This window comes from Caulobacter sp. SRI_008 (assembly GCF_057586355.1).
Window position 1 is genome coordinate 1 of record NZ_JBYCZS010000020.1, and the last position, 111,057, is coordinate 111,057.

The 111,057-nt window shown below is 67.2% G+C and carries 109 protein-coding genes, 6 tRNA genes and 2 pseudogenes (1 of these 117 only partly in view); 39 read left to right on the plus strand and 78 right to left on the minus strand.

Going from position 1 to position 111,057, the window contains the following annotated elements; genetic code table 11:
- From trbL to trbB, 7 genes are all read right to left on the minus strand, one after another.
- The coding region (gene trbL / locus AC2YHT_RS17510; RefSeq protein ID WP_487291045.1) for a P-type conjugative transfer protein TrbL at positions 1-875 on the minus strand (875 nt) is incomplete at its 3' end.
- Positions 872-1,117, minus strand: a complete 246-nt coding sequence (gene trbK-alt / locus AC2YHT_RS17515; protein WP_487291046.1) for a putative entry exclusion protein TrbK-alt — start codon at positions 1,115-1,117, stop codon at positions 872-874. The genes trbL and trbK-alt, both read right to left, overlap by 4 nt.
- Positions 1,114-1,830: a P-type conjugative transfer protein TrbJ gene (gene trbJ / locus AC2YHT_RS17520; protein ID WP_487291047.1), complete on the minus strand. Its 717-nt coding sequence runs from the start codon at positions 1,828-1,830 to the stop codon at positions 1,114-1,116. The genes trbK-alt and trbJ overlap by 4 nt, the downstream gene beginning before the upstream one ends.
- Entirely contained in the window at positions 1,827-4,289 is a 2,463-nt protein-coding gene (gene trbE / locus AC2YHT_RS17525) for a conjugal transfer protein TrbE (RefSeq protein WP_487291048.1), read from the minus strand. The genes trbJ and trbE overlap by 4 nt, the downstream gene beginning before the upstream one ends.
- A gap of 2 nt (positions 4,290-4,291) precedes the next feature.
- On the minus strand, positions 4,292-4,558 hold the full coding sequence (locus AC2YHT_RS17530; RefSeq protein ID WP_487291049.1) for a VirB3 family type IV secretion system protein: 267 nt from the start codon (positions 4,556-4,558) through the stop codon (positions 4,292-4,294).
- Positions 4,558-4,878 carry a TrbC/VirB2 family type IV secretion system protein gene (locus AC2YHT_RS17535; protein WP_487291174.1) on the minus strand — a complete coding sequence of 107 codons (321 nt, stop codon included), beginning with the start codon at positions 4,876-4,878 and terminating at the stop codon, positions 4,558-4,560. Before AC2YHT_RS17535 ends, AC2YHT_RS17530 begins: the two co-directional genes overlap by 1 nt.
- Positions 4,879-4,962: 84 nt before the next feature.
- Positions 4,963-5,871, minus strand: coding sequence for a P-type conjugative transfer ATPase TrbB (gene trbB, locus AC2YHT_RS17540; RefSeq protein ID WP_487291175.1), 909 nt, complete (start codon positions 5,869-5,871; stop codon positions 4,963-4,965).
- Between the two features lie 338 nt (positions 5,872-6,209).
- Between trbB and AC2YHT_RS17545 the strand changes: the two genes are divergently transcribed.
- From AC2YHT_RS17545 to AC2YHT_RS17575, 7 genes are all read left to right on the plus strand, one after another.
- On the plus strand, positions 6,210-6,926 hold the full coding sequence (locus AC2YHT_RS17545; RefSeq protein WP_487291050.1) for a helix-turn-helix transcriptional regulator: 717 nt from the start codon (positions 6,210-6,212) through the stop codon (positions 6,924-6,926).
- A gap of 142 nt (positions 6,927-7,068) precedes the next feature.
- Positions 7,069-8,502, plus strand: coding sequence for a serine hydrolase domain-containing protein (locus AC2YHT_RS17550; RefSeq protein ID WP_487291051.1), 1,434 nt, complete (start codon positions 7,069-7,071; stop codon positions 8,500-8,502).
- Positions 8,503-8,608: 106 nt separating this feature from the next.
- Positions 8,609-9,202: a class I SAM-dependent methyltransferase gene (locus AC2YHT_RS17555; protein ID WP_487291052.1), complete on the plus strand. Its 594-nt coding sequence runs from the start codon at positions 8,609-8,611 to the stop codon at positions 9,200-9,202.
- Between the two features lie 254 nt (positions 9,203-9,456).
- The gene (locus tag AC2YHT_RS17560) at positions 9,457-11,439 is read left to right on the plus strand and encodes a serine hydrolase domain-containing protein (protein WP_487291053.1); all 1,983 of its coding nucleotides are present in this window, start codon (positions 9,457-9,459) and stop codon (positions 11,437-11,439) included.
- A gap of 217 nt (positions 11,440-11,656) precedes the next feature.
- Entirely contained in the window at positions 11,657-12,598 is a 942-nt protein-coding gene (locus tag AC2YHT_RS17565; protein WP_487291054.1) for an alpha/beta hydrolase, read from the plus strand.
- Between the two features lie 408 nt (positions 12,599-13,006).
- On the plus strand, positions 13,007-15,133 hold the full coding sequence (locus tag AC2YHT_RS17570; protein ID WP_487291055.1) for an ATP-binding protein: 2,127 nt from the start codon (positions 13,007-13,009) through the stop codon (positions 15,131-15,133).
- Positions 15,134-15,556: 423 nt separating this feature from the next.
- Entirely contained in the window at positions 15,557-17,344 is a 1,788-nt protein-coding gene (locus AC2YHT_RS17575) for a methyl-accepting chemotaxis protein (RefSeq protein ID WP_487291056.1), read from the plus strand.
- A 217-nt stretch (positions 17,345-17,561) separates the two neighbouring features.
- Here AC2YHT_RS17575 and AC2YHT_RS17580 read toward each other — a convergent pair whose 3' ends face one another.
- The 4 genes from AC2YHT_RS17580 to AC2YHT_RS17595 all read right to left on the minus strand — a co-directional run bounded on the left by AC2YHT_RS17580 (position 17,562) and on the right by AC2YHT_RS17595 (position 23,455).
- Entirely contained in the window at positions 17,562-18,344 is a 783-nt protein-coding gene (locus AC2YHT_RS17580; RefSeq protein WP_487291057.1) for a 3-hydroxybutyrate dehydrogenase, read from the minus strand.
- Between the two features lie 4 nt (positions 18,345-18,348).
- Positions 18,349-19,542, minus strand: a complete 1,194-nt coding sequence (locus AC2YHT_RS17585) for a patatin-like phospholipase family protein (protein WP_487291058.1) — start codon at positions 19,540-19,542, stop codon at positions 18,349-18,351.
- Positions 19,535-20,101: a carboxymuconolactone decarboxylase family protein gene (locus AC2YHT_RS17590; protein ID WP_487291059.1), complete on the minus strand. Its 567-nt coding sequence runs from the start codon at positions 20,099-20,101 to the stop codon at positions 19,535-19,537. Before AC2YHT_RS17590 ends, AC2YHT_RS17585 begins: the two co-directional genes overlap by 8 nt.
- A gap of 381 nt (positions 20,102-20,482) precedes the next feature.
- Complete coding sequence (locus tag AC2YHT_RS17595) at positions 20,483-23,455, minus strand: PAS domain-containing protein (RefSeq protein ID WP_487291060.1); 2,973 nt, start codon at positions 23,453-23,455, stop codon at positions 20,483-20,485.
- Between the two features lie 175 nt (positions 23,456-23,630).
- On the opposite strand from AC2YHT_RS17595, the gene AC2YHT_RS17600 reads away from it, so the two are divergent.
- Positions 23,631-23,987, plus strand: a complete 357-nt coding sequence (locus tag AC2YHT_RS17600; RefSeq protein WP_487291061.1) for a CZB domain-containing protein — start codon at positions 23,631-23,633, stop codon at positions 23,985-23,987.
- A gap of 323 nt (positions 23,988-24,310) precedes the next feature.
- On the opposite strand, the gene AC2YHT_RS17605 is transcribed toward AC2YHT_RS17600, so the two are convergent.
- From AC2YHT_RS17605 to AC2YHT_RS17625, 5 genes are all read right to left on the minus strand, one after another.
- Positions 24,311-24,574 (minus strand): hypothetical protein, encoded by a 264-nt coding sequence (locus AC2YHT_RS17605; RefSeq protein ID WP_487291062.1) that lies wholly within the window; start codon positions 24,572-24,574, stop codon positions 24,311-24,313.
- 10 nt (positions 24,575-24,584) lie between these two features.
- Positions 24,585-25,073, minus strand: a complete 489-nt coding sequence (locus AC2YHT_RS17610; RefSeq protein WP_487291063.1) for an Hsp20 family protein — start codon at positions 25,071-25,073, stop codon at positions 24,585-24,587.
- Positions 25,074-25,445: 372 nt separating this feature from the next.
- A complete protein-coding gene (locus AC2YHT_RS17615) occupies positions 25,446-25,997 on the minus strand; it encodes a type 1 glutamine amidotransferase domain-containing protein (RefSeq protein ID WP_487291064.1) in 552 nt (183 codons plus the stop codon).
- A gap of 139 nt (positions 25,998-26,136) precedes the next feature.
- The gene (locus tag AC2YHT_RS17620; protein WP_487291065.1) at positions 26,137-26,457 is read right to left on the minus strand and encodes a plasmid stabilization protein; all 321 of its coding nucleotides are present in this window, start codon (positions 26,455-26,457) and stop codon (positions 26,137-26,139) included.
- 70 nt (positions 26,458-26,527) lie between these two features.
- Positions 26,528-27,094, minus strand: coding sequence for a hypothetical protein (locus tag AC2YHT_RS17625; RefSeq protein ID WP_487291066.1), 567 nt, complete (start codon positions 27,092-27,094; stop codon positions 26,528-26,530).
- 462 nt (positions 27,095-27,556) lie between these two features.
- Between AC2YHT_RS17625 and AC2YHT_RS17630 the strand changes: the two genes are divergently transcribed.
- A complete protein-coding gene (locus AC2YHT_RS17630; RefSeq protein ID WP_487291067.1) occupies positions 27,557-27,850 on the plus strand; it encodes a DUF3175 domain-containing protein in 294 nt (97 codons plus the stop codon).
- A gap of 195 nt (positions 27,851-28,045) precedes the next feature.
- A complete protein-coding gene (locus tag AC2YHT_RS17635) occupies positions 28,046-29,092 on the plus strand; it encodes an amidohydrolase family protein (RefSeq protein ID WP_487291068.1) in 1,047 nt (348 codons plus the stop codon).
- Here AC2YHT_RS17635 and AC2YHT_RS17640 read toward each other — a convergent pair.
- The 11 genes from AC2YHT_RS17640 to AC2YHT_RS17690 form a co-directional block, all read right to left on the minus strand.
- Positions 29,089-29,592, minus strand: coding sequence for a flavin reductase family protein (locus tag AC2YHT_RS17640; RefSeq protein ID WP_487291069.1), 504 nt, complete (start codon positions 29,590-29,592; stop codon positions 29,089-29,091). The two genes, AC2YHT_RS17635 and AC2YHT_RS17640, sit on opposite strands and share 4 nt — an antisense overlap.
- A complete protein-coding gene (locus AC2YHT_RS17645; RefSeq protein WP_487291070.1) occupies positions 29,589-30,803 on the minus strand; it encodes an acyl-CoA dehydrogenase family protein in 1,215 nt (404 codons plus the stop codon). Before AC2YHT_RS17645 ends, AC2YHT_RS17640 begins: the two co-directional genes overlap by 4 nt.
- Before the next feature lie 26 nt (positions 30,804-30,829).
- Positions 30,830-32,080, minus strand: coding sequence for an MFS transporter (locus AC2YHT_RS17650; RefSeq protein WP_487291071.1), 1,251 nt, complete (start codon positions 32,078-32,080; stop codon positions 30,830-30,832).
- A gap of 43 nt (positions 32,081-32,123) precedes the next feature.
- Entirely contained in the window at positions 32,124-33,101 is a 978-nt protein-coding gene (locus AC2YHT_RS17655; protein WP_487291072.1) for a VOC family protein, read from the minus strand.
- 111 nt (positions 33,102-33,212) lie between these two features.
- Complete coding sequence (locus AC2YHT_RS17660) at positions 33,213-34,142, minus strand: LysR family transcriptional regulator (protein WP_487291073.1); 930 nt, start codon at positions 34,140-34,142, stop codon at positions 33,213-33,215.
- A gap of 27 nt (positions 34,143-34,169) precedes the next feature.
- A complete protein-coding gene (locus AC2YHT_RS17665) occupies positions 34,170-35,846 on the minus strand; it encodes an FAD-dependent monooxygenase (protein ID WP_487291074.1) in 1,677 nt (558 codons plus the stop codon).
- A gap of 2 nt (positions 35,847-35,848) precedes the next feature.
- On the minus strand, positions 35,849-36,700 hold the full coding sequence (locus tag AC2YHT_RS17670) for an alpha/beta fold hydrolase (RefSeq protein ID WP_487291075.1): 852 nt from the start codon (positions 36,698-36,700) through the stop codon (positions 35,849-35,851).
- Positions 36,697-37,755 carry a 4-hydroxy-2-oxovalerate aldolase gene (gene dmpG, locus AC2YHT_RS17675; RefSeq protein WP_487291076.1) on the minus strand — a complete coding sequence of 353 codons (1,059 nt, stop codon included), beginning with the start codon at positions 37,753-37,755 and terminating at the stop codon, positions 36,697-36,699. Before dmpG ends, AC2YHT_RS17670 begins: the two co-directional genes overlap by 4 nt.
- Before the next feature lies 1 nt (position 37,756).
- Positions 37,757-38,695, minus strand: a complete 939-nt coding sequence (locus tag AC2YHT_RS17680) for an acetaldehyde dehydrogenase (acetylating) (protein WP_487291077.1) — start codon at positions 38,693-38,695, stop codon at positions 37,757-37,759.
- The gene (locus tag AC2YHT_RS17685; RefSeq protein WP_487291078.1) at positions 38,692-39,489 is read right to left on the minus strand and encodes a 2-keto-4-pentenoate hydratase; all 798 of its coding nucleotides are present in this window, start codon (positions 39,487-39,489) and stop codon (positions 38,692-38,694) included. The genes AC2YHT_RS17680 and AC2YHT_RS17685 overlap by 4 nt, the downstream gene beginning before the upstream one ends.
- Before the next feature lie 96 nt (positions 39,490-39,585).
- Positions 39,586-40,422 (minus strand): alpha/beta fold hydrolase, encoded by an 837-nt coding sequence (locus AC2YHT_RS17690; RefSeq protein ID WP_487291079.1) that lies wholly within the window; start codon positions 40,420-40,422, stop codon positions 39,586-39,588.
- A 304-nt stretch (positions 40,423-40,726) separates the two neighbouring features.
- Here AC2YHT_RS17690 and AC2YHT_RS17695 point away from each other — a divergent pair, with 304 nt between their 5' ends.
- From AC2YHT_RS17695 to AC2YHT_RS17745, 11 genes and pseudogenes are all read left to right on the plus strand, one after another.
- On the plus strand, positions 40,727-43,390 hold the full coding sequence (locus AC2YHT_RS17695; protein WP_487291177.1) for a TonB-dependent receptor: 2,664 nt from the start codon (positions 40,727-40,729) through the stop codon (positions 43,388-43,390).
- A gap of 77 nt (positions 43,391-43,467) precedes the next feature.
- Positions 43,468-44,349 (plus strand): biphenyl-2,3-diol 1,2-dioxygenase, encoded by an 882-nt coding sequence (bphC, locus tag AC2YHT_RS17700; RefSeq protein WP_487291080.1) that lies wholly within the window; start codon positions 43,468-43,470, stop codon positions 44,347-44,349.
- 135 nt (positions 44,350-44,484) lie between these two features.
- Positions 44,485-45,661: pseudogene (locus tag AC2YHT_RS17705) on the plus strand (alpha-hydroxy-acid oxidizing protein).
- 277 nt (positions 45,662-45,938) lie between these two features.
- A complete protein-coding gene (locus AC2YHT_RS17710; protein ID WP_487291081.1) occupies positions 45,939-46,856 on the plus strand; it encodes an SEC-C domain-containing protein in 918 nt (305 codons plus the stop codon).
- A gap of 336 nt (positions 46,857-47,192) precedes the next feature.
- On the plus strand, positions 47,193-48,296 hold the full coding sequence (locus tag AC2YHT_RS17715) for an AAA family ATPase (protein ID WP_487291082.1): 1,104 nt from the start codon (positions 47,193-47,195) through the stop codon (positions 48,294-48,296).
- 9 nt (positions 48,297-48,305) lie between these two features.
- A complete protein-coding gene (locus AC2YHT_RS17720) occupies positions 48,306-50,642 on the plus strand; it encodes a S8 family peptidase (protein WP_487291083.1) in 2,337 nt (778 codons plus the stop codon).
- Between the two features lie 187 nt (positions 50,643-50,829).
- The gene (locus AC2YHT_RS17725) at positions 50,830-51,015 is read left to right on the plus strand and encodes a hypothetical protein (RefSeq protein WP_487291084.1); all 186 of its coding nucleotides are present in this window, start codon (positions 50,830-50,832) and stop codon (positions 51,013-51,015) included.
- 451 nt (positions 51,016-51,466) lie between these two features.
- Complete coding sequence (locus tag AC2YHT_RS17730; protein WP_487291085.1) at positions 51,467-52,432, plus strand: CBASS oligonucleotide cyclase; 966 nt, start codon at positions 51,467-51,469, stop codon at positions 52,430-52,432.
- 8 nt (positions 52,433-52,440) lie between these two features.
- Positions 52,441-52,956: an HORMA-1 domain-containing protein gene (locus AC2YHT_RS17735; protein WP_487291086.1), complete on the plus strand. Its 516-nt coding sequence runs from the start codon at positions 52,441-52,443 to the stop codon at positions 52,954-52,956.
- Positions 52,956-53,912: an AAA family ATPase gene (locus AC2YHT_RS17740; RefSeq protein WP_487291087.1), complete on the plus strand. Its 957-nt coding sequence runs from the start codon at positions 52,956-52,958 to the stop codon at positions 53,910-53,912. The genes AC2YHT_RS17735 and AC2YHT_RS17740 overlap by 1 nt, the downstream gene beginning before the upstream one ends.
- Complete coding sequence (locus tag AC2YHT_RS17745; protein WP_487291088.1) at positions 53,909-54,640, plus strand: DUF6602 domain-containing protein; 732 nt, start codon at positions 53,909-53,911, stop codon at positions 54,638-54,640. Before AC2YHT_RS17740 ends, AC2YHT_RS17745 begins: the two co-directional genes overlap by 4 nt.
- A 26-nt stretch (positions 54,641-54,666) precedes the next feature.
- Here AC2YHT_RS17745 and AC2YHT_RS17750 read toward each other — a convergent pair whose 3' ends face one another.
- The 3 genes and pseudogenes from AC2YHT_RS17750 to AC2YHT_RS17760 form a co-directional block, all read right to left on the minus strand.
- Complete coding sequence (locus tag AC2YHT_RS17750) at positions 54,667-55,083, minus strand: CopG family transcriptional regulator (protein ID WP_487291089.1); 417 nt, start codon at positions 55,081-55,083, stop codon at positions 54,667-54,669.
- A 7-nt stretch (positions 55,084-55,090) separates the two neighbouring features.
- A pseudogene (locus AC2YHT_RS17755) lies at positions 55,091-55,741 on the minus strand (type IV secretory system conjugative DNA transfer family protein); the annotation flags it as partial.
- Between the two features lie 279 nt (positions 55,742-56,020).
- On the minus strand, positions 56,021-56,389 hold the full coding sequence (locus AC2YHT_RS17760) for a hypothetical protein (protein ID WP_487291090.1): 369 nt from the start codon (positions 56,387-56,389) through the stop codon (positions 56,021-56,023).
- An 81-nt stretch (positions 56,390-56,470) separates the two neighbouring features.
- Here AC2YHT_RS17760 and AC2YHT_RS17765 point away from each other — a divergent pair, with 81 nt between their 5' ends.
- The gene (locus AC2YHT_RS17765; RefSeq protein WP_487291091.1) at positions 56,471-56,917 is read left to right on the plus strand and encodes a hypothetical protein; all 447 of its coding nucleotides are present in this window, start codon (positions 56,471-56,473) and stop codon (positions 56,915-56,917) included.
- On the opposite strand, the gene AC2YHT_RS17770 is transcribed toward AC2YHT_RS17765, so the two are convergent.
- On the minus strand, positions 56,908-57,234 hold the full coding sequence (locus tag AC2YHT_RS17770) for an MmcQ/YjbR family DNA-binding protein (protein ID WP_487291092.1): 327 nt from the start codon (positions 57,232-57,234) through the stop codon (positions 56,908-56,910). The two genes, AC2YHT_RS17765 and AC2YHT_RS17770, sit on opposite strands and share 10 nt — an antisense overlap.
- Before the next feature lie 392 nt (positions 57,235-57,626).
- Here AC2YHT_RS17770 and AC2YHT_RS17775 point away from each other — a divergent pair, with 392 nt between their 5' ends.
- Complete coding sequence (locus AC2YHT_RS17775) at positions 57,627-59,309, plus strand: recombinase family protein (protein ID WP_487291179.1); 1,683 nt, start codon at positions 57,627-57,629, stop codon at positions 59,307-59,309.
- On the opposite strand, the gene AC2YHT_RS17780 is transcribed toward AC2YHT_RS17775, so the two are convergent.
- From AC2YHT_RS17780 to AC2YHT_RS17840, 13 genes are all read right to left on the minus strand, one after another.
- Positions 59,268-59,344: transfer RNA gene (locus AC2YHT_RS17780), tRNA-Arg, on the minus strand. The two genes, AC2YHT_RS17775 and AC2YHT_RS17780, sit on opposite strands and share 42 nt — an antisense overlap.
- Positions 59,345-59,372: 28 nt before the next feature.
- Positions 59,373-59,678 (minus strand): ETC complex I subunit, encoded by a 306-nt coding sequence (locus AC2YHT_RS17785; protein ID WP_110118268.1) that lies wholly within the window; start codon positions 59,676-59,678, stop codon positions 59,373-59,375.
- 26 nt (positions 59,679-59,704) lie between these two features.
- Positions 59,705-59,781: transfer RNA gene (locus AC2YHT_RS17790), tRNA-Pro, on the minus strand.
- 237 nt (positions 59,782-60,018) lie between these two features.
- Positions 60,019-60,615: a stationary phase survival cold shock domain protein CspD gene (cspD, locus tag AC2YHT_RS17795; protein WP_487291093.1), complete on the minus strand. Its 597-nt coding sequence runs from the start codon at positions 60,613-60,615 to the stop codon at positions 60,019-60,021.
- Between the two features lie 173 nt (positions 60,616-60,788).
- A tRNA-Glu gene (locus tag AC2YHT_RS17800) sits at positions 60,789-60,863 on the minus strand.
- 57 nt (positions 60,864-60,920) lie between these two features.
- Positions 60,921-60,995, minus strand: a tRNA-Glu gene (locus AC2YHT_RS17805).
- Between the two features lie 57 nt (positions 60,996-61,052).
- A tRNA-Glu gene (locus tag AC2YHT_RS17810) sits at positions 61,053-61,127 on the minus strand.
- A 69-nt stretch (positions 61,128-61,196) separates the two neighbouring features.
- Positions 61,197-63,023, minus strand: a complete 1,827-nt coding sequence (gene recJ, locus AC2YHT_RS17815; RefSeq protein ID WP_487291094.1) for a single-stranded-DNA-specific exonuclease RecJ — start codon at positions 63,021-63,023, stop codon at positions 61,197-61,199.
- Positions 63,024-64,175: 1,152 nt separating this feature from the next.
- Positions 64,176-65,153 (minus strand): class 1 fructose-bisphosphatase, encoded by a 978-nt coding sequence (locus AC2YHT_RS17820; protein WP_487291095.1) that lies wholly within the window; start codon positions 65,151-65,153, stop codon positions 64,176-64,178.
- A 120-nt stretch (positions 65,154-65,273) separates the two neighbouring features.
- A complete protein-coding gene (gene glpX, locus AC2YHT_RS17825; RefSeq protein ID WP_487291096.1) occupies positions 65,274-66,224 on the minus strand; it encodes a class II fructose-bisphosphatase in 951 nt (316 codons plus the stop codon).
- Between the two features lie 74 nt (positions 66,225-66,298).
- A complete protein-coding gene (locus AC2YHT_RS17830) occupies positions 66,299-67,588 on the minus strand; it encodes a homoserine dehydrogenase (RefSeq protein ID WP_110118263.1) in 1,290 nt (429 codons plus the stop codon).
- Between the two features lie 136 nt (positions 67,589-67,724).
- A complete protein-coding gene (locus AC2YHT_RS17835) occupies positions 67,725-68,945 on the minus strand; it encodes an LL-diaminopimelate aminotransferase (RefSeq protein ID WP_487291097.1) in 1,221 nt (406 codons plus the stop codon).
- Positions 68,946-69,052: 107 nt separating this feature from the next.
- Positions 69,053-69,499 (minus strand): hypothetical protein, encoded by a 447-nt coding sequence (locus AC2YHT_RS17840; RefSeq protein ID WP_487291098.1) that lies wholly within the window; start codon positions 69,497-69,499, stop codon positions 69,053-69,055.
- A gap of 323 nt (positions 69,500-69,822) precedes the next feature.
- Between AC2YHT_RS17840 and phaC the strand changes: the two genes are divergently transcribed.
- The 3 genes from phaC to AC2YHT_RS17855 all read left to right on the plus strand — a co-directional run bounded on the left by phaC (position 69,823) and on the right by AC2YHT_RS17855 (position 73,324).
- On the plus strand, positions 69,823-71,592 hold the full coding sequence (gene phaC / locus AC2YHT_RS17845) for a class I poly(R)-hydroxyalkanoic acid synthase (RefSeq protein ID WP_487291181.1): 1,770 nt from the start codon (positions 69,823-69,825) through the stop codon (positions 71,590-71,592).
- A 188-nt stretch (positions 71,593-71,780) separates the two neighbouring features.
- Positions 71,781-72,395 (plus strand): DUF1287 domain-containing protein, encoded by a 615-nt coding sequence (locus AC2YHT_RS17850; protein ID WP_487291099.1) that lies wholly within the window; start codon positions 71,781-71,783, stop codon positions 72,393-72,395.
- A gap of 254 nt (positions 72,396-72,649) precedes the next feature.
- The gene (locus AC2YHT_RS17855; RefSeq protein WP_487291100.1) at positions 72,650-73,324 is read left to right on the plus strand and encodes a hypothetical protein; all 675 of its coding nucleotides are present in this window, start codon (positions 72,650-72,652) and stop codon (positions 73,322-73,324) included.
- 18 nt (positions 73,325-73,342) lie between these two features.
- On the opposite strand, the gene AC2YHT_RS17860 is transcribed toward AC2YHT_RS17855, so the two are convergent.
- Complete coding sequence (locus AC2YHT_RS17860) at positions 73,343-74,827, minus strand: FAD-dependent oxidoreductase (RefSeq protein WP_487291101.1); 1,485 nt, start codon at positions 74,825-74,827, stop codon at positions 73,343-73,345.
- Between the two features lie 81 nt (positions 74,828-74,908).
- Between AC2YHT_RS17860 and AC2YHT_RS17865 the strand changes: the two genes are divergently transcribed.
- On the plus strand, positions 74,909-75,364 hold the full coding sequence (locus AC2YHT_RS17865) for a MarR family winged helix-turn-helix transcriptional regulator (RefSeq protein WP_487291102.1): 456 nt from the start codon (positions 74,909-74,911) through the stop codon (positions 75,362-75,364).
- A 15-nt stretch (positions 75,365-75,379) separates the two neighbouring features.
- Here the strand turns inward: AC2YHT_RS17865 and argC are convergent, their stop codons facing one another.
- From argC to AC2YHT_RS17890, 5 genes are all read right to left on the minus strand, one after another.
- On the minus strand, positions 75,380-76,333 hold the full coding sequence (gene argC / locus AC2YHT_RS17870; RefSeq protein WP_487291103.1) for an N-acetyl-gamma-glutamyl-phosphate reductase: 954 nt from the start codon (positions 76,331-76,333) through the stop codon (positions 75,380-75,382).
- Between the two features lie 158 nt (positions 76,334-76,491).
- Complete coding sequence (gene rpsI / locus AC2YHT_RS17875) at positions 76,492-76,965, minus strand: 30S ribosomal protein S9 (RefSeq protein ID WP_487291104.1); 474 nt, start codon at positions 76,963-76,965, stop codon at positions 76,492-76,494.
- A 3-nt stretch (positions 76,966-76,968) separates the two neighbouring features.
- Positions 76,969-77,442, minus strand: a complete 474-nt coding sequence (gene rplM / locus AC2YHT_RS17880; RefSeq protein ID WP_110118255.1) for a 50S ribosomal protein L13 — start codon at positions 77,440-77,442, stop codon at positions 76,969-76,971.
- Positions 77,443-77,624: 182 nt separating this feature from the next.
- Positions 77,625-79,112 (minus strand): alkaline phosphatase, encoded by a 1,488-nt coding sequence (locus AC2YHT_RS17885; protein ID WP_487291105.1) that lies wholly within the window; start codon positions 79,110-79,112, stop codon positions 77,625-77,627.
- A gap of 149 nt (positions 79,113-79,261) precedes the next feature.
- The gene (locus AC2YHT_RS17890; protein ID WP_487291106.1) at positions 79,262-80,293 is read right to left on the minus strand and encodes a COX15/CtaA family protein; all 1,032 of its coding nucleotides are present in this window, start codon (positions 80,291-80,293) and stop codon (positions 79,262-79,264) included.
- 195 nt (positions 80,294-80,488) lie between these two features.
- Here AC2YHT_RS17890 and AC2YHT_RS17895 point away from each other — a divergent pair, with 195 nt between their 5' ends.
- Together AC2YHT_RS17895 and AC2YHT_RS17900 are read left to right on the plus strand one after the other, a co-directional pair.
- A complete protein-coding gene (locus AC2YHT_RS17895; RefSeq protein ID WP_487291107.1) occupies positions 80,489-80,740 on the plus strand; it encodes a GlsB/YeaQ/YmgE family stress response membrane protein in 252 nt (83 codons plus the stop codon).
- Positions 80,731-80,973 (plus strand): DUF2842 domain-containing protein, encoded by a 243-nt coding sequence (locus tag AC2YHT_RS17900; RefSeq protein WP_487291183.1) that lies wholly within the window; start codon positions 80,731-80,733, stop codon positions 80,971-80,973. The genes AC2YHT_RS17895 and AC2YHT_RS17900 overlap by 10 nt, the downstream gene beginning before the upstream one ends.
- Before the next feature lie 90 nt (positions 80,974-81,063).
- Here AC2YHT_RS17900 and AC2YHT_RS17905 read toward each other — a convergent pair.
- The 7 genes from AC2YHT_RS17905 to AC2YHT_RS17935 all read right to left on the minus strand — a co-directional run bounded on the left by AC2YHT_RS17905 (position 81,064) and on the right by AC2YHT_RS17935 (position 85,380).
- A tRNA-Pro gene (locus tag AC2YHT_RS17905) sits at positions 81,064-81,140 on the minus strand.
- Between the two features lie 73 nt (positions 81,141-81,213).
- A complete protein-coding gene (locus AC2YHT_RS17910) occupies positions 81,214-81,645 on the minus strand; it encodes a MerR family transcriptional regulator (protein ID WP_487291108.1) in 432 nt (143 codons plus the stop codon).
- A gap of 13 nt (positions 81,646-81,658) precedes the next feature.
- Positions 81,659-81,961 (minus strand): integration host factor subunit alpha, encoded by a 303-nt coding sequence (locus tag AC2YHT_RS17915; protein ID WP_110118249.1) that lies wholly within the window; start codon positions 81,959-81,961, stop codon positions 81,659-81,661.
- A gap of 222 nt (positions 81,962-82,183) precedes the next feature.
- Positions 82,184-83,161 carry a beta-ketoacyl-ACP synthase III gene (locus AC2YHT_RS17920; protein WP_487291109.1) on the minus strand — a complete coding sequence of 326 codons (978 nt, stop codon included), beginning with the start codon at positions 83,159-83,161 and terminating at the stop codon, positions 82,184-82,186.
- Positions 83,158-84,240: a phosphate acyltransferase PlsX gene (plsX, locus tag AC2YHT_RS17925; RefSeq protein ID WP_487291110.1), complete on the minus strand. Its 1,083-nt coding sequence runs from the start codon at positions 84,238-84,240 to the stop codon at positions 83,158-83,160. Before plsX ends, AC2YHT_RS17920 begins: the two co-directional genes overlap by 4 nt.
- 85 nt (positions 84,241-84,325) lie before the next feature.
- Positions 84,326-84,865 carry a YceD family protein gene (locus tag AC2YHT_RS17930; RefSeq protein ID WP_487291111.1) on the minus strand — a complete coding sequence of 180 codons (540 nt, stop codon included), beginning with the start codon at positions 84,863-84,865 and terminating at the stop codon, positions 84,326-84,328.
- Positions 84,850-85,380, minus strand: coding sequence for a ubiquinol-cytochrome C chaperone family protein (locus AC2YHT_RS17935; protein WP_487291112.1), 531 nt, complete (start codon positions 85,378-85,380; stop codon positions 84,850-84,852). The genes AC2YHT_RS17930 and AC2YHT_RS17935 overlap by 16 nt, the downstream gene beginning before the upstream one ends.
- 121 nt (positions 85,381-85,501) lie before the next feature.
- Here AC2YHT_RS17935 and AC2YHT_RS17940 point away from each other — a divergent pair, with 121 nt between their 5' ends.
- On the plus strand, positions 85,502-85,990 hold the full coding sequence (locus AC2YHT_RS17940) for an outer membrane protein assembly factor BamE (RefSeq protein ID WP_110118244.1): 489 nt from the start codon (positions 85,502-85,504) through the stop codon (positions 85,988-85,990).
- 153 nt (positions 85,991-86,143) lie between these two features.
- Positions 86,144-86,698, plus strand: coding sequence for a response regulator (locus tag AC2YHT_RS17945; protein WP_487291113.1), 555 nt, complete (start codon positions 86,144-86,146; stop codon positions 86,696-86,698).
- 80 nt (positions 86,699-86,778) lie between these two features.
- Here AC2YHT_RS17945 and AC2YHT_RS17950 read toward each other — a convergent pair whose 3' ends face one another.
- The 8 genes from AC2YHT_RS17950 to glyA form a co-directional block, all read right to left on the minus strand.
- On the minus strand, positions 86,779-88,914 hold the full coding sequence (locus AC2YHT_RS17950) for a sodium-translocating pyrophosphatase (protein WP_487291114.1): 2,136 nt from the start codon (positions 88,912-88,914) through the stop codon (positions 86,779-86,781).
- Positions 88,915-89,130: 216 nt separating this feature from the next.
- Complete coding sequence (locus AC2YHT_RS17955; RefSeq protein WP_487291115.1) at positions 89,131-89,664, minus strand: hypothetical protein; 534 nt, start codon at positions 89,662-89,664, stop codon at positions 89,131-89,133.
- 126 nt (positions 89,665-89,790) lie between these two features.
- Positions 89,791-90,447, minus strand: coding sequence for an outer membrane protein (locus tag AC2YHT_RS17960; RefSeq protein ID WP_487291116.1), 657 nt, complete (start codon positions 90,445-90,447; stop codon positions 89,791-89,793).
- A gap of 250 nt (positions 90,448-90,697) precedes the next feature.
- The gene (gene thiL, locus AC2YHT_RS17965) at positions 90,698-91,849 is read right to left on the minus strand and encodes a thiamine-phosphate kinase (protein WP_487291117.1); all 1,152 of its coding nucleotides are present in this window, start codon (positions 91,847-91,849) and stop codon (positions 90,698-90,700) included.
- Positions 91,758-92,213 (minus strand): transcription antitermination factor NusB, encoded by a 456-nt coding sequence (gene nusB / locus AC2YHT_RS17970; RefSeq protein WP_110118236.1) that lies wholly within the window; start codon positions 92,211-92,213, stop codon positions 91,758-91,760. The genes thiL and nusB overlap by 92 nt, the downstream gene beginning before the upstream one ends.
- Positions 92,210-92,674 (minus strand): 6,7-dimethyl-8-ribityllumazine synthase, encoded by a 465-nt coding sequence (locus AC2YHT_RS17975; protein WP_487291118.1) that lies wholly within the window; start codon positions 92,672-92,674, stop codon positions 92,210-92,212. The genes nusB and AC2YHT_RS17975 overlap by 4 nt, the downstream gene beginning before the upstream one ends.
- 81 nt (positions 92,675-92,755) lie before the next feature.
- Positions 92,756-93,229, minus strand: coding sequence for a transcriptional regulator NrdR (gene nrdR / locus AC2YHT_RS17980; RefSeq protein ID WP_110118234.1), 474 nt, complete (start codon positions 93,227-93,229; stop codon positions 92,756-92,758).
- A gap of 32 nt (positions 93,230-93,261) precedes the next feature.
- Positions 93,262-94,551, minus strand: a complete 1,290-nt coding sequence (glyA, locus tag AC2YHT_RS17985) for a serine hydroxymethyltransferase (protein ID WP_487291120.1) — start codon at positions 94,549-94,551, stop codon at positions 93,262-93,264.
- Positions 94,552-94,768: 217 nt separating this feature from the next.
- Here glyA and AC2YHT_RS17990 point away from each other — a divergent pair, with 217 nt between their 5' ends.
- Positions 94,769-95,212 (plus strand): Ros/MucR family transcriptional regulator, encoded by a 444-nt coding sequence (locus AC2YHT_RS17990; protein WP_487291122.1) that lies wholly within the window; start codon positions 94,769-94,771, stop codon positions 95,210-95,212.
- Positions 95,213-95,227: 15 nt separating this feature from the next.
- On the opposite strand, the gene AC2YHT_RS17995 is transcribed toward AC2YHT_RS17990, so the two are convergent.
- From AC2YHT_RS17995 to AC2YHT_RS18035, 9 genes are all read right to left on the minus strand, one after another.
- Complete coding sequence (locus tag AC2YHT_RS17995) at positions 95,228-96,022, minus strand: SDR family NAD(P)-dependent oxidoreductase (protein ID WP_487291124.1); 795 nt, start codon at positions 96,020-96,022, stop codon at positions 95,228-95,230.
- Between the two features lie 277 nt (positions 96,023-96,299).
- Positions 96,300-96,944: a hypothetical protein gene (locus tag AC2YHT_RS18000; RefSeq protein ID WP_487291126.1), complete on the minus strand. Its 645-nt coding sequence runs from the start codon at positions 96,942-96,944 to the stop codon at positions 96,300-96,302.
- Positions 96,945-96,953: 9 nt separating this feature from the next.
- Positions 96,954-98,180, minus strand: a complete 1,227-nt coding sequence (hemA, locus tag AC2YHT_RS18005; protein ID WP_487291128.1) for a 5-aminolevulinate synthase — start codon at positions 98,178-98,180, stop codon at positions 96,954-96,956.
- A 168-nt stretch (positions 98,181-98,348) separates the two neighbouring features.
- Positions 98,349-99,302, minus strand: a complete 954-nt coding sequence (gene mmsB / locus AC2YHT_RS18010; RefSeq protein ID WP_487291184.1) for a 3-hydroxyisobutyrate dehydrogenase — start codon at positions 99,300-99,302, stop codon at positions 98,349-98,351.
- A gap of 17 nt (positions 99,303-99,319) precedes the next feature.
- Positions 99,320-100,126 (minus strand): class I SAM-dependent methyltransferase, encoded by an 807-nt coding sequence (locus AC2YHT_RS18015; protein WP_487291130.1) that lies wholly within the window; start codon positions 100,124-100,126, stop codon positions 99,320-99,322.
- A 97-nt stretch (positions 100,127-100,223) separates the two neighbouring features.
- Positions 100,224-101,297, minus strand: a complete 1,074-nt coding sequence (locus AC2YHT_RS18020; RefSeq protein WP_487291131.1) for an enoyl-CoA hydratase/isomerase family protein — start codon at positions 101,295-101,297, stop codon at positions 100,224-100,226.
- Positions 101,298-101,305: 8 nt separating this feature from the next.
- Positions 101,306-101,911 carry a histidine phosphatase family protein gene (locus AC2YHT_RS18025; RefSeq protein ID WP_487291133.1) on the minus strand — a complete coding sequence of 202 codons (606 nt, stop codon included), beginning with the start codon at positions 101,909-101,911 and terminating at the stop codon, positions 101,306-101,308.
- A gap of 113 nt (positions 101,912-102,024) precedes the next feature.
- Positions 102,025-102,195: a type II toxin-antitoxin system Phd/YefM family antitoxin gene (locus tag AC2YHT_RS18030; protein WP_487291134.1), complete on the minus strand. Its 171-nt coding sequence runs from the start codon at positions 102,193-102,195 to the stop codon at positions 102,025-102,027.
- 45 nt (positions 102,196-102,240) lie between these two features.
- Positions 102,241-103,380 (minus strand): isobutyryl-CoA dehydrogenase, encoded by a 1,140-nt coding sequence (locus tag AC2YHT_RS18035; protein WP_487291136.1) that lies wholly within the window; start codon positions 103,378-103,380, stop codon positions 102,241-102,243.
- A 206-nt stretch (positions 103,381-103,586) separates the two neighbouring features.
- On the opposite strand from AC2YHT_RS18035, the gene AC2YHT_RS18040 reads away from it, so the two are divergent.
- The 7 genes from AC2YHT_RS18040 (at position 103,587) to arfB (ending at position 108,456) form a co-directional block, all read left to right on the plus strand.
- Complete coding sequence (locus tag AC2YHT_RS18040; RefSeq protein WP_487291138.1) at positions 103,587-104,027, plus strand: DUF2147 domain-containing protein; 441 nt, start codon at positions 103,587-103,589, stop codon at positions 104,025-104,027.
- A gap of 56 nt (positions 104,028-104,083) precedes the next feature.
- Complete coding sequence (gene hemB / locus AC2YHT_RS18045) at positions 104,084-105,085, plus strand: porphobilinogen synthase (RefSeq protein WP_487291140.1); 1,002 nt, start codon at positions 104,084-104,086, stop codon at positions 105,083-105,085.
- Position 105,086: 1 nt separating this feature from the next.
- Positions 105,087-105,944: a helix-turn-helix domain-containing protein gene (locus AC2YHT_RS18050; RefSeq protein WP_487291141.1), complete on the plus strand. Its 858-nt coding sequence runs from the start codon at positions 105,087-105,089 to the stop codon at positions 105,942-105,944.
- A 32-nt stretch (positions 105,945-105,976) separates the two neighbouring features.
- Positions 105,977-107,056, plus strand: a complete 1,080-nt coding sequence (locus AC2YHT_RS18055; RefSeq protein WP_487291143.1) for a serine hydrolase domain-containing protein — start codon at positions 105,977-105,979, stop codon at positions 107,054-107,056.
- A 35-nt stretch (positions 107,057-107,091) separates the two neighbouring features.
- Positions 107,092-107,490 carry an NUDIX hydrolase gene (locus AC2YHT_RS18060; protein ID WP_487291145.1) on the plus strand — a complete coding sequence of 133 codons (399 nt, stop codon included), beginning with the start codon at positions 107,092-107,094 and terminating at the stop codon, positions 107,488-107,490.
- Positions 107,491-107,578: 88 nt separating this feature from the next.
- Positions 107,579-108,037: a YaiI/YqxD family protein gene (locus AC2YHT_RS18065; protein ID WP_110118218.1), complete on the plus strand. Its 459-nt coding sequence runs from the start codon at positions 107,579-107,581 to the stop codon at positions 108,035-108,037.
- The gene (gene arfB / locus AC2YHT_RS18070; protein WP_110118217.1) at positions 108,034-108,456 is read left to right on the plus strand and encodes an alternative ribosome rescue aminoacyl-tRNA hydrolase ArfB; all 423 of its coding nucleotides are present in this window, start codon (positions 108,034-108,036) and stop codon (positions 108,454-108,456) included. The genes AC2YHT_RS18065 and arfB overlap by 4 nt, the downstream gene beginning before the upstream one ends.
- A 16-nt stretch (positions 108,457-108,472) precedes the next feature.
- Here the strand turns inward: arfB and AC2YHT_RS18075 are convergent, their stop codons facing one another.
- From AC2YHT_RS18075 to AC2YHT_RS18090, 4 genes are all read right to left on the minus strand, one after another.
- Positions 108,473-108,748 carry a hypothetical protein gene (locus tag AC2YHT_RS18075; RefSeq protein ID WP_487291147.1) on the minus strand — a complete coding sequence of 92 codons (276 nt, stop codon included), beginning with the start codon at positions 108,746-108,748 and terminating at the stop codon, positions 108,473-108,475.
- Positions 108,749-108,848: 100 nt separating this feature from the next.
- The gene (locus AC2YHT_RS18080; RefSeq protein ID WP_487291149.1) at positions 108,849-109,328 is read right to left on the minus strand and encodes a MarR family winged helix-turn-helix transcriptional regulator; all 480 of its coding nucleotides are present in this window, start codon (positions 109,326-109,328) and stop codon (positions 108,849-108,851) included.
- Positions 109,329-109,510: 182 nt separating this feature from the next.
- A complete protein-coding gene (locus AC2YHT_RS18085) occupies positions 109,511-110,404 on the minus strand; it encodes a pentapeptide repeat-containing protein (RefSeq protein WP_487291151.1) in 894 nt (297 codons plus the stop codon).
- 216 nt (positions 110,405-110,620) lie between these two features.
- A protein-coding gene (locus AC2YHT_RS18090) for a CIA30 family protein (protein WP_487291153.1) crosses the window boundary here: on the minus strand, positions 110,621-111,057 show its 3' portion. The gene runs 1,345 nt beyond the window's last position; 437 of the gene's 1,782 nt are visible here — the last part of the coding sequence; its start codon lies off the right edge, out of view; it ends in the stop codon at positions 110,621-110,623.

Genomic DNA, 111,057 nt, shown 5'->3' on the forward strand with positions numbered 1-111,057 from the left:
TGGGCCGCGCCGGCGCCGGCCATGGCCAGGCCCCCGACCACCATGCCCGTGCCGACCGCCGCGCCGACGCCCAGCTGCGGCGCGCCCGAGACCAGGCCCGAGGCGACGCCGGGACCGAAGATCGACAGGCCCAGCAGCGTCAGGGCGGCCAGGGCCATGGCCAGGACCGCTTCCAGGGTCGGCTGGCCCGACGAAGCGCTGGTGAACTCGGAAAACAGCGTCGAGCCGATGCCGACGATGACGGCCAGCACCATGACCTTGACGCCCGAGGCCATGACGTTGCCCAGGACCTTCTCGGCCAGGAAGGCGGTGCGGCCAAAGAGCCCGAACGGGACCAGGACAAAGCCGCAGAGGCTGACGAGCTTGAACTCGATCAGCACCACGAAGATCTGCACGGCGATGATGAAGAAGGAGACGATCACCAGGATCGCCACGACCAGCAGGATCAAGATCTGGACGATGTTCTCGAAGAAGCCGGGAAAGCCGCCCAGATCGCTGGCCGCTTGCAGGATCGGCTTGCAAGCCGTGATCCCCAGGGCCGCCAGCTTGCCCGGGCGCAGGAAGTCGTCGGCCGAGACGCCCACGCCGCCGGCCTTCAGGCCCAGCCCTGAAAAGCTCTTTAGAACGATGGTCGTCAGAGTGTGGAAGTTGCCGATCAGGAAGGCGAAGAACCCGACATAGAGGGTCTTCTTGACGAGGCGCGCGATGATGTCCTCGCCATGGGCCCAGGCCCAGAACAGCGCCGCCAGGGTGACGTCGATGGCCACCAGGGTGGTCGACAGCCAGGCCACCTCCCCGCCCAGCAGGCCAAAGCCGCTGTCGATGTAGGACCCGTAGACGTCGAAGAAGCGATCGATGACGCCGGTGTCGCTCATGACCGACCCCCATCGGGGCCGCCACCGAAGAAGTGAGCCCGGGCCGAGGCCCAGGCCGCCCGGCAGCCCGGATCATCCTTGGCCGCCTCGCCCAGATCCCGGCAGCGGCCAAGCTCGCCGTCGCCCTTGGCGCGCGAAGCCTCGACACGCGGGGCGGTCGCTGAAGGTTTGGGCCCCCAGACCCCCACGACGACGGCGCCGATCAGGATCCAGGCCCCGCCCAAGGCGATGAGCCACCTCATTGCGGCGCGCTCCCCATGAACTTGGCGAACCGGGCCTTCGCGTCGGCGCGGGCGGCGGCCCGATCGGCCGCTTCCAGGGCTTCGGCGCGGCCTTGGGCGGCGCTGAGCGCGATCAGGTCGGCCAGTTGCTGGGCCTGGAGGGCCAGGAGCTGGTTGCCGGCCTGGGCGGCCTGCAGCCCGCCGACCGCGCCCTGGCTGGCGCCGACCAGGCTGGTCAGTTGGTCGCGGCTGGCGCCCAGCCCGCCGACCACGCCGGCCTGGACCTTCAGGGCGTCTTCGAACCCGGCGACCGCCGCGGTCCAGCGCGCGTCGGCGCGGGCGGTCAGGGCCGCGTCGCTCGCCGACAGGTCCACCGCGCCATAGGTGGTGCTGAAGGCCTGCTGGATGGCGGCGACGTCATAGGCCAGGGCCTGGGCCTGGCCGAGCAGATCGCGGGTGCGGTCGACCTGGGCCTGGAGGGCGGCGAGCGACGAATACGGCAGGCTGGCCAGGCTCTTGGCCTGGCCGATCAGCATCTGGGCTTCGTTCTGCAGCGAGCTGATCTGGTTGTTGATCGCCTGCAGGGTGCGCGCGGCCGTCAGGACGTTCTGCACATAGTTGGCCGGGTCATAGACGGTCCACTGGGCTTGGGCCGCCGGCGGCGCGAACACGAAACTCACAGCCAGCGGGCCAGCCAGCAGGGCCGCCGCCAGCCGGCGTCGGGAAAGGGTCATGACAAAGGCTCCGGTTGGGAAGGATCGGACGGCGACGCCGAGGTCGGCATCGAGGCCAGAAGGTCGGCGGCCCAGGGCAGGCCCCGCCGGCGCAGCCAGGCCGCGGAGAAGCCTTCAGGCCCATGGGCGGCCAAGACCTCGCCGATGGCGGCTTGGTCGGCCTTGGACGAGGCGGCGCTGAAGGCCAGTGCCACTGGACCCAGATCGAGCTGGAAGAGACGATCCCCGGCCGCCGAGCGCAGGTAATAGTCGCGCTTGGGAATGGACCGCGCGATGATCTCCAGCTGGCGTTCGTTGAAGCCGAACCGCCGGTAGGCCGCCGCGCCTTGAGGATCCAGGGCCCAGGCGTTGGGCAGGAAGATACGGGTGAGGCAAAGCTCGGCGATGGCTTCGGCGATCGGGCTCTTTTCGACATTGCCCAGGGACAGGGTCGTCAGGACGACCGCGCCGTTCTTCTTGCGCACGGTGCCGAGCCACGTCTCCAGCTGGGCGCCGAAGGCCGGGTCAGAGAGCGCCAGCCAGGCCTCGTCGACGAGGATCAGGGTCGGGCGGCCGTCAAGGCGCCGGGCGATCCGATGGAAGAGGTAGGCCAGGACCGCCGGCGCGGCGGCCGTGCCCAGCAGGCCTTCGGTTTCGAAGGCCTGGACCTCATCGGCGCCGGGCGTCTCGTGGTCGCTGTCGAGCAGGACGCCCCACGGGCCGCCCAGCGCGAACGGCGCCAGGGCCTCCTTCAGGTCGCGCGAGGTTAGGACGGCGATCAGGCCGGTCAGGGTGCGCTCGGCGAGCGGCGCGCTGGCCAGGCTCGCCAGGGCGGTCCAGACATGATCGCGGACCGCCGGAGTGATGGCCACGCCCTGACGCATGAGGATCGCGATCAGCCAGTCCAGCGCCCAGGCGCGTTCGTCGGGCGCGTCGATCAGGGCCAGGGGCTGCAGGGCGATCGCGCCTGACCGCCCCGCCAGGACGCCGCCCAGATCATGAAAACTGCCGCCCATGCCCGGGGCCGCGGCCCGGATCGAGGCGCCGAAGTCGAAGGCGAAGACCTGGGCGCCGGCGTAGCGCCGAAACTGCAGGGCCAGCATCGCCAGCAGCACGCTCTTGCCCGCGCCGGTCGGCCCCACGATCAGGGTGTGGCCGACATCGCCGACATGGGTGCTGAGGCGAAAGGGCGTGGAGCCGGCGGTGCGGGCCACCAGGAGCGGCGGGCCGTTCAGGTGGGCGTTGCGCTCGGGTCCGGCCCAGACCGCCGACATCGGCGCGATGTGGGCCAGGTTCAGGGTCGACAGCGGCGGCTGGCGGATATTGGCGTAGGCGTGGCCGGGAATACTGCCCAGCCAGGCCTCCACGGCGTTGACGGTCTCGCGGATGACGGTGAAGTCGCGCCCCTGGATGACCTTCTCGACCAGGGCCAGCTTGGTCTGGGCGATGGCTGGGTCCTCGTCCCAGACCGCCAGGCTGGCGGTGACATAGGCATAGGCCACCGCGTCGCCGCCAAGATCCTGTAGGGCCAGATCCGCCTCGAGCGACTTGTTGGCCGCGTCGTTGTCGACCAGCGGCGAGGGCTCCTGGGTGAGCGCCTCGCGCAGCAACACCAGCACCGACTTGCGCTTGGCGAACCACTGGCGGCGGATCCTGGCCAGGAGGCTTGTGGCGTCGGTCTTGTCCAGGCAGAGGGCCCGGGTCGTCCAGCGATAGGCCAGGCCCAGGCGATTGAGCTCATCCAGCAGGCCGGGGACCGTCGCCGCCGGAAAGCCGGTGAGGGTCAGGACCCGCAGGTGCGCCCCGCCCAGGCGCGGCTCCAAGCCGCCGACCAGCGGCTGCGTCGCCAGCAAGGCGTCCAGCTGCATCGGAGTCTGCGGGACCGCCACGCGCTGGCGCGTCGTCGAGATCGCACCGTGGAGGAAGCTCAAGGTGGCCGCGTCATCAAGCCAACCCAGCGTTGGCATCAGGCCGTCGAGCAGACCCAGCAATCGATCGGCGCGATCGATGAAGCCCGCCAGCTCAGCGCGCCAGTCTAGGGCCGCGCCGGCGCGGCCTTCGACGAACAGCCCCTCGATGCGGCCGCGCCGATCGGCGGGCGGCAGATAGGTCAGGGTCAGGTAATAGCGGCTCTCGAAATGCTCGCCGGACTCGACGAAGGTCGCGCGCCGCTCGGCGTCGACCAGGGCCGAGACCGGGTCGGGAAAGACGCTGCCCGGATAGGCGCCGACGGGATCGCGCCGCGCTTCCACATAGAGCGCCCAGCCCGAGCCCAGGCGCCGCAGCGCCCCGTTCAGTCGGGCGGCGACCGCGGCGACCTCCGCGTCGGTGGCCGAGTCCAGGTCGGGACCCCGAAACTCCGCGGTGCGTTGGAACGCGCCGTCCTTGTTGAGAACCACGCCGGGGCCCACCAGGGCCGCCCAAGGCAGGAAGTCGGCCAACATGGCGGGCCGACGGCGGTATTCGCGAAGGTCGAGCATGCTCAGACCTCCAGGTGGGCGGGCAACCGGACATGCCGGCGGCCGACGTCGAAGATCTGCGGGTCGCGGCGGGCGGCCCAGACGGCCAGGCCATGGCCGACCAGCCAGACGAGGAGGCCCACGCCCCAGAGGCGCAGGCCCACGCCCAGGGCCGCGGCCAGGGTGCCGTTGACCAGGGCGATCGCGCGCGGGGCGCCGGCCAGCAGCATCGGTTCGGTCAGGGCCCGATGGACGGGCGCGGCGAACCCCATCGCGCGATCGCCGGCCATCAGGCGAGCGCTCCGCCGCCGAACGAGAAGAACGACAGGAAGAAGGAGCTGGCCGCGAAGGCGATCGACAGGCCAAAGACGATCTGGATCAGCTTGCGCGACCCGCCGGAGGTCTCACCGAAGGCCAGGGTCAGGCCAGTGACGATGATGATGATCACCGCGATGATCTTGGCGACCGGGCCCTCGATGGACTCGAGGATCTTCTGCAGCGGCTCTTCCCAGGGCATGGAGGAGCCGGCGGCCTTGGCCGTCGAAGCCGCCAACAGGGCGGCGAGGGTCAGGGGGGCGGCTTGGCCGACATGGCCGAGCCGGTCGAGCATCGAGCCCGACAACAGGCGTGCGCGCAGGCGCGAGGGATCTCGCGGGGTCATCTACAAATCTCCGGGGGTTTGGGGGCTAAGGTCTCAGGCGGGGCTGAGCTGGTAGGCGCCGTCGGGCGCGAGCCCCTCCAGGCGCGCGAGGTCCACGAGGCGGCGCTGTCGGCCTCGCCCCTGCAGGACCGCGATCAGGTCGATGGTTTCGGCGATCAGGCCGCGCGGCACGGTGACCACCGCCTCCTGGATCAGCTGTTCGAGGCGCAGCAGCGCGCCTAGCGCAGAGCCAGCGTGCAGGGTTGCGATCCCGCCCGGATGGCCCGTGCCCCAGGCCTTCACCAAGTCGAGGGCTTCAGGTCCCCTCACCTCGCCGATGATGATGCGGTCCGGGCGCAAGCGTAGGGTCGAGCGCACGAGGTCGGTCAAGGTGACCACGCCCTCGACCGTGCGCAGGGTGACGAGATTGGGTGCGGCGCATTGCAGTTCGCGCAGATCTTCGCAGAGGATGACCCGGTCGTTGGTCCGGGCGACTTTCTCTAGCAGCGCATTGACCAAGGTGGTCTTGCCGCTGGAGGTTTGGCCGACGACGACAATGTTGCGCCGCTCGCGTACGGCGTCCCAAAGGACCAACGCCTGGGCAGCGTCCATCACACCGGTGCGGACGTAGTCGTCGAGGGTGAAAAGCTCATGCGCGGGCTTGCGGATCGCAAAGGTTGGGGCGGTGACGACCGGCGGCATCTGCCCCTCGAACCGCTCGCCGGTCCCGGGAAGCTCGGCCGAAAGACGTGGCCGACCAGCATGAACCTCTGCGCCGACATGATGAGCGACCAGGCGCAGGATCCGCTCGGCGTCGGCCGGGCCGATCGACAGGTCCGCCGGGGTCAGGCCGCCGTCGAAGCGGTCGACCCAGACGCGGCCATCGGGGTTGAGCATGACCTCGGCCACGCCCGGATCCTCCAGCCGCGCCAGCAGCAGGGGGCCAAGGGCGGTGCGCAGCATCTGGCGGCTGCGCTCACGTCCGATCTGGTTTTCTGAAAGGTCCACGGCGGGTCCCCGTTGCTTACGGGGATGAGTAAGAAGACCTGGAATCCGCCGATCTCAACAGTCAAATCGGGCCGTCGTACCGTGGCGTACAAAGACAGGGGATCGGCGGAGTCGGGCTGCAAGCAGATCGTCGAACGGCTCCAGACACACGTCCGGCCTGCAGGCCGGCTGGCGACGAGGCGTCGTTTGCAGACGCCTGTTCTCAAAGGCTCGCCACGCTGCGAAAATTAAACAGACGGCCCCGCCTCCAAACAGCGTCGATCGCGCCTCTAGTCTGTGGAGGCCATGTTCGTATGCCGATCAGCACGATCCTTTCCGCGTCGTCCGACCACAAGCTGGTGCTGAGCCACTATGAACCCGGCGAAGAGTCTCGGGCCCATCGGCATGGCTGCTGGCAAGTGTCGCTGCTGCTCGCCGGCGGCTATGTCGAAGAAAGTCTCGATGGCGCGCTGGCCGTCGACAGGGTCAGCTTGAGCCGCAAGCCCAGCGGCTTCGAACATCAAAACCTGTTCGGCGAGGCCGGAGCGCTCATCCTGTCGGTGCATGGCGCCGCCAGCACGGCCAACCCGCTTCGCTATCAGGTCGCGGCTTGCGACAGCCGCGAGACCGGACGAGCGCTTCTGGAGCGGGCTGCGTCCCGGGGTGGTCAAGAGCCGGTGGCGACAGGGTCCCATGATGATCGGCCAGTTTCCGTCCCGGCCTGGCTGGATGAGGCGCGACAGCGGCTGACAGAGCTTCCTCCAGCGCCCGTCGCCCGGCTGGCCCGGTCCATGGAGCGCCATCCGATCGCTTTTGCCAGGGCGTTTCGGACCGCTTTCGGTCGGCCGCCCTCGCAGTTTCGCCAGGATTGGCGGATGGCCAGCGCGATCGAGCGTATCGTTCGCTCCGATCTGGCCCTGGCTGAAGTCGCCGTCGCGACGGGCTTCGCCGATCAGGCGCACATGACGCGCGCCGTCACGGCCGCCGCCGGCTGGTCGCCCGCCGCGCTGCGGCGGCTGCTCAGCCGTTGAGGTCGACGGTTTCATCGGTTCAAGACGTCGGCGACGCCGAAGGGCTTGGCTAAGCGCTCACGCCAACACCAAGGATCCCATGACCCGTTCTCGAACGCCCGTCTCACTTTTGCTGGCTGCCGTCTTGTGGAGTTCCGCCGCCTTGGCCGCGCCGAGCGCTCGTCCAGAAGCCAGGGACATCGACGCCTTCACGCGCAAGGCGATGGCGCGCGTCGGCGTCGTGCCGGGCCTGGCCCTGGCGGTCGTCGAGGGCGACAAGGCGGTGATCACGGCCGGCTATGGCGTCGCGGACCTGGAGACTGGAGCCGCGGTCGATGCTGACACGCGATTCTACATCGCCTCGGCGACCAAGGCGTTCACCGCCCTGGCGATCGCCGGCATGGCGGCGCACCGTCAGATCACCCTGGACGCGCCCTTGGCCGACTGGACCGGTTCGACCGCCTTGCCGCCCGAGATCGCCGGCGCGGTCACCCTGACCGACCTGCTCAGCCACCGCTCCGGCGTCGAGAATGCGCCGATCGCCTTTCGGGCGGCGTTCTCCGGCGAGCAAACGCCAGAGGTTATGCAGACGCTGCTGTCTCGAACGGTCAGGAGCGCCACAACGCCCCATGGGACGTTCCGCTACACCAACACCGGCTACAATCTGGCCACCACCCTGATCGAAGCACGGTTCGGCCGCGACTGGCGCGCGCTCGTCGCCGACGACGTCCTCGCGCCGGCGGGTATGACCCATACGACCGCCTGGATTTCCAAGGCTCGAAAGGCTGGCGTCGTCGCGTCCGGCCACGTGCCCGGCCCGACCGGCGCCATGGCGCCCAGTCCGCTCCAGAAGACGGACGCCACCATGCAGTCGGCGGGCGGTCTGGTCTCCACCGCCGGCGACATGGCCCGCTGGCTGGAAATCCAGATCAATGACGGCGTTCTGGATGTTCGGCGCGTGTTCCCGGCTGGGCTGGTGAACGCCACCCACCGTTCGGTCGTTTCCCAGAAGGCGGTCTTTGGCCCCTATACGCGCGACGGCTACGGTTTGGGCTGGCAGACCGGGCGCTACGGCGAAGACACCCTGATCCATCACTTCGGCAATTTCGCCGGCTCGCACGCCCATGTCTCGTTCATGCCCGATCGCAAGCTGGGCGTGGCGGTGATGGCCAACGAGGATCTCGTCGCCGGGGAGCTGACGGATCTGGTGGCCGATTATGTCTACGATCGCTTCGCCGGCCGCCCCGATCTGGAGGCGCACTTTGAGGCCGAGTTGGCCGCCCTCGTGGCCCGCCGCGACAAGCGCCTTGCGGGCCTGGTGGCGGCGCGGGCCGAACGCGCCGCCCGGCCCTGGTCGCTCGCTCGGCCGATAGGCAGCTATGTCGGAACCTACGCCAACCCGGCCATGGGGCGCATCGCGGTCACGCAAGAGGGCGAGCGCATGAAGATCCGGATCGGGGTGATGTCGGATCTGGCCGAAGCCTTCACCAAGCCCGAGACCGTGCGGGTGGAGCTCGTGCCGCTGCAAGGCCAGACGATCCTGTTCGATGCGCCAGGCCGCCTGACCTTCGAGGGCGAAACCTTTGTTCGCAATTGACCCGGCCAGGTCAGCGGACGCAGCCTGCCTCATCTCCATGACGAGCGTTGGAGGCCGCGCGCCTCGGCTCCGACGGGCTCACCTTTCAACCGCGCCGATGTAACCCATGCCCATCGACCCTTCCCACGGCTGGAACGCCGTCGCGCAGAGCTTCATTCAAGCGCGCTCCCGCATCGGCGCCGACACCGTGCGTCGATGGGCCAAACAGTTGCCGCCGGGCGGTGTCATCCTGGACGTGGGCTGCGGCTCTGGAGAACCGATTTCCGCCGCCCTGGTCGCGGACGGCTTCCGGGTCTTCGGCATCGACGCCTCTCCGGTTCTGGTCGCAGAATTTCGCCGTCGATTGCCGTCCGCCGAGGTCGCCTGCGAACCGGCGGAAACGAGCAGCCTGTTCCAGCGAAAGTTCGATGGCGCGGTGGCCATCGGCCTGTTGTTCCTGTTGCCGGCGGAGGATCAGCGCCGAGTGATCGAGCGCGTGGCGAGGGCGTTGGAGCCCGGCGGCCGCTTCCTGTTCAGCGCGCCACGCCAAGCTTGCGAATGGGCGGATACGCTGACGGGGCGTCCCTCGCGTTCGCTGGGCGAGGCCGAATATCAGCGCGTGTTGGACCAGGCCGGCCTGCGCCTGTCGGGTCATTTCGTCGACGAGGGCGACAACCACTATTTCGACGCGGTGGCGCCGTCGCTTGGCGACCAGGTTTGAAGACGAGCCGGCGAGGGCTTGCGTCGATCACGGACACCCCTGCCCCGCACCTCGACCTTTCAAGCTTGTAACTTGATCGGCCCCAACCGGCCGACGCAGCTTTCTCCCTGGCCCGATCTGCAAAGACCGGGTTCACCAGCGGGCCTGTCGCGCGGGTGTTCGGCAACCCCTTGCAGCGAGCCATCATGCGCCCTTCCCCTCCCCCTCCGCGCGTCAGCTCAGGCATCGGCGCGCGTCGCACCCGACGGCGTGAAATGACCTTGGTCGCCGTCCTGGGTCTCATCGCCGCCACGCCCGGCCTCGCCCGCGCGCTCCCCGTTCCGAACACCATCCCAGCCGCCTCGGTGATGGCGGCCGACACGCCGCTTAAGACCTTGAACGGGACCGGGCTGGTCGCGCCGCGCGGCTGGTCCGTCCGCAAGGCCGCCGGCGTGATCCGTCTGGACGCGCCGGAGGGCGGATCTTCCATCCTGGTCTTCGACACGATCGGCGGCGAGGCCGATGCGGCGGTGGCGGCGGCCTGGGCGGCCTATGGCTCCGCCGCCGCGCCGGCCTTGGTAGGCGCCAAGGATCGCCCGGTTCGCGACGGCTGGGACCAGATCCGCGTCTACAGCTATCGAGCGCCGGCTGGACAAACGCGCACGATCTGGGCCCGCGCGCTACGCAAGGGCGACCACTGGACAGTCGTCGTGCATGACCTCGCCGACGAGGTTCTGGAAAAGCGCGATTCCCAGGTCGAGGTGATCCTCGGCAAGCTGCTGCCCGCAGGCTATGCGCGCGAAACCTTCGCTGGGCGCAAGGCCCACAAGATCGATGCGACGCGCCTAGCCGCCCTGACGGATCTGATCGAGACCGCGCGCGCCGAGCTCGACATTCCCGGCGTCGGCTTTGGGCTGATCCAGGACGACAAGATCCTGTTCGAAGGCGGCTTTGGCGTGCGCGAGCTGGGCAAGCCCGAGCCGGTCGATGCCGACACCGCCTTCATGATCGGTTCGAACGGCAAGGCCCTGACCACCCTGATGCTGGCCAAGCTGGTCGAGCAGGGGAAGATGGACTGGGAAACGCCGGTCTCAGCGCTCTGGCCGGCCTTTCGCCTCGGCGACGCGGCCACGACGGCCAAGGTTCGCGTCAAGCACTTGGTCTGCGCTTGCACGGGCCTGCCACGCCAGGACCTGCCGTGGATCTTCCAAGGCGACCAGGCCCAGGCCTCGAGCGTCCTGACCTGGCTGTCGACCATGCAGCCGACCAGCGGCTTTGGCGACCTCTACCAGTACTCCAATCTGCTGGCGGCCTCGGGCGGCTATCTGGGCGCCCATGTCCGCGAGCCCGATCGCGAGCTCGGCGCGGCCTATGACGCGGCCATGCAAGCCCTGGTGTTCGACCCGCTGGGCATGTCGCGCACCACCTTCGACTACGCCAAGGCGCTGGCGGGCGACCATGCCGCGCCGCACGCCCTGGACATCGACGGGCGCCAGCAGGTCGCCGTCATGGGCCTCAACGCTGCGGGCATTCCCTCGCGTCCCGACGGCGGCGAGTGGAGCACGACGCGCGACATGCTGCGCTACATGCGCATGGAACTGGCCAAGGGGCGGCTGCCGAACGGCCAGCGCTACATCGCCGAGGGCCCCCTGTTGGCGCGCCGGATCCCGCAGGTCACCGAAGGCAGCGACGAATACTACGGTATGGGCCTGAAGATCGACCGCATCTGGGGCGTGCCGGTCATCCACCATGGCGGCACGCAGTACGGTTATCGCGCCGACATGATCTGGTTGCCCGATCAACAGGTCGGCGCGGTGATCCTGACCAATGCCGATTCCGGCGTGGCGCTGCGTTCGGCGTTCCGGCGACGATTGCTGGAGGTCCTGTTTGACGGCGAACCGCGCGCGGCGACCGACCTGGCCAACTACGGCAAAGCGTTCAAGGCCAGCCGCGGCGAAGGCCGCCAGACCCTGACCGCACCGGCCGACCCCGCGGTCGTCGACACGCTCGCGGCGCGCTACAGCAACACCGACCTAGGCGATCTTGTCGTCCGGCGCGAGGGCGACAAGACGGTGTTCGACTTCGGCGGCTGGGCCAGTGAGGTCGCCAGTCGGAAGAACGACGACGGCAGCGTTACGTTCGTGACCATCACGCCCGGCGCCGACGGCTATGAGTTCGAGGTCGCAGACACCCCGCAAAGCCGAGGCCTGATCATCCGCGAGGCGCCCCGCAGCTATCGGTTTACGGCGGTGCGCTGACGCGCCATCCGTCCGCGCCCCGAACGTGGCGGTCCAGCGCCCAAGAACCGAAGGCGCAGCGGGTTCAGGCTCCTGCGGCTATGGCTCGGGCCATCAAGAGAGGACCACGCCAAAGGCCAGTCTTCGACAATATCCCTGGGGACGGCTGCTCTTGGGGTCTCGCCTTGGACCGCCTAGCCTGTACTGATCCACCCCCAAGGTGGCTTAGGTGGCGTTCATGCGTTTTTTCCTGCGGTCGGCGCTCTTCGCAACGACCATGCTCCTGAGCGCGTGCGGTGACGCGCGACAGCCCGCCGCCATGACGGGCGCCATCGCCGAGGCCGGCTCTGGCGCGGTAGGCCCCGCTGCGCCGAGCGCGGCCGGCGGCTTCGTCATCGAAAACAGCACGGTGATCCCGCTGCGCTCAGCCCTCTTGGGGCGCGACTATGAGATCTACATCAAGACCCCGCCGGGATATGACGCGCCGGCCAATAAGGGCCGCCGGTATCCCGTGCTCTATCTGACCGATGGCCCCTACACCTTCCAGGTCGCTTCAGGTCTGACGCGGGTGCCGTTCAATCACGGGCGTTTTCGCGAGTTCATCATCGTGGGTCTGTCCTACGCGCGCGGCGAGGTCGCCGCCGACAGCCGCAGACGCGATCTGACGCCCTGGCGTGATCAAGAGATCAACGGCGTCACGGGCGGCGGCGAAGCCTATTTCACCTTCTTGAAGCGGGCGGTGATGCCGCTGGTGGAAACACGCTATCGCGTCGATCGCGCCGACCGCACCTTGGCGGGGCAGTCCTATGGCGGCCTCTTTGGACTGTGGGTGGCGTTCCATGAGCCGACGCTCTTTGCCAACTACATCCTGACCAGCCCTTCGATCTGGTTCGCCGACCGGGCGGTCCTGCAAAGCGAAGCGGCCTACGCGGCGACCCACAAGGATTTGCCCGCCAGGATCTATCTGGCGACAGGGTCGCGCGAGCATCCGGGACCCGGCGGATGCGCCGATTGCGACAACGACATGGTCGCAGACCAGTCGCGCCTGGCGGCGACGCTGAAGAGCCGCGCCTATCCGAGCCTGGAGATCAGGACGAACGTCGTGGACGATGGCTTCCACGAAACCACCTTCCCGATCGGCCTGATGCAAGGCCTGCAGTGGCTTTACCTGAAGGGGTGAGCCGCTCGGCCCTGCCCCTCAAAGCAGCGGTCGCTGACAGTCTTCGGCGTTCAGCGATCGGCGGCGCTCAACAGCCGGATCGCATCGTCGCTCTCGCTCAACCTGTTCAGTCGAAGCGGGTGGATCTGACGAGATTTCGCTTGGCCGCCGGCGACGAGAACCGTCCAGCAGACCGCCGGCGTGGGGGTGCTCGTTCTTCCTCCAGCCCCTTTGGCTTTGCGGGGGTGCGACAAACTGCACTTTCGAATTTTACCGTTCATTGAGTCACACTGGCGCTTCTGCCGTGATGGCCAGGCTTGTGGGACATGCCGTGAACAATCCGCGCCGTCGGCCCGAAGACACCGCCGCGTCGCCGGCGCGGCCGCGCGCCGGTCCTGTCGGCGCCTCCCGGACCGGCTTGGCCTAGGCATGGCTTCTCGCCCTCAGCTCTATCGCGCCTCGGCCCACCGACCCGGCCTGAGCGTCGCTGCGGCGCTGTTCACGGCCTATGTCGCCGTCGAACTCTGCATTTGGCTGTTCTGCAGAGACATCAGCGACGCGGTGGCGTTCTTTCCTTCGAACGGCATCCTGCTGGCCGCGATCCTGATGCTGTCGCCTCGCTTGGGCCTGGCCTTCTGCCTGGCTTGCTTCAGCGTCGATCTGGTCCACAACTGGATCGGCCGGATCGACCTGACACATGCGATCCTGTTTAGCAGCCTCAATCAGGCCCTGGCCTTTGCCGGCGCGGCGCTGACCCGCACCTTTTGCGGCGCCGCGCTCGACCTGTCGCGTCCCCGGCGCCTGTTCATTTTCGGGCTGATCGCCATGGGCGCTGCGGCGACAGAGGCCCTGATCGGCCAAATCCTGCTCGTCCTGATCGACGGATCGTTCAACGACTTCTTCCACGCTTGGCTGCAATGGATGCTCGAGGACGGCCTGGGCCTTCTCATCGCCACGCCGGCGGCGCTTCTGCCGCTCAAGCAAGAACGGCTTTTTCGCGCCGATGGCGGCGGTCTTGAGCGCCCTTTACTGCTGGCCCTCACCATCGTCGTGGCGGCGACCTCGTTCGCCTTGGACCAGTTCATCGCCCTGCCCCTTGTGATGCCGTTCCTGGTGCTGACCGCGTTCAGGGCCGGACCAGGCTGGGTCTATGTGTCGGTGCTGGCGACCAGCCTCATCGCCATGTCCCTGACGGCCAATGGTCATGGGCCGATCGCCTTCATCGCCCCCATGGCTCCCTACCGTCAGGAGTTCATGGTCCAGCTCTTCATCGCCTCGATCTTCGCCACGACCGTGCCGGCCACCGCCGCACTGGGCGCGCACAACCGAAGCGCTCGGCGTCTGGAGCGCGCGTTCGCTGCGGTGCGTCAGGCCAAGGACAAGGCCGAGGCGGCCAATCGATCAAAATCGGAGTTTCTGGCTAATATGAGCCACGAGATCCGCACGCCCATGAACGGCATCATCGGCGTCGTCGGGGCTCTGGCGCGAACCGACCTGGACGCCAAGCAGCGCGACATGTTGGGTCTCGTCGAGACCAGCGCCGACTCTCTGCAGGTCTTGCTCAACGATGTCCTGGACATGGCGCGGGTCGAGGCGGGCGAGGTCGCGATTCATCCCGAGCCCTTTGATCTGCGGGCCACCTGCCACGCCATGGTCGAACTGTTCCGCGCCAAGGCGGAGGAAAAGGGGCTGGTTCTCGAGTTGCGGATCAGCCCCCAAGTCGCCGAGGGTCACGTCGGCGACGCCGCGCGCTTGCGACAAGTTTTGGGCAACCTCGTCTCGAACGCGATCAAGTTTACCGAACGCGGCCGCGTCGAGGTCAGGGTCGACGCCGCCCCCGAGGTCGACGGCGCTCAGGCGTTGACTCTGGCGGTCTGCGACACGGGCATCGGCTTCGACGCCGAGACAGGACAACGCCTCTTCGCACGCTTCGCCCAGGCCGATAGCTCGATCACGCGGCGGTTCGGCGGTACGGGCCTTGGCCTGTCAATCTCACGCGCTCTAGCGCGCCTGATGGACGGCGAGATCGAGGTTGCGTCCACGCCTGGTGAAGGCTCGTGCTTCACGGTCCGCCTGACGCTGGCCCTGGCGAACGTGGCCGGCTCGGCTACGCCCTTGCCCGCTTTGGCCAGTTCCACCGTGGATGCAGGGCGCCCCTTGAAAGTCCTGCTGGCTGAGGACCACGACATCAATCGTCGGGTCGTGGCCTTGATGCTGGAGGGCATGGATGTCGAGATGACCATGGCCGTCGATGGGAGGGACGCGCTCGCCTGCTTTCGCCCCGACGCCTACGATCTCATTTTGATGGACATGCAGATGCCGGTCATGGGCGGCCTTGAGGCCATCGCCTCCATTCGCCGAACCGAGCGTGACGCTGATGCGCTCGCGACGCCGATCGTGATGCTCACGGCCAACGCCCTGCCGGAACACCAAGCGGCCGGGCTATCGGCCGGCGCCGACGCCTTCCTGACGAAACCGATCGCGGCCGCTGATCTGATAGAAACCATCTGCCGACTCACCTCGGCGAGATTTGCGGAACACGAGCCATCGGGCTGACTGACCTCGTCCGTTCGATGCGGCTGACTTGGCGCCTTGAGCTGCTCTTGGATCACCTCCAAGAACCCGACTTTCGCGTTCAGGGGCGCATGCGCCTCGGGCCAAGAAGCCGATCGCGCCGCGCGCTCAACTTCCTCTGTAGACTTCGTCAAACAGCCAGCAGCGCTCAGGCCCGAGGCGATGCGGCAGATCGTCGCTAGAAATCTTCGAGCTCATTTCACAATTTCCCGCATAGCGCGAAATTAATCCAGGATTCTCAATCACCGATTTCTCTATGCGGGAAATAGCTACCTTTAACTCAGAGCAAACAACTCAAATCGGGCTCGATTTTCTAAGACCTCAACAAACCACGCTTTAGAATTTTACCGTTCATTGACTACGGATCGCTTTCCTTGAGCGCGGGGCTGACCTCCGGGGAATGCGATGATCGGGCTACGCAATCGTTTGAATGGCAATCCGGCCCATATCTTGGCGGCGCTGGATCGTTCACTGGCCACGATTGAATTTGATCTGTCGGGAAAGATCTTGGCCGCCAACCCCAGCTTCTGCGACGCCATGGGTTATGGGCTCTCCGAGATCATCGGCAAGCACCACAGCCTGTTCGTCGAGCCCGACTATGCGGCGAGCCAAGACTATCGAGACTTCTGGTCCAAGCTCGCCCGGGGCGAGTTTGATGCGCGGGAATATCTGCGCATTGGCAAGGGCGGACGAGAGGTCTGGATCCAGGCCTCCTATAACCCCGTCCGCAACGGCGCGGGCAAGGTTGAGCGCGTGGTGAAGGTCGCCACGGTGATCACGGACCAGAAGCTGCGCAATGCTGACTTTGAAGCCAAGCTCGCCGCCATCAGCCGCGCCCAGGCGATTATCGAATTCTCGATGGACGGTCTGATCCTAGACGCCAATCAGAATTTCCTCGACGCGCTGGGCTATGGCCTCTCGGAGATCAGAGGACAGCACCACCGGATGTTCGTCGACAAGGCCTACGCCAGATCGTCCGACTACGCCGAGTTCTGGCGCAATCTGAACGCGGGCGAATACGTCGCCGCCGAGTTCAAGCGCATTGGCAAGAGCGGCAAGGAAGTCTGGATCCAGGCCTCCTACAATCCCGTGTTCGGACCCAAGGGACGCGTCGAAAAGGTCGTGAAGTTCGCCACGGTGGTGACCGGACGGGTCGACGCCATCAACCAGATTGCGGCCGCCCTGGAGCGCCTGGCGGCCAACGACCTGACCTGCCGGCTCGACCAGCCGATCGATCCGCAGTTCCAGAAACTGCGTGACGATCTCAACCGGGCTCTGGCCGCCCTCGACGAGACCATGAGCTCGGTGACCGCGGCCACCGGCAGCGTCGGCGCTGGCGCCGACGAGATCTCCATAGCGTCGGACGACCTCTCCCGTCGCACCGAGCAACAGGCCGCCAGCCTGGAGGAGACCGCCGCCGCGCTCGACCAGATCACCGCCACGGTCAATCGCAGCGCCGAGGGCGCGCGGCAGGCTTCCGCGGCCGCATCCAGCGCCCGGGCGGACGCGGCTCGTTCGGGGGAGATCGTTGGCGACGCCGTGGCCGCCATGGGCGAGATCGAGAAGTCGTCGGGCCAGATCACCAGCATCATCGGCGTCATCGACGAGATCGCCTTCCAGACGAACCTTCTGGCCCTCAACGCCGGCGTCGAGGCCGCCCGCGCGGGCGAGGCTGGTCGCGGCTTCGCGGTTGTCGCCCAAGAGGTCCGCGCTCTGGCCCAGCGCTCGGCCGAGGCGGCCAAGGAGATCAAGACGCTGATCGCCAACAGCGGCTCGCAAGTCGAACGCGGCGTAAAGCTGGTTGGCGAAACTGGCCGCGCGCTCGGCGAAATCGTCGAGAAGGTCGGCCAGATCGATGGCCTGATCTCCGAGATCGCCCAGTCTTCCAAGGAACAGGCGACCGGCCTTAACGAGGTCAATGTCGCGGTCAACCAGATGGATCAGGTTACCCAGCAGAATGCGGCCATGGTCGAGGAGGCCACCGCCGCGTCCGCCAGCCTGAAGTTCGAGGCCAGCGAGCTTCGCCAGATGGTCGGACGGTTCAGAACCAGCGCGGTCACGGCGGCAAAAGCCGCGTCCAGACCGCCTCGTGAGCGTCCCGACGCGGTCCAGAGGAGGCGCCCGATAATCCGCGCGCGCATGCCGAGCGGGAGCTCAGAGGCGCTGGCGCTCGATAGCTGGGAAGAGTTCTAAGACACGCCGGCATCGGAACGCGCCCTGACCTCTGATGAATCCACATGGCCAGTGGCCGACTAAAGTCCCGTTTCTGACCTTGGGCTCACGCTAGGAAGGCGACATTCAAACGCCTGCTGAGCCCCGGGCGGCAAAGTCGGGGTTGGCTGGCGGATCGTTACGCTCCCCCCTCACCGGCCGTCCAGCCCCTCCGTCGCCCAACATCTCGCCAGCCGCGCTACTGCATGAACCAGCCGTGGCTGACCACGATCGATTGGCCGGTCAGGGCGTTCGTCGGGAAGCCGGCCAGGAACACCGCAGTGCGGGCGACATCGTCCACGGTGGTGAACTCGCCATCGACGGTGTCCTTCAGCATCACGGTCTTGACGACGTCTTCCTCGCTGATTCCCAGTTCCTTGGCCTGCTCCGGGATCTGCTTTTCCACCAACGGCGTGCGGACGAAGCCGGGACAGATGACGTTGGCGCGAACGCCATGTTTGGCGCCTTCCTTGGCCACCACCTTGGCTAGGCCTTCCAGCCCGTGCTTGGCGGTGACGTAGGGCGCCTTGAGCACCGAGGCCTCCTTGGAGTGCACCGAGCCCATATAGATCACGCTGCCGCCACGGCCCTGGGCGTACATGTGCTGCAGACAGGCCCTCGTGGTCAGGAAGGCGCCGTCCAGATGGATGGCCAAAAGCTTCTTCCAGTCGGAGAACTTGTAGGTTTCCAGCGGGCCGACGATCTGGATGCCAGCGTTGGAGATCAGGATGTCGATCCCGCCGAACTTGTCGACCACGCCTCTGACGCCCGCCTCGACCTGTTCTTCATCGGTGACGTCCATGGCCACGCCGAACGCGCGCTCGCCGGTCGGGTCGAACTCGGCGGCGGTGGCGTTGGCCGCGTCGATGTTGAGGTCGGCGATGGCCACCTTGGCGCCGTTGGCCAGGAACGCCTTGGCGATGTCCTTGCCGATGCCGCTGGCGGCGCCGGTGATGACGGCGACCTTGTCTTGAAGGCTCATGGGATCAGTCCTGTTTGGGGGAGGCAGGCGGGGTGGTGAAGTCGAAGGTCCGCACCGAGTGGGCCGCCGTGGGCGGGGTCAGCACCTCGGGATGGGACAGGGTTGCAAGCGCGTCGCGGCGGCCGGCGGCCCAGTGCTCTTCCATGGTCCGGCGCGAGAACTCGTAGTCCTTGGACTGGCCCTCGTATGTGGCCGAGCGATAGACCAGCTGGACGATGTTGTAGACCGCCGGGTCGGACGCCTCGGCCAGCAGCCTTGCCTGGGGCGTGGCGGCCAGCTGCGGCGGCATCTGGGCCAGCAGCTCGTTGAAGGCCGCCCGCAGCTTCTGCAACCTCTTGAAGCCGTCGGTGGCCGCCCGGGTGCGGCTGGAGAACTGCACCTCCTTCATCCGCACCGCCACTTCCGACAGGTCGCGAGGCAGCCCGCCCTGGGCGCTCCACAGGTCGACCTGGAAGATCAGGGTGTCGAGGTCCGAGCGCGCCGACAGCACCCAGTCCAGCGGGGTGTTGGAGACCATGCCGCCGTCCCAGTAGAACTCGCCGTCGATCTCGATCGCGTCGAAGGCCGGCGGCAGGGCCCCGCTGGCCATGACGTGCTCGGGACGAATGACGTCGGTCTCATTGTCGAAATAGGCGAAATTGCCGGTGCGCACGTTCACCGCCCCGACGCTAAAGCGCATAGTCCTGGCGTTGATCCGGTCGAAGTCGACCAGCCGCTCCAGGGTGGGCTTGAGGGCCGAGGTGTCGTACCAGCTGGTCGCGCCGCCCACGCCGGCCGGCATCAGGATCGGCGGCGGAAGGCGCGGGGTGAAGAAGCCGGGCACACCTTTGGCCATGATCTCGCCGGCCGCCAGCTGGTTGATCCAGCCGCGCGCGGAGTCGCCGTTCAGCATGTCCGACCAGTAGCTGGAAAAGCCGCCGTCGCGGGGCTGGCTGACCAGCTCCCAGAACTCGCGCAGCCGCGCGCAGCGCGTCTCGCGCGGATTGCCGGCGATGATGGCGCTGTTGATCGCCCCAATCGAGATGCCGGCGATCCAGGTGGGCTCGACATTGGCCTCCAGCAAGGCCTCGTAGACCCCGGCCTGATAGGCGCCGAGCGCGCCGCCGCCCTGCAGCAGCAGGGCCACGCTCTCGAAGGCGGTGGTGTTGGGCTTGGGGGTTTCCGGCGGGGCGTCCGCCTTCTGGGTGCGGCTATTCACGTTCCGGAACCGGCACGTTGAAGCCGTTCAGGGTAACCGACACCAGGGCGTACAGACCGACCAGGTAGATCAGCTCATTGGCCCCGTGCTGGCCGAAGGTCTTGACCGCCAGGGCGTAGAGCGGCTCGGGCAAGACACCGCCGCGGCTCAGCGCATAGGCCACGTCGAAGGCCACGCTCTCGTCCTTGGCCAGGTCGTTGGGCTTGAGGTCGGCCATCATCGTGGCCAGGCGCTCGGCCGGCATGCCCTCGCGCTCGGCCACGGCGATGTGAGCGTAGATCTCGTAGGCGGCGTCGTAGCGCGCGCCGACCACCAGGATGGCGATCTGACGGACGTTGTCGGGCAGCACCGCATTGGCGGTCATGGCCAGGGTGAAGTCCCAGATCGCCTTGCCAATCGCCGGCTCATGCAGCCAAGGGTTCCATGGCCCCATCAGGGCGCCGTCTTCGCGCTCGACCCTGAAGGCGTTGAAGTGGCCGGCGATGCCCTTTCGCATGTCGTCATAGAGAGGCTTTTGTTCAGGTGTCAGGTCGGCGGGAGCGATCAGCGGCAGTCGCATCAAGAATCCTTTCGAGACTGGGGCGAAAGCGGAGCTGGCCGCCGCCATGGTGCGGCGCAGCAAGCCTCCTAGATCATGGCCGCATCACGACCTTTGCGTCGCACTGATTTCGATTATTCGCCGGACTGTGCGGCGCAGCGAAATTGGGCGCTCGTCGATTGAAGTCGCACTACAGGCCCCAACGACCAGGCCGCCGGCCGTCCGATCTCGGCGTTGCCGCACGGCGCCGTTCGCAGCACGTCGCCCCCTTGCACGCTAGGCGCTGCGAGGCCAGCAACGGACCCTGGATCAGGACCTTGAAGTTCAGCGACCCGGCCTCAAACGCTTGGCGCTCCGGCCCTTGACCGAACTGCCAAGCTGCATCCCGAAATCGGGCGTCGGCTAGAGCCCGAGATCGGCGATGGCGTCGCAGAGTTCCTGCGCCCGGAAGGGCTTGGTCAGACGCGGTAGATCCGGCGCGATGCCATCCTCCTCGGCATATCCGGAGATGATAAGGGCCGGCATGGTGGGACGTGAGAACCTGACGGCGCGCACCAGCTGGGCTCCGTCCATCCCCGGCATCAAATGGTCTGTCACCAGCAAGACGAAGTCGTCTCGCTCCCTTATCAACATCAGAGCGCGATCGGCCGATCCGACCTCGACGACCTCGAACCCGAGATCCTCCAGCATGTGGGCCGTGCTCTGACGCACGATCTCTTCGTCGTCGACCAAGAGGACCGCGCCGTGCCGATCGCGCGTCGGCGACGGCTCGCCCTCCCCCTCCACAGTCGCCGCGCTCAGTTGTTGGCTGACGGGCAGCCAAAGCGTCACGCGCGTGCCGATACCCACCTGGCTGGCGATAACGAGCGCGCCGCCCAGCTGACGCGCCAAGCCATGGACCATCGACAGGCCAAGGCCTGTCCCCTTGCCGATACCCTTGGTTGAGAAGAACGGCTCAATCGCCCGTTCCAGGGTCGCCGCATCCATGCCCGCGCCAGTGTCGGCCACCGTGATCTTGATGTAACGCCCGTCCGGGAGGCCCTGAGGGTTTGCCTCGTCCGCGGCCGACATCGACACCGCGATCCTCAACTCGCCGCCGTCAGGCATGGCGTCGCGCGCGTTGACGCTGAGATTGAGGATGGCCATCTCGAGCTGGTTGAGATCGCCGTGGGCCATGGGCAGGTTTGGCGCGATGTCGGTCACCACCCGCACCTGCGGCCCGGTCGTGCTCGACACCAGGTCGGCCATGCCCGCCACAAGGCTCGCCGTGTCGACAGCGGTCGGCTGCAGGGGCTGTCGCCGGGCGAAGGCGAGCAAACGCTGGACGAGCGTCTTGGCCCGTTCAGCCGATTGCAAGGCGCCGTCGATCAGGCGCTGCTCGCGATCGGTGTTCAGCGCCTTTCGGCTCAACATGTCCAGTGAGCCGATGATCGGGGTCAGAAGATTGTTAAAGTCGTGGGCCACGCCACCGGTCAGTTGGCCTATCTGCTCGACCTTCTGGGACTGGCGCAATTGCTCCTCGGCGTCGGCCAGGCGGCGCTGTTCGGCGACCCGGGCGGTGACGTCGTAGACGAACTGATAGGCGCCGGCGATCTGGCCCGAGGCGTCGCGGTAGTTGCGGAACGTCATCTCGAACCAGCGGCGCTCATACCCCGCGCCGCCAAACTCGCGCATGTCGGTGTATTCCTCGCCGGCCAGCGCACGATCCCAAGAGGCCCGGACCTCGGCGATGTCGTCTCGCCGCTCGCCCAGCAGGGCGATCATGTTGTCGCCGACCTGCGGGCGGGGCCCGTAGGCCCGCTGGAAGGCGTCCATGCCGGCCCGATTGATCGCCAGCACCCGGTAGTCCCGATCCAACACGATGATGATGGCGTCGGTGTTCTCGACGAGGTCGACGAGCAGGCGCCGCTCGGCGATCCCCTCGGCGATCCGTCGCTCCAGCGTCTGGTTCAGCTCCCGCAGCGCCTGCTCATTGGCTTTGCGCGCGGTGATGTCGATCGCCGTGCCGATGACCCGCAGGCAGCGGTCGCCCTCGAAGACGCCTCGTCCCTTGGCGGCGACCCAGCGCAGGATCCCGTCTTCCAGACCGATCGTGCGGTACTCGACATCGTAGACATCGCGCGCGGCGGGATCGGCCGCCGCCGCGAAGGCCCGCGCCGTCGCTTCGAGGTCATCGGGATGCAGGCCGGCATAGAAGTCGGCCAGGGTGACGGGGCGATCCGTCGAAAGGCCAAACATCGCCCTGACGCGCGGCGGCCAGTAGAGGGTGTCTTTGACGATGTCGACGTCCCACAGGCCGATCTCGGCGGCGTCGGTGGCAAGGCGCAGCTGTTCTTCGCGCCGGCGCAGAGCCGCCTGCGCGCCGGCGCGTTCGATGTGGGCCCAGGAACGCTCGGTCACCGCGCGAAGAACGGCCAGTTCGTAGTCGGTCCAGGCGTGAGGGACCTTGTCGTGAATGGCCATCAGGGCCACCAGGCGTCCGGCCTTGATCAGCGGCATGCAGATCGTGGCGGCGACGCCGATATCCTGGAAGGTCTTGGCTTCGTGCGGCGCAAGTTCGGCGAGGTTGTCGTTGACGATCAGCGGACGCCCCGCCCCAAGTTCCTCGACGGCCAAGACCCCGAAATCGGCGAGGCGGTAGCGGCCGACGATCGAGGGCGAGCCCGGTTCGTGCCAGTCGCCGCGGATCGTGAAGCCGTCCTCATCGGCGTCCATATCGGCATAGGCGCAGTTGGAGACGCCCAGATGTTCGCCGACCATGCGCGTGGTCACCCGAAGGATTTCGTCGGCGGTGCTATAGGCGCTGAGCGCCAGTCCCAGATGGTCCAAAAACTGGAAAAGCCCCGCGCTACTGGCCAGTTGCCGTTCGGCCAGGACGCGCTGGGTGATGTCAAAGACCATCGCCAGCACGCCGCCCGGTCGGCCGGCGTCATCGCGAACAGGCGTGTACTCAAGATCCATCCAGACCTGCTCGGCGCGCCCAAGGCGCCAGAGCTCGAGGGGCTGGGCGGCGTAGTGGAGCGCCTCGCCCGCCAGGCCCTTCTCAAGGACGTTGCGGTTGAACGCCTCGGCTTCGGGCCAGATCTCCAGGAGCCTGCCGCCGAGCGATGCCGGGTGTCTGGGACCGCAAACCTCGGCATAGCCGTCATTGTAGATCAGGCGCCCCTCGGGTCCCCAAAGCACCACCATCGCCACCCGCGAGGACAGTATGGTTTGGACTGTGAAGAAAAGCTCCGCCGGCCAGGCGGCGATCGGCCCCAACTCGGTCGCGCTCCAGTCGTGAGCGCGGATCAGATCGCCGGTCGCGCCGCCGCCCTGCAACTGGCGAGGAACCGCAGGCGGCGGGACTTCATCATCCGTTCTGAAAACGTTCACGACCCACTCTCTTTGACCCAGTAGCGATAGCCGAACGCCTCAGGCTCGAAAAGCAGATCGGCCAGACCAAATCGATCACGCGCCTCGCCTCGTGGCGGCCCGCCCGTCCAGGCGGCGAACCAAGAGCGCGGCGCGCGTTGCTGCAAACCTGGACAGCGCCGCTTGGAAGACCACCTTGACCGCCGACGATGACGACCATTGGCCTCAACACCCGGAAGAGGACATCGAAGGCGGAGGCCAGAGCCGCGGCGTGCCCGCCGCCTTGCGATCGGATCGACACTGTCCCCTCGGTTGCTGGATCCACGGCGAGGGCGCCCGGCGTTGGGCCGGCAACCATGCCTTCCTGGGCTTGCTGGAAAGCCATCGCGCCTTCCACCACCAGGCGGGTATGGTCGCCGACCAAATCAATCGCGGGCAATGGTCCGCGGCGCAGAGATCGCTGCGCCATGGGTCGCCCTTCGTCCTGGCGGTTGCGGATTTAGCCGCCGCTTTGAGGCGAATGCGGGCGACGGCTCGATCGGTTGCGGCCTAGCTAAGCGCGCCGCGCCAAGGCCGCTTCGGTCTGCGGCCCGTGAGGTGGAAACAAGAAGCGGCCGGCGCGCGCGCCATCGCGCAGCCGAATCTCCAAGACCACAGGCTCGCCGGCGTCCGCCAGGCGATGGGCCAAGTCACGCGCGGCCTGCTCGGCGCGGGCGCCGGTGGGGAACTGGAGGGGACCGCCGCGAAAGTCGCCGCGAACGATCCAGCCGTCGCCCGACGGCTCGAGAAAGATGAAACAAGGCATGGTCGTTACGCAAAACAGCGTGGGGAATGAAGTGGCGGCCGGCCCTCCGCTGGCCGACCGCCCGCCCCAACTCAAGAGAACATGTCGCGGTCCAGGCGGCGCAGCGCGGACAGGACCTCGCTGAGCGGCACAGGTCCGGGCGTTCCCAAGAGCCATCTCTGACTAGGCCGGTGCTCGACCGCGCTGGCGTCCGACGCCCAGGCCGCCAGGATCTCGCGCTTTTCGGTAAGATCGAGATCCTGATCCTTCAGCACCTCCAAGGGGTGGAGGAAGCCGACCGCCGGTCGAACGGGCCATCGACGCGCCCGGTCGTTTGCATGGATGTGCGTGCGCATGGCCAGCTCCTTACGCGGCCTTGCGGGTCTTGGCCGGCTTGAGCTCCAGCGCCTGCTGGCGCGCGCCAACTCCGATCGCGATCTGCTTGGGCTTCAAGGCCTCAGGCACCTCGCGGACCAGATCGATCGACAAGACGCCATGGGCATGGACGGCGTCCTTGACCACGACATAGTCGGCCAGCTCGAACCGGCGCTCGAACGCGCGGTGGGCCAAGCCCTGGTGAAGGAAGGTTCGCGCGCCCTGGTCTTCGTTCGCCGCCCTTCGGCCCTTGATCACCAGGAGGTTGGGCTGGGCCACGACCTCGAGATCCTTTGGCGCAAAGCCCGCGACCGCCAGCGAAATGCGGTAGGCGGCCTCACCGGTCTTTTCGATGTCGTAAGGGGGATAGCTGGCGCTCGCTTCGGTGCGGAGCGCCGTCTCGACAAGATCGACCATGCGATCCACACCGATCATGGAGCTGTAGAGAGGGCTGAAATCAAAAACGGTGCTCATTTCCATCTCCTCGAAAGCAAGTTGGACATGAGGGGCGCCAAGCCACGCGCTATGCGCCCCAGGGCCAGGCCCTGTCGGCGCCCGGCAAGCACGCGATGAATTAGGACACGGCCGAAAAGCGTCAAGACGCTCGCATCAGAAATTTTTCGATCCCTGAACCAAAGCGTTGTCCAGCCGGCCTGAACCCGAGGCTGAACCTCGCCACGCTGCATCGCCCGTTGGAGGTTGGGTCAACGATCATCCCGAGCAATAATAACGGCGACCAAACACGCCCTGTTGGGAGAGCTGCGGCTTGTCGCCCCGGTCCCCAAACACGAAAGCTGAGGCCGCGCAATCAGCGCGGCCTCCCATCTCGTAATGGTCGCCCGAGCCATGCGCCTAATGGCGACCTTCGGCGAACTCCTCGACCATCTTGGCGCAAAACGCCGGCAGATCGTCGGGCTTGCGCGAGGTGACGAGCCCATCGTCCACCACCACGTCTTGGTCGATCCAGTTGGCGCCGGCGTTCTTCAGGTCGGCTTCCAGCGACGGCCACGAGGTCATCTCCTTGCCCTCGACGGCGCCGGCGTTGATCAGCGTCCAGGGCCCGTGACAGATCGCGGCGATCGGCTTCTTCGTCGTCACGAAGTGCTTGATGAAGTCGATAGCCTTGGGCTCCAGCCGCAGGGCGTCGGGGTTCATCACCCCGCCCGGCAGGACGATGGAGTCGTAGTCCTCGGGCTTGGCGGCCGACAGTTCGCGATCGACAGGCACGGTGCGGCCCTTGTCGTGGTGCTCCCAGCCCTGGATCTGCCCGCCCTTGGGCGAGACGACCTCGACCTGCGCGCCGGCGGCCTTCAGGGCCTCGACCGGCTTTTCCAGTTCCGACTGCTCGAAGCCGTCGGTAGCGAGCACGGCGACCTTGCGGCCGGCCAGGGTTTGATCGGGCATGGGGAGCTCCTTGATGGGCGTCTGGGGATCAAGTCTTCAGAAATCCGGTCCGGCGAGCGTCGGTTCCGCTCGGCGCCGGCAGCGGTAAAGCCAAGAGCCGCTTCCGGCCTTTTGGCGCGGCTCGAGGCGCTAAACGCCCTTAGGGATGGGCGTGATGCTCGGCGTTGCGCTTGCGTGTCGCGGCCGCTTTCTTGGCTGAGGCCGAGCGGTCGGCGGCGCCACGGTGGGCCGAGGCTTCGCCACCCGCCTTGCCGCCCTTATGCGCCGCCGGATGACCCGTGGACTTGCCGCGTCCGGAGCCGCCCTCCTTCTTGCCGCCGCCGTCGTCCTTGTTGACCGTGGCCCAGGCCCGGCGCTCGGCTTCCTTCTCCGAAACGCCCTTGGCCTCATAGCCCTCGGCGATGTGGTCGGCCTTGCGTTCCTGCTTGTCGGTGTACTTGGATTTGTCGCCTCGAGGCATTTGGCGTCTCCTTTGAGAGGGGTTCAAACCCACAAAATTCCCGCCGCTTCACCCCGTTCCCACAGCAAAGTCAGTGGTTTAGCTGCAGTTCGGATGTCGCATTTCCGACAGAGGAACAGGCCGCGGACATCCATCGTTTGCCTCTCGCCACGTCCATCGGCGCGGCCAACATCAAGATGGGAAGCAGACGACCATGAGCGACAACCGCGACAATCAAGGCCTGCAGCAACAGCCCAATGACGCCCAGCGCCGGCAGGCCGGGCAGCAGAACCAGCAGGGCGAAACGCGCCAGCCCCAGCAGCAAGACCAGAACCCCCAGCAGGCCCAGCCGGGTCAGCAAAACCAACAGGCCGATCGTGAGCGTCGCCCCAATGAAGGCGTCGAAGGCACGGGCCAGGATGGTCTGAATGACGGCGGTGTCACCGGCGGTAACGGCGACATCCGTCCGGACCGCAGCGACGCCGGCGGCGCTGAACGCTAAACTTTCGGAGGGCCGCTCTCGAGCGGCCCTCTTTCCATCCACGATCTTGATTGTATGGCCGTGCGTAGCGAGCCTGCGCCTCGATGCGGCGAAATCGGAGGCGACAATGACCTGCGTTTTCGAGATCTCCCCGTTTGAAGGGGGCTGGTCGGTCAAGCTCTGCGACACCGGTGAAGTTCTGTTTTTCGAAACGGGCGGACAGGCCGAGCGAGAAGCCAGGCGGCTGGCCGCAAAGCATCCCGGCGGCGCGCGCGTGCGGGTTTTGGATCTAAGGCGCCAATTGGCGGGTGAGTGGACGCCGAAAGGCGACGCGATCTTGCCAGTCGGGTCGCACGCCCAGGCCTAACACCACGCCTTTGCTGAGGCGCAGGCCCTGGAACGGAGACAAATCATGTCTGATCAGAACGCCGAAGGCCGAAAGGCCAACGGGGCGGAGGCCCCGGGCGAATTCACGGCGCTGGGCGGGAGGAAAGCGGTCCAGCGAACGGGCAAGCGGTCACAAGCCAAGGCTGGGCCGGATGGCGGCGCCTCCGCGGACGTAGGCGACACCTTCAAGTCCGGTCCTAAACAAAGGTGAGCGGATGAAGAGCCATTGGCAAACACAGAAGGGAATTGGTCATGCCCAAGGTCGCTGACGACCATAAATGGTCGGCCAAGCTCACCGAGGCGAGTGACGCGCTCGACCTGAAGGCCCACCTTTTCGAGCAGGACGATCCGGCCGAAATCGCCGCCTCCCTCAAGCGTTCGGCCGAGCATAGCCACCGGCGCAAGGGCACGCCGTTCCAGTCGGCGATGTCGATGCTCACCTTCTACATCAACCGTGCGGGCGACAACCTGTCGGCCGAGCGCAAACAGGTGCTCAACGCCGCCAAGGATGAACTGCGCCAGCAGTTTGGCCGCAAGCCGGCTTAGCGACACGTTCGGCGCCCCTGCGCCAGGAGCCGACCTTGGATCGATCCGGGATCCAGACATTGGCCAGAGGTGAACACTCCCCTCGACGCACCTGGTCCCATGACGCATCGGCCAGCTCGATGACACCCCCAGGGTTTTGATTTTCCCCCGAGGCGGAGGGCGCGGCACAACATTGTCTTCGTCAGGAGACTTGTCATGACCGCCTCCCCCCGTCGCATCGACGTCCATCACCATGTCGTCCCGCCCGCCTTCAGCCAGGCGATGGAACGCCATGGGCTGTCGAAGGTGGCTGGCGCGCCCCTGCCCGCCTGGACACCGCAGGGCTCGATCGGGGTGATGGATCTCTACGGGATCGAGGCGGCGATCACCTCCCTGTCGGCGCCTGGGGTCTATTTCGGCGACCTGGGCGAGGCCTGCGACCTGGCCAGAGCGTGCAACGAGTATTCGGCGCACCTAGTCCAGGATCATCCGGGACGGTTCGGCTTCTTCGCCGTCCTGCCCATGCCCTTCACCGAGCAGGCCTGCGCCGAGGCCATCTATGCCCTGGACGTCCTCAAGGCCGACGGCGTGGTGCTCCTGGGCAGCACCGAGGGCGTCTTCCTGGGCGACCCCAAGCTCGACGAGCTGATGGCGGAACTGGACCGACGCGGCGCCATCGTCTTCGAGCATCCCAACATGCACGCCACCAGCACTCAGCTGGACCTGTCGATCCCAGGCTATTTCGTGGAGTTTCTCTGCGACACGACCCGCGCGGCGACCAACCTGATCTTCAGTGGAACGGTCGAGCGCTATCCCAACATCCGCTGGATCCTATCGCACGCCGGCGGATTTTTGCCCTACATCGCCTGGCGTCTGTCCCTGGCTAACGACCAGCCGCAGTTCGCGCGCCACATCCCAAAGGGCGTGCTGCACTATGTCCGTAGCTTCTACTACGACACCGCCCTTTCCCCTTCTCCGTGGGCCATGTCCGCGCTGAAGGCTTTGGTCGAGCCCTCTCAGATCCTGTTCGGTAGCGACTATCCGTTCGCGCCTGCCCCAGCGGTCGGGATGGAGGTCAAGACCCTGGAAGGCCCTGACGTCTTTGACGCGGCCACGGTGGCCAAGGTCAATCGCGACAACGCCCTGGCGCTCTTTCCGCGACTGGGAGACGCCCAGCCTTCGGCTGAACCGGTGAAGACCAAGATCCGGCGGGCCGTCACCGGACCAATTGTCGACCTCGCCGACCGGCTCCGTGATCGCTAGCCCCCCAGCGGGGCGTGGAGACCGAACGTTTGACTCAGATAGGTCAGTGGTGGCTGGTCGGTATGTTCGGTCGCCACGACCTCAGCGGCGATGACCCGATGGGTGGCGATGTCCATCACCTGGGTCACCCGGCAATCGAGATTGACGCTCGCCTGGTCCAGCCAAAGGCCGCAGCCGCCGCGCACCCAGGCCCCGATCCCGAAGCGCTCCTCCATGGCCATCGGCGGTCGCCCGGAGAACGCCATGGCCGTGGATAGGTTGGTCTCGGAGACGACGGCCAAGGAAAAGGCCCCGCCCCGCGCCACCGCTTCCGCGAGGGACGCGCTCGCCAACAGGCTGATCAGCAGACTGGGCGGATTGGCGCTCAACGACATCACCGCGCTGACGGTACGTCCGTAGCGCGCCTCGGGGGCCTGAACGGTCACCACCGAGACAGCGCCGGGCATGCGGGCCATCGCCTGGCGAAACCCCTCGGTGTCGACGGGCGGCAGCGCGCTCACAGGGCGAAGTCTGTGGTCTGCGACCCCATCAGAACCCCGCCAGCGTTGATCGCACCCTTGTCGGCGTTGAGATAGGCGTGGTTGGAGGCGGCGTGGACGTCGCGGAAGAACCGCTGCATCGGGTTCTCCTCGCGGATGCCGCGCCCACCAGTGGCCTTGAACAGCAGCTCGATGGCCTGCATCGCGGTCTTGGCGATGTGCTGGGCGTTCCACTTGTTCTGGACGCGCAACTCGATCGGTAAGGCCGTCCCAGCCGCCACGTGGCCGTCCATCTCGGCGAAGGAGGCCTCCAGGCTGGCGTGGGCGCCGCGGATCAGGGCTTCGGCCTCGGCCAGGCGCTGGCGCACGAACGGATCCTCCAGCGCCTTGGCGCCGTCATAGGCCCCTAAGCGTTCGCGCATCTGCTCGCGGAAGGCCTCCAAGGCGCCGTCGGCCATGCCGAGGGTCACGACCGACAGGCAGTAGGCGAAGACCACGCCGAACGGGTAGCGATAGCTTTGCGAGGTGAAGGTCTGGAGACCGACGTCCTGCATCATGAAGGAGTCGAGGAACTTGTGAGAGCGGTGCCCGGGGACAAAGGCGCCGTCCACGACGATATCCTTGCTGCCCGTGCCCTTCAGGCCCATCACGTGCCAGGTGTCGTCGATCACATAGTCCGAGCGCGGGATCAGGAAGACGCGCATATCGGACATGAAGGCGTCCGGCTCCTTGGGAGCGACGCCGCCAAGGAACACCCATTGACAGTGGTCGCTGCCGCTAGACCAGGGCCAGCGGCCGCTGACCCTGAAACCGCCCTCGGCCTTCTCGATCTTGCCGAACGGCGCATAGGACGAGGAGATCCGGGTGTTGACGTCCTGCCCCCAGACGTCCTCGGCGGCCTGGGGCGCGTAGAGCGCCAGTTCCCAGTTGTGGACGGAAACCAGGTTCATGCACCAAGCGCTCGACGGGCATCCCTTGGCCAGGGTCATCGCGACGCGGAAGGCCGCCATCGGATGCATCTCGTAGCCGCCGTAGGCCGCCGGTTGCAGCATCTTGTAGAAGCCGGCGGTCTCGAAGTCGGCCACGGTTTGCGGAAGCACTGAGCGGTTGGCTTCGCAGGCCGCCGCGCGTTCGCGCAGGATCGGGACCAAGGCCTCGGCGCGGGCAAGCATCTCCTCAGGCGTCGGCAGCTCGGTGAGCGGTTGGGAGACGGTCGAGCTCTGGGCGGTCATCGGATTCTCCGAAAGACGTAGGACGATCAGGAATGGACTGGATCAGCGTGCCTGGCCGGTTCGGTGGGTCCGGTTTCGCCCAGCGACAGCAGCGCCAAAGCGCCGACCAGCGAGGCGGCGGCCAGGCCGACCAGGCCCGCGCCGTATGCGCCCTGGGCATCGAAGACGCGGCCGAGGATCGCGGGGCCCAGCGCGATACCGATGGTGAAGAGCAATAGCTGGTAGCCGTAGATCTCGCTGAAGTGGGCCAAGCCGAAGTTACGCGACACCAAGAGCGCCACCAGGTCGATCTCCGCGCCCATGGCGACGCCGACGCAGACGGCGCAAGCGACCAGGACAGGCACGCCGCCCAAACCGCTGGCCAGGACGAGCAGCGCCAGGGTGACCGGCACGAACAGCCAGAAGGCCACCTTGGAGGCGGCGTAGCGATCGACGAACCAACCGGCGATCAGTCTGCCCAGGAGCATGGTGACGCCGAAGAGGCCGGCGATCGTCGCCGCCAGGCCCGGCGAGAAAGCGCGGTCGGTGATCAGCGCCGGCAGGTGGACGACCGCGCCGTTGACGGCTGCGGCGTTGGTGAAGAAGCCGAAGGCCATCACCCAGAACAGGCGACTCTTGAGGGCGGCGCGCACGCTGAGGCCTTCCAGAGCGGGGGCGTTGGCGATGGCTTTGGACGCGCCGGCCGGCGTCTTCAGGACCAGCAGGATCACCGGATAGGCGATGACGAGCAACGCTGCGCCCAAAGCCGCGTGGGCCACGCGCCAGCCCTCGGTCTCGATCAGGGCCTGGCTGATCCGTGGGCTGAGGGCCGCGCCGACCCCGACCCCGCTGAGCGCCACGCCCAGGGCGATGCCCCGGCGACGATTGAACCAGCCGACGATGATGCGCGCGTAGGGCATGGAGGATTGGACCGGCGCCGCCAGGCCGCCAAGCACAGCGAAGGCCATGTAGGTCAGTGGCGATCGGGCAAATGCCGCGGTCAGGAAGAAGCCCAGCGCCATCAGCGGCACGCCGACCAGCAGGGTGAAGCGCGCGCCCTTGCGGTCGACGATGCGGCCGATGAAGGGCGCGGCGAAGGCGGCCGTCAGCCCGCTCATCGCCGAAGCAGTCGAAAAGCCGCCGCGCGTCCAGCCAAGGTCGGCCACGATCGGCTTCATGAAGACGCCAGCGGTGTAGAGCGACAGCGCTGGTGAGCTGACGACCAGGCAAACGGCCACGGCGATAGCCATGCGCCAGGCCTGGGGGGAATCCTGGGCGATGGGGGCAGTTGGATCCATGTTGTCCCTCCCGGGGCGCTTTTCTTGTTTTGGAGACGGTGGGTCAGCCGCCGGGGCGGATGATCGAGCCGACCACGCGGCCGAGCGCGGCGGCGATCTCGCCCATCGAGGGCTTGAACTCGGGCTCGTGTCCCCACTGGCTGATGCCGCGGTAGGTGGTCGGCTCCCAGGCCGCCTCGTCGATCAGCACGGGGTTCCAGCCCAGCTCCATCTCGAAGCCAGACGGCGTGACCACGTAGAACGAGATGTTCTTGTCGTTGGGGTGCTGGCCCACGCTCATCGCGATGCGAAAGCCCAGGTCCTTGCAACGGCGATAGGCCTCGCTGACGTCGTCCAGGCTGGCGGCCTCGATCATCAGGTGCTGGACGCGCTTGCCGATCGGGTCGACCCGCTTGCCCTTGGTGGCGGCCACGGCCACCGAGTGGTGGCGCGGGTTCATGTGCAGGAAGGTGAACTCCATCTCGATGCCCGAGAGGCGATCGGTGATGTTGTCGGACAGACGCGCGTCAAACAGGGTCTCCAACTGCGCGATCACCGCCTCCGGGCGCTGTGTGATGATGGCCACGTGCCCCAGGCCAAGCTCGCCGGCCACGAAGCCCGAGCCCTTGATGCGCAGCGGCTGGTTGCTCTGGCGCGGCCCGGTGAACAGCTCCATCCGCAGGCGCTTGGGGCCGTCGAAGGCGAAGTATTCGTTGACGCCCCGCGCCAGGGCTTCGCCCCTGTCACCAGCCGCATGGCTCACGCCGTGGGCGGTCAACCGCTCGCGCATGGCGGCCAGGTCAGCTTCGTCCTCGAACTCCCAGCCCAGGGCCACAACGTCCTCGGCCCTGCCGGGCCGGACCAGGATCCGCACCTGGCGGTCGTCCAGGCGAAACACCAGAGCGCCGTCTTCCAGGGTGTCGACGTGCATGCCCAGGGCTTCGGCGCCGAAGACGCGCCAGCGGTCCAGGCGGTTGGACTCGACCACCACATAGCCGATGCGGGTGTCGATGCGGCCGTCAGTCTGAGGGGTCTTGGGCATGGCCTCACCTTGGTCCGTCGTCGCGACTTGACCCAGAGGCTGAAGGAGACCGGGCTCGCGGATAATTCGATAGTTCAGGGCGAGGTATCAGGCCGGTCGATAGGTGGCCGATTAGGGATGGATCTGACGCAGCAGGCCGCGGAACCAGGCGTGGGCCGGGTCGCGCTCCATTGAGCGTCCCCAGAAGGCGCAGACGTTCACCGGAGACATCTCGAACGGAGGGGGATGGATCTCGATGTCGAGCACGCGGGCGAAACGCTCGGCGATCCGTCGTTGGACCAAGGCCAGGCAATCGGTGCTGGCCACGATCGCCGGCAGCGCGGTGAATTGTTGGACGATGACGCGATTGCGTTGTTCCACGCCGCCCTCGCGCATGCCCAAAATCTGGTGGGTGGTCTCGATCTTGGGCGACATTTGGAACATGGCGTGGCGGCTGGTCTCGTAGATCTCGCGCGTCAGTGGCCCCTCGAAAGCGCGGTGCTCGCGCGAGGAGATCACGACCATCTCGTCGTCGAAGAGATGCATGGAACTGCCGTCATAGACCCCTTCGGCCGTGTCGGATGGGACCATGACGATGTCGATCGTGCCTCGCACAACCTCGGCGGTGACATTGCCTGGAACGTCGATGAAGTGGACCGAGGCGTTGGGAGCCTCCTGCGCCATCAGGCGGGTCAGGGGCGGCGCAACCAACAGCGAGACATAGTCGGCCGTTGCGACGATGAACCGCCGCGTCTCCTCCATGGGGTCGAACTGCGGCGGGCGCAGCAGGGTCTCGACCTCCAGATAGGCCCGCTCGGTCTGTTCGATGAGCTCGGCGCCACGCTCGGTCAGCTCTAGACGCCGACCGACCATGACGAGGAGATCGTCCCCAAAGGTTTCGCGCAGGCGCGAAAGCGCGGCGCTGACCGCCGACTGGGAAAGGCCGACCAGTTCGGCGGTCCGGCTGACGCTGCGGGTACGCAAGAGCTCCCGCAGGATCGGCAGCAAATTGAGGTTATGACGCCGCAGCAGCATTGACCGAATCCTCGCCTCAAGCGCCAACGAGGCGAGTCATCTTCGCGTGCGCCCTCAAGCCGGGGAAGCGGCAAGTTGCGCCGCGCCCTGCCCCCGAAGGCGCTGAACCAGGGCTTGGGAGTCCTTGGGCGCCGCGTCGCCACGCCAGGCCACCTGCTGGTCCTGGCGCACGATCAGGAGCTTGGTCTTGAACGCGCGATGCAGGTCAGGACGCGGCGCGTCGAGGACCTTCAGAGGCAGGCCTGCATCGGCGGCGGCGCTGACGAGCGGCTCGACATCAACGGACGGATCAAAGCGCAGAAGCGTGTAGTCCAGGTCCAACTCGTCATAGATCGAGCGCGCCCCAAGCCAGAAGTGGGGCATGCGGCAGCCCGGCACGGTCGAGGGGGTGATCTCCCCCATCGTGTAGGACGGCGGCGCCTCGCCGTCGTAGGCGATGATCGGCGAGTGGTCGTAGAAGTAGCCGAAGTTCAGGCCCTCAGGCGCGAACTGCGGGACGTTGATGTCGTAGAGCTTCTTACCGAGAACAGCCCGCAGGCCCATGCCGATCGGCCCCTTGGCCGAAAGGGCCGACGGCACGGAGCCGTTCCCCATGGCTTCCACGTTCTCCATCACCTTGCGCATGGCGAACTTGGAGACCTGTTCGGTGATCGGGTGGCGCTCGGCCTCGTAAGCGTCCAGCATCGAAGGCGCGGCCCAGCCGTTGGTGACGGCGGCCAGCAGCCAGGCCAGGTTCACGCCGTCGGCGATCCCGGCGTTCATGCCGTAGCCGGCGAAAGGAACCCACAGGTGGGCGGCGTCTCCGGCGATGAAGACCCGCCCGTCGCGGAAGCGTTCGGCGACCAGGCGGCGGCCGATCCAGTCCTCGTGATTGAGCACCTCCCAGGTGAACTCCGGTCCCACGCCCAGCACGTCGCGGATCGACTGGTCGAAGTCGAGCGCCTCGTAGTCGCTGACGCCGGCAGGCATCGAGCGGTGGATGAGCCAGGTCTCCTCGCCATCGATGGCCACGACATTGCCGCGGACCTTGTCGTTGACCACCCAGCTCATCCAGGCCGGGCGGCGCTTGCCGAACAGCGCCTTGAGACCCGGCGCGCGGACCAGGGTGCTGCGGGTGCGACCCAGCTCGGCGTCGCCGACCAGCTTCACGCCCATCGCCTTGCGGATTAGGCTACGGCCGCCATCGCAGCCGACCAGGTAGCGGGTGCGGATGGTAAAGGCCTCGCCATCGGGCTGGCGGCGACAGTGGACGGTGACCCCGTCCTCGTCCTGCTCGTAACGCTCGACGGCGGTCTCGTTGAGCACGGTGATTTCAGGCGTGCGCTTGACCCGCTCGAACAGGATCGGCTCCAGGAAGAGCTGGCTGACCCGCACCATCGGCTCGGGCGTGCGCCAGGCGCTGTCGAGGAAACCAGGCTTTTCGCGTTCGTTGCGCGCCGGCATGGTCAGGCGCGTCAGCTCCGGACCGCTGATGCTGGTGCAGTAGATGGTGTCGGTCGGGTAGTCGTCGGGCAGGCCGGCGGCGCGGACCGCGTCGGCAACACCGAACTGGCGAAAGATCTCCATCGTCCGGGCCGCAACCGTGTTGCACTTGGCGCTGGGCGGCGCACCGGCGGCCCGCGGTTCGACGATGAGCACGTCGACCCCGCGCAGGGCCAGAGCGATGGCCGTCGACATCCCGACGGGACCCGCGCCGGCGACGACGATCGAAGAGGTGTGAGACGGCGTCATGATCATCGATCCTTGAAGGCGCGCTGGCCCAGGAAGGCCAGGGTGATGGCGTTGAACTCCTCGGCGCGCTCCCACTGGACCCAGTGGCCCGTGCGGCTGAAGAGATGAAGGTCGGCGTTGGGCAGCCGGCGCAGGAGTGAGCGGCCGCCACTGGCGCGATTGACGCGGTCCTCGATCCCCCAGAGGATGAGGACAGAATTGGCGACCGCGGCCAGGCGCGGGTCGCGCGTGAAGTCAATATCGCGGAGCTTGAACCCCTTGGGCCGCAGGAGCGGCGGGCTGGCCACGGTCTGCGGGTCAATACTGGCCTGGTAGCGCTCGTTGAGCAGGGCGTCGGGAACCAGCGCCGGCTCGTAGACCAGATCGTCGATGAAGGCGCGCAGCTTCTCCAGACTCGGGCCATCGCCCTTGTAGTAGTTGAGAAGCTTCTGCAGGCCCTTGGTCGGCAGGCTGCGGGTGGAATCCACCCCGCCTGGCCCCATCAGCACCAGCGCCCCGACCCGGTCGGGCCGATCGATGGCCATGCGCAGACCGCAGGCTCCGCCCAGGGAATTGCCGATGACGTGCGCGCGCGGGATCTTCAGCACGTCCATCAACCCAAACATCGCACCGGCCAGATCCCCGAACGGATCGGAGCGGCTGACGCCCTTGGTGGAAGCGCCATAGCCGGGCATGTCGGGGATCAGCAGGCGGAAGGACTTGGCCAGCGCCTCGATGTTGCGGGAATAGTTCGACAGCCCCGTCGCGCCGGGGCCGCCGCCGTGCAGCATCAGGATCGGCGGTCCCGCCCCGATCTGGTTGACGCGGATGGTCCGCTGGCCGACGACGACATCGGTGGCGACGGGGCGGATCATGCCATCCCTCCTTGGTTCGCGGCTTTTTGGCGAGCGGCGGCCAGGTCGAGGGCCACGTCGACGATCATGTCTTCCTGGCCGCCGACCATGCGGCGCTTGCCCAGTTCCAAGAGGATGGTGCGCACGTCCAGGCCGTGGTCGGCGGCGGCCTTCTCGGCATGCCGCAGGAACGACGAGTAGACGCCGGCATAGCCCAGACTCAGGGTCTCGCGATCGACGCGAACCGGACGGTCCTGCAGCGGGCGCACCAGGTCCTCGGCCGCGTCCATCAGCTTGAAGAGGTCGCAGCCGTGGTTCCAGCCGTAGACTTCGGCGGCGGCGATGAAGACCTCCAGCGGGGCGTTGCCGGCCCCTGCCCCCATGCCCGCAAGCGAGGCGTCGACGCGGATCGCGCCGTTCTGGACGGCGGCGATCGAATTGGCCACGCCCAGGGACAGGTTGTGGTGGGCGTGGATCCCGCGCTCGGTCTCGGGCTTGAGAACTCGGTCATAGGCCTGGGCGCGGGCGGCCACGTCGTCCATGGTCATCGCCCCGCCGCTGTCGGTGATGTAGACGCAGTGGGCGCCATAGCTTTCCATCAGCAGCGCCTGCTGGGCCAGCGCCTCGGGCGGGCTCATGTGGCTCATCATCAAGAAGCCCGACACGTCCATGCCCAGGCTCCGGGCGTACTCGATGTGCTGCTTGGAGACGTCGGCCTCTGTGCAGTGGGTGGCCACCCGCACCGAACGCACGCCCAACGCGTAGGCGCGCTTGAGGTCATGCACGGTGCCGATGCCCGGCAGCAGCAGGGTCGTCAGTTTGGCGTGGGAAATCACCTCGGCCACCGCCTCGATCCAGGCCCAGTCGGTGCAGGCGCCAAAACCGTAGTTGAACGACGAGCCCGACAGGCCATCGCCGTGCGCGACCTCGATGGCGTCGACCTTGGCCTCATCCAGGGCCTTGGCGATGGCCCGCACCTGGTCGAGATCGTACCTGTGGCGGATCGCGTGCATGCCATCGCGCAGGGTGACGTCCTGGACATATAGCTTCGGGTTGGGGAGCTTCTTGTCGGTCATCTCAGGCGACTTTCTGAGCGCGGTGCGCGACGATGGCTTCGGCCGTCTTCAGCGCCGCCGACGTCATGATGTCGAGATTGCCGGCATAGGCCGGCAGGTAGTGGGCCGCCCCTTCCACCTCGAGGAAGATGGTCACCTTCAGGCCGGTGAAGCTGCGCTCCATTTCCGGGATGAACAGCGGCGCGTTGTCGCCCAGGCGCTCGAACTGAACCTTCTGCTTGAGGCGATAGCCGGGCACGTAGGTTTGGACCTCCGCGACCATGGCCTCAACCGAGGCCTCGATGGCGGCGGTGTCGGCGTCGTCGCAGAGGCAGTAGACCGTATCGCGCATGATCAGCGGCGGCTCGGCCGGGTTCAGCACGATGATCGCCTTGCCGCGTGTGGCGCCGCCGACCGTTTCGATGGCCCGCGACGTGGTCTCGGTGAACTCGTCAATGTTGGCGCGCGTGCCGGGCCCTGCCGACTTGCTGGCGATCGAGGCGATGATCTCACCGTAGTGGACCTTGGAGACGCGCCCGACAGCCGCGACCATCGGGATCGTCGCCTGGCCGCCACAGGTGACCATGTTGACGTTGGTCGCCGCCAGATTGGCCGAACCATTGATCGGCGGCACCGTGTACGGACCGATCGCGGCAGGGGTGAGATCGATCACCTGCTTGCCGTGGGCCTGCAGCACCGCGTCATGGTGCTTGTGAGCCCCGGCGCTGGTGGCGTCGAAGACGATGGCGATTTCAGGAAAGTTCGGCATGGCCACGAGGCCGTCGATGCCGCCCGCAGTAATCGGCACACCCAGGCGCTCGGCGCGCCTGAGCCCGTCCGACTCCGGATCGATGCCGACGAAGGCGCCCATATCCAGCGTCTTGGACAGGCGCATCACCTTGATCATCAGGTCGGTGCCGATATTGCCCGAGCCGATGATGGCCACCTTGGTCTTGCTCATGCCGCCCTCGCGGTGATGACCAGCGGCGAGAAGCCGTCGATCTCGATGGTGTGAAGGCCGGGCTCCAGCGGGATCATCTTTCCCAGGGCGCCAGCCAGGATGATGTCGCCGGCCCGTAGTGGCGCGCCGAGCCAGACGGCGGTGTCGGCCAGCCAGGCCAGGGCGATGATCGGGTCGCCGAGACTGGCTGCGCCACTACCGCTGGCGGCCAGCTCGCCGTCCTTGAGCAGACGCATGGTCGGCGAGCGAAGATCGCGACCCGATACGAACGGCTCGACGTGGCCCAGCACGAAGGCGCCGCTGGAAGCGTTGTCGGCGACGGTGTCGACGATATCGATGTCCCAGCCAGCGATGGCGCTGTCGACGATCTCGGCCGAAGCGGCCACGCCCTGGATGGACGCTTCGAGATCCTCGCGGCTCAGGTCCGGCTGGAGGATGTCGCGCCCCAGGACGAAGGCGATCTCGGCCTCGATACGCGGCGAGATCAGGTCCTTCAGCGACAGGTCGACCTCATCGCCGTGGTGGGCCATGAAATCGAACAGCACTCCGAAATCGGGCTGGTCGACACCCAGCTGCGCTTGGACAGCGCTCGAGGTCAGGCCGATCTTGCGGCCGACGATCCGCGCGCCAGCGGCTTGGTGACGGCCGACGTTACGCTGCTGGATGGCGTAGGCGGCTTCGATGTCCTTGGCCGGCAGCCTGTGACGGACCGGTTCGATAGCGCGAGCGTTCGCCCGCGCCTCGAATAGCGTGTCGGCGACCGCCTCGATCGTAGAGGCCAGCTCGATCGTCATGTACCCTCCCCGGGATGCTCGGGCTCTTGAATGGCCTCACCCTGGACCTTTGGAAAATCGATAGTTTGTAACCCAGGCATCAGCTGGATCGATGGATCAGCGCGACAGGAATTCGGCGACCAGGGCGTTGAACGCCTCGGCTTTTTCCCACTGCACCCAGTGGCCACAGCCGGTGAAAAGGTGCATCTCCGCGCCAGGGATCGACTTCAGGAACACGAAGCCGCCATCGACCGGGTTCACCCGATCGTCCATGCCCCAGAGGATCAGGGTCGGCGCCTTGAGCCCCGGCAGCCGCGGATCACGCCACAGCACCGGCGCCATGGCCGCTTCCGGGGCGAGGCGCAACGGCGGGGCCGCCAGGATGTCGGCCGCGGCGCTAGTGGCCAGACGTTCGCGGATGGTCTCGTCGGTAATCTCGCCCGGACTGAAGACCAGCTGTTGGATGAAGGCTTTCAGCTTGGCCTCGGTGGGCCCTTCACCGTGGTAGTAGGTCAGCAGCTGCATCAGGGCGTTGGTCGGCGTGGGCGTGAACAGAGCCTGGCCGCCACCCGGCCCCATCAGCACCAGGCGATCGGCGCGCTCGGGATGGTCGAGAGCCAGGCGTAGCGCCGCAGCGCCACCCAGCGAATTGCCGACAAGGTGAGCCTTGGGCAGGTCGATGGCGTCCATGAAGGCCGCCAGCCCGTCGGCGATATCGCCGAACGGATCGGCCATGTTCAGACCTTTGGTCGACTGGCCATAACCCGGCAGGTCGGGGATGTAGACGGTGTAGCGTTTGCCGAGCGCCTCGACGTTGCGGCTGTAGTTGCTCAGGCCCGCAGCGCCCGGGCCGCCCCCGTGCAGCAACATCACGGCCGGGCCCTCACCGGTGACGTGGTAGTGGATCTTGCGCGCGCCGGCGTCGGCGAAGTGGCTGGGCAGGGTCGTGCTCATGATCTTCCCGGTCCTCCTGGATTTTTCTCCAGACGCCGGGGTCGCGGCCCATCCCGCAAATCGATTTCACACAGCCAGCCTTCGGTCCGGTCGATAGGTGAACACGGCCGAACGGCGATCCATCAGCCGGGTCGATGGGTGCATATGGATTATCGACTGATCCCCTCCGCCTCTCCCGACGCAGCATGAGGTCAGCGGCGCACCGACGCCGCGCTCATCAATCCGGCCAGAGAGCCGGCCACGTCGCCTTCTGGCGCGATGGCTAGAGGGGGAAACGATGTCACAAGGCCTATCCTTGCGCTTGATGCTGGCTGCCGGTGTCTGCGCCGCCGCCTTCGCGACCCATGCCGAAGCCCGGCAGCCGAGCGCTAATCCCAGCACCGTCATTGAAGAGGTGGTGGTCACCGCTCAGAAGCGTGAAGAGTCGCTGCAGAACGTGCCGATCGCGGTCTCGGCGTTCAGCCAAGGCGCGCTGGAGCGCCAGAAGATCGACGGCGGCTCCAACCTGCAGCTGGCCATTCCGAACGTCACGTTCTCCAAGTCCAACACCATCGGCTACAACTTCCAGATCCGCGGCATTGGCTCCAAGCTGAACGCGGCCTCCGGCGACACGGCCACCGGCATCCACCTCAACAACGCTCCGCTCACGGCCAACAGCCTGTTCGAAGCGGAGTTCTATGACGTCGAGCGGGTGGAAGTGCTGCGCGGCCCGCAGGGCACGCTCTATGGCCGTAACGCCACTGGCGGCGTGGTCAACATCATCACCGCCAAGCCCACTCACGACTTCCAGGCGATGGTGCGAGGCGAGATCGGCGACTACAACGCCCGCAAGGCCCGGGCGATGATCAACCTCCCGCTGGGCGAGATGTTTGCCCTGCGCGTGGCCGGCTCCTATCTGAAGCGCGACGGCTTCGGGACCAACCTGACCACCGGCTCCGACGTCGACAATCGCGACCTCTATTCGGTGCGCGGAACCCTGGCATTCGATCCGAACGACAAGTTCGGCGCGACCTTGATGTGGGAGCACTTCAAGGAAAACGACCGCCGCTCGCGGATCGGCAAGATGTACTGCACCAAGGACGAGGGCCCCACCAATGTCGGGGGCGTGGCGGTGTCGTCCAACGCGGCCTTGGCCGGTATCGAGCGCGGACTTTTGAGCCAGGGCTGCTCGGCCACCTCGATCTATGCGGACAAGGCGCTGGGCACGCCCAACTACCTGGCCTCGCTGGAAGGTATCACGGCGCTGGCCGCCGGCCTGATCGCCAGCGATCCCTATGCGGGCAAGATGCAGACGCCGAACGTGCGTGACATCGAGTCTCGCTTCGATCCGAGGTACCGCGCCAAGAACGACGTGGCCGAGCTGAACCTGCACTATCAGCTCAGCGACGACCTGAAATTCACGTCCCTGACGTCCTACAGCACCTATGACGTCTACTCGTCGGAGGACTACACGCGAGCCCAACCGACTGGCGTGTTCAACACCACGGCGCTGTCTCCAGGCGGGGTGTTCAACGACCCGCAGATCGGCGCCTACAACCGTTTGGCCACCTACGACATCTCCAGCGGCAACTTCAAACAATGGACTCAGGAGCTGCGGCTGCAGTCGTCCTTCTCGGGCCCCTTCAACTTCAATGTCGGCGGCATCTACGTCGACTACAAAACCGACACCGCCTACCAGGTCATCTCCAACGGCATCACCGCCCTGGCGGCGGCCCGCAACGGCGGCGCAGCCTGTCCGGCCACCTCAACGACCTGCATCTATATCGACCCCAACACCCAGCCCGACGGCACGGGCCACAACTACTTTTTGTCGCGCCAGCCCTATCACCTGAAGGCCAGCGCCGTGTTCGGCGAGGCCTATTACCAGGCCACCCAGGACCTCAAATTCACCCTGGGCCTGCGTTGGACCCACGACAGCAAGACGGTCGACAACATCCCATCCGAGACCTTGATCGCTGGCAGCGGCTATCCCATTGGGACGCCCGCCCAGCAAAAGGCAGACTTCAAGGAAGTCACCGGCCGGCTGGGCTTCGACTACAAGGCGCACCTGGACTTCACGGACGACACCCTGCTCTACGCCTTCTATTCCAAGGGCTATAAGGGCGGCGGCGTGAACCCGCCTTCGGCGGTCGGCTTCGCCGGAACCAAGGCCACGTTCGCGCCGGAGTTCGTCAACGCGTTCGAGCTGGGGACCAAGAACACCCTGCTCGGCGGCTCGCTGCAGCTGAACGCCACGGCCTTCTATTACGACTACAAGAACTATCAGGTGGCCAAGGTCGCCAACCGCCAGTCGGTGGTCGAGAACGTCGACGCCGAGGTCAAGGGCGCGGAACTGGAGTTCGTCTGGAAGCCGCGTAGGCCGCTGCGCTTGAACGGTACGGTCGGTTTGCTCGACACCAAGATCAAGACCGGCAGCTCGATCGACACCTTCAACCGCACGGCCGGCAACACAGCCTATGCCGTGGCCAAGGCGTCCAACGGTCAGACCTGCGTGGCGCCGACCGCGCTGATCGCCAGCTATCTCGCGGCGATCAATTCCGGCGCCCAGCCGGTCACCGCCCTGCTGACGATCTGCAACAACGCCGCGGCCAGCGAAGGCTTCGCGACGCAGCTGGAGGGCAAGGAGCTGCCCAACGCCCCGCGCATGACCACCTCGCTCGGCGCGCAGTACGACTGGGTCCTGCCCAACGACTGGTCGATGTCATTGCGCGGCGACTACTACCGCCAGAGCCGCACGTTCGCGCGGGTCTACAACACCGAGGCCGACCGTCTGAAAGGCTGGGAGAACGTCAACCTCTCCGTGGTCGTGGCCAATAAGCCCAAGGGCCTGACGATCGAGGCCTACGTCAAGAACGCCACGAACGAGACGGCCGTCACCGACCTCTATCTGTCGGACTCGGCGCTGTTCCGGAACGGGTTCTTCACCGACCCGCGCACCTACGGCGTCAGCATCACCAAGCAGTTCTAGGCCCTACCTCGAAGGGGCGGCGGGCGTGATCCCGCCGCCTGCTTTTTGAGTATCATGATCAGAGAAGGGAAGCGCCGATGAGCGTCGCGAACTTAGGCTATGTGGGGTTCGAGGTGTCCGACCTCGAAGCCTGGCGCACGTACGGTAGCGACATCCTCGGAATGATGGCCGTCGACGGGCCGGCGGGCGATCTGCGCTTCCGCCTCGATGACCTGGCCTGGCGCATCGCGATCAGCCAGGGCGACAAGGACGACATCGTCCTTGCTGGTTTCGAGGTCGCCGACGCCGCGCACCTGGACGCCGTAGCCGCGCGTCTGGAAGCCCAGAGTGTCACCGTCGAGCGGGGCGGCGCGGAGCGACTGGCCGAGCGCCAGGTCACGGGACTGATCAGTTGTGTCGATCCCGAGGGGCTGGCCGTGGAAGTCTACTATGGGCCGACGCTGCGTACCGAGCGGCCGTTCGCCTCGACCGTCGGGGTCAGCGGGTTCGTCACCGGCGGCCAGGGTCTGGGCCACATCGTCCTGACCGCCCAGGACATCGCCGCGGCGCGCGCCTTCTACTGCGAGGTCCTGGGCTTTGCCCTGTCCGACATCATCCGCATGTCCCTGACGCCGGACATGGCCATCGACCTGGAGTTCTTCCACTGTAATCCGCGCCACCACACCCTGGCGCTCGTGCCCCTGCCCTTCCCCGCACCCAAGCGCATGCATCATTTCATGATCCAAGCCCGGACGCTTGACGAGGTCGGGTTCGCGCTCGATCGCGTCGAACGGGCCAAGGCGCCCCTAGTCCAGACGCTGGGCCGGCACACCAATGACCAGATGGTGTCGTTCTATGCGCGCACGCCATCGGGGTTCGAGGTCGAGTTCGGGTGGGGCGCAGTTGAAGTTGACGAAGCTGCCTGGCGCGTCGCCCGTCACGACAAGATGAGCAGTTGGGGTCACAAGCGCGTCGGCTGAGGCGCCCACGCGCCGATCTCACAGCATGACCAACCACGCCAAACATTTGTTTGAGATGGGCTGACGTCCACAGATAACGCGCTAAGGTGCCCGACGAGCCGCGCCGCAGAGCGGGCCGAGCAAGGGAGCACGGGCGTGCCGCATTTTGGCGACTTACCAGAACGAGATCTATGGCCTGGGCTTGCGCGGCGTGAAGCCGAAGCTCCCCGTCGATTGCCCGACCCTAGAAGCTCGCGCGGCCGCAGCCCTCTCGCCCGACGTTCTCAGCTACGTGCAGGACGGCTGCGGCGATGAGTTCACCCAACGCCGCAACAGCGAGGCCTTCCACGACTGGGGGCTGACGCCGCGGATGCTGGTCGACACCACCCGTCGCGACCTATCGATAGATCTCTTCGGGTTGAAGCTGCCGACACCGATCTTCATGAGCCCCATCGGCGTAATCGGCATGTGCGCCCAGGACGGTCACAGCGACCTCGCCGCCGCCCGAGCGTCGCGGATGACGGGGGTGCCGGTCATGGCGTCGACCCTAGCCAACGATCCCCTCGAAGCCGTCGCCGCCGAGCTTGGCGACACGCCCGGCTTCTTCCAGCTCTACACACCGCGTGACCGGGATCTTGCGCTCAGCCTGATCAGCCGCGCCGAAGCCGCCGGCTACAAGGCCCTGGTCGTCACCCTCGACACCTGGGTGACCGGATGGCGCCCCAGGGACCTCAACGACGCCAACTTTCCTCAGCTGCGGGGCCACGTGCTGCAGAACTACTTCTGCGACCCGCGCTGCCAGGCGATGCTGCAAAAGCCTGTCGCCGAGGACCTGCCCGCCGCCATCGGGACCTGGGCGTCCACCTTCGGCAAGACCTTGACCTGGGACGATCTTACCTGGCTGCGCGAAGCCACCCGCCTGCCGATCGTCTTGAAGGGCATCTGCCACGCCGATGACGCCCGCCACGCAGTCGACCTTGGGATCGACGCGATCTTCTGCTCCAATCATGGCGGCCGGCAGGCGAATGGTGGTCTCGCCGCCATCGACATGCTGCCCAATGTGGTCGCCGCCAGCGGCGACGCGCCGGTCCTCTTCGACTCCGGCGTTCGCTCCGGTTCCGACGTCGCCAACGCCCTGGCGATGGGCGCCGCCGCCGTCGGCATCGGCCGCCCCTATGCCTATGGCTTGGCCCTCGGCGGCGCTGAAGGCGTCGCCCACGTCCTCAAGTGCATTCTGGCCGAGTTGGACCTGCTGATGGCGGTCGACGGCCTTCCGACAATCGCGGATCTGCGCGCAGGCGGGGTCAAACCGACACGCGCCGCCCTGCGATAGACCTCCCATCTCGCAAACGACGATGTCGCGAGTCTCTTTCCCTAGCTCCGTCGACCGCCCTGCCCCGCTCCGCCCTGTCGGAACGTGGGTCCGAATGACCGGCTAGCTCGCGCCAATTGCTGCCGTTGACGCACCTCCATGAAGGCGACGTTCGGTGGAGGCTGCCTAGCACTTTGACCGCTAAAGATGATGAGCGGGACCGTATGTCCTGCCGGTCGCCGGTCGAGCGCCTATCTATGGGCGGACGGAGACGAGGTTCCGAATTCGAGTGACGCCCATGCCCGCCTACAAGCCTGACGACCCGTGTGGCTGCAACAGTGGCCGGCTCTATCGTGATTGCCATGGCCTGATCTTTGGCCCGCCGCCGCTGAAAGGGGTGGTGGTCGGCCAAACCATGTACGCTGAGGACTGGGCGGTAAACGCGGCGCACTATCAAGCGCAAGGCCTCTACCAAACCTTGGCTGCGGAGCTTGCGGCCGCAACCGAAGTCCGCCGCGTTCTGGACGTTGGGTGTGGGCTCGGTCAGGGGCTTCATGCCTTGGCGGACGCCGTCGGCGGCCCAGACCGACTGATCATCGGCATCGACGAAAACCCCAGTTGCCTGGCTGCGGCAGCAGAGTGGCTTCAATTGCCGGTCGAAGCTGTCGCGTCGCCGCGCCTTAAGCTCAAGAAGCTGCTGAAGGATCGGATCGGGTCGGAACCGTCGGCGTCTCCGCTGACTGTCAGCGGCAAGATCGTCCTAATCCAATCAGACATGATGCTACCTGATGCGGCCCTTCAGGCCTGGCTCGACCAGGTCGGCCCCCTCGACGCGGTCACGATGTGGTTCTCTGGCGTCCACAAGGGCCGGGTGCTGACCAAGGTGGCCCACGACATTGGCGCGAAAAGCGACTTGGATCTCCGCGAGGCCCTGGAGGATCGAGTGCTCGAGCTTGCCGCCAAGCGGTTGCGGCCGGGCGGCTTCCTTCAGATCGTCCAGCGTGGGGCGGGCGATATGGAGGACGAGCGCCTGAGGTGGGCCGAAATCGTCGCCAGCATTGCGGCCGATCATGGATTCGACGTCGTCGGCGTCAGCGGCTTTCACTACGAAGAACCCCCAGCCGGCGCGGGAATGACCCTCAGCGCGAAGCACTTCGACTCCTCCGGGCTGCGGCGCTTCGCGCTCTCCACCCTGTTGCACCGCAAGGAGGCCTGATGGTTGGCGCGATGCATGCCGACTTTGGCTTGCCCCCCCGAGCTGCTCGACTTCACCTTAGGTGACGTGTCGGTCTCAACTCCTTCCATTCTGCTCGGCCGACCCGAAGGTGGCGCCAAAAACAGACTTTAAGCCCACCTACAGGAATCGGTCATTCAGCGCCCAACTCGAAAAAGCCGGCCCCGCCCATTTAACCTCCGAAACGCCGAGTTGAGCGCTGCGACTATCAAGGCCTACGACCGTTCTCGACGTTAACTCAAATTATAGCGTGGATCAGGCGCCCGCCAGGTTGGCCAGGTTCGCTAGCACACACTTTGCCAATCATCCCGATGATCCTTGGCCAAGCCAATTGGCGAGAATCGAGCGAGCATCGGCGACGGCGACTTGCTGGCGCATGGGCAAGATCGGCGTCGACGACTATGGTTGGCACGAAGGAGACGAAGACAAGCCATGGCACGCGGCGAGCTGATGAAGAAACTGCTGGCGAGCTACGGTCGGGACGAGGAGTTCCGGGCCGTTGCCGAGCAGATCATCGGCGAAGAGGAAAAGAAGAATAACCTGGCCCTCGCCCGCACCTTGCGGCGAACCCTTGAGGCTGCGCCCTCGCGCCCGCCCAAGCCCAAGGGTTTGGCGCCGCTGATCCCGTTCCCCGAAGCCGCCGGCGACTTCATCGAACTGATCGAGCCGAGCCACACCAAGCAGGATATCATCCTCAGCGCCGAGAACACCGCCGTGTTCGTCGGCCTGATGAAGGAATTTCGCAAAGCCGACGAGATCCGCCGGCGGGGCCTTAGCGTGCGCTCCAAGCTGTTGTTCTGCGGCCCACCCGGGTGCGGCAAAACCTTGTGCGCCGAGATCTTCGCCGCCGAGCTGGGCCTACCGCTCTACGTCGTCAAACTCGACCGGCTCATCTCGTCCTATCTGGGTGAGACCGCCGCCAATGTGCGCAAGCTTTTCGAGTTCGCCCGCAAGCAGGCGTGCGTGCTTTTCTTCGACGAGTTCGACGCCCTGGCTCGTGCGCGCGACGAGGCTGGCGAGCACAACGAGCTGCGGCGCGTGGTCAACAGCCTGCTGATCTTCATCGACCGCATCCAGCCCAAGGGCTTCCTAGTCGCCGCGACCAATCTCGACGCCTCGCTCGATCCGGCCATCTGGCGACGATTTGACGAGGTCGTCTGGTTCGACAAGCCGGACCAGCACATGGTCGAGCGGTTCCTGCGCGAGAAATTCAAGAACGTGAGCACCAGCTTCGATCCGGTGTCGCACGCCGCGGGCCTGGTCGGTTACGCCTATGCCGAAATCGACCGCATCTGCGTGCAGGCGATCAAGGCGGCCGTGATCGATGGCCGTAAACGGGTCGAAGACAGGGATTTCCGCCAAGCCCTCAGCGACGGCTTGCGCCGCCAGAAGGGTGACCGCCGCCTGACGAAGTCGAGCTGATCGCCACCCATGGCCCGTTACGAACACCTCCAGCTTTTGCGTCTGCCCGAACGATTTGAGCGACGTAAGACCGGGGGTGGCGGGCCGTTGGCGCCTCGGGACCCTGCAGACCATGGCCGGCGGCTGCAACAGGAACTCGACACCGCGGTCTCCAGCCAACAGGCGCGACGCCGCCCGGAGTTCGTCGATCCTTCCCTGATCCTGCGGGTCCAGATGACAGGAGCGCCGCAGGAAGATCAGTGGAATGCGCTCGGCCTGACGGTCCTGTCGAGCGACGAGGATCGCACGCTGGTCCTGTTTTCGTCCCGCGACGACATGGCCGACTTCCGCGCGCGCCTGGCGGCCTACGGCGGCGGGGTCCCGGCGGGCCAGATCAATCCGCCCTATGCCGCGTTTATCGGCGGCATCGAGTCGATCTCGGCCATCGCCCCGAAAGACCGCATCGGCATCCGCGCTCGCGAGGAAGGCTTTGCTGAGCCGACGGATTTCGAGGTCGACACGGCCTATACGATCGACCTTGAGCTATGGGACCTTGGCCGGCGCGAAGTTCGGCTTCGCAAGCTCGAACAGATCGCTGACTATGTCGACGCGCGCGGCGGCGAGACTTTCGATCGGTATGTCGGCCCCTCGATAAGCATGCTGCGCCTCAGGTGCAGCGGCGCGGTCATCGCCACCCTTCTTGGCCTTGAAGACGTGGCGGAGTTGGACCTGCCCCCGTCTCCCGACCTGACCACCGGCGCGGTGCTGGACCTGGAACTGGCACAGCTGCCGCCCCTTGGCCCGGTCGATTCCGACGCGCCGCTGATCGGAGTGATCGATAGCGGGATCAACGCCCACCCGCTGATCGAAGATATCTTGGTCGGCGCGATCAGCGTACCCGACAGTCTGGGCCTGGCGGATGAATGGGGCCATGGGACGCGCGTCGCCGGGGTCTCGGTGTTTGGCGATCTGCGCGGACAGCTGGAAAACGGCACGCTCGATCGCGGCGCGCGCCTGTGTTCGGCCAAGATCCTCGATGAGTGGGGGCAGTTTCCCGACCGAAAGCTGACCCCCGGCCTGATGCGCGAAGCGATCACGCGCCTGCACGCGCAGTTCGGATGCCGGATCTTCGTGATTGCGCTGGGCGATCGCAAGAAGATCTATGACGGCGGCAAGGTGGGCCCCTGGGCCGCCACGCTGGACGAGTTGGTGGCCGAACTCGATGTGATCATCGTGGTCTCGGCCGGAAACCGGCCTCCGCGAACCGGCAATCGTATCGAACAAGCCGTCACCGAATACCCGGCCTACTTGATGGAGCCGGCCAACCGCCTGTGCGAACCGGCCGGTGCGATGAACGTCATCACCGTCGGCGCCCTGGCGCACGGACATGGGGTCGGGGCCAGGGTCGCGGGCAATGTCGGCGTTCGCCCGATCACGGCCGCAGGGGAGCCCTCGCCTTTTTCCCGGGTGGGCCCGGGAATCGGCGGCGCGCTCAAGCCCGACCTGATCGATGTCGGCGGAACCTTGATCTTCGACCCCATCGTTGGGCGTCTGAGGGGTGGTGACGACGTTCCAGAGGCCGGTGTCCTGTCCCTGCACCATCGGTTCATCGACCAGCTGTTCTGCGGCAATTCCGGGACCTCCTTCGCGGCCCCGCTGGTCGCCTACAAGGCCAGCCAGATCCTGGCGCGTTTTCCCGAGGCTTCGGCCAATCTCGTGCGCGCCCTGCTGGCGGGCAGCGCCCAGCCCCCTCCGGAGTTGGTCGCCCGCCTGCAAGGATTGGGTCAGCCAGCCATCAACGCGGTGTGCGGGCACGGCCAGGCTGACCTAGAGCACGCGATGTTCTCCGACGACGCCCGGGTGGTGCTCTACGCCGAGGACGAGCTGGCCGTCGATCATTTCGCCGTCTACCAGATCCCCATTCCCGCGGCCTACCAAGCCACCGCCGGGCGACGCAGCATCCGGGTCAGCCTGGCCTATGATCCGCCCGTTCGCCACAGCCGGCGCGACTATGCCGGCGTCAGCATCGGCTTTCGGCTGATCAGAGGGTGTGACCCGGACCTGATCTTCGAGCACTATCGCAAGCGAGCGCCCGCGGAGGGCCCCTTCCCCGACATCGCCGCGCGTTACGACTGCAAGCTCTCGCCCAGTTCGACGGCGCGTGAGAAATCCACGTTGCAATCGGCGACGATCACCTTCGCGCGCGATGTCGCCGCTTATGGCGACGCCTACTATCTGGTCGTTCGTTGCAGCGCCGGCTGGGCGGCGATCGCGCGTCAAAGCTTCGCCGTGACGGTCGAGCTCGCGCACGAGGCCGACATTCAGCTTTACGAACGCCTGCGTCAGCGCGTGCAGGTGCGTGCTTAGCGACGCCGTCTCGGTCGCGCGGCGCATCAGGTTGCTGAGCGCACCCGCTCACCAGAGCGGCGGCGAACCCAAGCCACACGCGTCCCCTGTGTCGAACACGCAACACAACTGATCTTCGCGCATCGCCGCCGTTGCCGCGCACGGGCTTGATAACCACGTTCTCTCTCCGGATTGAAAGGAGGGGGCCATGGCAAAGAATACCGGTGAGGGCTTTCGGCGGGGGGCGGTGAAGGGCCGAACCCAGTTCCAGCGTCCGGACGGCCTTTGGCAAAAGCGCGACGAGGGAACGGGCCAGCTGATGCAGGTCAAGGACGACGGCAAGCCGTTCAAGGGCGTCGCCAAGGAGCCGGACGGGCGGGACGGCGCCGACTAGCGGACTACCGTCTGTTGCGATGGACGGCGGGGACACCCCAACATCTAGCAACCCTGGTCGAATCGCGAGAGAATGAACAGGTCGTTAAAAAACCGATGGCCTTCCTCGCGACTCACGGCATAGTCGCGCTTGTACGACCGTTTCCGTCGTACCCATGGCCGACATTTCCGACCAGCGCACACGGCAACCACACCTTGATCGTCCGTCGACGGACGAGGGCGTCAGATATGGGGGTAGGTTTGACCTAGACCAGATCAGGTTCTCGGAGGAGAGGACAGCAGCCCGACTTGCCGGTCCAAAGCACGCTGCCTCTCCCCCACAATCGACTCGTACAAGCCGATGGCCGACCATAGGCCAGCAGGCCGCGCCGACACAACCCGGCGACGGCGGCCATCGTGCACGAAGACCCTCAGCAACAGCTTGTCAGATCAAGCTTTGATAGGAGCGGCGCGTGTCACGCGACCATGTAGATCACAAGGACCTCGTCAGCTTCGCGCAGAACAGGGTCAACCTCCCCAAGGACAAGGCCGACGAGTACCGCGCCCAGGCCAAGCGGCTGCGCGACAAGCTCGAGAACTACCTGTTCGAACATCCCGACTTCACGCTCAAGAAGATGCTGCTGTCGGGAAGCCTGGCCAAGGGCACCGCGTTGCGCTCGCTCAACGATATCGACGTGGCCTGTTACATCAGCGGTGCCAACGCTCCCCAGCAGATCGACGCCCTTCTGCTCTATCTGGCGGAGCGGCTGCGCAAGGCCTTCCCCAACTTCACGCCCGACCAGGTCAAGCCCCAGACCTACAGCGTCACCGTGTCGTTCAAGGGAACCGGCCTGGACGTGGACATCGTGCCGATCCTCTACGACGGCGACCCGGACTGGTACGGCAATCTGGTCAGCCAGGACGACGGCTCGTTCCTGAGGACCAGCATTCCGCGCCATCTTGAGTTCGCCAAGAAGCGCAAGCAGGCCCAGCCGATCGACTTCGCGCAGGTCGTGCGGCTCGTGAAGTTCTGGGCGCGCCTGCAGAAGGCCGAGCGCCCGGGTTTCCGCTTCAAGAGCTTCATGATCGAGATGATCATGGCCAAGCTGTGCGACGACGGGCTGGACCTGTCGGACTATCCCGAGGCCCTGCAGCACTTCTTCACATATCTCGCGCGCAGCGGGCTCAACGAGCAGATCGTCTTCACCGACTACTACGCCGCCAGGACCGTTCCCGCGCATGCCGGACCGGTCCGCATCATCGATCCGGTCAACGCCGACAACAACGTTGCCCGCCTCTACGCGGCGGCCCAGGCGGCCGACATCGTCGAGGCCGCCCTGGATGCCAGCGACGCCATCGACGCGGCGCTCTACGCCCCCACCAAGCAACTGACCGTCGCCTACTGGCAAAAGGTCTTCGGCTCGCAGTTCCAGGTCTGAGGCGCCCGATGTCCTACAGCAGCAGCTATACGGAGACGGTGACCTTCACGGTCACCCACGCCCGCCACATGGCCGCGAAGGTCGCGACCGATCTCAAGCGCATCCAGCGCCTCTACGGATCGCCCACCGACACGCGTATCGCCCAGTTCGAACTCGAGGCCACCGAACTGATGAAGGCCGGTTACCTCAAGGAGGTCACCTACGGTTTTAAGCGCAACGGCGCCTGGATCGAACCGACCATCCGCTACACTGCCCGGGACTTGGCCGAGGGCGCGGCTGGCGACGACGATCCTGGCCGCATTCGTCCCGGGGCCAATATCGTCGGCGCGGCGTTTTCGAGCTATCTGGTCTGCAGCGACACGTGGCACGCCTTGACGTCGGCCCAGCAGACCGCCTTCGAGGCCGGCCTTCCGTTCAGCCGCAACGGCGCGCCCGAGCCGACGATCAGCGGCTACCTCTCCCAGGATCGAACCTATTCCGCAGGCGGTCGCGCCCTCGACCGCGCCAGCGTTCGGAGCTTCTGATGAACAACAAGCCCCCTCTCGACGAACTGTTCGAACGCCGGATCGCCTATCCGGACTTCGAGCCCCAGGAACGCCTTGGCCGCCTGGTGGGCCTCGACGAGCAGAAGGATCGCCTGACCAAGGTCCTGAGCCTGCTGGTCAATCCTGGCGGCTTGGCGGCCTGGGCCTCCCGGCATCACCCCGACGCCAAGTCCCTGGTCGACACCGTGGTGCGCAGGCCCCCGCTCGTGGTCCTGGCGGGCGATGTCGGCTCGGGCAAGACCGAGTTGGCCGAGACGATCGGCGACGCGGTGGCGCGCCAGGAGCGCATCGAGATCACGCTGTACCCTCTCAGCTTGGCCACGCGAGGCCAGGGCCGGGTTGGGGAAATGACGCAGTTGGTCTCGGCGGCCTTCGACTACACCGTCGATGCCGCCGCCAAGCTGAAATCTCCCGGCAAGTCGCGCGGCGCGGTCATCCTGCTGATCGATGAGGCCGACGCCTTGGCCCAATCGCGGGAAGCCGCGCAGATGCACCACGAGGACAGGGCCGGCGTGAACGCCTTCATTCGCGGCATCGACCGGATCGCCAACGCGGCGCTGCCGGCGGCGGTGATCATGTGCACCAACCGCTTGAACTCGCTCGACCCGGCGATCCAGCGGCGCGCCGCCGACATCCTGACCTTCGGCCGCCCCAATGAGATCCAGCGGCGGTTCATCCTCTCGAGCCGCCTGGGCGCCCTGGGTTTTTCGCCCACGCACATCGAGGCGATGGTTGCCGCGACCGGTCCCCAAACCGGGCTGCGCCCCTATGGGTTCACCGCCTCGGATCTCACCCAACGCCTGCTGCCGTCCATCGTGCTCGACGCCTATCCGCATAAGGGCGTCGATCCGACCCGCGCGCTGGAGCTGGCCCGCAGGACGACGCCAACGCCCCCCTTCAGGGACGAAGCCACGGCGGTGGAGGCTCGCCGATGAGCAGCTGGTCACTTCAGGCGCTGCTGTCGGGCCTTCACGACGACATCCAGCAAAAGCTGGACACGGTCCGCAAAAGCCTGGCCCATCCCGGCACCAAGGGCGACGCCAGTGAAGGTGTCTGGCTGGAGTTGCTGCAGACCTATCTGCCAAAGCGTTACAGCGCCGCCTCGGCCCACGTTGTCGACAGCCTCGGCGCCTTCAGCGACCAGATTGATGTCGTCGTTTTCGACCGCCAGTACTCGCCCTTCATCTTTAGCTACCAGGGCGCCACGGTTATCCCGGCCGAAAGCGTCTATGCCGTTTTCGAGGCAAAGCAGGCCATCAACGCCACCCAGGTCGCGTACGCGAAGGAGAAGGTCGCGAGTGTACGGGCGCTGCACCGGACAAGCTTGCCGATCCCGCACGCAGGCGGAATGTATCCTCCAAAACCTTTTCACCACATTCTCGGCGGGCTTCTGACGTTCGAAAGCGACTGGTCGCCACCGCTCGGTAGCGCTCTCGAAAGTGCGCTGGTTGCGACATCTTCCGCGGACCGGCTCGACCTTGGCTGTGTCGCGGCCCATGGCCTGTTTTCATGCGATAGCGCCGGCTGTCACGCCGTCACGCTAATCGCCAAGCCGGCGACAGCCTTCCTCTTCGAATTGATCGCCAGACTGCAAGAAACCGCGACCGTTCCGATGATCGACATTCGCGCTTACGCGAATTGGCTAACATCTCCTGGCGACTAGCAGACCTTCCGGACGTCAGCGAAGAGTCACCCATCGCTCTCCTGCCCCCGCTCCTGCAACACCTCGCCGCGTAAAAGCCTGCCGGAAGCCAGCCGGCGCGAGAGGGCTTCCAGGAACCCTGCATATCGCTCCTGCCCTTTGGCGTTTTGCGCCTTCTGGTCTCCAGCGCTAAGGCTCGGCGTCGCCGTCAGCCAAGCCTTCACGAACAGCGCGACGGCCTCGTTGGAAATCGTCACGTCGCGCTCCAATCGCTCCAGCGATCGGCCGATCCGATCAAGCCGCCGGACCACCGCTGCCTCGGCCGCCTCATCGCTGTCGGGCGACAGATAACTGGCGACGGCGGCCTGGACGATTTCCGACTTCGACCGCCGTGTCCGACGCGCGGCCTCGTCCAGCGCCAGCGACAAATCCCTGGATAGAAAGACCTTGGTCTGGACCTTCATCGCCGCCTCACAACGGGATGCCGTCGTCGGGGTCCAGGGCGGCGACACGGGCCGCCGCGCGGAGCCGGCGCGCCTGCTCAGCCTGGGGCAGATCGTCGGCGTCGATCTCGAGCTCCAACCAAGCCTCTGGGGCGACTTCAACGGGCGGCGTCTCGATCGGAGCGTCAAGCGCCGGCTCGATCCGCAGTCCGCCCTCCTCCGCCGCCTCACCCGGTTTGACGGCGCGCTCTGGCCCCGCATCCATCACCCTCGTCCATGGAGACGTCGGGGCCGGCAATCTCGCGGGCTTGGCCGGCGGATCGCCGACCCGACCGGCCAGATCCCGGTCGAGATAGTAGCGGACCTTGGCGGCTCGGATCGGCGGCACGCCGGAGACCTGGACCAGGGACTCGTCGGCCGGTAGCTGCATCACTTCGCCGGGCGTCAGCAACGGCCGGGCCGTTTCCTGGCGGCTGATCATCAAGTGGCCAAGCCAGGGCGAAAGTCTGTGGCCAGCGTAGTTCTTCATCGCCCTCATCTCCGTGGCGGTGCCGAGACTGTCGCTGATCCGGCGCGCGGTGCGCTCGTCGTTGGTCGAAAACGCCACGCGCACATGACAGTTGTCGAGGATGGAATTGTTCTCCCCGTACGCCTTGGCGATCTGATTCAAGCTCTGGGCGGAAGCCGATCCGAAGTGCGCCGAGGGCGAAGCCCTAAGCCACGCGCCCGCAACAGCGGGCGCCCAGTCACAATGAAGCCTGCACAGGAGCCCGCGCCAAGCGCGTGGCGGGAGGCGGCGTCGAGCGGCCGGCGGCGCCCAAAGGCGCCCGCCAGGCGTCGCGCCCGTAGGAGCGGCGAAAGCCGCGGGACCGAGCGTGACCGCCGGCCGCTCACCGTGTCGGGTGGAGCCGGGCGCGAAAGCGTCCGGCGGGAACCCTCGTTTAGCCGTTGGCCTGCTCTATCGAGCCCGCCGCTGTTGCTGGCAAAGGCGCGCCAGGTCCGCGCCGAATGGCTCGCACAGCCGTCGCCAGCGGACGCGAAACGCCTCGCCGTCGACGACGTCCTCGAACTCGATCTCGTGGTTCTCGCCGTATTCGGGCAGGGCCGCGATCAGAAGGTGGGCGGGCGCGTGAAGGTTGGCGCGCAGCCAGTCCTGGATTTCATCGAGCGAGACGCCGAAGCGTTTCAGGCGCGCTGGGATGATCTCAGCGTTGGTCGGCGCAAAGCTGGGCATGCCCAGGTTCAAGCCGGAGATCACCTCGATGAAGTCCATCGACGAGGTATAGACGGTCAGGGTCGAGGGGATGGCTGGCGGCGAGATCAGCACGGGGAACCTCTTCGAGGACGGCTTGGGCAAGAAAGCGCGCTATATCTGCGGTCGATCCTGGCACGAAGCGGTGATGAGCCAATGACGACACCCTGGGAAAGCGAGACCGAGCGCCGAGCGCTTCAACGGATGACCCTGGCGCTGGTCGAAACCTGTTTTCGCAACTCCAAGCTAGAGGACTGGCACGCCGGGCGCGAGGTGATCAGCCCGGCCGGCGACTTCAGCGACGTCAAGATCGTCAGCCCAGCCGGCGAGATCCCGTATCTGGACGCCTCTCGCATTTCCCAGGACGAGATGAAGGCGCTGATGCAGCAGGTGGTCGACGCCGTCTTCACCTTCCTGAGCTATCCGGAGCAACCGATCCGCCTGGGCGGCGCGGCCCAATGGGACAAGCCCAAGCTCAACGAGTCGATGGCGGCGGGCATCTTGCGCCAGATCGCCATCCGCAATGGCCTGGACCCAGCGATCGCCTACGCCCACGCCGATCCGACCGTTGAGTTCTCGCCCTACGCCAGGCCTCAGCCGTAGTCGGCGACCGGGCCGCCCGCCTGGATCCAGGCAGCCTTCAGAACCGGCGACAAGCGATCGGGATCAAGGGCCGCCAAGCGCACGCGGGTCACGCCGCGCTTGCCTCGCCCGCCGGGCTCTGGCGACAGGCCTTCGCAGGTCTCAAGAAACCGGGACTGATCGGCCGGGGTCAGCTTGATCACCGCCCAGCCGGCCTCGGGCCAGCCCAAGGTGGCGAAAACCTTGTCCTTGATGCGGAATTGGTGGGACGCGAGCATAGGGCGCTCCTGAGCACGCGGAAAGCTCAAGGCCAGGGTGCGAAAGGCTTCGGGTGTCATGGTCGTAGGGAATGGCGCGCGCCACTGGCGCTGAAAAGGCGATCTCGCCACGAGTCGCCCCGGAGCCAAACTCGCCGATCGCCTGTCTCTTTAGCCCGTAGTACGATCGCCTCGGATCGGGTTTGCGGTTGAGAACGGTGAGCGCGAGGCTTGCCGGATGCCCAGAAAGCCCCCTCCCCGTCCAGAGCCCGATCTGGATCTCTACGACTACGAAAATAAATTTAAACCGCGACTACCAACAGGCCCTCGTCCGCGTGTCTCCCTAGAGGTCGAGGACGACTGGCCGCGCAACGTCCCCATCGGATGGCGCGAGATCCAGGTCACCGAGACCCATTTGGAGAAGGTGCTGGCCGAACTGCTCGGACCCCTGCCCTGATCCCAGGAGCATCGGAATGGCCAAGAAGATCCGTACGAAAATCGCCGCCCCCGCCGTCGCCCGCGCGGCGCTGTACCTTCGGGTGTCGACCGGCCGTCAGGCCGATAGCGATCTGTCGATCCCCGATCAGCAACGCCAGCTGGAGGCCTACTGCGCCACCAAGGGCTGGGTCCCCGACCAGGAATTCGTGGAGCCGGGCAACACCGCCACCGACGATCGGCGCCCGCAATTCCAGGCGATGATCGACGCGGCCCTGTCAAAGCCGCCGCCGTTCAATGTCATCCTGGTCCACTCGTTTTCGCGCTTCTTCCGCGATCAGTTCCAGTTTGAGTTCTATGCCCGCAAACTGGCGCGCAACGGCGTGCGCATCGTCTCGATCACCCAAGAGCTGGGCGACGATCCGATGAGCTTGATGATGCGTCAGATCATGAACCTCTTCGACGAATACCAGTCGCGGGAGAATGCCAAGCACACGCTGCGGGCCATGAAGGAGAACGCCCGGCAGGGCTTCTGGAATGGCGCGCGGCCCCCGCTGGGTTATCGCATCGTCGCGGCCGAACAGCGCGGAACCAAGATCAAGCGCAAGCTGGAGATTGATCCGGTCCAGGCCGACAAGGTGCGCCTGATCTATCGCCTGGCGCTGAGCGGACACGAGAACACCGGCCCCATGGGCCTCAAGGCGATCGCCACCTATCTCAACAAGCGTGGCCTGACGACGCGAAACGGCGGACGCTGGGGCTCCTCATCGGTCTACAACGCCCTGACCGCGACGACCTATATCGGCGAGCATCACTTCAATAAGCGCGTCGCCAAGACTGGCGAATTCAAGGACGAGGAGGAGCATGTCATCCTCGCCGTGCCGCCCATCGTCACCCGCCAGGAATTCGACGCGGTGCAGCAGTGCATGACCCTGCGCGCGCCGACGACCGCCCACTCCCAGGCCTATTGCGGCCCCACGCTTCTGGGCGGCATCATCTTCTGCGCCAACTGCCGTGGGGCCATGACGCTGCGGACCGGACGGGGGAATGGCGGCCAATATCGTTACTACACGTGCTGCACGCGGGCGCGCACGGGCGACACCGGCTGCAAAGGCGTGTCCATCCGGGAAGACGCCGCCGACGCGGCGGTGATCCATCACCTGGAAAACCGCTTGCTGGAGCCCAAGCGGCTGGCCGCGATGATGGAAAACATCATCGACCGCCGCGAAGACTTCATTCAGCGTCGCGGCAAGCACATCGCCGATCTGCGCAAGCGCGCCACGGAAGCCGAAGCGAAACTCAAGCGCCTGATGGAGGCGATCGAGGACGGACTCGTCGACCGGGCCGACAAGTCGCTCAAGGCCCGCCTTCTTGAACTCAGAGAGACCCGGGACGGCCTGGAAGGGCAAGCCGATCGTGCGGCCGCGGCGATGGAGCGGATGGGCACGACCCTGTCACCGGAGCTTTTGAGGCAATTCGCCAAGGCGACTCGCCAGATGCTCCGGGATGAAAACGGCGGCTATCGGCGGGACCTGCTCAAGGCCGTTGCACAGCGGGTTGACGTGACCCCGAAGGGGGGACTCCGCGTGAGTGGCTGTAAGGTTGAGTTGCTGAGAACGATTTCGGCGAGCAATGGCGTAGAATCGGCGGCTCTAGACGTTCGTACAGCTGAGCCAGGTTGGCGCGCCCTGCAGGATTCGAACCTGCGACCGTTCGCTTAGAAGGCGAATGCTCTATCCAACTGAGCTAAGGGCGCGCGCTGGCCAGCTTAGCCCGGGAGACCCTCAGTGGGTCCAGGGCTGCTTGCGGTTGGTCGCGAAGTTGTCGGCGTAGGCCTTGATGATCCGCTTGGGAACCTTGGGTTCGAAAAGCTGGAACGAGATCTCGTGGCGCTGGGCGTAGGCGATGGCCTCGTCGCGGGTCTCGAAGGTCAGGCGGACCTGGCCGTTCATGTCGCTCGACTGGGTCCAGCCCATCAGCGGATCGGGCTTGCGGGCCGAGGTCGGTTCGAACTCGAGCACCCAGTCCTTGGTCTTGGCTCTGCCCGACTGCATGGCGTTCTTGGCGGGACGATAGATGCGGGCGAGCATGGACCTCTCCAAACGGCTCCAGCTGGTGGTCGGAGCGGCAGGATTCGAACCTGCGACCCTCTGCTCCCAAAACAGATGCGCTACCAGGCTGCGCTACGCTCCGGACACCAGCAAGGGGTTGCCTTGTAAGCGATTTCCGATTCTACGCAACAGGACAAAAGAGCAGCAGCACCAACTTTGTGGGCAGCCTGATGTGGGGCCTCCCCCGCCCCGGGCCAAGTCCTCGGCCTTTCGGCAAGATGCGACGCAGCGGATCGCCCAGAAGGGCCAGGAGCGCCTCGCTGGAGCCGCGGAACGGGCGATGAGCCTGAAGGGCCCCTCGCCGCCCCGGAAAGCAGCCTCAGGCCGCCGTGATCTCGGCGACGACCAGGCCCTTGGGGCCCTGGGCGAAGCGGACCATGACGTCGTCGCCCGGCTGGAGGTCTTCGAGGCCGCCGCGACGCAGGGTCTCGATGTGCACGAAGATGTCGCCCGGCGCTTCGTCGCGAACCACGAAGCCGTAGCCCTTGGTGCGGTTGAACCATTTGACCTTGGCCCGCTCGGGCGGACCGACGGCTTCGAGGGACTGGCGCGACGCGCCGCCGCCAAAGCCGCTGCGCAAGCCGTCGCGACGGGGCGCGACCTCGTCGAAGGTGCGCCGGGGGCGCTCCAGCGGCGGCGGGGCCGAGGTCTCGTCGAGATCGACGACCTCGCTGACCTGCCAGCCCTTGGGACGCTTGACCACGTCGCAGACGATCACGGCGCCTTCCAGCGCCGACTCGCGGCCGCAGTTGCGCAGCGAAGTGACGTGAAGCAGGACGTCCTTCAGGCCCGTCTGGCCCGGATCGTCAGGAACGATGAAGCCGTAGCCCTTTCCGACGTCGAACCATTTCACGCGGCCGCTGATGCGTACGAGATCCTCGTGCGCCGCCGATGCATCCAAGTCGTAACCAGACATTCCGCCCCTCTGGCTCGCCCAAACAGCCCAAAGGAGCGAGCGCCACAAGAATAACACTGTTCTCGCGGAGGGAGAGCCGTCAATGGCCAAATGATGCAGAGAGCGCGCAATGCGAAAGGCGCGACGTTTAGTCGCGCCTTTTGTATGCTGTCAGAAATTTTGAACGCTGCGGTTGGTAGTCCCTAGGGGAGTCGAACCCCTCTCTCCAGAATGAAAATCTGGCGTCCTAACCGATAGACGAAGGGACCACTATGCTTCGAGGAAGCAGGTAATCCGCAGCAGTTCAAAAGTACAGCCCTCGCGGCTGGTAGTCCCTAGGGGAGTCGAACCCCTCTCTCCAGAATGAAAATCTGGCGTCCTAACCGATAGACGAAGGGACCACTATGCTTCGAGGAAGCAGGTAATCCGCAGCAGTTCAAAAGTACAGCCCTCGCGGCTGGTAGTCCCTAGGGGAGTCGAACCCCTCTCTCCAGAATGAAAATCTGGCGTCCTAACCGATAGACGAAGGGACCATCTCGCCGCGAGGAGCCGGGGATATACAAAGGCTCCCCGGAGAGCGCAAGCGGTCAGATGCGTTTTTTTTATTCCGTCCACATCCGGGGATCGGCGGCGTCCTCGATCTCCAGCTGGACCCCTTCCCGACCCATGTAATCGTCGGGTTTGAGGCGGCCGACGACGTGCAGCGCCCCGCCCCCGGCCAGCAGCCGACGGCCAAGATCGGTCTCGGCCGAGCGCCAGGAGACGGCCTTGATGCGGTCGCCGGAGGGGCCGACGAGGTCGACTCGCACGTGGCCGCCGCGCAGGGCCATGACCCGTTCGGGCCGCACGCCGGTCAGGGCGAACAGCGGCTCGACATTGCCGGGACCGAACGGGGCCATCTGCTGGAACTCGGTCCAGAGGGCGCGATTGGCGGCGCGCGGCTGCACCAGGGCGTCGATCTCGACCGCCTCGGGGCCGACTTCGGCCATCTCGCCGGCCAGGGCCTCCTCCAGGAAGGCGCGCAGCTCGGGAATCGAATCGGGACGCACGGTCAGGCCCGCCGCCATGGCGTGCCCGCCCCCGGCCATCAGGATCCCGGCCTCGAAGGCGGCCTGCACGGCCCGGCCCAGGTTCACCCCTGGCTGTGAGCGGCCCGAGCCCTTGGCTACCCCCGCCGCCCGGTCGATGCCGATGACGATGGTCGGCTTGCGGTAGCGCTCGCGCAGACGGCTGGCGACGATGCCGACCACGCCGGGGTGCCAGTCCTCGCCGGCCACGACGATGACCGGGGCATCGGGATTGAAGTTGCTGCCGCGTTCGAGAATCGCCGCGGCCTCCTCGACCACGGCCGCCTCGACGGCCTTGCGCTCGGTGTTGAGTTCGTCGAGCTCTTCGGCCAGGGCCTGGGCTTCGAGCGGGTCGTCGGTCGACAGCAGGCGCGCGCCGAGGTCGGAGCGGCCGATGCGGCCGCCGGCGTTGATCCGCGGCCCCAGGATGAAGCCGGCGTGGAAGACGCTGGCCGCCCCCTGCCCCTTGGCAACCTCCAGCAGGGCCTTGAGGCCCGGATTGGCCCAGTTGGACATCACCCGCAGGCCGGTGGCGGTCAGAGAGCGATTGAAGCCGACCAGCTGGGTGACGTCGCAGACCTCGCCCAGGGCGGTCAGGTCGAGCCATTGGCGCAGGTCGGGCTCGGGCCGGTCCTCATTGAACAGGCCCCGCTTGCGGGCCTCGCGGTTGAGAGCGACCAGCAGGATGAAGGTGACGCCGGCGGCGGCCAGCACGCCCTGCCCGCTCTGGCAGCCCGGACGGTTGGGATTGACCACGGCGGCGGCGGCCGGCGGATCCTCGCGCATCAGGTGGTGGTCGATGACCACGACCTCGAGGCCGATCGTGGCGGCGCTGGCGATGGCGTCATAGGCGGCCGCGCCGCAGTCGAGGGTGACGACCAGCTCGGCGCCCGACTCGCGGATGGTCTTGAAGGCGGCCGGACTGGGGCCGTAGCCCTCCTTCAGGCGGTCGGGGATGTAGATCGGCAGCTCGACGCCCATGTGCCGGAACCAACGCACCAGTTGGGCGGCGCTGGTGGCGCCGTCGACATCGTAGTCGGCGAAGACCATGGTCGGCCGGCCCTGGACCAGGGCGTCGATCAGGATCTCGGCGGCCCGGTCCATGTCGGTGAAGCTGGACGGGTCGGGGAACAGCGACTTCAGGGTCGGCTGCAGGTAGTCGCGGGCGCTGGCCTGGTCGATCCCCCGCGCGACCAGCGCCCGGGCCAGGGGCTCGGACAGGCCGTGCAGGCGGGAAAGGTCGCGGACGATCGCGGGATCGGCGGCGCGCTCGCGCCAGGCGCGGCCGGACAGCGAGCGCGTCACGCCCAGGAAGGCGGTGTCAGCGTCGGCGGCGACAGGAACGGCGTGACCGTCGGCCATGGGCTAAACCAGCCTGAAATCAGCGTGTTGGGGCATGGGGAGACCCTAGCCGGTTTGGGGGATTCGATCCATTGCACGCCGGTGCGGCGGAAGCGGACGTACAGACCCTCCCCCTGAAGGGGGAGGTGTCGGCGAAGCCGACGGAGGGGGTAGTGGTTGCGGAGGCGGCGGCTGTTGCTGGTTCATCAGAAACTTCCCCCTCCGGCCCTCCGGGCCACCTCCCCCTTCAGGGGGAGGGTCTTGGGGCACGGGTCGGCGGCCTCCCGTGAAAACTCACGAAAGTTGGCGGGGAGGCGCGGAGCGGCCGGGCGGAGCCCGGAGACCGTGATGTGGTTTAGCGTTTCGGCTTCGTCTGACCGCTCCGCCGCACCGTAGGCTCGAAGGACCGGGGGCGCGGGCCTCTTTCAGCCCTGGACCCGGTTGTCCCTCGGACGGGCAGGACCAATAGCCCCGCGGTGATCCGGCGGCGCCTCGGCTGATCCTGTTAGGCCGGTTTGAAACGATCCCGACCCTGTCGACCCGCAAGTCTCGTCACGGAACGGCTGGCGGCCCAATCACGCCTTCTGAGCGATCCTGCAAACCCGCCCTTCCCATGACGCCCCAAGCGGCCCCGCTCGATGCGATCCACAGCCGCTAACTCGGGCCGGTACCAAGAGCCCTCCCCATGGCTGGGATGGGGATGATTATGGGGCGGCTCGAGCAGGTGGGGATAAGTTGAGGTTATAAAGTTTTAGGGCGTTGAGTTGGTTGGACTCTTTTCCGATTACGCCGTGCGGGTGGTGTGCGTAAGGCCCACCCAACTCCGTAAAATCCCCGCGAAAGCGGGGACCCAGGTGTTTTATCGTCGAGCGCCACGCGTTGCAGAAAAGCCTGGGTCCCCGCTTTCGCGGGGATTTTACGGAACGTGGGCGTCAGGCTCTCACCTCCCTCGCCCAACCCAACACCGCCTTCCTGGGCCTTGTGCCCAGGATCCATCGTTCAGTTGCTCAGACCTGTCGAAGACGGCCCAGGTCTGAGCGGTCACCGGCATGGGCCCTCGCCACAGGGGCGAGGGAGGCAGTTTTTATGCTGAGGGTGAAGACGGCCGGCGCTGCGGAAGCTGAAAACGGCCCCCCTCCGGCCCTTCGGGCCACCTCCCCCAGAGGGGGAGGATCAGCCCGCCGCCGTTTCGCGGGCGACTTCGTCGACTTCGTTGGCCGAGCCGAGGACCACCGGGACGCGCTGGTGGAGCTTGGTCGGGGCCAGGTCGAGGATGGGGGTGACGCCGTCGGTGGCCTTGCCGCCGGCGCGTTCGACGATCAGGGCCATGGGATTGGCCTCGTACATCAGGCGCAGCTTGCCGGGCTTGGTCGGCTCGCGGGCGTCCCACGGGTACAGGAAGATACCGCCGCGCATCAGGATGCGGTGCACGTCGGCGACCATCGAGGCCACCCAGCGCATGTTGAAGTTCTTGCCCCGCGGGCCTTCCTTGCCGGCGAGGCAGCCGTCGACATAGCGGCGGATCGGCGCGGCCCAGTGGCGCTGGTTGGAGACGTTGATGGCGAACTCGGCCGCGTCGGGCGCGATGGTCGGGGCGGCGTGGGTCAGCAGCCACTGGTCGTCGGCCGACAGGGTGAAGCCGACGACGCCCGAGGTCAGGGTCAGGACCAGCATGGTCTGCGGGCCGTAGACGGCGTAACCGGCGGCGACCTGGTGACGGCCCGGCTGCAGGAAGTCGGCTTCCGTGGGCTCGCGGCCTTCCGGCGCGGGCAGGACCGAGAAGATGGTGCCGACCGAGACGTTGACGTCGATGTTGCTGGAGCCGTCGAGCGGATCGAAGGTGACGAGGAAGCCGCCCTGGCGGCCCGTGGGCTCGATCTCTTCCAGCTCTTCGGAGGCCAGGCCCGCGACCGGCTGGCAGGCCTTCAGGGCGTCGCTCAGCAGGTCGTTGGTCAGGATGTCGAGCTTCTTCTGCTCCTCGTCCTGGACGTTGGTCACCCCGGCCGCGCCGAGATTGCCCAGGATCGCCCCGCCGGCGACGATGCGGCTGATGCGGGCGCAGGCGGCGGCGATGTCGGCGACGACGGTCTTGACCGCGGGGCTGGAGGGATCGCCGGCGAGGTGGCTGGCGAGATCGATCAGGGCGGTCATCAGGAAGGGCCTCGAATGGACAGGCGGCGACGCGCGCCGCGGCTGCGAGCCGACTCGCAGACTAGTACGACAGTATTACGTGGCGGAACGGGCCAGCGATCAAAGCTGGCCCGATAAGCCTCAGACCCGACGCTTCATGCGCACTTCGCGCACGGCGCCGGTCGAGGAATTCATCACCAGGCTGTGGGTGTGGACGAAGCCGTCCTTGAAGGTCACCCCGTCCAGCAGGGCGCCGGAGGTGACGCCGGTGGCCGCGAAGATGGCGTCGGCGCGGACGATCTCGTGCAGATCGTACTTCTTGTCGAAGTCGGTGACGCCCCAGCGCGCGGCGCGGGCGCGCTCGTCGGCGTTGCGGAACACCAGGCGGCCCTGGAACTGTCCGCCCACGCACTTCAGGGCCGCGCAGGCCAGCACCCCTTCGGGGGCGCCGCCGGAGCCGAGATAGAGGTCGATGCCGGTCGAGGGATCGGCGGTGTTGATGACGCCGGCGACATCGCCGTCGGTGATCAGGTTGACCCGCGCGCCGGCCGAGCGGACGGCGGCGATGATCTCGGTGTGGCGCGGACGGTCGAGCACGCAGACGGTGATCTGCGAGGGATCCACGCCCTTGGCTTCAGCCAGAGCCTTGACGTTCTCGGCCGGCGACTTGTCGAGATCGATGACGCCCGCCGGATAGCCCGGACCGCAGGCGATCTTGTCCATGTAGGTGTCGGGGGCGTTCAGCAGCGTGCCCTTGGGCGCCCAGGCCATCACGGCCAGCGCGTTGGGCATGGCCTTGGCCGTCAGGGTGGTGCCTTCCAGCGGGTCGAGAGCGATGTCGACCTTGGGGCCGCCGCGGCCCACCTTCTCGCCGATATAGAGCATGGGCGCTTCGTCGCGCTCGCCCTCGCCGATGACGATCTCGCCGTCGATCGAAAGGTCGTTGAGCGCATTGCGCATGGCGTCGACGGCCGCCTGGTCGGCGGCCATCTCGTCACCCCGGCCCACCATGGTCCAAGACGCGATGGCGGCGGCTTCGGTCACGCGGACCGCATCCAGGACCAGAGAACGGTCCAGGGTGTTAGAACTCATCAGTGTCTCCCAGCCCGTGGCAAGGCTAAATTCCCAATGTCTTCATACCCTGGACCGCTTGTTGCTCGCGGCCTCTAGCTACGTGCGACACGCAGAAGACGGGGACGCTCTAGCACGGCCTGCAGTTTTTCGATGCGTGTAATCGCGTCGAGAAGCTTCGATTCCGGAGTCGCATGGGTGACGATCACGATCGGCACACCGCCCGCCCCTTCGACGGGCTTCTGCAGGAAGGCGTCGATCGAGACGCCGCATTCGGCCAGGGTTTCGGAGATGGCGGCGATGGCGCCGGGCTCGTCGCGGACCATGATCCGCAGATAGGCCTTACCGACGCTGCGGGCCGGATCGACCGGCACGAACGGCGCCAGCGCCCCGGCCGGGGCCTGGAACACCGGGCGCACGGCCTTGGTCATGACGTCGGCGATGTCGGCGGCGACGGCGGCGGCGGTCGGGCCAGCGCCCGCGCCCGGACCCTGGATGAAGATGCGGCCGATGCGCTTGCCCTCGATGAACAGCGCGTTGAGCGCGCCGCCGGCCTGGGCCAGCGGGTGGGTCAGCGGGATCAGGGTCGGATGGACCTTCACCGAGACGCCGTCGTCGGACTTGGCGGTGCCGGCGATGAGCTTGATGCGATAGCCCAGGTCCTTGGCCAGCTTGATGTCGAGCAGCTCGACCTCGCTGATGCCCTCGATCTCGGCGGCCTCGTAGTCGGGGGCGCAGCCGAAGGCGAGAGCCGCCAGGATGGTGATCTTGTGGCCGGCGTCGAAGCCGCCGACGTCCATGGTCGGGTCGGCTTCGGCGTAGCCCAGCGCCTGGGCCTCGCGCAGCACGTCGCCGAAATCGCGGCCGGTCTTCTCCATCTCGGAGAGGATGTAGTTGCAGGTGCCGTTGAGGATGCCGGCCACCGAGACGACGTCGTCGCCGACCATGGCCTCGCGCAGCATCTTCACCGCCGGGGTGCCGCCCATGACGGCGGCTTCGAACAGCAGCGGAACGTTGTTGGCCTCGGCCAGGGCGGCCAGCTCAGCGCCGTGCTCGGCGATCAGGGCCTTGTTGGCGGTGACCACGGGCTTGCCCAGTTTCAGGGCGGCCTCGACCGCGGCCTTGGCCGGGCCGTCGCTGCCGCCGACCAGCTCGACGAACAGGTCGACGTCGGGCGAGCTGGCCAGGGCGACCGGATCGTCGAACCAGGTCAGGCCCGAGATGTCGATCGTGCGCGGGCGCGACTTGGAGCGGGCCGAGACGGCGGTGACGACGGCGCGGTCGCCGGCCGGGGCGAAGTCGGGGCGTTCGGCCAGGAACTGCAGGAGGCCGCCGCCTACGGTGCCGAGGCCGGCGACGCCGACGCGCCAGGTTTTCTGAGTCATGGTGCGGTTCCTAGTCTTCCAGTCGGCCCCGGGGGGCCGCCCTCGTCCTTCGACAGTTCAGGATGGGGGCTATTGCAGGCTTTGGCAGTCGAAATCCTCACCCCGAGCCTGTCGAAGGGCGAGGATCTCGCGAGTTTCAACCCTGTTCGAGGCTGTTGTGAGCCTTGGCGAGGATCTGGTCGGCGTTGGCGATAAACTTCTTCACGTTGCGCGCGGCCTGCTTGATGCGGTGCTCGTTCTCGACGAGGCCGATGCGGACATAGCCCTCGCCGTATTCGCCGAAGCCGATGCCGGGGGCGACGGCGACGCCGGCCTCCTCGATCAGCAGGCGCGAGAACAGCATCGAACCGGCGGCTTCGAACTGCGGGGGGATCTTGGCCCAGGCGAACATCGAGGCGGGCGGGTTGGGGATGTCCCAGCCGGCGCGCTTCATCGACGACACGAGCGTGTCGCGGCGGCCCTTGTAGATGCCGCGGATCTCTTCCACGCAATCTTGGGGACCGTTTAGGGCGGCGGCGGCCGCCACCTGCACCGGCGTGTAGGCGCCGTAGTCGAGATAGGACTTCACCCGGGCCAGGGCCGCGCAGATGCGGGCGTTGCCGACCACCATGCCCACGCGCCAGCCGGCCATGGCGTAGGTCTTCGACAGCGAGTTGACCTCGACGGCGATGTCTTTCGCGCCATCCACCTGCAGGATCGACGGCGGCGGGTTGTCCTCGAAATAGATCTCGCCATAGGCCACGTCGCTGATGACCAGCAGGTCGTGCTTCTTCGCCAGCGCCACGGCGTCCTTGTAGAAGTCCAGATCCACCGTCTGGGCCGTCGGGTTGGACGGATAGGACAGGATCAGCACGGAGGGCGGCGGCACCGAATGCTTCACCGCGCGGCTGATGTTCGAAAGGTACTGCTCGGGGCTCAGCGCCGGCACGTGGCGGATGACGCCGCCGGCCATGATGAAGCCGAAGGCGTGGATCGGATAGGCCGGGTTCGGACAGATGATGACGTCGCCGGGGGCGGTCAGGGCCTGGGCGAGGTTGGCGAAGCCCTCCTTCGAGCCGAGGGTCGAGATCACCTCGGTGTCGGGATTCAGCTTCACGCCGAAGCGGCGGTCGTAATAGCCGGCCATGGCCTTGCGCAGGCCGGGAATGCCCTTCGAGGCCGAGTAGCGGCCCGAGCGCGGATCGCGCGAGGTCTCGACCAGCTTGTCGACGATGTGCTGGGGCGTGGGCATGTCGGGGTTGCCCATGCCGAAGTCGATGATGTCGACGCCCTGGCCGCGCAGGCGGGCCTTGATGCGGTTGACCTCTTCGAAGACGTAGGGCGGCAGGCGGCGGATGCGATGAAAATCGGCGGTCATGATGGCTCGTGCGCCCTCTGGCGCTGCAGGAGCGAAAAGTCGGGCATGGATAGACCCCGAGCGGGGTATAGCCAAGCCAGTTCAAGGAAAATTATGCCTCCGTCGCCCTATTGGGGCTTGGACGGAGGCGGGGTAGCTCGGCCACGAGCAGCCTTGGCGAAGGCTTCGGTCTCGGCGCGATCGGCGACGGTCGGAATCTCCGACGGCGGAACGCGGGCCGCGCGCTGGGCGCGGGCGGCGAAGCCTTCGGTGTCGGACAGGGCGAAGGTGTCGGGCGCGGTGTCGCGCTTCAGCTGGGCGGCGGCCGCCTGCTGTTCCTGCACCTGGGCCTTGTACTCGCCGGGCTTGGGGATGTCGGTCGGGATCGCCGGGATCTCGGCGAAGCTCGGCCGCACGCCGCGCTGGTGGGCCGCGGCCTCGGCGGCGGAGGCGACCGGCGAGGTCTGATCCACCGGCGGCGGCGTGAACGGCGACGTGCCGCACGCCGACAGCAAGGTCGCGAGGACCGCCAGCGAGGCGCCGTAACGTACGATTTTACCGGTTTGGCCGTTCATCTTGTCTCAGGTCTTATGCGATGATCGCGGCGAGCGGAAGGCGCCGAACGAGAATCGGGCCGCCGATCGACGACATTCAGACGGAAGGAACGCGCATGGCAAAGGGCGGGACCACCGGCAAGGACACGGGCAAGAGCGCCAAGGCGCCGCCGAAGCCCAGAAAAGCCCCTGCCGCAGCCGCCAAGAAGCCCGCCGCCGCGCCAAAGCCCCCTCCTCCACCGCCACAGCCCGACCCCAAACCCGAATCAGCCCAGGCAGGTTCGGGCGCCGGTTTCTCCGCCGGACCCGACATCGCCTCGCTGCTGACCGAAGAGCAGCGCAGGATGATGGAGACCCTGTCGGCCAACCTGGCCCGCGCGGCGGTCACCGCCCAGGGCGCGATCGCCGAGGCCGCCCTGCGCCAGGCCGACCGGCCCGCGGCCCTGTCGCCCGACCCGTTCCACGTCGGCCCGGCCCTCAACGAGGTGATCGGCAGCCTGGCGGCCCAGCCCGACCGGCTGCTGCGCGCCCAGGCCGACCTCTTCAACGGCTACATGGAGCTGTGGCAGTCGGCCGCCCGCCGCGCCGTCGGCGAGGAGACCAAGCCCGTCGTCGCCCCGGCCCACGGCGACAAGCGCTTTTCCGACCCCGACTGGGTGACCAACCCGGTGTTCGACATGATGAAGCAGTCGTACCTGCTGACGTCGAACTGGCTGAACGGCCTGGTGGCCCAGGCCGAGACGGTCGACCCGCAGTCCAAGCGCCGGGTCGAATTCTTCACCAAGATGCTGACCGACGCCTTCTCGCCGTCGAACTTCCTGATCTCCAACCCCGCGGCCCTGCGCGAGGTGATGCAGACGGGCGGCGAGAGCCTCAAGCGCGGCATGGAGAACTTCGCCGCCGACCTGGAGCGCGGCGGCGGGCAGCTGGCCATCAGCCAGACGGACCTGGCCAAGTTCAAGGTCGGCGAGAACGTCGCCACCGCGCCTGGCAAGGTGGTCTACCAGAACGACATCCTGCAGCTGCTGCAGTTCGATCCGACCACGGAGCAGCAATACGAGATCCCGCTGCTGATCTTCCCGCCCTGGATCAACAAGTTCTACATTCTCGACCTGCGCCCCGAGAACTCGATGATCCGCTGGCTGACCGGCCAGGGCTTCACGGTGTTCGTGGCCTCGTGGGTCAATCCCGACAGCCAGCTCGCGGCCAAGACCTTCGAGGACTACATGCTGGAGGGCATCTACGACGCCAGCCAGCAGGTGATGACCCAATGCGGCGTCGATCGGGTCAACACCGTCGGCTACTGCATCGGCGGCACGCTGCTGTCGTGCGGCATGGCTCACATGGCCGCGCGCGGCGACAAGCGGATCAACTCGGCCACCTTCTTCGCCGCCCAGCAGGACTTCGCCGAGGCCGGCGATCTCTTGCTGTTCACCGACGAGGCCTGGCTGAAGGAGATCGAGCAGCGGATGGACCAGGAAGGCGGCTTCCTGCCCAGCCAGTCGATGGCCGACACCTTCAACGCCCTGCGCGGCAACGACCTGATCTGGTCGTTCTTCATCAACAACTACCTGATGGGCAAGGAGCCGCGCCCGTTCGACCTGCTGTTCTGGAACGCCGACCAGACGCGGATGCCCAAATCGCTGCACCTGTTCTACCTGCGCAATTTCTACAAGGACAACAACCTGACCCACGGCCGCCTGAGCCTGGGCGGGGAACAGCTGGACCTGTCGAAGGTCAAGACGCCGATCTACGTGCAGTCGTCGAGGGACGACCACATCGCCCCCTATCGCAGCGTCTATCGCGGGGCGCGGGCTTTCGGCGGGCCGGTGACCTTCACCATGGCCGGCTCGGGCCACATCGCCGGCGTGATCAACCACCCCGATGCGAAGAAGTACCAGCACTGGACCAACGAGCACCTGCCCGGCTCGGTCGAGGGCTGGTTGTCGGGCGCGGTGGAGCACCCCGGCTCGTGGTGGCCGCACTGGGCGGGCTGGCTGAAGGCCAAGTCCGGCAAGCTGATCCCGGCGCGGGATCCGGCCAAGGGTCCGCTGAAGGCGTTCGAGGACGCCCCGGGCAGCTTCGTGCGGGTGCGCTCGAACGCGGCGGCTTAAGCGCTTCGCGCTCCCCCTCAGTCGCTCCGCGACAGCTCCCCCAGAGGGGGAGCATCTATCTGGCGCGGCGCTCCTAGATCCTCCCCCTCTGGGGGAGGTGGCCCGGAGGGCCGGAGGGGGTCAGCGCCGCCACCTTGAAGACCAACGTTCGCCCAAAACTCGCCCCGATCACGGCGGAGCTTGCCGCCATGCTCGAGTTCGATCGCCGTTCAGCGCTGGGCCTGCTGGCCGCCGCCCCCTGGCTGGGCGCGGCGAGCCGTGGCGACGGCCTGCGACTGGCCAAGGCGGCTCGGGCCCAGGTCGGGGTGACCACCGACTATGATCCCAGCTACCGGGCGATCGGCTATCCGCACGGCGACGTGCTGCGCACCACGGGCGTCTGCGCCGACGTGCTGGTGCGGGCCGCCCGCGACGCCTGGAACGTCGATTTGCAGGAGCGGGTGCACACCGACATGGTGCGCGCCTTTTCGGCCTATCCCGCCCGCCGCGCCTGGGGCCAGAAGAGCGCCGACGCCAATATCGACCATCGGCGGGTGCTGAACCTGGAGACCTATCTCGACCGCCAGGGCGCCCGCGTGCGCCCCAGCCAGGCGGCGCGATCGGGCGATGGCTTCGACCAGCCCGAGCCCGGCGACATCGTCACCTGGCGCCTGTTCGGCAACGGCCGCCCGCACATCGGCGTGGTGGTCGAGGGACCGGACAAACCGCGCGTGGTGCACAATATCGGCGCTGGCGCGCGGGATGAGCCGCTGTGGATGCTGAAGCTGCACAAGCCGGCGGGGCACTATCGCTGGCGGGTCTAGAGCGAGCGATCACCCGATCCCGTGTAGAGATGGCGCCGACGCGCTCCCCCAGCGGATGGCGAGCAGGAATTCGGCGATCAAGCGCGCCGTTCGCCCCTCCACCAGGAACTTCTCGCAAAGTCGCGGTCGCCGATACGGCACGCATACGATCCACGACGACTTCAGATGATGTCCCGATCTTGCCTCTACCATTGGGGTAGCATGGGTCAGCGAGTCGCGTCGGGCGACGCCGCACATAGCCTCAGGGTGCTCAAATGGTGGAAAGAGCCTACCCCAAAACGCCAAATGGCGCCTGGCGCCAAGCAGAATTAGGCGTTGTCGCGATCTCGGTCGGACAACCCTATCATGAAGGCGAAAACATCGCGGCCATCGCTAATTTTGCACGCGAGAACTTCAGCCATCCGATCGTCCTGGTCGCCGACACTCTGCAACGCTGGAACAAGAGCGACGCCCCGCAAGTCGCCCATGCAGCGGCGAGAAGACATGGCGATGAATGGTTGAAGCGCAACGCCGCCGCCATCGCAGGCATGCAGGTGATGCGCTGGGACGACTATACGGAAGCGCTGGATTTTCCCGCCACGCTCACCGCGCTGCGGGAACTGGCGCTCACCGACGGCGATTTCGGCGCCGCACTGCAGGCGGACATCGACGGATACACGCGGCGTCTCGAAAAACGGGGTGAGCCTGTCAGCGCCCGGAAGATCGCTTGCGGCCGATCCTATGTGCTGGAGGAACTGGCGGCCGACTGCATGGCGGCCAAGGCCCAACCGCGATCCGTCATCTACCCCAACGCGGAAATGAGGAGCTATCGGAAGCTGCGGCAACTGCCCCACGCCATCGCCGCGCCGATGCGCGATCTCCATTGGTGTTACGTGAAAATAGGCAATGCGGCGGAGCCTGCGCCCGAGAACGGACGACTGGTGAACTAGGAAGACGCCGAAAGACGCCTAACCGGGCGACACTCGGTGGAGGTACGCCGTCAGCCGATCGCGCCCACTCGCCCCGACCAGGGCGGCGACATAGCCGTCGGGGCGGATGAGGGCGAGGTCGCCGTCGGCCAGGCCGTAGATGCGGCCCAGGGCGTCGTCGGGATCGGCGAAGGCGCCGCCCTCTCCGACGGCGACCACGCGCAGGCCCTCGCGCGCCGGGGCGTCCCCTCCCCTGGCGACCAGCGTCCAGTGAGGACCTCGCATCAGTGCGAACAGCCGCACCGGCCCGCCGGCCGCATCGCGCAGCAGGGCGTCGGGCGCGCGGTCGCCAGCCAACAGGCCCTCCTCGCGTCCGGGCGTCTCTAGGGACAGGGACGAGGCCTCGTAGCCCAGGTCCAGCTGGTGCACCTCGCGGCCCCGCCGCATGTCGCCTCGCCGAGCCTTTTCCAGCAGGTCGGTCGCCAGGCCCAGCATGCCGGCGGCGATCGGGCGGCGCTCTTCCTCATAGGTGTCGAGCAGGCTCTCGGGCGCGCCGGCCAGCACCGCCGCCAGCTTCCAGCCCAGATTATAGGCGTCCTGCACGCTGGTGTTCAGGCCCTGGCCGCCGGTGGGCGGATGGATGTGGGCGGCGTCGCCGATCAGGAACACCCGCCCGACGCGGTAGCGGTCGGCCAGCCGGGCGTTCATGGCATAGGCCGAGGCCCAGACGACGTCGTGGATAACCAGATCGGTCCCCGGCGTCCGCGCTTCGATGAAGGCCTGCAATCCGGCCGCGCCAAGATCGACCTCGCCTTCAAGAGGGATCGGGGCCTGGAGCTGGAAGAGATCGGTCCCGGCCAGCGGACACAGGGCGTATTGCCGAGCCATGTCGCCCTCGTTGAAGCGATGCCAGGCGTCGCGCGACAGCCCTTCGAGCACCACGTCGGCGACGATGGCCCGCACGCCCAGGGTCTTGCCCGGAAAGTCGATCCCCAGCGCCTTGCGCACGAAGGAGCGGCCCCCGTCGCCGCCGACCAGGTAGCGGCAGGCGATCGTCTCGGGTCCGGACGGCCCTTGCAGGCGGGCGACGACGTGGCCCGCGTGCTGGTCGAAACCCGTCAGTTCGCGGCCGTATTCGACCGTCCCGCCCAGCTTGTTCAGCCGCTCACGCAGCACCGCCTCGGTGGCGAACTGCGGGACCATCAGCGGGGTGCGATAGGGCTCCTGAGCCGTGGGCGCGGCCACGACCATCTCCTGCACCTCGTCGCAGCCGCCGTCGGCGCGATGGATGCGCTGGGGCGGATAGGGTCCGCCGACCGCCTGCAGGGCGGTCACGACGCCCAGGTCCTCGAACACTTCCAGGGTGCGCGGCTGAATCCCCTTGCCGCGCGAACCAGCGAACGGCGCGGCCAGCTTGTCGACTAGGCGGAACGACACGCCGCGGCGGGCCAGGTCGATGGCGAGGGTCAGGCCGGCGGCGCCCGCGCCGCAGATCAGAACGTCGATGGGGCTGTGGTCTTCCATGTCGGCCTCATTATGTGCATGATGCACATAATCGTTCGAGGTCGCCGCATGTCAACAAACAATGTGCAAAATGCACATATCTTGAAATCCCTGCCCTCGCTGCACCGGTCGATGATGGATCTGGTCGGGGCGATGAACGAGCCCGAGCGGGACGCGGCCATGCTGGAGGCAGCCGGCCTTTCCCTGGAGCGGGCGCTGTTTCCGCTGCTGGTCTCGATCGAGCGGCTGGGGCCGATCGGCGTGGTGGAACTGGCAGGCCGGGTCGGGCGCGACCACTCCACGGTCAGCCGGCAGGTGGCGCGGCTGGAAGAGCTGGATCTCGTCAAACGTCAGGCCGGCGCGGCCGACCGCCGGGTGCGCGAGGCGGTGATCACGCCTCAGGGCAAGATCGCCACCGACGCCGTCGACGCGGCCCGGGCCCGCATGGCCCTGGTGTTGTTCAAGGACTGGAGCACCGAGGACGTCGATCACCTGGTGCGGCTGATGCGCAAGCTGGCCGACGGGATCAACGGCGTGGACATGCCCCCTCTCCCATAGGGAGAGGGAAAGCTTTTAGAGACCCGCCTTCTCGTCCAGGCCCAGGGCCAGGTTGAGGTTCTGCACGGCCGCGCCCGAGGCGCCCTTGCCCAGATTGTCGAGCAGGGCCACCAGGCGGGCCTGACCGCTGGTGTCGGAGCCGAAGACGAACAGCTTGATGCGGTTGGTGCCGTTCAGGCCCTCGGGGTCCAGCGTGGCCAGGCTCTTGGCCTCTTCCAGCGAGGCGACCTCGACGAAGGCCTCGCCCTTGTAGTGGGCGGCGAGCGCGGCGTGGATGTCGCCCAGCGAGCACGAGCCTTCCAGCAGACCAAGGTGCAGCGGCAGCTCGACCAGCATGCCTTGCGCGTAGCGGCCGACGGCGGGCGTGAAGATCGGACGGGTCAGCAGGCCGCCGTGCTTCTGGATCTCGGGCACGTGCTTGTGGGTCAGCGACAGGCCGTAGATGCGGTAGGCGACCTTGGTGTAGGTCGGCGAGGTCTCGTCCTCGAACTCGGCGATCATCGCCTTGCCGCCGCCTGTGTAGCCGGAGACGCCGTTGAACGAGACCGGCAGGTCGGACGACAGCAGGCCCGCCGAGACCAGCGGACGGGTCAGGGCGATGGCGCCGGTGGCGTAGCAGCCGGGATTGGAGATCCGCTTGGCGCCGGCGATCTTCTTGCGCTGTTCCTTGTCGAGCTCGGGGAAGCCGTAGGTCCAGTCGGCGTTGGTGCGGTGGGCGCTCGAGGCGTCGATCACCTTGACCAGCGGGTTCTCGATCAGGCTGACGGCTTCCTTGGCCGCGTCGTCGGGCAGGCACAGGATCACCGCGTCGGCGGCGTTGAGCAGCTCGGCGCGGGCGGCGGCGTCCTTGCGCTTGTCGGGATCGATCGAGATCAGCTGCAGGTCGGTGCGGCCGATCAGGCGCTCGCGAATCTGCAGGCCGGTGGTGCCGACTTCGCCGTCGATGAAGACCTTGGGGGCGTTCGCCATTGCCTACTCCTCGACCTGGGTCGGCCTGTGCTCAGACCCAGTCTTGCAGCGCCGTGTGACCGGCGCTCGCGTTCGGGCCATGCCGGCCCGAGAAAATCGCAAGAAAAAGGGCGCTTCGGTGAACCGAAGCGCCCTCTTCCAAACGCGTATAGACGCGCTTAGCGCTTCGAGAACTGGAAGCTGCGGCGGGCCTTGGCCTTGCCGTACTTCTTACGCTCGACGACGCGGCTGTCGCGGGTCAGGAAGCCGTGCGGCTTCAGGACCGGGCGCAGGGCCGGTTCGTAGTAGGTCAGAGCCTTGGACAGGCCGTGGCGGATGGCGCCGGCTTGACCCGACAGGCCCGAACCTTCGACGGTGACGTCGACGTCGAACTGGCCGAGGCGCTCGGTCACTTGCAGCGGCTGGGCGATCATCATGCGCAGCACCGGACGAGCGAAGTAAACTTCCTGGTCACGGCCGTTGACGGTGATCTTGCCGGTGCCCGGCTTGATCCAGACGCGCGCGATGGCGTTCTTGCGCTTGCCGGTCGCGTAGGCGCGGCCTTGGGCGTCGATCTTGGGCTCGGCCGGAGCGGCCGCGACGGGGTTGCTGGACAGGCTGGCCAGCGCGTCAAAACCTTGAGCTTCGGACATGACTTAGGCGCTCCGGGTGTTTTTGACGTTGCGCGCCGCGAAGTCGATGACTTCCGGGTTCTGCGCTTGGTGCGGGTGCTCGGCGTCGGCGTAGACCAGCAGGTGCGTCAGTTGCTTGCGCGCCAGCGGGCTTTCCTTCGGCAGCATGCGCTCGACGGCCTTGTTCAGGACGCGTTCCGGGAAGCGACCTTCCAGGACCTTGCGCGGGGTGGTTTCCTTGATGCCGCCCGGGTGACCGGTGTGGCGATAGTAAACCTTGTCGTCCAGCTTCTTGCCGGTGAACTTCACCTTGTCGGCGTTGATCACGACGACGAAGTCGCCGCAGTCGACGTGCGGGGTGTAGTCGGGACGGTGCTTGCCGCGAAGACGCATGGCGATGAACGTCGCCAGACGGCCGACAACGGCGTCCTTGGCGTCGACCACGATCCACTTCTTCTCGACCTCGGCGGGCTTCAGGGAAGCCGTGGTCTTTTGCATGGGATTGATCCGTAATTCCTGTGCGTCGGGGGCCAAGGAAACGGCTCCGTCCGCGTGAGGGGCGGCTGATACCGAAGCCTTGGCCGCCTGTCAACAATGCGCGCGCAGGAAAGTTCGGAAAGCCTTGTGGAGCAAGGGATTGCGCGATGCGGTATCTAAATACCGCATCGCGCCGTATTCCCTTACTTGGCCGCGTCGAAGCCGAAGGCGTGGCGCATGACCTGGAAGATGTAGCTCTCCTCGACCACGCCGCGGACCAGATAGGCGCCCGGGCCGTCGGCGTAGATCCCGACGTCCTCGCCGGAGTGGGCGGCGCTGGGCAGGTTGGCCAGGGCCTGCTGGTGGTAGTCAACCTCGTCGAGGTCTTCCTTGGCCGGGTCGGCGCGCAGCTCGGCGCCTTCCGCACCGCCGGGGCCGGTGGCGAAGCTCAGCACGGTGTAGGCCTTGCCGTCGCCGGCCACGACCGGCTCGCCCTCGTTGCCGGCCAGGCCCAGGATCGGGGCGCTGCGGGCGGCGTAGCCCGAGATCACCAGGCCGTGGCTGTGGTCGGCGGTGACGATGACCAGGGTCTCGTTCAGATCGACCTTGGCCAGCACGGCCTCGATGGCCTTCGAGAACTCGACGGTCTCGGTCAGGGTGCGCTTGGCGTTGTTGAGGTGGCTGCCCATGTCGATCTTGCCGCCCTCGACGAGCAGGAAGTAGCCCTTGGGGTTCTGGGCCAGGATGTCGACGGCCTTGGTCGCCATCTGGGCCAGGGTCGGCACGCCCTCGCCCAGCACCGGACGCTCGACCTCATAGGGCAGGTGCTCGCCCGCGAAGAGGCCCAGCACCGGACCGGTCTTGGTCGCGTCGATCGCCGCCAGTTGGTCGGCGGTCGTGACATAGGCGCCGCCCTTGGCCTTGGTCCATTCGGCGGTCAGGTCGCGGCCGTCGGCGCGCTTGCCGCCCTTGTCTTCCGGCAGGAAGCGCGAGCGGCCGCCGCCCAGGGCGACGTCGAGGCGCAGATTGGCGGGGGCCTCGACCAGCTGGCGGGCGATGTCCTTGCAGCCGCCGCTCAGGGCCTCGGCCGGCATGTCGCCGTCGCCTTCCCAGTCGCGATAGGCGGTGTGGGCGTAGGTCCCGGCGGGCGTGGCGTGGGTGATGCGGGTGGTGGTGACCGCGCCGGCCGACAGGCCGTGGGCCTTGGCGATCTCGGCGATGGTCTCGACGCGGTTGGCGGCCTCGTCGGCGCAGGCCTCGGGCTTTGCCTGGCCGGTCAGGCCGATGACCTTGTTGCGGGTCTTCACGCCGGTGGTGATGGCGGTGATGCCGGCGGCGCTGTCGGTGACCTGGGTGTCGTGGCTGTAGGTCTTGGAGAGCGCCACCCAGGGCAGCTTCTCGAAGGCCAGGGCGTTGGACTCGCCGTCGACGCCGCGCTGCTGGCCCTCGTAGATGCGGCTGGCCACGGCGGTGGAGATGCCCATGCCGTCGCCCAGGAACAGGATGACGTTCTTGGCCTTGCCGGTCTTGGGATTGACGGTCAGGGCCTTGGCCAGGGCGGCCTCGCCGGCCTTGTAGTAGCTGTCGGCGGCCTGGGCGGGCGTGGTGTCGGCGGCCAAGGCGGCGACGGGCGCGAAGGGCGCGAGGGCCAGGGCGCAGACGCCGGCCAGGAGCGAGGGAACGCGGATCACGAGGGGATCTCCAGCAGGGACATGCGGGTCCTGTGCTGGAGTTTCGTGACAGTTCTTCGAGCGCCGACTCAGAAAGCCCGGATCGGCGAAATCCCGGCTCCCCTCCATCCGTAAAACCCCCGCGAAAGCGGGGATTTTACGGGATAGGGTTAGGGCCGCCGCACCCGCCAGGCGAAGGTGGTGGCCGCCCCCAGCAGCAGGGCCGCGCCGGCCTGATGCAGCACGCCGAGGCTGAGCGGCACGGCGGCCATCAGGGTCCAGACGCCAAGGCCCGCCTGGACCAGCACCACGCCCAGCACGACATAGGCGACGATCCTGGCCTCGTGCGGCAGGCGGCGGGCGCGGGCCGCGCCGACGGCCAGGGCGATAGCGGCGGCGCAGACGGCGTAGGCCATGAGGCGGTGATGCAGCTGCACCGCGCCCTGGCTGTGGGCGAGCGTGCCCCACAGACCCTTGCCGGCGTATTCGGTCGGCAGCAGCGAGCCGTTCATCAGCGGCCAGTCGTTGTAGACGAGGCCCGCGTCGTTGCCGGCCACCAAGGCGCCCAGCAGGCTCTGGAAGAACACCGCGCCCAGGAAGGCCAGGCCCCAGCCGCGCCACTCGCTGCGCTCCTCGACGCGCGGTGCGCCGTTCCAGGCGTCGAGCGCGGTCCAGATCAGCAGCACGAAGAGAGCCAGCGCAAGGCCCAGGTGGACCATCAGCCGCTCGGGCGCGACCGAGACGCGCTCCGAAAGGCCGCTGGAGACCATCCACCAGCCGACCAGCCCCTGCAGGCCGCCCAGGGCCAGCATGGCCCCGCAGCGCAGGATCAGGCGGCGCGGCAGCATGCGGCGCACCAGGAAGAAGGCGAATGGCAGGGCGAAGGCCGCGCCGACGATCCGGCCCAGCAGCCGGTGCGCCCACTCCCACCAGAAGATGCCCTTGTAGGCCTCGACGGTCATGTCGGGGTTCACCAAGTGATACTGGGGAATCTGCTTGTAGAGCTCGAAATTGGCGCGCCAGGCCTCATCCGACATCGGCGGCAGCGCGCCCATGATCGGCTTCCACTGGGTGATCGAAAGCCCCGAGTCGGTCAGGCGAGTCGCGCCGCCGACCACGACCATGGCGAAGACCAGGGCCGCCACGACGAACAGCCAGATGGCGACGGGCCGGGAACGGTCGGAACGCAGGAAGGAAGTCATGAAGCCGAAAAAACGCCTGTTCTGGGCCTAAATGGGGCGGCAAGACCCCTACTCCCGCGCCCCTACTCCCCGCAAGGCGCCGATGTCCATGTCCTGCTCGCGCTTAAGGATGCGAAGACGAGGGCCTGACGCGCCCCACTGCCCGTGCCATTGTGCGCCCGCTGCGGGGGCGCAGCGCGTTCCTGGGGATGTGAGATGAGCGGCGTGGGCGTGTTCGTCGCCTTGGTGATCGGCATCCTGGCCGGCTGGATCGCGGACGTGGCCCTGGCCCGCCGCCACAGCCTGTTCATGCAGATGCTGATCGGGGTGATCGGCTCGTTCATCGGCGCCTTCATCGCCCAGCGCCTGCACATGGTGGTCCCGGGCTTCCTGGGCAGCCTGGTCGTCTCCGTCGTGGGCGCGACCCTGTTCCTGGCCGTTCTCGGCCTTTTCCGGAGATCCGCGTGAGCGCTCCCCTCATTCCGGCGCGCCTGCGCAAGCTGATCGGCTCGATCGGCGTGATCGCGATCCTGCTCGGCTGGATCTGGGCCTTCACCAGCCTCTACGACCACCTGCCCCTGAATCGGGCCGTGCACCTGCTCTATTTCGTGGCGCTGGGCATGGGCTGGATCCTGCCGGTCATTCCGCTGATCACCTGGATGGGCAAGGCGGACAAACCGCTGAACGTCGGCGAGCGATAGTCTGGGGCAAGCGATAATCCGGAAACGAAAAAGGCCGCCCCGAAGGGCGGCCTTTGCGTTTCTTCCGCGGTCTTCTCTCCGGAGAGAGAATGGTCGGAGCGACAGGATTCGAACCTGCGACCCCTTGACCCCCAGTCAAGTGCGCTACCAGGCTGCGCCACGCTCCGACGCGGAAGGAGCGCCCTTATAGGCGCCGCTCCCCGACTCGGCAATCGGAAATCGAGGGCTTTTCGCGAGGCCTCAGGAACGCGTCAAAAGCCCGTCCAGACGGGCCTTGATGCTGGTCAGGTCGTCCAGGGCCTCGACCAGGCGCGCCCGGCGTTCGGGGCTGGGGGCCTGCGAAACGGACGAATCGCCGAAGCCGTCAGTGATGGGAGATTCGAGGAAGGCCGCGCCGTTCTGGCCCAGGCCGGCGGCGATCACATGGGTGACGCCCTGCTCGCGGTGCAGCTTCTGGACGCCCTTGATCGTGTAGCCCTCGGCGTGCAGCAGCGCGCGCACGCCGTTGAGCACGGCGATGTCCTGCGGGCGATAGAAGCGGCGCCCGCCGGCCCGTTTCATCGGGCGGATGAACGAGAACTTGGTCTCCCAGAAACGCAATACGTGCTGGGGGACGCCTAGCTCTTCGGCGGCCTCGGAAATCGTGCGGAAGGCGTTGGGCCCCTTCGCCACCGCATCGAATCCCTTAGTCGCCCAGGGCGCTGTCGATGCGCGCCTTCATGACCTGGGAGGAGCGGAAACCGATGACCCGGCGCGGCTCGATCTCGGCCGGCTCGCCCGTCTTGGGATTGCGCCCCATCCGGGCCCGCTTCTCGCGAACCTGGAAGACGCCGAATCCCGAAAGCTTGACCGTCTCGCCCTTCTCCAGGGCCTCGGCCACCAGGTCGAGAGTACGCTCGACGAGACCGGCGCAGTCCTGACGCGTCAGGCCTACTTCCTCGTGGACCGCCTCGCAGAGGTCAGCCCGGGTCAATGTCGAACCCTTCATAACGCCCCCTTACGCAACACGCGGACGAGAAGTCCTTGCCCGCGCCAATGACCAGTCACCCGACAGGCGGGGCGCACGAATGCCCCGATCTCGCGCGACATGACCTCGTCAACTCAAGACTGCATGCCGCGAATACCGCATGAAGTCAAAGGGTCAAGCCGGACACCTCATATGCGGAGGAAGCCCGGACGCCAACCCAAGGTCAAGCTTGGTTCCTGACCATCAGAGGCGCAGGACGCAGGCGCCCCACGTCAGACCGCCGCCCATCGCCTCAAGCAGAAGCAGGTCGCCCGGCTTGATCCGGCCGTCCGCCACCCCGTGCGCGAAGGCCAGGGGAATCGATGCGGCCGAGGTGTTGGCGTGCAGCGCCACGGTCGAGATGACCTTTTCCTCGTCGATGCCGCAGCGGTTGGCCACGCCCTGGAGGATTCGCTGATTGGCCTGGTGCGGAATGAACCAGTCCACCTCGGGCACCGTCACGCCGGCCTTTTCGGCGGCGGCGAAGATGGCCTCGGAGATGTTGATCACCGCGTGCTTGAAGACCTGATTGCCCAGCATCCGCAGCTTGCCGACCGTGCCCGTGGTCGACGGACCGCCGTCGACATAGAGCAGGTCCTGCTTGGTCCCGTCGGCGCGCAGGGCGAAGCCCAGCATGCCGCGGTCGGCCGTGGTCCCCTGCCCTTCGCCCGGCTCCAGCACGACCGCGCCGGCGCCGTCGCCGAACAGCACGCAGGTGCCGCGGTCGGTCCAGTCCATCAGGCGGGTCATGGTCTCGGCGCCGATCACCAGGGCGCACTTGGCGTGCCCCCGGGCGACGAAGCCGTCGGCCACCGACAGGGCGTAGACGAAGCCCGAGCACACGGCCTGGACGTCGAAGGCGATGCCGACGCCCGCGCCCAGCTTGCGCTGGACGATGGCTGCGGTGGCCGGGAAGGTCAGGTCGGGCGTGGTGGTGGCCACGATGATCAGATCGACGTCGGCGGCCGACTTGCCCGCGCGCTCCAGCGCCTGCTTGGCGGCCTCGACGGCGAGGTCGGAGACGGCCTGGTCGTCGGCAGCCTTGTGGCGCTGGCGGATGCCGGTGCGCTCGATGATCCATTCGTCGGAGGTGTCGACGACCTTCGACAGGTCTTCGTTGGTGACGATCCCCGGCGGCAGGTAGGCCCCGACGCCGGTCACCACGCTACGGACTACGCTCACTCGGCGGCTCCCTGGGTTTCGACGCCGTCGGCGCCGTCGTCCTTGGCCGCTTGATCTTTTTCCGCGGTCAGACGCTTCAAGTTACGATCGATCTCGGCGGTGAAGTCGCTGCGGGCGAGATCCACCGCGACGCGCACGGCCGAGGCGAAGCCGCTGGCGTCGGCGCCGCCGTGGCTCTTCACGACGATGCCGTTGAGGCCCAGCAGCGGCCCGCCGTTGACCCGACCGGGGTCGAGGCGGCGCTTCATCTTCTTCAGCGAGCCCGAGGCGATCAGCGCGCCCAGCATGGCCAGCGGACCGGCGGTGAGCGTGGCCTTGATCTCGTTGCCGAAGAAGCGGGCCAGGCCCTCGGCGGTCTTCAGGGCGACGTTGCCGGTGAAGCCGTCGGTGACGACCACGTCGACGGTGCCGTAGGCGATGTCGGTGCCCTCGACGAAGCCGCGATAGTCGAAGTCGAAGTGCGGGCTGTCCTGCAGGATGCGATGCGCCTCGCGCACCTCCTCGTGGCCCTTCTGGTCCTCGGAGCCGACATTGAGGATGCCGACCGTCGGGCGGGTCGAGCCGTGGACGGCGTGGTGGAAGGCCGCGCCCATGATGGCGAACTCGACCAACTGTTCGGCGTCGCTCTCGACATTGGCGCCGACGTCGAGCACCGCCGAGACGCCCTTCATGGTCGGCCAGGAGGCGACGATGGCCGGACGCTCCAGATCCGCGCTCATCCGCAGGATCAGCTTGGAGATGGCCATCAGGGCGCCGGTGTTGCCGGCCGAGACGCAGGCGGCGGCCTGGCCCGAGCGAAGGGCCTCGACGGCGTTCCACAGGCTGGAGCCCTTGCCCCGGCGCATGGCCTGGGCGGGCTTTTCGTCCATGGCGATGGACTTGTCGGTGTGAACGACGGTGCAGACGGCGCGGGCGGCCGGCGCGCGCGCCAGTTCGGCGTTCAGCGCCGTCTCGTCCCCGTGCACCAGGAAGCGGACGTCAGGCAGGGACTTGGCGGCGATCTCAAGCGCGGGTACAACCACGGATGGTCCGTGATCCCCGCCCATGGCGTCGACCGAAATGACAACGGGTTGGGGCACGAGACGCTATCGACTCCTGTGACGGTCGCGACGCGGCCGGCTTGATTCCGGGCGTGATATCACGCCCGGAGGGAAAAGGGCCAACTCAGCCCTCTTCGTCCTTTGCTTTCAGCCCTTTCAGGGCTGCAAAGGGAGAAAGGTCGACGGGCTCGGCGGGTTGCACGAACACCGCCCCGGGCTTGCGCGGGAACGGGTCCAGCTCCAGCGCCAGGTGCTCGATCACATAGCCCGAGACGTCGATCGTCTCGCCTTCCAGCACGTCGGGCGGATCGTCGCTCTCGGGATCCATGCCCAGTTCGCCGCCCTCGTCCTGGGGGGCGTGCTCGCTGTTGGCCGGCAGGACATGCAGGCTGAAGCGGGCGTCGATGCGGGTTTCGAAGTCCTCGGCGGTGACGCCGCAGGTCTGGACGACGCGGGCGCGCAGCACGCCGGACACCTCGGCCCCGTCCATCCACGAGCGCAGATAGACGTCGGCCTCAAGCTGGTCGAGCGACACCAGGTTCAGCTGCGCGGCGATCGCCTTGCGCACGGTTTCGTCGGGAACCAGCTTCAGGTCGACCCCGCCGCGGTCGACGCGAGCCAGGGTGACGGTGCTGGGCCAGGGATCGATCAGACGTTCGGCCATTGCACCACTCCATTCAGCAGGTCGTTCAGCGATTGCCCGGCCAGGGCTTCTCGCGCGGACCGCACATAGGCGCTCACGGCGGCGATGTCTCCCTCGCCGCGCTCCTCGAACACGGTTCGGGCCAGGGCGGCGTCGAGACCGGCCGCGTCCGGCAGGGTTTCGAAGGCCTCGTCATAGGTCTTCAGCCGGCCGTAGAAGGCGCCGGCCAGCTTCTTCATCTTCTTGCCGACGGCGGTGTCGGAGACGCCGATCTCGCGGAAGGCGTCGTCGAGGCCGCGCACGTAGGAATCGAACACCGCCTGCGAGGTCTCGCTCGCCGCCTCGCCCTGCCCCTTTAGTCGCTCCATCACCAGCACCACGTGCAGGGTGAAGAGCTCGAACCGGCCCTCCAGCGAGTCGCGGACCCCGAGATCGGCGTAGAACCGAGCCGAACGCGCCTGGGCCACAGCCGAGGCATAGAGCTTTTCTCCCGCTATCCTTGCGGGACGAGGCTTCAGAAGCCGATCCAGAAACATTCCACGCCTCTATTTCGCCGCGAGCCGGCCATAGATGGCCTGTCGAGCTACGCGGGCCATTGAACTAAGCCCGCGCGAGCGATAGGTCAAAGTCCAGCATTCTTCCGGTTCCGGAGCCTCTATGTTTCGTCCCGCCGTTTTCGCCGCCGCCGCCATCGGCCTCGCCGCCGTCGTCGGGGGCTGCACGCCGCTGACGAGCTATTCGGGCTTCCAAGCCATCGAGGCCAAGCCTGTCGACATGAAGGTCGGCGAAGACAGCAAGTCGACCGTGATGGAAAAGCTGGGCTCGCCCTCGGCCACCTCCACCTTCGACAACAACGCCTGGTACTACGTCTCGCAGACGACCGACCGCGTGGCCTTCTACAAGCCGCGGGTGATCAAGCGCGACGTGGTGGCGATCAAGTTCAACGCCGCCGACGAAAAGGTCGCCTCGGTCGACACCTTCACCCTGAAGGACGGCAAGGTCATCGCCTACAACGGTCGCGAAACCCCGACCCGCGGCCGCGAGATGACGATCCTCGAGCAGCTGCTCGGCAACGTCGGCCGTGGCGGCATGCTGCCGCAGGACGACGAGGGCGTGCCCGGCACCCGCCCCGGCGATCGTCGCTAAGTCGGATAGCCGACACTTAGCTTGACCATAAGCGCGTGATTTCGTGCGACTTTTTGTCGCCGTATCAACGTTTGCTAAACAACGTGCGGAGCAACCTTCACGCTTAGTCGGCGTCTGGCCCCAACCAGACGTCGCTCTGGGGGGAGAAGGTTCGTGGGCGGGCCAGATCTGCGGGCGTTGACGATCCTGGTCGTCGACGACAACGCCAACATGCGCGGGATCCTGTCGGCGATCCTGAAGGCCGCCGGCGTGCGGCGGATCCTCGAGGCCGGCGACGGCGTCGAGGGCCTGAAGTTTTTCGCCGAGCGCGAGATCGACATCATCTTCACCGACCTGATGATGCAGCCGGTGGACGGGCTGGCGTTCGTGCACTGGGTGCGCAACTCGCCGGCCAGTCCCAACCCCTACGCGCCGATCATCATGATGACCGGCCACGCCACCCGCCGCAGCCTGGACGAGGCGCGGATGGCCGGGGTGACCGAGTTCCTGGCCAAGCCGATCAACGCGCGCGGGGTGATGCACCGCATCAACGAGGTCATCAACAACCCGCGCGACTTCGTGCGGGTGGGCGACTATTTCGGCCCCTGTCGCCGCCGGCGCATCGACCACGACTTCACCGGCGACGAGCGTCGCGGCGTCCAGCCCACGCCGACGGTGCTGGGCGGCGCGGCGGAGATCCACGCGTTCGATCCGGAAGAGTGCTACTGAGGCTCGCCTCTCGGAGGCCCAAAAGAAAACGCCCCGGAGCATGAGCCCCGGGGCGTTTCCGTATCAGCCAGATCGCAAGATCAGCCGTGGGCCAGAACCGCCAGCAGCAGTAGGGCCACGATGTTGGTGATCTTGATCATCGGGTTCACGGCGGGACCCGAGGTGTCCTTGTAGGGGTCGCCGACGGTGTCGCCGGTGACGGCGGCCTTGTGGGTTTCACCGCCCTTCTTGTGCAGGACGCCGTCCTTGTCGGTGAAGCCTTCCTCGATCACCTTCTTGGCGTTGTCCCAGGCGCCGCCGCCGCTGGTCATCGAGATGGCGACGAACAGGCCGGTGACGATCACCCCCATCAGCATGGCGCCGAGGCAGGCGAAGGCGTCGACCTTGCCGGCGATGGCGTTGATGACGAAGAACAGCACCACCGGCGATACCACCGGCAGCAGGGACGGCACGATCATCTCGCGGATGGCGGCCTTGGTCAGGATGTCCACGGCCTTGCCGTATTCGGGCTTGGTCTCGTAGGTCATGATGCCCGGGTTCTCGCGGAACTGGCGACGGACCTCGGCCACCACCGACTCGGCCGCGCGGCCGACGGCGGTCATCGAAAGACCCCCGAACAGGAACGGCAGCAGGCCGCCGAACAGCAGGCCGACCACGACATAGGGGTTGGACAGGTCGAAGCTGACCGCCCCCATGCCGTCGAAGAAGCTGCCCGGGGCGGCGTTCTCGGAGAAGAACTTCAGGTCCTCGGTATAGGCAGCGAACAGCACCAGGGCGCCCAGGCCGGCCGAACCGATGGCGTAGCCCTTGGTGACGGCCTTGGTGGTGTTGCCGACGGCGTCGAGGGCGTCGGTGGTGACGCGGACTTCCGGCGGAAGACCGGCCATCTCGGCGATGCCGCCGGCGTTGTCGGTGACGGGGCCGAAGGCGTCCAGGGCGACGATGAAGCCGGCCAGGGACAGCATGGTGGTGGTGGCGATGGCGATGCCGAACAGGCCCGCCAGGTTATAGGTCACGACGATGCCGACGATGATGGTCAGGGCCGGCAGGGCCGTGGACTCCAGCGACATGGCCAGGCCCTGGATGACGTTGGTGCCGTGGCCGGACACCGAAGCCTGGGCCACCGACTTCACCGGACGGAAGCCGGTGCCGGTGTAGTACTCGGTGATGACCACGATGAGCGCCGTGACCGCCAGGCCCACGAGGCCGCAGTAGAACAGGTTGTCGGCGGTGAACAGGCGGCCGTCGAGCTCGATCGAGGTCGGGACCAGCTGGTGGATCACCCACCACACCGCCGGGATCGACAGCAGCCCGGTGACGATGAGGCCCTGGTAGAGGGCTCCCATGATGTTCTGCTTCTTGCCCAGGCGGACGAAGAAGGCGCCGATGATCGAGGTGACGATGCACACCGCGCAGATGGCCAGCGGCAGCAGCATCATCGAGCCGACGACGTCGGTGCCGGTGAAGAAGATCGCCGCCAGCACCATGGTGGCGACGGTGGTCACCGCATAGGTCTCGAACAGGTCGGCGGCCATGCCGGCGCAGTCGCCGACATTGTCGCCCACGTTGTCGGCGATGGTGGCGGCGTTGCGGGGGTCGTCTTCCGGAATGCCGGCCTCGACCTTGCCGACGAGATCGCCGCCGACGTCAGCGCCCTTGGTGAAGATGCCGCCGCCCAGACGGGCGAAGATCGAGATCAAGCTCGCGCCGAAGCCCAGGGCCACCAGGGAGTCGATCACGACCCGGTCGGTGCCCTCATGGCCGACCGACAGCAGCAGGGCGAAATAGCCCGCCACCCCGATCAGAGCAAAGCCCGCCACCAGCATGCCGGTCACGGCGCCGGAGGTGAAGGCCATCGACAGGCCCTTGGCCAGGCTCTCGGAAGAGGCCTGGGCGGTGCGCACATTGGCCCGCACCGAGATCAGCATGCCGGCGAAGCCCGCCAGGCCCGACAGGATCGCGCCCAGCGCGAAGCCCACCGGCTGCTCCCAGCTCTTGAAGAAGAAGGCCAGCAAGGCGATGACCACGACGCCGACGATGGCGATGGTGGTGTACTGACGGTTCAGATAGGCCTGAGCGCCTTCCTGAATGGCCGCGGCGATTTCCTGCATCTTCGCATCGCCGGGCGAGGCCTTCAAAAGCCTGGCGGTCTGAACCGCGCCATACAGCACCGCCAGAAGCCCGGCGCCGATGGCTACGTAAAGCCAAGAACTCATGGGTTTAGTGCCCCTTCGTGTTTCAATTCACGAGGGGTCGCGGTTCCCGGCGCGAGGCGAATACGACCGCCCCGGACCGGGAGCGGCGGGCGGGCCTTATGGCCTCATTCCCCCTCGATGCTCCCTGAACTGGCCCCGACATCGGCGCCAAGGAGAAACACTGCCATCCACCCGCAAAGCGCGCAACCGCTTGCGAGAACGGCGTTCGCGAAGGGGTCAGGGGATGATGGGAGCCGAATCGACCTGCGGGGCGGGCTTGGCCGCGCCCGGCGCTCCCGGCTTGGCGGGCGGCTTGGGCGGCGGCACGAAGTTGCGCGGGGTCTGCTTGCCGATGGTGACGCTGGCGATCTTGCCCTTGCCGACCAGGACGGCGGCTTCACGCATCACGGTGCTCTTGAGCTTGCCCTCGTCGAGCAGGACATAGCTGCCCGGCTTGTTGAACGGCTGCTTGTGGGCCGCGCGGACCAGGGCGTCGCGCAGCTTGGGCTCGACGCCGGCGAAGGCCGTGACGTCGCCGCCGGGCGGCAGGGTCAGGGACAGCTCGACGAAGACGTAATTGATCAGCCGTCCGCCATCGACGATCGGCAGGGCCATGGAGCCCAGCTTGATCACCGGATCGGCCTTCTCCTTCTCGCCCTCCCCGCCTTCCTTTTCCTTCTTCTTGCCGGAGGCGAAGGCGGGCGCGGCGCACAGCACGAACGGCGCGGCGAACGCCAGGACGGCGCGGCGGGAAATGGCGGGACGGGTCATGGTCAACGCCATTAGCCGACAAGGCTTGAGGTTTCGCTACCGAGCCTTGCCGGGGCCAAGGCCGGAAAAGACAAAGGGCGCGCCGGGGATCCGGCGCGCCCTCCACGTTCGGGATCGATCCCGCGCTTAGAAGCTGAAGCGCACGCCGACCAGGCCGCCGAAGCTCGACAGGTCGAAGTCCGACTCGGTTTTGCTGGAGCCGCTGGTGACCTCGACCTTGACCGGGCCGACGCGCTGGTAGCGGCCCTCGGCGAACAGCGAGACCTTCGGCGACACCTCGACGCTGGCGCCGGCGATGGCCTGCAGGGTCAGGGCGTCGCCCCGGTCGTCCAGGATGCCGTCGTCGATCTTCACCGAGGCCACGCCGATGCCGGCGCCCAGATAGGGCTTCACCTTGCCCTTCACGGGAAAGTCGTAATAGGCGTTGATGTCGATGCTGACGACCTGGGCCTTGCCGCCGTCCCAGGTCGCTTGCAGCGTCCCGCCGCTATAGGTGGTTTCCAGCTTCTGGCTGCTATAGCCCCCGGCCAGCTCGGCGCGCCAGTTCGGGCCCAGCGTCGCGCCCCAGGCAATGACGCCCTGAGCGCCGGCGTCGGACTCGGACGACACCGTCGGGCCCGCGTAATTGTAGTCGAAATCGGTGCTGCCGATGACGCCGCCGGCGATCGAGATGTACTGGCCGCGGTCGTTGGCCGGAGCCTTGGCGGCGGGCTTGGTCTCTTGCGCCGAAGCGACGCCGGCCAGGGCAAAGGCGGCCACAGCCGTGGTGATGAACAAACGCATGAAGAGACCCCCCCCCAGAGGATACACGCCCGAGTTGGGCGATGTCGGCGATAGGGGGTGCGCGCGGGCTCGTAAACCGAAGCTTCGCCAAGCTTGGCCGTTTGTCGCCGACTATTGCAGAGTCGCAACATATGATTGCGTAGCGATCATTCACTCCCGCATTCAGGGAGCACGAGCCATCACAGGCGGGCGTACTCGGTGTGGGAAGGTTCAGGCGAAGCTCTGGCGAAAAACGCTCGCCGAACCCGCCCTAGCCATGCAGCCAGCCCAGACGCTGGGGGGTGATGTCCTTGCCCTTGAACAGGGCCGCGACCCCCTCGCCTTCCACGAACTCGCCAATGTCGCGCACCGGCAGGCCGGCGGCGAAGGCGGCGGCCTGGAAGGCGGCGACGTCGGCGGGGGGGATGGCGCAGACGATCTCGTAGTCGTCGCCGCCCGAGGCCAGCGACATGCGGGCTTCGCCGCGCTCGGGCTGGGCTTCCAGCCAGGCGCGGGCGCCGGTCGACAGCGGCAGGCGGTCGAGGTCGACCTTGACCTGCAGGCCGCTGGCCTTGGCGATGTGGCCCGCGTCGGCCAGCAGGCCGTCGGAGACGTCGGCGGCGGCGTGGGCGTACTGGCGCAGGGCCTCGCGCAGAGCCAGGCGCGGCGCGGGCGTGCGGTAGCGGCGAACGAGGCCGCCGTCGGGATCCTCGACCTCGCCCCAGTGGGCCAGCAGGCCAAGCCAGCCGTCGCCGATGCTGCCGCTGACCACGAGCCGGTCGCCGGCCTGGGCGCCGCGGCGCAGGACAGCCGCGCCTTGCGGAACCCAGCCCAGCAATGTGGCCGAGACGACCAGCGCGCCGGAGGTGGTGACGGTGTCGCCGCCCAGCAGGTTTATCCCGAAGGCCTGGCCATCTTCGGCCAGACCGCGGGCGAAGGTCTCGCGATCCTCGACCGTCGTGCCCGAGGGCCAGCCGACGGCCAGGAAATAGCCGTAGGGCTCGGCGCCCTTGGCGGCGAGGTCGGAAAGATTGGTGCGCAGCAGGCGCCTGGCGACGATGTCGAGCTCTTCACCGGCCAGGAAGTGCACGCCGGCGACCATGGCGTCCTTGGTGATCACCAGGTCGTAGCCGGGACGCGACGGCAGCACCGCCGCGTCGTCCAGCAGGTCGAGCGCCACGGGGTCGCCGTTGGTCAGCGGCCGCAGGAATTTCTCGATCAGCTCGAACTCGTCCGGACCGGCGGGCGCGGCCGTCGGCGGGACGTCGTCGAACCACGACTCGTCGTCCTCCGCCGCCGTCGCCGGGGCGGGATCGTCGAACCAGTCGTCGTCAGACTCGGGCGTCACGCGCGATGGCGTCCAGGGCGCCGTTGATGAAGCCGGCTTCCGGCCCTTCGAAGAACGACTTGGCGATCTCGACATACTCGTCGATCACCACCTCGGTCGGAACGTCCGGGCGGTTCATCAGCTCGTAGGCGCCGGCGCGCAGCACGGCGCGGGCGGTGGCGTCGAGACGCTCCAGCTTCCAGCCCGAGGCCAGGCGGCGGACGATGGCCGGATCGATGGCGGCCTGCTTGGAGACCACGCCCTTCACCAGGTCGGCGAAGAAGGTCTCGTCGGCCTGGGCCAGCTGGGCGCCTTCGCTGTCCTCGACGGCGCGGTCGAAGCGGTGTTCGGAGAACTCGCGCACGACGGCGTCGACGCCGGCGCCGGAGACTTCCATCTGATAGAGGGCCTGAACGGCCGCCAGACGCGAGACGGAACGAGGCTGGATGCGCTTGCTCATCGCGCTTGTCCTGACAGCTGACGCTTCAATCCCACGATCTCCAGGCATTCCCGAGCGGCTTGGCCCCCGCGGTCGCCTTGCGACAGGCGGGCGCGATTCCAAGCCTGATCCTCGTCGTCAACCGTCAACACGCCGTAACCAATGGCCAACCTTTTTCCGACGGCCAGGTCCTGGAGGCCGCGGGCGGTCTCGTTGCTGATGATCTCGAAGTGGTAGGTCTCGCCGCGGATGACCGCGCCGAGGGCGATGTAGCCGTCGTAGCGCACGCCCGACGGGCCCTTGCCGGCCTCCTCGGCGATGGCGATGGCGGCGGGGATCTGCAGGGCGTCAGACACGGTGACGACGTCGTATTCGGCGCCCTGGGCCTCGACCGCCTGCACCGCGCCGGCCAGCAGCGCGTCGGAAAGGCCCGAATAACGGCGCCCCTCGACGATCAGCAGACGAATCCTGTCTTCCACCATATGCCTCTGAACTCCTGGGCGGACGGGAGGCCTCGATGGGCCGTCTCGCGCCGACCCGAAAAATCGAATCGTAGAATGCGCCTATAGCTCGTCTTCGGCGACGTCGCTCAAGCCTTCTTCGCCCAAAAACTTCGCGAAATCGCTGGTTTCCCGGAAATCGCGATAGACCGAGGCGTAGCGCACATAGGCCACGTCATCGAGCGCCTTGAGGGCGGTCATCACCATCTCGCCGACGGCTGACGACGGCAGCTCGGTCTCGCCCTGGCTTTCCAGCCGGCGGACGATGCCGTTGACCATCCGCTCGACCCGCTCGCCCTCGATCGGCCGCTTGCGGGTGGCCAGCGAGATCGAACGCATCAGCTTGTCACGGTCGAACGGCGAGCGACGGCCCGACCGCTTGACGATGATCAGCTCACGGAGCTGTACGCGCTCGAAGGTGGTGAAGCGGCCGGCGCACTCCGGGCAGAGGCGACGGCGACGGATGGCCGCGCCGTCTTCCGACGGGCGGCTGTCCTTCACCTGGCTTTCGGCGTGGCCGCAGAATGGGCAGCGCATGATCTTGGGCCCTCCCCTGCGGCCTCAACCCATTAGTTGTAGATCGGGAAGCGGGCCGTCAAGGCCAGCACTTCCTCGCGGACCTTGGCTTCGACGGCCGCGTTGCCGTCGGCGCCGTTGGCGGCCAGACCGTTGACCACTTCGCCGATCAGCTCGCCCACGCGGGTGAACTCGGCTTCCTTGAAGCCGCGGGTCGTGCCGGCCGGGGTGCCCAGGCGGATGCCCGAGGTGATCGTGAACGGCGCGGTGTCGAACGGCACGCCGTTCTTGTTGCAGGTCATGTGGGCGCGCTCGAGGCTGTGCTCGGCGTCGCGGCCGGTCACGCCCTTGGGACGCAGGTCGACCAGCATCAGGTGGCTGTCGGTGCCGCCCGAGACGATGTTGACGCCCGACTTGCCCAGCGCTTCGGCCAGGGCCTTGGCGTTGGCGATGATCTGCGCGGCGTATTCCTTGAACGAAGGCTGCAGCGCTTCACCGAAGGCCACGGCCTTGGCGGCGATGACGTGCTCCAGCGGGCCGCCCTGCAGGCCGGGGAACACGGCCGAATTGACCTTCTTGATGATGGCTTCGTCGTTGGTCAGCACCATGCCGCCGCGCGGGCCGCGCAGGGTCTTGTGGGTGGTGGTGGTGACGACGTGGGCGTGCGGGACGGGGCTGGGGAACACGCCGCCGGCCACCAGGCCCGCGAAGTGGGCCATGTCGACCATCAGGTAGGCGCCGACCGAGTCAGCGATCTCGCGGAAGCGGGCGAAGTCGATCTCGCGGCTGTAAGCCGAACCGCCGGCGATGATCAGCTTGGGCTTCTCGCGCTGGGCAACCTCGGCGACGTTGTCGTAGTCGATCAGTTGGTCCTGCTGGCGCACGGTGTAGGACACCGGCTTGAACCACTTGCCCGACTGGTTGGCGGGCGAGCCGTGGGTCAGGTGGCCGCCGGCGGCCAGGTCCATGCCCATGAAGGTGTCGCCCGGCTGCAGCAGCGACATGAACACCGATTGATTGGCCTGCGAGCCCGAGTGCGGCTGGACGTTGGCGAAGGCCGCGCCGAACAGCTGCTTGGCGCGCTCGATGGCGATGGTCTCGATCTCGTCGACCCATTCGCAGCCGCCGTAGTAGCGCTTGCCCGGATAGCCCTCGGCGTACTTGTTGGTCAGGATCGAGCCCTGGGCTTCGAGCACCGCCTTCGAGACGATGTTTTCCGAGGCGATCAGCTCGATCTGGTTCTGCTGACGACCCAGCTCCCGGCCAATGCGATCGAAGATGTCGCGGTCGGCGGACGCGAGATCGGCGCCGAAGAACTTGGTCAGGTCGGAGGAAGTCGTCATCGGGCGCTCCTTGGGGCAGAGGCGGGGGTGCGGGCAGCGGGCTTTCTAGGCGACGCGCTCCCGCGGGCGGGAGTCGACGGGGCTCTCTTTAACTCCCTTCGCGCCGCGATCAATCACGGAACCGTCGCAGTAACCATGCGTTGCTCACGAACCCGGCCGGGTGTTGCCGCCAAGCCGGGTGTTTTTCAGTGCAACGAATAGAACGGGCGGGATGCGTATGGCGGTTTCACACGGCGAAACGGGACCGGAACTGACGGACGAGCCCGACCTGCTGGCGCTGAGCGCCGGGATCGTCGCGGCCTATGTGGGACAGAACAAGGTCTCCCACACCGCGGTGCCCGACCTGATCCGCACCGTGCACGGCGCACTTCAGACCCTGGGCGGCGAGCCCGTCGCGGCCAGGCCGACCGAGAAGGCCAAGCCCGCCGTGCCGGTTTCCCGCTCGGTGCAGCACGACTACATCGTCTGCCTGGAAGACGGGAAGAAGCTCAAAATGCTGAAGCGCTACCTGCGCTCGCACTACGACATGAGCCCCGAGGACTACCGCCGCAAGTGGGGCCTGCCCTCGGACTATCCCATGGTCGCCCCGGCCTACGCCGCCCGCCGCTCGGACTTCGCCAAGCAGATCGGGCTGGGCAAGGGCGTGCGCCGGAGGGCGTAGTCGCCCTCCCCTTCCTCACGCTTCGGAGAAGATGTCGCGCTTCTTGAACGAGGCGGTCATGAACCGGCCCATGGCCTTGGGCATGGTCAGCCAGCGCACCGGCGCGGCCGTGGCCTCGCCCTTCAGCACGCCGTCGGCGATGTAGGGGGCGACGGTTTCGACGCGGTCGCCGAGGATGTTGTAGAGCTTGATCGAGCGCTCGCGGTCGGCGTCGGTGGCGTCCTTCATCTCGGCCTGCAGCAGGTCGGTGGCGACGATGCCGGGGCTGATCGTGCCGATACGCACGCTGGTGCCGTCCAGCTCCTTGCCCATCGACTTGGTGAAATAGGACACCGCCCGCTTGGTGGCGCCATATAGCGTCAGGCCCGAGGCGGTCATGCCGTCGCTGCCGAAGCCCTCGAAATTGTAGATCGCCCCGCCGCCGGGCTGCACCAGCATGCGGGTCATGGCCAGCTTGGTGGCCTTGATCACGCCCAGCAGGTTGGTGGCGACGATGGCGTCGATGTCGGCCTCTTCCACCTGGTCGAGGCGCACGCGCGGCGACACCGAGCCGGCGTTGTTGATCCAGATGTCGACCGCGCCGAACCGCTCGACGGCCGTGTTCCACAGCGCTTCCAGGTCGGCGACCTTGCTGACGTCGCAGGCCTGGGCGGCGACGGCGCCGCCGGTGGCTTCCAGCTTGGCCAGGGCCTCGGCCAGGACGGCCGGGTTGCGGCCCGAGATCACCACCTGGCAGCCCCGCTCAAGGAAGGCTTCCGCCAGGCCGTAGCCGATGCCGCGGCTGCTGCCGGTGATCACGATGGTCTTCACGGGTGCGATTCCTCTGCGTACAGGGCTCCATCCAGCCGCAAGCGGCGCGGCTTTGCAGCGGCCTTTTAGCGGGAAACCGCCACGCGGAGAGCCTCAGGTCGGACGGGCATTCATCGACTTGTCGCCCCCAATCCGTCCAATCCCCGCGAAGGCGGGGACCCAAGCGGGCTTTCAGGATGAAGTGCGGCCGTGGGCTATCCGCAGCTTCGGCTTGGATCCCCGCCTTCGCGGGGATGCTCGGTAGACTGGGCGAGGCCTTCGAATGTGGAACGGCCCCTCAGACCGCCGCTTCCCGCTCCAGCCAGGCCAGGGCTTCCGATCGCGCCCAGGCGATGCGGGGCGCCAGATCGGCGATGGCGTCGTCGTCGAGCCCGGCCAGCAGGCCCCGCGCCTCGCCCAAGGCGGCGAGGTCCGCCGGCGCGTCGCCGAGATAGGCGTCAGGCAGCTCGTGTTGATGGAAGGCGATGTCGGCCAGGACGGCGGCGACGAGATCGAGCCGCGCGGGCGCGAACAGCGGATCGCGCTCCAGCGCCTCGCGCAGGAAGGGCTGCGGCGGCGCGTGCCAGGTCGAGCCGCCGCTCGACAGCCGCGCCAGCCAAACCAGCGGCCAGGGATCGAAGGGCTTGGCGCTCGCCCATTCCTCCAGGGTCGGACGGACGAGCAGGCGAAACAGCGGAACCGGCAGCACGGCCTCGGGCTGGCCGCGATAGGCCATGCGCTTCTCGCCGATCCAGACGACCAGGGTCACGCGCTGCGCCAGCGGCCAAGTCACGGCCCCGGCCATGAAGACGTCGAGAGCTTCGAGCGCCTCGCGCCTCAGGCCCTGATGCCGAAACCGGAAGTAGTCGGACAGCCCCGACCAGCCGGGATGCTCCAACGCATCCTCGGCCAGCTCGCGCAGGTAACCGAGATCGAAACCCAAGGCGGGGTTTTAGGCCGCGTGGCCGCCCATGCGGGCGACGTTGCAGTGCGCCCACAGCTTTTCCATCGCCCCGACCAGCTTGCGCATCATGTCGTCGGTGTGGAACGGCGTCGGCGTGAAGCGCAGGCGCTCGGTGCCGCGCGGCACGGTCGGATAGTTGATCGGCTGCACGTAGACGCCGTGATCGGCCAGCAGCATGTCGCTGATCAGCTTGGTGTGGACCGGATCGCCGACCAGCACGGGCACGATGTGGCTGTCGTTCTCCATGACCGGCAGGCCGGCGTCCTGGAACATCTTCTTCAGGGTGCGGGCGCGCTCCTGGTGGGCGTCGCGCACTTCGGGGTGCTGCTTCAGCCACTTGACGCTGGCCAGCGCCCCGGCGGTCAGGGCCGGCGGCAGCGAGGTGGTGAAGATGAAGCCCGAGGCCATCAGGCGCACGGCGTCGATCACCTCGGCGTCGCCGGTGATGTAGCCGCCCATGACGCCGAACGCCTTGCCCAGCGTGCCTTCGATGATGTCGATCTGGTCCATGACGCCGTCGCGCTCGGCGACGCCGCCGCCGCGCGGGCCGTACATGCCGACCGCGTGGACCTCGTCCAGATAGGTCATGGCGCCGTACTTCTTGGCGAGAGCGGCCGTGGCGCCGATGTCGGCGATGTCGCCGTCCATCGAATAGACGCTCTCGAAGGCCACCAGCTTGGGCGCGTCGACCGGGGCGGCCGCCAGCAGCTCTTCAAGATGGGCCAGGTCGTTGTGGCGGAAGATGTGACGCGGGCCGCCGCCGTTGCGGATGCCGGCGATCATCGAGGCGTGGTTCTGGGCGTCGGAGAAGATGATCAGGCCCGGCAGAATCTTCTGCAGCACGCTGAGCGTGGCTTCGTTCGACACGTAGCCCGAGGTGAACAGCAACGCGGCCTGCTTGCCGTGCAGGTCGGCCAGCTCGGCTTCCAGCTCCACGTGGTGGTGGTTGGTGCCCGAGATGTTGCGGGTGCCGCCCGAGCCCGAGCCGTGCTCGTCGATCGCCTGGTGCATGGCGTCCAGCACGACGGGGTTCTGGCCCTGGCCGAGATAGTCGTTCGAGCACCAGACCACGACTTCGCTCTCGCCGCCGTCGGCGCGAGTCCAGGTCGCGCGCGGGAAGGCGCCGCGATGGCGCTTCAGGTCGGCGAACACCCGGTAGCGGCCTTCGTTGCGGATCTGGGAGACAGCAGCGGTGAACGCGGCTTTGTAGTCCATGCTCGTATCTTCCCCCCGGACCGAGGCCCGGCGGTCCTTGTTCTTCTAGCCCGGCTTTTCGCACCGCGCCGACGTAGTGTCCACCTAAGGGCCTCTACCTACAAATTGGAATTAGCCTTGGTGTCGCATCGATTGGTTCTATGAGCGGCGAACTCAACCCTGCCTTGTTCAGGCAAGCTCCGCAAGACGTCCGCGCAACAGTTGCAGCACGGCCGAGAAGTCCTTGCCGCCGAAGCCGTTGGCGTCGAACAGGGCGTAGAGGGCCTCGGCCTGGGCGCCCATGGGCGTGCTGGCCCCGGCCCGGGCGGCGGCTTCCTGGGCGAGCTTGAGGTCTTTCAGCATCATCGCCGTGGCGAATCCGCCCTCGTAGCCGCGATCGGCGGGCGTGGCGGGCCCGACGCCCGGCACTGGGCAGTAGGTCGAAACCGACCAGCACTGGCCCGACGACTGGCTGGCGATCTCGAAGAAACGGTCGGCGGCCAGGCCCAGCTTTTCGGCCAGGGCGAAGGCCTCGCAGGTTCCCAGCATCGAGACGCCCAGCAGCATGTTGTTGCAGATCTTGGCCGCCTGCCCCGCGCCGTGGCCGCCGGCATGGATCACCGCCCGCGCCATCGGCTTCAACGCGGCCTCGACGGCGGCGAAGTCGTCGTCGTCGCAGCCGACCATGAACGCCAGGCTCCCGGCCTCGGCGGCCATGATCCCGCCGGACACCGGCGCGTCGGCGAAGCGAAAACCGGCCGCCCTCGCCTGCTGCGCCACAGCGCGGGCGCTGTCGACGTCGATGGTGGAGCAGTCGATCAGCAGGGCCGACTTCGGCGCATGGGGCAGCACCTGCTCGCAGTAAACGGCGCGGACGTGGGGTCCGGCCGGCAGCATGGTGATGACGATCTCGGCTTCGCGCACCGCGTCGGCCACCGAGCCGGCGGCGACGCAGCCCGCGCCGACCGCGCGCTCCAGCGCCTTGGCCGACAGGTCGAACGCCGCCACGGCGTGGCCGGCCTTGGCCTGGTTGGCGGCCATGCCGCCGCCCATGTTGCCCAGGCCGATGAAGGCGATCCTGGTCATCGCTACGCTCCCTAAATGCGAACCGCGCCTACGTGGGCGCGGTCCTTGTCGTTGCAGGCCGGTGGCGGGAGCGCTTAACGCGCCCCGGCCGGCTTGCGGAACTTGTAGATGAACTGGTCGGTCTTGCCGCGGATCGACGGGTCGAACACCGAGACGTTGCGCTTGTCGGCGGCGTCGCGCAGCACGCGGCTCTCGCCTTCGAAGACGAAGCCGGCGGCGGTGACCTCGGCCTTCACCGTCTCGGGGTCGATGCGGTGCAGCTTCTCGGAGTCGCGCAGGCCCGAGCCCGGCTGGGCCGAGTGGTCGAGCACCAGGTAGACGCCGCCCGGCTTCAGGGCCTGGAAGATCTTGCGGTTCACGACCGACAGGTCGGCCGGCCCCATCAGCGGGGTGTGCATGTCGTGGTAGTTCTGGGCGGTGAACACCAGGTCCAGCTTCTCGGGCGCGTTGAAGTTGGGCAGGGTGTTGAGGATCACCGACACGTTCTTGTAGGCCGGATCGGCGGCGATGGCGTTCACCGCCGGCTCGCGCTTGGCGAGCTTGGTCAGCTCGTCGGGCACATAGGCGTAGACGTGGCCGCGCGGACCGACGGCCCGCGACAGGATGCGGGTGAAATAGCCGCCGCCCGGGATCAGGTCGGCCACCTTGGCGCCGGTGCGCACGCCGGCGAAGGCCAGCACCTGGGCCGGCAGGCGGTCGGCGTCGCGCTTGCTGTCGGCCTCGGGACGCAGCGGGTTCTCGACCGCGGCGATGATGTTGGCCGGAATGGCGACCGGAGCGTCGGCCGGAGGCGGCGGCGGCGGCTCGACCGGTCCCATCGGGGTCGTGGCGCAGGCGGTCAGGGCGAGCGCGGCGACGAGGCTGAGAAGCGGCTTACGCATGGTCTTCCTTCCGGAGGGTCTTCTTAGTTGCGCGCAAGCTAGCGACGCGAACCGCCACCGGCAATGCCGTTGGGGCGTCTCCCGACGCCGAACGCCGTCAGGCCTCGGCCAGGGGCGTCCACTCCTCGTCGGCCGGCAGCGGGGCGAAGATCGCCTGGATATCGGCGTCATCCACCGCATCGACCGTCGGCGGGTCCCAGCGGGGCGCGTTGTCCTTGTCGACGATCACCGCCCGCACGCCCTCGATGAAGTCGTGACGGCGCACGACGCGCGAGCCGATCCGGTACTCCATGGCCATGTGCTCGGCGAAGTCGGTCATGGCCTCGCCGCGCTTCAGCTGCTCGAAGGCGACCTTCAGGGTTTGAGGCGACTTGGTCTTCAGCACCGCCAGCTGGGCCTTGCCCCAGTCGCTGGAGTCGGCCTCGAGGAACTCGAAGATCTGCTCGACGCTGTCGCCGACGAACAGGCGGTTCAGGTCCTGCTCGAAGCCAACCAGCGGCGCCTTGCCGGCGTCGGCGCGGTACATGCGCAGGGTCTCGTCGATGCGGCGATGGTCGGCCAGGACGGCCTTCTTCAGCCCCTCGACCGCGCCGAACTCGACGAAGTGGGTGGCGATCCCCAGGCGCATGCAGTCCGCGCCCTTGATCCGCGCTCCCGTGAGCGCAAGCCAAAGCCCCGCCTTGCCCGGCAGCCGCGGCAGGTACCAGCCGCCGCCGACGTCGGGGAACAGGCCGATGCCGGTCTCGGGCATGGCGAAGGTCGTGCGCTCGGTGGCGATCCGGTAGTGGGCCGGCATCGAAATGCCCACGCCGCCGCCCATCACCACGCCGTCCATGATCGCCACGACGGGCCGGTCGTAGTGGAACAGCAGGTGGTTCAGCCGGTACTCGGTATGGAAGAACTTGCGCGCCTCGACGCCGTCGCCGGCCCCGCTCTCGGCGAGCATGCGGATGTCGCCGCCGGCGCAGAAGCCGCGCTCGCCGGCGTGGTCGATCATGACCATGTCGATCTCGGGATCGGCCTGCCAGTCCAGCAGGGCCTGGATCATGGTCTCGCACATCGACAGCGTCAGGGCGTGCAGCGCCTGGGGCCGGTTCAGCGTGATCCGGCCCACGTTCTTCTTGGCGCGGATCAGGACTTCGGGGGCCTGCTTGGGGGGAGCGTCGGTCATCTGGGATCTCAGGCGAATTCGGGGTCTTCGACGGGCGCGCAGTCGAAGCGGTCGATCTGGCCGGCCATCAGGCGATAGACCGCGTCCTGCGGCACCTCCTGGGCCAGGGTGTCGGCGCGCGACAGGCCGGCATAGGCGCCGCGCAGCAGGCGGCCGGCGACGCCATGGCTGACGACGATCAGCCGGCGCTGGCCTTCCGGAGCCTGCTCGGCCAGCCAGCCGGCGACGCGGGCGGTGACGTCTTCGAAGGTCTCGCCGCCGGGCGCGCGGAAGGCCCATTCATAGCTGGCGAACAGCTCCGGATTATCGCGGCGAATGTCCTCGCGCAGCCGGCCCGACCAGTCGCCGACGCTGATCTCCAGCAGGCGATCGTCGAAGCTCAGCGAAAGGCCCGTGCGCTCGGCGATCGCCTCGGCCGTATGGCGCGACCTGCGCAGCGGGCTGGCGACGATCCGCCAGGCGTCGGACGGCTCGCGCGCGACCAGGTCGGCCAGCAGGTCGCCCATGGCGCGGGCCTGGGCGCGTCCAAGGGCGGTCAGGTCCGACTCGGTCTGGCCCTGGAAGCGTCCCTCGCGATTGAACTGCGTCTGGCCGTGGCGGCAGAGATAGATCACTTGGCTTCGAACCTGATTTTACGCGCGGCCATCTGCTCGGCCAGCCAGCCCATTTAGGGCAAACCTAGATCGCCGTCCCCTTCGAAGCAGCAAGCATTGCCGTGCGTCGCGTCTCAGGCCTTTCGGGCCGCCCCAGGAGTTTTCATCTCTGCGGCGGCTAGCGGCTCCAGCTTCGCCACGGCATGGCCGTTTCGGGTGATCACGATGGTCTCGTCGCCCTGTTCCACGGCTTTCAGCAGCGCCGAAAAATGGGTCTTGGCCTTGGCTTCATCGATTTCACGCATGGCCTGGCCCTCTCCCATATCGGATCGTTGAACCCTACCTCATCCTCACTGCCGGAACATCTCGCGGGCGATGATCACCCGCATGATCTCGTTGGTGCCTTCGAGGATCTGGTGCACCCGCAGGTCGCGGACGATGCGCTCCAGCGGATAGTCCTGCAGGTAGCCGTAGCCGCCGTGCAGCTGCAGGGCGTCGTTGGCGACCTGGAAGCCGGCGTCGGTGGCGAAGCGCTTGGCCATGGCGCACAGCTTGGTGGCCTGCGGGTCCTTGTTGTCGAGCGCGTGGGCGGCGCGGCGCACCATCAGGCGGGCGGCCTCCAGCTCGGTGGCCATGTCGGCCAGCTTGAACTGCAGGGCCTGGAAATCCTTCAGCGGGCGGCCAAACTGGTTTCGGGTCTCGAGGTAGGCCTTGGCCGTGTCGAGGGCGAACTGGGCGCCGCCCAGCGAGCAGGAGGCGATGTTCAGACGGCCGCCGTCGAGGCCCATCATGGCGAAGCGGAAGCCCTCGCCCTCCCCGCCGATGCGGTTGGCGACGGGCACACGGCAGTCGTCGAAATTGACCTGGGCGGTGGGCTGGGCGTTCCAGCCCATCTTGCGCTCGTTGGCCCCGAACGACAGGCCCGACGTTCCCTTCTCGACCACGAAGGCCGAGACGCCCTTGGGACCCTCGCCGCCGGTGCGGGCCATGACGACATAGACGTCCGACACCCCGCCGCCGGAGATGAAGGCCTTGCCGCCGTTCAGAACGTAATGGTCGCCGTCCAGACGGGCCGTGGTGCGCATGCCCGCCGCGTCGGAGCCCGAGCCCGGCTCGGTCAGGCAGTAGCTGGCGATCAGCTCCATGGTGGTCAGGCGCGGCAGGTAGCGTCGGCGCAGATCGTCCGAGCCGAAGCGGTCGATCATCCACGAGGCCATGTTGTGGATGGTGAGGTACGCCGCCGTCGGCACGTCGCCGTAGCTGAGGGCCTCGAAGATGATCGAGGCGTCGAGGCGCGAAAGGCCGCTGCCGCCCAGGTCGTCCTGCACGTAGATACCGGCGAAACCAAGCGCGGCCGCCTCGCGCAGCACGTCGACCGGGAAGTGCTTGTGCTCGTCCCACCGCGCCGAATGCGGGGCAAGGCGTTCCGCGGCGAAGCCGGACGCCATCTCCTGGATGGCGCGTTGATCGTCGTTCAGCGCGAAATCCATGCGCCATTTCCTCCCATGCGGGGCAGATCCGCCCTCATCATCTTGGCCGCTGACGTGCCTCGCCCGGCGGAGTGTGTCAATCATATCTCAGTTGGCGAATATGAATGCGGCGCCGCAGCGAAATCGGGTGCGAAACGTCGCACCTCCCTTGATCCGGAACCCTCTCGGTATCAGATCGTCGCTGTCGGAGGCGTCGTCTCGGTTCCATGCAAAAGTTCATTACCGCTTTGGCCGCGGTCGCGGCCCTGTTCACGTTTGTGTCCGCGCCGGCTCACGCCGAGAATCTGGGCGTCTGGCGCAATCCCAAGGACAACATCCGCCTGCACATCACCGACTGCGGCAAGAGCATGTGCGGCTGGGTCGTCTACGCCAGCCGCAAGGCCGAGGCGGACGCCAAGAAGAGCGGCTACGACACCCTGGTCGGCCAGCAGGTGCTGCGCGACTTCGCGCCCACAGGCAACGGCAACATGCGGGGCCGCGTCTTTGTTCCGACGCTGAAGGTGACGCTGAACGGCACGGCCGAGTTCATCGACGCCCGCACCATGCGCGCCAAGGGCTGCGTCCTGGGCGGCCTGTTCTGCAAGTCGCAGGTCTGGACCCGCGTCGACGGCGTCCAGCAGGCCAGCGTCACGACCAAGACCGAGTAGTCCCTTAAGGGCCTTCCGGCCTTGCCTCCCGGGACAACGCGCGCGAAACCCTTCGCATGACCGTTCCTCCTCTCGCCCCCTACCCCGCCTCGCGCCTGCGCCGCCTGCGTCAGGCCGACTGGACCCGTCGTCTCGTGCGCGAGACCGAGGTGCGACCGTCCGACCTGATCTGGTCGATGGTGGTGCACGAGGGCGAAGGAACCGTGCCGGTGGCCTCGATGCCCGGCGTCGATCGACTGAGCGTCAAGGAGGCGGCCAAGGCCGCCGTCCGCGCCCGCGACCTTGGCATCCCCGCCATCGCCATCTTCCCGCACATCGATCCGTCGCGGAAAGACGCCACCGGCTCGATCACCGCCGATCCGGACGGGGTTATCCCACGCGCCGTGAAAGCCATGAAGGACGCCGCCCCCGAGGTCGGGATCATGTGCGACGTGGCCCTGGACCCCTTCACCGACCACGGCCACGACGGCGTGGTCGAGGGCGGCAAGATCCTCAACGACGCCACCATCGAGCGCCTGATCGAGCAAGGCCTGATGCAGGCCGCCGCCGGCGCCGACATCCTGGCCCCTTCGGACATGATGGACGGCCGCATCGGCCGCCTGCGCGGGGCGCTGGAAGGCGACGGCTGGCACGACACCCTGATCATGTCCTACGCGGCTAAGTACGCCTCGGCCTTCTACGGCCCCTATCGCGACGCCATCGGTTCGGCCAAGCTCTCGGCGGGCCAGGGCGACAAGAAGACCTACCAGATGGATCCGTCCAACACGGAAGAGGCCATCCGCGAGGTCGCCCTCGACATCGCCGAGGGCGCCGACATGGTGATGGTCAAGCCGGGCCTGCCGTACCTGGATATCCTGCGCCGCCTGGTCGACGAGTTCCGCATGCCCACCTACGCCTTCCAAGTGTCGGGCGAGTACGCGATGATCAAGGCCGCCGGGGCCAATGGCTGGATCGACGAGGAGCGCGCCATCCTCGAAAGCCTGGCCGCCTTCAAGCGGGCCGGCGCGGCCGGGATCATCACCTATTTCGCCCCCTGGGCGGCGGAGAAGCTGGGCTGATATGACCGCCCCGAGGACCGCCTTCGCACCGGGACGGTTCTATGGCGCGCCGACGATCGAGCGTCAGTTGTCGGGCGTGCGGCTCGCGCACTTGGCGGCTACGACCAGCGCCGAGCACGTGCACGAGCACAGCCACGACGACGCCCACTTCGTGCTGGCCACCCACGGCCGCTACGAGACCACGGCCTGGGGCCCCGCCACCGAGGGTCCGGTGCTGGTCTACAATCCGCCGGGCGTCGTCCATCGCGACCGCTTCGTAAACGAGGGCGGCTACTTCCTGGCCGTCAGCTTCGGAGCGGGCGACTGGCGGAGCCTGGCCGACGGCCGGGCGGCGATCGACGCCCTGAGGCTGACGGGGCCGGTCGCCCGCCGCGCGGCCCTGCGCCTGACCCGCTCGCTGCTGTCGGCGGATCCCGAAACCCTGTCGCTGGAGGCGCTGAGCCTGGAGCTGGCGGCCGAGGCCCTGGCCCCGGCGCGCGACAGCGACCATCCCCCGCCCTGGCTGGCCCTGGCCGAGACCTTCCTGGCCGACGCCTTCGACCAGCCGATCGGCGTGGCCGACCTGGCCCGCGTCGCCGGGGTGCATCCCGTCCACCTGGCGCGCGGCTATCGCCGCTGGCTGGGCGCCGCGCCGGGGGAGCGCCTGCGGACCCGGCGGCTGGAACGGGCGGCCGACCTCCTGATGCAGGGCCGCGTCTCCATCGGTGAGATCGCCCTTAGCGCGGGGTTCTGCGACCAGAGCCACCTCAATCGCCAGTTCCGCCTGGCCTATGGCGTGACGCCTGGCGAGTTCGCGCGGCTGTGCGGGCGCCGGTCGGATGTTTCATGCGTCCAAGACGAGACCCCGACGCTCGCCTAAAGCTTGGGCGTGCAAGTCGGAGTCGCTTTGTCGTGAAACGCTTTCTGTTCGCCGCCGCCCTGGCGCTGGCCCCGCTTTCGTATGCTCACGCCGCCCCGGACTGGGCGAGCGCCGCGCCAGCCGCCGAGGGGATGTCGGCCGAAAAGCTGGAGGCCATGTCGGCGGCCATCAAGGCCGGCCAGTTCCAGAAGATCACCAGCGTGCTGATCGCCCGCCACGGCAAGCTGGTGTTCGAGGCCTATTACGATGACGAGGGCCCGGAAGCCCGCCGCAACACCCGCTCGGCCACCAAGACCATCACCGCCATGCTGGCCGGGGCAGCCATCGCCCGCGGCGCCATTCCGAGCGTGGATGCGCCGATCAAACCCTACCTGAAGGGCCGCCCGCCGGCCGCCAATCCCGATCCGCGCAAGGACAAGGTCACGGTCGAGGACCTGATGACCATGAGCTCCATCGCCGAATGCGACGACGAGAACCAGTTCTCGCGCGGCAACGAGGAGCGGATGTACCTGATCGAGGACTGGGTCGGCTTCTATCTCGACCTGCCGGTGCGCGGCTTTCCCGAGTGGGTGCAGAAACCCGCCGACGCGCCCTACGGCCGATCCTTCTCCTACTGCACGGCCGGCGTGACGACCCTGGGGGCCGTGGTGCAGGGCGCGGTCGGCAAGCCCCTGCCCGCCTTCGCCCGCGAGGCGCTGTTCGGGCCGCTGGGGATCGAGGGCGAGCGCTGGCAGATCTCGCCCCTGGGTCTGGCCCAGGGCGGCGGCGGACTTGGCCTGCGCAGCCGCGACCTGCTGAAGCTGGGCCAGCTCTATCTCAACGGCGGCAAGTGGGACGGAAAGCAGGTGTTGCCGGCGTCGTTCGTGGCCGCCGCCACCGCGCCGCACGCCAACGCCCGGCCGGACACCGACTACGGCTACCTGATCTGGCTGCAGACCTTTGCGGGCCACAAGGCCTGGGTGATGAACGGCTCAGGCGGCAACAAGGTCGCCATCGTGCCCGATCTCGATCTGGTGGCGGTGGTCACCACGGTCAATTTCGACGTCCGCCAGCCGCATGCGATCAGCGAAAAACTGCTGGCCGAGCACGTGCTGGCGGCCGCCCAGCCCTGACGCGCCGAATCTCCGAAGCGGCTATGCTGGGGGCCATGACCAAGGTCCTCGACATCGTCACCGCCGTGATCCGCGACGACGCCGGCCAAATGCTGCTGGTGCGCAAGCGCGGCACGGCGATCTTCATGAAGCCGGGCGGCAAGCGCGATCCCGGCGAGGACGACCTGACGGCCCTGGCCCGGGAACTCGACGAGGAACTGGGCTGCCGGCTGGTCTCGGCCAACCTGCTGGGTCGCTTCTCTGCTCCTGCCGCCAACGAGGCGGGCTTCACGGTGCAGTCGGCGACCTATCTGGCCGTGGTCGAGGGCGACATCGCCGCCCAGGCCGAGATCGAGGAGCTGGCCTGGATCGACCCGGCCTCCCCGCCCGCCGGCCTGCCCCTGGCGCCGCTGCTGAAGGACGAAGTGATCCCGGCCCTGCTGGCCCTGGTCTGACAGCCGAGTTCAAACAGTTGCCGCGCGCCCGGCGGGCTAGCCGCTCACACCTAGCCCTGGCGCGCTTTGCCTGTGCTATAGGGCGGCCATGACGACGATCTACATCGACGCCGACGCCTGCCCCGTGAAGGACGAGACCTACAAGGTCGCGGCCCGCAACGGGCTGAAGACCTATGTCGTCTCCAACAGCTGGATCCGCGTCCCCGCCACCCCCGCCATCGAGCAGATCGTGGTCGACGCCGGCCCCGACGTCGCCGACGACTGGATCGCCGAGCGCGCGGGACCAGGCGACGTGGTGGTGACCAACGACATTCCCCTGGCCGACCGCGTGCTGAAGGCCGGCGGCGCGGCCATCGCGCCCAACGGCCGGGTGTTCACCAACGACATGATCGGCTCGGCCCTGGCCTCGCGCTCGATCGGCGAGCACCTGCGCTCGATGGGCGAGGTCACCAGCGGCCCCAAGGCCTTCGGCCCGCAGGACCGCAGCAAATTCCTGCAGGCCCTCGACCAGGCCGTGGTCAAGGCCCGCCGCGTGGTCCCGCGATGATCGAGATCACCTCCTGGCTGCGCATCGACGAGGACGAACTGGTCGAAAAGGCCGCCCGCGCCTCGGGGCCCGGCGGCCAGCACGTCAACAAGACCTCGACGGCGATCGAGCTGCGCTTCGACGTCGCCAACTCCCCGACCCTGACCGACGACATCAAGGCCCGGCTGACGGCGCTGGGCGGCAGCCGCATGACCCAGGAGGGCGTGCTGGTGCTGTTCGCCCAGGGCCACCGCTCGCAGGAACTGAACCGCCAGGACGCCCGCGAGCGCCTGGTCGAGCTGATCCGCCGCGCCACCGAGAAACCCAAGCCCCGCCGCCCGACCAAGCCGACCTATTCCAGCAAGCTCAAGCGGCTGGAGACCAAGACGAAGCGGTCAGGCGTGAAGTCCATGCGCGGCAAGGTCAGGCACGACGACTGACCGCGCGACACCCCGTCTAGTTGGGATCGACAACGCCCACGGCCAGGCGAGCACCGCTGACCTGCTGTTCGACAACGAACACCGCCTCGCCCTGGGTCAACAGGGTGAGTTGGCCATCGACGATGGTTCCGAAAAGATTGGCCAGCACGATATCGGCCGACCCCTGCCCCCCATGCTGGATCATCGCATCCCAACCCATCATCTGATAGGTCACGCCGCCGGACTGCACGGCGATGCCCGTGGGGCCCTGCGCGTAATCCTGAATGTGCTCGGCGACCTGTTCGACGTTCATGTGATGAAGCTCCCCTTCGCGGCCCCTAGCGGCCGCGAAGCTCCACCATGGAGCGCAATCACTTAATCGGAGATTGCGCTCCAGGCATGATCTGGAGAGATCAGGCCATCGTCGGGATCGGCGGGCCGAACGAGAGGATCTCGTCCTTCCAGTCGGGTTCCGGGATCAGGCCGCCCAGCATCTTCTTCAGATAGAAAGCCAGGGCCGACTGCTCGTCAGCGCTCAGTTCCGAACAGGCTTCCTGGTGCAGGGGCGCGAGCTCGCTGCGGATCTGCTCCAGCAGCGCCGCCCCCGTCTCGGTCAGGCGCACCACCACCTTACGGCGGTCGTTCGGCGCGCCGCCGCGCTCGACCAGGCCGTCGCGGATCAGGCCGTCGATCGACCGGGTGAGCGTGGTGCGGTCGGCCGCCGAAAGCTTGGCCAGCCGCGTCATTGAACACTCGCCGAACCGGGCCAGCGACAGCATCGCCACCCATTTCGGAAACGACAGACCGTGACTCGCAACATGGTCGGCCGCCAAGGCGCGCCGATGCTGCTCGGTCTGATACATCAAATAGCTCAAATAGCTGGGCAGGGGCATGGATTGCCCCTCCCTCAGGTCATGCTGTGGCATGGTGTCCCCCCGCGCCGTGCGTCTTGATCTCACAACCTCTGCTGTTGCGCAATCGCCGCGAGGTCCCTAGCCAACGCGGCGTTCACCATCTTAGCAAACGCGGCCGTGAGAACCGCGTTCCGGATGATGTTAGCGGAACCGCCTGGCGGTCAGCGCTTGGGGCGGTCAGCGCTTGGGATAGACGGCGGGGCCGGAGGCGCGGGCGGGGCCGGCGGAGCGGGCATGCCCTGGATGATCGAGATCCGCGAACGGCTGCTGCGGCCGCAGGCCTTGATCGACAGGCCCGGCGGCAGGCGCGTGGCGGTGTCGCCGCAGGCCTCGTCGAGCTGGTCCTGGGTCAGGCCCTTGGCCCCGCTGAGATCGACGCCGAACAGGCGCACGCCCGAGAAGTCCGCGCCCTTGAAGTCCGCGCCCGTGAAGCTGCCGCCGCGCAGGTTGGAGGCCGTCAGCGAGGCGTTGCGGAACTGGGCGCGGTCGAACCGGCCGCCGGTGAGGTTGGAGCCGTTGATCTCGGCGTTGGAGAAGTCGGCGCCGCGGGCGTTGACCGAGGCCAGATTGCTGCCGTGCATCTCGGAATTGGCCAGGCGCGCGTCGATCAGGCTGGCGGCCTCCAGGTTGGCGCCGTGCAGCTCGGCCGAGGTCAGGTCGGCGCGGGCCAGATTGGCGTTCTGGAAGTTGGCGGCGCTCGACTCCACGCCCGACAGGCGGGCCCCGGAGAAGTTGGCGTTCTGGAAATTGGCGCCGCGCATCTCGGCCCCGCGCAGGTCGGCGCGCGACAGGTCGGCGGACTGGAAGTTGGAGCCGAAGAACACCGCGCCGCGCAGATCCGCGCCGATCAGGTTGGCCTTGGCGAAGTTGGCGCCGGTGAACTTGGCGCCGGTCATCTTGCGGCCGGCCAGATCGCAGCTCACGCACATGCCACCGAGCGACACCAGACGAGCCACGTCCTTGTCCTCGATCGAGGCCTTGGCCTGGGCCTGTCCGGCCAGGGTCGTCAGACCCATGACCAGGGCGGCGGCGAGCATGTTGCCCATTCGGGCCATCGGCGGTCTCCGTGCGGTCCAATAAGCGACCTTGCTGGTTACGGTTTGAGCCGCGGACCGCCGCAAGACCACTTAAATCGCGGTAATGACGGGGATTCGTCATCCCCGTCGCCCGCCGAACGCTTGTTCCATTGGGGAGACAAGCGCTCGCCGCGTCAAACCGCCACGCCCCCGAAATCCGCCTGACGGACCCCGGACGGACCTGGAAGACGGACCTCAGTAGAAGGTCACGTCGTCCAGTTCGAACCACAGCTTGGCGCCGGCCGGACGCTCGCCCTCGACGCCCACCTCGAAGAGGTCGGTCCCGGTCCAGGCCTTCTTCTCGGCTTTGGCCGAAGCCGGCGTGAAGGCCGAGAACGGCAGCGTCACCTTGGTCCATTGCGGACCGGCCTTGACCTTGGCCTGCCAGCGGCCGCCGGCGGTGTTGAAGCCCACCACATAGGTTCCGCCGTCGCCGCGCAGCGACAGCGACAGGCCCTTGAAGGCGCTGGCGTCCACCGGCGTCACCGAACCGCGGGTGAGCGGCAGCAGCACGCCGGCCGAGGCGTCGTCCTTGGTCGCCATGCGCGCGCCGACGCTCAGCACCTTGCCGCCGCCTTCGCGGTCGATGACCTGCGAAACCTCGAGGCTGCGGTCGCGGCCGCCGTCGAAGT

What these genes read in the sequence shown, in the direction of transcription:
- trbK-alt (WP_487291046.1), bottom strand. Translation starts at nt 1,117, where the DNA reads ATGAGGTGGCTCATCGCCTTGGGCGGGGCCTGGATCCTGATCGGCGCC.
- trbJ (WP_487291047.1), bottom strand. Translation starts at nt 1,830, where the DNA reads ATGACCCTTTCCCGACGCCGGCTGGCGGCGGCCCTGCTGGCTGGCCCG.
- trbE (WP_487291048.1), bottom strand. Translation starts at nt 4,289, where the DNA reads ATGCTCGACCTTCGCGAATACCGCCGTCGGCCCGCCATGTTGGCCGAC.
- AC2YHT_RS17530 (WP_487291049.1), bottom strand. Translation starts at nt 4,558, where the DNA reads ATGGCCGGCGATCGCGCGATGGGGTTCGCCGCGCCCGTCCATCGGGCC.
- AC2YHT_RS17535 (WP_487291174.1), bottom strand. Translation starts at nt 4,878, where the DNA reads ATGCTCGACCGGCTCGGCCATGTCGGCCAAGCCGCCCCCCTGACCCTC.
- trbB (WP_487291175.1), bottom strand. Translation starts at nt 5,871, where the DNA reads ATGCTGCGCACCGCCCTTGGCCCCCTGCTGCTGGCGCGGCTGGAGGAT.
- AC2YHT_RS17545 (WP_487291050.1), top strand. Translation starts at nt 6,210, where the DNA reads ATGCCGATCAGCACGATCCTTTCCGCGTCGTCCGACCACAAGCTGGTG.
- AC2YHT_RS17555 (WP_487291052.1), top strand. Translation starts at nt 8,609, where the DNA reads ATGCCCATCGACCCTTCCCACGGCTGGAACGCCGTCGCGCAGAGCTTC.
- AC2YHT_RS17560 (WP_487291053.1), top strand. Translation starts at nt 9,457, where the DNA reads ATGACCTTGGTCGCCGTCCTGGGTCTCATCGCCGCCACGCCCGGCCTC.
- AC2YHT_RS17565 (WP_487291054.1), top strand. Translation starts at nt 11,657, where the DNA reads ATGCGTTTTTTCCTGCGGTCGGCGCTCTTCGCAACGACCATGCTCCTG.
- AC2YHT_RS17570 (WP_487291055.1), top strand. Translation starts at nt 13,007, where the DNA reads ATGGCTTCTCGCCCTCAGCTCTATCGCGCCTCGGCCCACCGACCCGGC.
- AC2YHT_RS17575 (WP_487291056.1), top strand. Translation starts at nt 15,557, where the DNA reads ATGATCGGGCTACGCAATCGTTTGAATGGCAATCCGGCCCATATCTTG.
- AC2YHT_RS17580 (WP_487291057.1), bottom strand. Translation starts at nt 18,344, where the DNA reads ATGAGCCTTCAAGACAAGGTCGCCGTCATCACCGGCGCCGCCAGCGGC.
- AC2YHT_RS17590 (WP_487291059.1), bottom strand. Translation starts at nt 20,101, where the DNA reads ATGCGACTGCCGCTGATCGCTCCCGCCGACCTGACACCTGAACAAAAG.
- AC2YHT_RS17605 (WP_487291062.1), bottom strand. Translation starts at nt 24,574, where the DNA reads ATGCGCACGCACATCCATGCAAACGACCGGGCGCGTCGATGGCCCGTT.
- AC2YHT_RS17610 (WP_487291063.1), bottom strand. Translation starts at nt 25,073, where the DNA reads ATGGAAATGAGCACCGTTTTTGATTTCAGCCCTCTCTACAGCTCCATG.
- AC2YHT_RS17615 (WP_487291064.1), bottom strand. Translation starts at nt 25,997, where the DNA reads ATGCCCGATCAAACCCTGGCCGGCCGCAAGGTCGCCGTGCTCGCTACC.
- AC2YHT_RS17620 (WP_487291065.1), bottom strand. Translation starts at nt 26,457, where the DNA reads ATGCCTCGAGGCGACAAATCCAAGTACACCGACAAGCAGGAACGCAAG.
- AC2YHT_RS17630 (WP_487291067.1), top strand. Translation starts at nt 27,557, where the DNA reads ATGCCCAAGGTCGCTGACGACCATAAATGGTCGGCCAAGCTCACCGAG.
- AC2YHT_RS17635 (WP_487291068.1), top strand. Translation starts at nt 28,046, where the DNA reads ATGACCGCCTCCCCCCGTCGCATCGACGTCCATCACCATGTCGTCCCG.
- AC2YHT_RS17645 (WP_487291070.1), bottom strand. Translation starts at nt 30,803, where the DNA reads ATGACCGCCCAGAGCTCGACCGTCTCCCAACCGCTCACCGAGCTGCCG.
- AC2YHT_RS17650 (WP_487291071.1), bottom strand. Translation starts at nt 32,080, where the DNA reads ATGGATCCAACTGCCCCCATCGCCCAGGATTCCCCCCAGGCCTGGCGC.
- AC2YHT_RS17655 (WP_487291072.1), bottom strand. Translation starts at nt 33,101, where the DNA reads ATGCCCAAGACCCCTCAGACTGACGGCCGCATCGACACCCGCATCGGC.
- AC2YHT_RS17665 (WP_487291074.1), bottom strand. Translation starts at nt 35,846, where the DNA reads ATGACGCCGTCTCACACCTCTTCGATCGTCGTCGCCGGCGCGGGTCCC.
- AC2YHT_RS17670 (WP_487291075.1), bottom strand. Translation starts at nt 36,700, where the DNA reads ATGATCCGCCCCGTCGCCACCGATGTCGTCGTCGGCCAGCGGACCATC.
- dmpG (WP_487291076.1), bottom strand. Translation starts at nt 37,755, where the DNA reads ATGACCGACAAGAAGCTCCCCAACCCGAAGCTATATGTCCAGGACGTC.
- AC2YHT_RS17680 (WP_487291077.1), bottom strand. Translation starts at nt 38,695, where the DNA reads ATGAGCAAGACCAAGGTGGCCATCATCGGCTCGGGCAATATCGGCACC.
- AC2YHT_RS17685 (WP_487291078.1), bottom strand. Translation starts at nt 39,489, where the DNA reads ATGACGATCGAGCTGGCCTCTACGATCGAGGCGGTCGCCGACACGCTA.
- AC2YHT_RS17690 (WP_487291079.1), bottom strand. Translation starts at nt 40,422, where the DNA reads ATGAGCACGACCCTGCCCAGCCACTTCGCCGACGCCGGCGCGCGCAAG.
- AC2YHT_RS17695 (WP_487291177.1), top strand. Translation starts at nt 40,727, where the DNA reads ATGCTGGCTGCCGGTGTCTGCGCCGCCGCCTTCGCGACCCATGCCGAA.
- bphC (WP_487291080.1), top strand. Translation starts at nt 43,468, where the DNA reads ATGAGCGTCGCGAACTTAGGCTATGTGGGGTTCGAGGTGTCCGACCTC.
- AC2YHT_RS17710 (WP_487291081.1), top strand. Translation starts at nt 45,939, where the DNA reads ATGCCCGCCTACAAGCCTGACGACCCGTGTGGCTGCAACAGTGGCCGG.
- AC2YHT_RS17720 (WP_487291083.1), top strand. Translation starts at nt 48,306, where the DNA reads ATGGCCCGTTACGAACACCTCCAGCTTTTGCGTCTGCCCGAACGATTT.
- AC2YHT_RS17725 (WP_487291084.1), top strand. Translation starts at nt 50,830, where the DNA reads ATGGCAAAGAATACCGGTGAGGGCTTTCGGCGGGGGGCGGTGAAGGGC.
- AC2YHT_RS17735 (WP_487291086.1), top strand. Translation starts at nt 52,441, where the DNA reads ATGTCCTACAGCAGCAGCTATACGGAGACGGTGACCTTCACGGTCACC.
- AC2YHT_RS17740 (WP_487291087.1), top strand. Translation starts at nt 52,956, where the DNA reads ATGAACAACAAGCCCCCTCTCGACGAACTGTTCGAACGCCGGATCGCC.
- AC2YHT_RS17745 (WP_487291088.1), top strand. Translation starts at nt 53,909, where the DNA reads ATGAGCAGCTGGTCACTTCAGGCGCTGCTGTCGGGCCTTCACGACGAC.
- AC2YHT_RS17750 (WP_487291089.1), bottom strand. Translation starts at nt 55,083, where the DNA reads ATGAAGGTCCAGACCAAGGTCTTTCTATCCAGGGATTTGTCGCTGGCG.
- AC2YHT_RS17765 (WP_487291091.1), top strand. Translation starts at nt 56,471, where the DNA reads ATGACGACACCCTGGGAAAGCGAGACCGAGCGCCGAGCGCTTCAACGG.
- AC2YHT_RS17770 (WP_487291092.1), bottom strand. Translation starts at nt 57,234, where the DNA reads ATGACACCCGAAGCCTTTCGCACCCTGGCCTTGAGCTTTCCGCGTGCT.
- AC2YHT_RS17775 (WP_487291179.1), top strand. Translation starts at nt 57,627, where the DNA reads ATGGCCAAGAAGATCCGTACGAAAATCGCCGCCCCCGCCGTCGCCCGC.
- AC2YHT_RS17785 (WP_110118268.1), bottom strand. Translation starts at nt 59,678, where the DNA reads ATGCTCGCCCGCATCTATCGTCCCGCCAAGAACGCCATGCAGTCGGGC.
- cspD (WP_487291093.1), bottom strand. Translation starts at nt 60,615, where the DNA reads ATGTCTGGTTACGACTTGGATGCATCGGCGGCGCACGAGGATCTCGTA.
- recJ (WP_487291094.1), bottom strand. Translation starts at nt 63,023, where the DNA reads ATGGCCGACGGTCACGCCGTTCCTGTCGCCGCCGACGCTGACACCGCC.
- AC2YHT_RS17820 (WP_487291095.1), bottom strand. Translation starts at nt 65,153, where the DNA reads ATGACCGCCCTGATCGATCTCGCCAGCCACCTCGCCGGCGATCCCTCC.
- glpX (WP_487291096.1), bottom strand. Translation starts at nt 66,224, where the DNA reads ATGAGTTCTAACACCCTGGACCGTTCTCTGGTCCTGGATGCGGTCCGC.
- AC2YHT_RS17830 (WP_110118263.1), bottom strand. Translation starts at nt 67,588, where the DNA reads ATGACTCAGAAAACCTGGCGCGTCGGCGTCGCCGGCCTCGGCACCGTA.
- AC2YHT_RS17835 (WP_487291097.1), bottom strand. Translation starts at nt 68,945, where the DNA reads ATGACCGCCGATTTTCATCGCATCCGCCGCCTGCCGCCCTACGTCTTC.
- AC2YHT_RS17840 (WP_487291098.1), bottom strand. Translation starts at nt 69,499, where the DNA reads ATGAACGGCCAAACCGGTAAAATCGTACGTTACGGCGCCTCGCTGGCG.
- phaC (WP_487291181.1), top strand. Translation starts at nt 69,823, where the DNA reads ATGATGGAGACCCTGTCGGCCAACCTGGCCCGCGCGGCGGTCACCGCC.
- AC2YHT_RS17850 (WP_487291099.1), top strand. Translation starts at nt 71,781, where the DNA reads ATGCTCGAGTTCGATCGCCGTTCAGCGCTGGGCCTGCTGGCCGCCGCC.
- AC2YHT_RS17855 (WP_487291100.1), top strand. Translation starts at nt 72,650, where the DNA reads ATGGTGGAAAGAGCCTACCCCAAAACGCCAAATGGCGCCTGGCGCCAA.
- AC2YHT_RS17860 (WP_487291101.1), bottom strand. Translation starts at nt 74,827, where the DNA reads ATGGAAGACCACAGCCCCATCGACGTTCTGATCTGCGGCGCGGGCGCC.
- argC (WP_487291103.1), bottom strand. Translation starts at nt 76,333, where the DNA reads ATGGCGAACGCCCCCAAGGTCTTCATCGACGGCGAAGTCGGCACCACC.
- rpsI (WP_487291104.1), bottom strand. Translation starts at nt 76,965, where the DNA reads ATGTCCGAAGCTCAAGGTTTTGACGCGCTGGCCAGCCTGTCCAGCAAC.
- rplM (WP_110118255.1), bottom strand. Translation starts at nt 77,442, where the DNA reads ATGCAAAAGACCACGGCTTCCCTGAAGCCCGCCGAGGTCGAGAAGAAG.
- AC2YHT_RS17890 (WP_487291106.1), bottom strand. Translation starts at nt 80,293, where the DNA reads ATGACTTCCTTCCTGCGTTCCGACCGTTCCCGGCCCGTCGCCATCTGG.
- AC2YHT_RS17895 (WP_487291107.1), top strand. Translation starts at nt 80,489, where the DNA reads ATGAGCGGCGTGGGCGTGTTCGTCGCCTTGGTGATCGGCATCCTGGCC.
- AC2YHT_RS17915 (WP_110118249.1), bottom strand. Translation starts at nt 81,961, where the DNA reads ATGAAGGGTTCGACATTGACCCGGGCTGACCTCTGCGAGGCGGTCCAC.
- AC2YHT_RS17930 (WP_487291111.1), bottom strand. Translation starts at nt 84,865, where the DNA reads ATGGCCGAACGTCTGATCGATCCCTGGCCCAGCACCGTCACCCTGGCT.
- AC2YHT_RS17935 (WP_487291112.1), bottom strand. Translation starts at nt 85,380, where the DNA reads ATGTTTCTGGATCGGCTTCTGAAGCCTCGTCCCGCAAGGATAGCGGGA.
- AC2YHT_RS17940 (WP_110118244.1), top strand. Translation starts at nt 85,502, where the DNA reads ATGTTTCGTCCCGCCGTTTTCGCCGCCGCCGCCATCGGCCTCGCCGCC.
- AC2YHT_RS17950 (WP_487291114.1), bottom strand. Translation starts at nt 88,914, where the DNA reads ATGAGTTCTTGGCTTTACGTAGCCATCGGCGCCGGGCTTCTGGCGGTG.
- AC2YHT_RS17955 (WP_487291115.1), bottom strand. Translation starts at nt 89,664, where the DNA reads ATGACCCGTCCCGCCATTTCCCGCCGCGCCGTCCTGGCGTTCGCCGCG.
- AC2YHT_RS17960 (WP_487291116.1), bottom strand. Translation starts at nt 90,447, where the DNA reads ATGCGTTTGTTCATCACCACGGCTGTGGCCGCCTTTGCCCTGGCCGGC.
- thiL (WP_487291117.1), bottom strand. Translation starts at nt 91,849, where the DNA reads ATGTCGAGATCGCCAAGTCGTTCTTCGAAGGGCCGGAAGCCGGCTTCA.
- nusB (WP_110118236.1), bottom strand. Translation starts at nt 92,213, where the DNA reads ATGAGCAAGCGCATCCAGCCTCGTTCCGTCTCGCGTCTGGCGGCCGTT.
- AC2YHT_RS17975 (WP_487291118.1), bottom strand. Translation starts at nt 92,674, where the DNA reads ATGGTGGAAGACAGGATTCGTCTGCTGATCGTCGAGGGGCGCCGTTAT.
- nrdR (WP_110118234.1), bottom strand. Translation starts at nt 93,229, where the DNA reads ATGCGCTGCCCATTCTGCGGCCACGCCGAAAGCCAGGTGAAGGACAGC.
- glyA (WP_487291120.1), bottom strand. Translation starts at nt 94,551, where the DNA reads ATGACGACTTCCTCCGACCTGACCAAGTTCTTCGGCGCCGATCTCGCG.
- AC2YHT_RS17990 (WP_487291122.1), top strand. Translation starts at nt 94,769, where the DNA reads ATGGCGGTTTCACACGGCGAAACGGGACCGGAACTGACGGACGAGCCC.
- hemA (WP_487291128.1), bottom strand. Translation starts at nt 98,180, where the DNA reads ATGGACTACAAAGCCGCGTTCACCGCTGCTGTCTCCCAGATCCGCAAC.
- AC2YHT_RS18015 (WP_487291130.1), bottom strand. Translation starts at nt 100,126, where the DNA reads ATGCGTAAGCCGCTTCTCAGCCTCGTCGCCGCGCTCGCCCTGACCGCC.
- AC2YHT_RS18020 (WP_487291131.1), bottom strand. Translation starts at nt 101,297, where the DNA reads ATGACCGACGCTCCCCCCAAGCAGGCCCCCGAAGTCCTGATCCGCGCC.
- AC2YHT_RS18030 (WP_487291134.1), bottom strand. Translation starts at nt 102,195, where the DNA reads ATGCGTGAAATCGATGAAGCCAAGGCCAAGACCCATTTTTCGGCGCTG.
- AC2YHT_RS18035 (WP_487291136.1), bottom strand. Translation starts at nt 103,380, where the DNA reads ATGGATTTCGCGCTGAACGACGATCAACGCGCCATCCAGGAGATGGCG.
- AC2YHT_RS18040 (WP_487291138.1), top strand. Translation starts at nt 103,587, where the DNA reads ATGCAAAAGTTCATTACCGCTTTGGCCGCGGTCGCGGCCCTGTTCACG.
- hemB (WP_487291140.1), top strand. Translation starts at nt 104,084, where the DNA reads ATGACCGTTCCTCCTCTCGCCCCCTACCCCGCCTCGCGCCTGCGCCGC.
- AC2YHT_RS18050 (WP_487291141.1), top strand. Translation starts at nt 105,087, where the DNA reads ATGACCGCCCCGAGGACCGCCTTCGCACCGGGACGGTTCTATGGCGCG.
- AC2YHT_RS18060 (WP_487291145.1), top strand. Translation starts at nt 107,092, where the DNA reads ATGACCAAGGTCCTCGACATCGTCACCGCCGTGATCCGCGACGACGCC.
- AC2YHT_RS18065 (WP_110118218.1), top strand. Translation starts at nt 107,579, where the DNA reads ATGACGACGATCTACATCGACGCCGACGCCTGCCCCGTGAAGGACGAG.
- arfB (WP_110118217.1), top strand. Translation starts at nt 108,034, where the DNA reads ATGATCGAGATCACCTCCTGGCTGCGCATCGACGAGGACGAACTGGTC.
- AC2YHT_RS18075 (WP_487291147.1), bottom strand. Translation starts at nt 108,748, where the DNA reads ATGAACGTCGAACAGGTCGCCGAGCACATTCAGGATTACGCGCAGGGC.
- AC2YHT_RS18080 (WP_487291149.1), bottom strand. Translation starts at nt 109,328, where the DNA reads ATGCCCCTGCCCAGCTATTTGAGCTATTTGATGTATCAGACCGAGCAG.
- AC2YHT_RS18085 (WP_487291151.1), bottom strand. Translation starts at nt 110,404, where the DNA reads ATGGCCCGAATGGGCAACATGCTCGCCGCCGCCCTGGTCATGGGTCTG.